This window comes from Pseudomonas sp. LPB4.O (genome assembly GCF_038383825.1).
Taxonomy (GTDB): Bacteria; Pseudomonadota; Gammaproteobacteria; order Pseudomonadales; family Pseudomonadaceae; genus Aquipseudomonas; species Aquipseudomonas putida.
Genome location: NZ_CP151298.1, coordinates 5,572,842 through 5,688,184 on the forward strand (window position 1 = coordinate 5,572,842; position 115,343 = coordinate 5,688,184).

The following is a 115,343-nucleotide window of genomic DNA, read 5'->3' on the forward strand; positions in this document are numbered from 1 at the left end:
ACGGGTTTCGCAACAATTTCTTCAATAACCTGGGCTATCGAAGTCGAGTCTCACCTCAAAGTCCGTGGCCCGCTCCACTCCGGTTTCCAACCGCCCGTCGACGTGCAGGCGCAACCAGCGGTACCCGGGCTGCTCCTCGCTCACCTTGAAATCTTCGCTGCGTGCCGCGAACTGAATACAGGTCGAAGGCGTGGCCAGCAGGCGCCGGCCCTCGCGCAGCTCGTCCCATTCCTGATGCACATGCCCCCACAGCAACGCCCGCACCTGTGGATAAGCCTCGATGGTATCGAACAGGGCCTGGGCATTGCGCAAGCCTATCGGCGCGATCCAGGCGCAGCCGATGTCCACCGGCTGATGGTGGAAACACACCAGGCAATGCCGTTCGCCCGCCTCTTTCAAGGCGGCTTCCAGCACTGCCAGTTGGTCACGCTCCAGCAGACCATGTGTCGCGCCATGCACCGCCGTGTTGAGCATGACAATACGCCAGGCGCCAACATCGGTGACTGCTTGCACCAGCTCCGGGGCCACTTCGGCCATGACCCGGGCCTCGTCGTGGTTGCCCGGCAACCAGCGGGTGGGCACTGCAAACGACGCAGTCAGATCCCGGAACGCTTCATATGAAGCAACGCTGGCGTCCTGGGAAAGATCACCCGTGCACAACAGCAAGTCGACAAGCGGTTGCTCGCGCCGCACCTGGGCCACCACATGGCGCAGGCTGTCACGGGTATTGAGCCCCAGCATGCTGCCGGCCGGGTCGGCGAAAAGATGGGCGTCGGTCAGTTGCACCACATGAACAGGGCGCGTGTTGTCTGGGTACATGTCAGCGGACGCTTGCCAGTTCGTGGCCACAAGCCAGGCAGTGGCTCAGCCATTCACCGAGGAACAGGTTGAGCTGGGCCTTTTCGTCCGGCTGGTGCATGGCCTCATTCGGATACGGGTAAATACTGCGCAGGCGCCGGGTATGTTCGGCACTGACCACTTCGGCCATGCGCGCATCGTGGTAAACCTGCACTTCCAGGTGCGGCACCGGCAGCCACGGCAAGCTGTGCTCCTGACGCACGTGCAGGGTGGTGGTGTAAGGGCAGGCCAGCACCACGTCCAGTACCAGCACGCCGAGCATCTGGTCGCCCTGGGTCATGCCGATGCGGCGCGAGCTCTGGGTGGTACGCATATCGGGCAACAGGCGCATCAGCCGGGCGTAGTTGGCCTCGCAGGCAGCCTGCAGCCCGACCAGGTCGACTCGATAGCGCTCGCGCAGCAGGTTCACTTCCACATACCTCGTACTTCGTCACGGTTCAGCGCCAGCCATTGCAAGCCGATGATAGTCGCCGCGTTGCAGATGCGCCCGTCGCGCACCGCCTGCAGGGCATCCTCGAACGACCACACGCGCACGCGGATGTCTTCGCCCTCTTCTTCCAGGCCATGCAGCCCGCCCGCGCCCTTGCTGCTGCAACGACCAAGGAACAGGTGAACGTACTCGTCACTGCCGCCCGGCGACGGGAAGTAGCGGGTCATCGGCCACAGGGCGCTGAACGTCAGGCCGGCTTCTTCCTCGGCTTCGCGGTGGGCGACTTCCTCGGGTTGCTCATCCTTGTCGATCAGCCCGGCAACCATCTCGATCAGCCAGGGGTTGGCGACCTTGTCCAGTGCGCCGACGCGGAACTGCTCGATCAGCACCACTTCGTCGCGCAACGGGTCGTAAGGCAGCACACACACCGCATCATGGCGCACAAACAGTTCGCGGCTGATCTCGCGGCCCATACCCCCGGCAAACAGCTCGTGGCGCAGGTGCACCTTGTCGAGCTTGTAGAAGCCCTGGAAGCAGTTGGCCCGCTTGACGATCTCGACCGCCTTGGGCACCGAATTCAACGTGTCTGACATGGAAATCCTCGTTACCTCAATTACCGCTTCGCGCCATCCTACTCTGCACGCTTTCGCGTTTCACCCCTTTCCGCCAACCGTTCGCACACTCGGGACAGCGCGTCTTCACTCTGTTAGCTTAGTGGCGAACTGAAGGCCGCGCAGACGGTCAAAGGCCGACTTTTCCCTGTTCTGCAAGGATCATCATGACACTTGTCAAACTGACTTCCGTGGCCGTGCTGGCACTCGCTCTGGGCGCCTGCCAGAGCCTGTTCACGCCCAACTACCGGGCCCCGCTCGAGGTCAAGCGCGACGCCTGGGAGCATGTCAAACCCGGCTGCAGCGAAAGCGACTGCCCGCTGGTGAACATCGACATGGTCCACTTCCCGGCCCTGCCCGCGCTCGACGGCATCGTCGAAAAACGCCTGCTGCAACTGACCGAAGACAATCAGCATGGCACCGCGCCAAGCACCTTGCAGGCCTACGAACAGCAATACCTGGCCAGTGCCGACAAACGTAACAGCAGTTATCTGCAAGCAAAGGTACGCGAGCAGCATGACGGGCTGGTGATCATCGAGTTGTCCAGCTACCTGGACAGCGGTGGCGCCCACGGCATGCCTGGGCGCGGCTTCATCAACTATTCGCGCAAGCTGGACAAGGTGCTGACCCTGCAGGACATGCTGGTGCCAGGCCAGGAGGACACCTTCTGGAAAACCGTCGAGGAGTCGCACCGCGCCTGGCTGATGAGCGTGGGCATGGACAAGGACGCCGAGTTCGTCAAAACCTGGCCGTTCAAGAAGTCGCCGCACATCGCCCTGACGTACGGCGCAGTAGTGGTCAAGTACGAGGTCTATGCCATCGCGCCCTATTCCATGGGCCACGTGGAACTGAAGATCCCCTACCCACGCCTGAATGGCGTACTCAAGCCTGAACTGTTTCCCGGCCGCGGCTAAGGCTCAGTAACCCATGCAGCACACCTGCCAGCAGCAATGCTGGCAGGGTAGCCCCCAGTTCCGGTGCCTGCGCGGCAATCAGGTGGTAGACTGCCACCCCCGCAAACCAGGCCACCAGCGCCTGCCAGTGCAAGCCGCCGACCTGTGCCGGCAAGCGGCGACGACGAACCACGTAGTGGTCCATCAACACCACGCCGAACAGCGGCGCGAACACCGAACCGATCAGCAGCAGGAAGTTCTCGTACTGGGCCAGTGGCGCCAGCAGGGCGATCAGGGTGCACAGCACGCCGATGGCGAGCGCCAGGTGCTCGACCTTCACAGGCACCAGCACGCCGGTGGAAACCGCTGCCGAGTGGATGTCGGCGAAGGCCTTTTCCGACTCGTCCAGCAGAATGAGCAGCAACGGAATGCCCATGCCGGCGCCGGCCAGGGCCAGCAGCAGGGCATTGACCTCGCCACTGGCAGCGAAGGCCAGGGTGTAGGCCACGCCCAGGCTCATCAGCCAGGTGTTGCCGATGAAATAGCCAATGACCGTGCCGCCGAACACGTGCTTGCCGTTGCGGGCGAAGCGCGAATAGTCGGCGATCAGCGGCAGCCAGGACAGCGGCATGGCGATGACGATGTCGAAGCCCACGGCCAGCGACATCGAACCGTCACCGGCGCGGCCCCACAGTTCAGCCAGGTCGGCCTTGGCGAACAGATTCCAGGTCAGCCACAGGCAAGCCCCCAGCAGCACCCAGATACCCCAGGCGCGCAGCACCTTGCGTACGAAGGCCAGCGGCCCGCTGACGGCCAGCAAGGTGGCCAGGGCTCCAAAACACAGGGTCCAGAGCATCGGGCTGTTCCAGGCACTGTCCTCGCCGAACGCCCGCGCGCCCAGCAGGCTGGCGGCATCGCGCATGACGATGATCTCAAATGCGCCCCAACCTACCAGTTGCAGCAGGTTGAGCACAGCCGGCAAGCGCGCGCCATGGCTGCCCAGGCTGAGCTTCAGGGTGCCCATGGCCGAAAGACCGGTGTCGCTGCCGATGACACCGGCGGCGCCCAGCAACAACACCCCGACCCCGGTGCCCAGGGCGATGGCCAGCACCGCGCCAGCCAGGCCAAGGCCTGGCGCCAGCATGGCGCCGACTTGCAGCACCATCAGGCCGATGCCAAGGGAGAACCACAACGAGAACAGGTCGCGGGCGCCGAAGATGCGCTGGTGGGTGGGGACCGGGTGGTCGGGGGAGAACTGGCTGGGTGATGTCATGGTTGGCGCTCGCCGGCAATGTTGTTGGTGTTCTTGGCGAGGACTTCGTCCTCGAATCGCGACGCAAGGCCGCTCCCACAGGGGCCGCGCAGGCCTTAAACCTTGTGCGGTCCCTGTGGGAGCGGCCTTGTGTCGCGAAGGGGCCGCACAGCGGCCCCAGCGTTCTTACACTTTCTGGTACAGCTGGCTGCCTTCCTGGCGGAAACGCTCGGCCTGCTCACGCATACCTTGCTCGACCGTCACATCCACGGCCTCGATCTTGGCAGCGTACTCACGCACTTCCTGGGTGATTTTCATCGAGCAGAACTTGGGCCCGCACATCGAGCAGAAGTGCGCAACCTTGGCCGATTCCTTCGGCAGGGTCTCGTCGTGGAAGGCACGGGCGGTGTCCGGGTCCAGGCCGAGGTTGAACTGGTCTTCCCAGCGGAACTCGAAGCGTGCCTTGGACAGGGCGTTGTCGCGAATCTGCGCGCCCGGGTGGCCCTTGGCAAGGTCGGCGGCGTGGGCGGCGATCTTGTAGGTGATGATGCCGGTCTTGACGTCGTCCTTGTTCGGCAGGCCCAGGTGTTCCTTGGGCGTGACGTAGCAGAGCATGGCGCAACCGAACCAGCCGATCATCGCCGCACCAATGCCCGAGGTGATGTGGTCATAGCCCGGGGCAATGTCGGTGGTCAGCGGGCCGAGGGTGTAGAACGGCGCCTCGTCGCAGCACTCCAGCTGCTTGTCCATGTTCTCCTTGATCAACTGCATCGGCACGTGGCCCGGGCCTTCGATCATGCACTGCACGTCGTGCTTCCAGGCAATCTTGGTCAGCTCGCCGAGGGTTTCCAGCTCACCGAACTGCGCAGCGTCGTTGGCGTCGGCGATCGAGCCGGGGCGCAGGCCGTCACCCAGCGAGAAGCTGACGTCGTAGGCCTTCATGATTTCGCAGATCTCGTCGAAGTGCGTGTACAGGAAGTTTTCCTTGTGGTGCGCCAGGCACCACTTGGCCATGATCGAGCCACCGCGGCTGACGATGCCGGTGACGCGCTTGGCGGTCAGCGGCACATAGCGCAGCAGCACACCGGCATGGATGGTGAAGTAGTCCACGCCCTGCTCGGCCTGCTCGATCAGGGTGTCGCGGAACAGCTCCCAGGTCAGGTCTTCGGCCACGCCGTTGACCTTTTCCAGGGCCTGGTAGATCGGCACGGTACCAATCGGCACCGGCGAGTTGCGGATGATCCACTCGCGGGTTTCGTGAATGTGCTTGCCGGTGGACAGGTCCATGACCGTGTCCGAGCCCCAGCGGATGCCCCAGGTCAGCTTGGCCACTTCTTCCTCGATCGAGGAACCCAGGGCGCTGTTGCCGATGTTGCCGTTGATCTTCACCAGGAAGTTGCGACCGATGATCATCGGCTCGACTTCAGGGTGGTTGATGTTGGCCGGAATGATCGCGCGGCCACGGGCGATTTCCTGGCGGACGAATTCGGGGGTGATTTCTTTCGGGATGTTGGCACCGAAGCTGTGGCCGGCGTGCTGCTCGTTCAGCAGGCCAGCGGCGCGGGCTTCTTGCAGCTTCATGTTTTCGCGGATGGCGACGTATTCCATCTCGGCGGTGATGATGCCCTGGCGGGCATAGTGCATCTGCGAGACGTTGGCGCCAGCCTTGGCACGGCGCGGGTTGCGCACGTGGGCGAAACGCAGCTTGGCCAGTTCGGCGTCGTTCAGGCGCTGCTGGCCGAAGTCGGAGCTGAGCCCGCCCAGGCGCTCGGTGTCACCGCGGGCGTCGATCCAGGCCGAGCGCACATCGGCCAGGCCCTTGCGTACATCGATGATGACGTCGGGGTCTGTGTACGGGCCAGACGTGTCGTAGACCAGTACCGGCGCGTTGGTTTCGCCGCCAAAATCGGTCGGGGTATCGTCCAGGCTGATTTCACGCATGGGCACGCGGATGTCCGGGCGCGAGCCTTCGACATAAATCTTGCGTGAGCGCGGGAACGGTTGCACGGACTGCTGATCGACTTGTGCCGATTCGCTGAGGTTGATCGCTTTTTCTTGTTTGGTCATCACAGGCTCTCCAGACGGCTTCCTAGCAGTGGAATGTCGGGGAGAACCTGAAAAGCGCGGACGCACCCATGGACGAGTGCAGTGCCGGATATGGGGGTGCCTGAAGCTGCATGCAGCTGCGACATTCCCGGACCTGGCACAAGAGGCTCCCCGGGAAGGCGAGCAATCTTGTTCCCTACGCAGGCGCTAACCTGATCAGGTTCAACGGGATCCGCACCTCTGCGATCTCAGCCTTTGCTTCAAGGCACCCCGACAAGAACATGCGCAGTCTAGACTGGAGTGGTCGGCAAAGCCAAGCGGGTAAATGCGCGGTTGATGAAAGGCACACCGGGCGATTGTTGCCAGGGGCGCATGGCACTACACTGGCCCGTCACTCGATACTCAACAGTTCAGTAATTAAATTTCGTACAAGGATTGCCTCTATGCTGCGCAAACTCTCACTGGCGATTGCCGTGTCTTGTGCGTCCAACGGAGTGGCCTGGGCAGTGGACGTGCCCTCGACAGTCAAGACCGACCTGGTCAGCGTTTATCAGGAAGCGGTAGACAACAACGCCGACCTGGCTGCGGCACGTGCCGATTATGGCGCCCGCCGCGAAGTGGTGCCGCAGGCCCGCGCCGGGTTGCTGCCAAACCTCTCGGCCGATGCCGAGATGCTGAACACCCGCACCAAGCTGGACGAGCCTTCCATCACCTCCAACCGCAGCGGCAACTCCTGGAGCGCGACCCTGGCCCAGCCAATCTTTCGCGCTGATCGCTGGTTCCAGCTGCAGGCAGCCGAAGCGGTCAACGAACAGGCAGCGCTGGAGCTGTCGGCCACTGAACAGAACCTGATCCTGCAAACCGCGCAAAGCTACTTCGCCGTGCTGCGCGCACAGGACAACCTGGCCGCTACCAAGGCTGAGGAAGCCGCGTTCAAGCGCCAGCTGGACCAGTCCAACGAACGCTTCGATGTGGGCCTGTCGGACAAGACCGACGTGCTGCAATCCCAGGCCAGCTATGACACGGCCCGTGCCAACCGGATCATCGCCGAGCGCCAGGTCCAGGATGCCTTTGAAGCGCTGGTCACCCTGACCAACCGTGAATACACCTCGATTCAAGGCGTGGTGCATACCCTGCCGGTGCAGGTACCTACGCCAAACGACGCCAAGGCCTGGGTCGAAACCGCCGGCCGCCAGAACCTCAACCTGCTGGCCACCAACTATGCGGTTTCCGCCGCCGAAGAGACCCTGCGCCAGCGCAAGGCCGGCCATGCGCCGACCCTGGATGCAGTGGCCAAGTACCAGAAGGGTGACAACGACAGCCTCGGCTTTACCAACCCTTCGCAGTTGGGCGTGCGCTACAGCGGCGACGTGGAACAGACCAGTGTTGGCCTGCAGTTGAACATCCCGATCTACAGCGGTGGCCTGACCAGCTCGCAGGTACGCGAGGCCTACCAGCGCCTGAGCCAGAGCGAGCAGCAACGTGAAAGCCTGCGCCGCCAAGTGGTGGAAAACACCCGCAACCTGCACCGCGCGGTGAACACCGATGTGGAACAGGTGCAAGCACGCAAGCAGTCGATCATCTCCAACCAGAGCGCGCTGGAAGCCACCGAAATCGGTTACCAGGTGGGTACCCGCAACATCGTCGACGTGCTCGACGCGCAACGCCAGCTGTACACCTCGGTACGCGACTACAACAACAGCCGCTATGACTACATCCTCGACAACCTGAGCCTGAAGCAGGCAGCCGGTACCCTCAGCCCGCAGGACCTGCAGGACCTCAAGCGTTACCTGAAACCGGACTACAACCCGGACAAGGACTTCCTGCCGCCAGACCTGGCTGCGGCAGCGGCCAAGAACTTTGAGCGCCGCCCTTGAGTTAGGTGATGAATTCTTCGCGGGCTCGCCCGCTCCCACAGGGTTTGCACAGCCCTCGAACCCTGCATCAGGCCTGTGGGAGCGGGCGAGCCCGCGAAGAAGCCAGTGCAAAAGTCAGCGGATAAGCGCATCCAGGCCATCGAGCAAGCGCTGCAACGCGCCCTGATTGGCCCGCATCACCGCCCTGCCCGCCTCGCCCATGCGCTGGGCGTCCTGCGGCAGTTCCACCAGACGGCGCACCGCACCGGCCAGCCCGTCAGCATCATCAACCTGCTGCAACGCACCCGCCTCGCGCAGCATCGCGCTGATTTCGAGGAAGTTGAACACATGCGGCCCCATGAGCACCGGCAAGGCCAGCGCCGCAGGCTCCAACGGATTGTGCCCACCGGTCGGCACCAGGCTACCACCGACGAAGGCAATGTCGGCCAGGGCATACAGGAACAGCAACTCACCCATGGTGTCGCCCAGCAACACGCGGGTTTGCGCATCGACCGGCGCTGCCGAAGAACGGCGCACGGTGGTGAATTGCTCGCTGCACAGCGCATGCACCGCATTGAAGCGCTCGGGATGGCGCGGCACCAGGATCAGCAAGGCATCGCCATGCACCTGCAACAACTGCCGATGCGCCTGCAAAATCAGCGCATCCTCGCCGTCATGGGTACTCGCGGCAATCCACACCGGGCGCTGTTCGGCGCCCCATTGCTCACGCAATGCCCTGGCTCGCGGCAACAGTTGCCCGTCGACCTGCAAGTCGAACTTGATCGAACCGGTGACCTGCACGCACTCAGGGCGCGCGCCCAGGTCACGAAAGCGTTGCGCCTCGGTTTCGGTCTGCACGGCGATCAGGCTCATTTCCGCCAGCATCGGCCGAGTCAGTTTGGCAAAGCGCCCGTAGCCGCGTGCCGAACGCTCGGACAATCGCGCGTTGGCCAGCGCCACCGGAATTCCGCGTTTGGCGCACTGGTGGATGTGGTTGGGCCACAGCTCGGTTTCCATGATGATGCCCAGCTTCGGCTGCACATGGTCGAGAAATCGCCCGGCCGCCCACGGCAGATCGTAGGGCAGGTAGCAATGCTGTACGCGTGGTTCGTCGGCGAACATGGCGCGAATACGCTCGGAACCGGTCGGTGTCATGCAGGTAAGCGTGATCGGCAATTCCGGGTAGGCCTTGAGCAAGGCACGCACCATGGGCGCGGCAGCAATGCTCTCGCCAACCGACACAGCATGTACCCAGATGCCGCCCTGGCGCATTGCCGGCAGCTTGCAAGCAAAGCGCTCGCCGATGCGTTGCCCATAGGCAGGCGCCTTGCGTGCGCGCAGGTACAGGCGCAGCGCAACCAGCGGCAGGCCCAGGTGAAACAGCAAGGTATAGAGTGTTCTGTTCATGGCGCCGGAGTTTACCCGATCGCGCGCAGGTGCACCGCAAAGCGCTCGGCCAGCCACTGCGCGGCCGGCCCCAGGGGCGCATCACGGCGCCAGGCCAGTTCCGCCACCAGCGCCGGCGGGCGCCACTCGCTATCGAGCTCGACCATGTGCGCCTGGTAGGTCGGGTACTGCACCACGTGCCGCGGCAGCCAGGCCCAGCCCAGGCCGCGCATCAGCAGTTCGGCCATGGCGTAGAAGCTGTCGGCACGCCATACCTGCGGGCTGATCGCCTCGCCGCCTGGGTAACCGCTTTGTTGTGGCGTGATCAGCAACTGCCGGTGGCGCGCCAGTTGCTGGCGGGTGACCCGGCCTTCGCCCGCCAGCGGGTGGCCGACTGCGCAAACCGTGACCATCTCCACACTGCCCAGCGCCCGCCGCTCCAGCGATGCCGGGATGCTTTCGTGGTGGAAGAACAGGCCCAGATCGGCGCGCCGCTCCACCAGCTTGCGCGCCACATCGCCCTGGGCACCGCTGGCCAGTTGCACCTCCAGAAACGGGTAGCGGCTGGCCAGCTCGTCCAGGCTGTCGATCACCGGCTGGTAAGGCATGGCTTCGTCCTGGGCACCCCGCAGCAAGGCCTCCTGCCCGCGCATCAAGGCCAGGGCACGGCCGTCCAGGTGTTCGCACTGACGCAACAGTTCGCGGGCATCTTCCAACAACGCGCTGCCATTTTCGGTCAGGTTCGGTTGCCGGCCGCTGCTGCGCTCGAACAACGTGACACCCAGGTCTGCTTCCAGCAGGGCGATGGCATTACTGATAGCCGATTGAGCCTTGCGTTGTTCGCGGGCAACGGCAGAAAAGGAGCGCAATTCGGCGACGCGCAGAAAAATTCGCAGCTGCTCCAGGTTCCATTGCTCAGCCATCATCCTATCCCCATATCTGATAGGTAATGACTTTACCGCATCTGGGCAAGGTCTAGAATGCCCGACCAGTTACCAGAGGACCCCGCCATGAATGCCTATACCTATCTCGCCATCGCCATCTGCGCCGAAGTTATCGCCACTGCCTCCATGAAAGCAGTGAAAGGCCTGAGCACGCCACTGCCCCTGCTGCTGATGGTGGTTGGCTACGGCATTGCGTTCTGGATGCTGACCCTGGTGGTGCGCAGCATTCCGGTGGGGATCGCCTATGCCATCTGGTCGGGGCTGGGGATTGTGCTGATCAGTGTGGCGGCGCTGGTGATCTATGGGCAGAAGCTGGATGTGCCGGCGATGCTGGGCATGGCCATGATTGTGGGTGGGGTGGTGGTGATTCAGCTGTTCTCCAAAACAGCCGGGCATTGAGACAACCTGTGTGGGCCTCATCGCCGGCAAGCCAGCTCCCACAGGGATAGTGGAAGTTGCAGGCTCTGCACTATCCCTGTGGGAGCTGGCTTGCCGGCGATAGGGCCCTCACAGGTATAGCCTGTATACTTGCCAGCTGTCCCAGTCTTCGAGGTACCGCCATGCCATCTGCCATTTCCACTGACGTGCTGATCGTCGGCGCCGGGGTCGCAGGCCTCTGGCTCAATGCCCGCCTACGCCGCCAGGGCTACTCGACAGTGCTGGTGGAACGCGCCAGCCTTGGCGGTGAGCAGACGATAAAGTCGCAGGGCATCATCCACGGCGGCACCAAGTACGCCCTGCACGGTGCCCTTACCGGCGCCTCGGAAGCCATCGCCGACATGCCGCGCCGCTGGCGTGAGGCCTTGGCTGGCGACGGCGAACTCGACCTCGGCCGTACCCGTCTACTCTCCGATGCCCACTACCTGTGGTCACCCGGCACCCTGGCCGGCAACCTCACCAGTTTCTTCGCCAGCAAGGCCGTGCGCGGCCGGGTCGACCAGGTCAAGGGCGACCAGCTGCCGCCCGCGCTGCAGGACCGCGCCTTCAAGGGTAAGGTTTATCGCTTGGCAGAACTGGTGATTGATGTCCCGAGCCTGCTGGCCAACCTGGCCGAGCTGGCCGGCGACTCCTTGCTTGCAGGTGAGCGCATCGAACCATTGCGTGAAGGTGATGCCTTGGTTGGCTTGCGCGTGGATGACCGGGAAATCCGTGCCCAGCGCATCGTGTTGAGCGCCGGTGCCGGCACCGAAGGTTTGCTGCAGGCGCTGGGCCTGGACCAGCCAGCCATGCAAACCCGCCCGCTGCACATGGTCATGGCCAAGGGCCCGAACCTCAAACCTTTGTACGCCCACTGCCTCGGTGGCGGGCCCAAGCCACGGGTGACGGTGACCACCCACCCGGCAGCCGATGGCCAGTGGGTGTGGTACCTCGGCGGCGACCTGGCGGAAGCCGATGGCGTAGCGCGCGAGCCTGCAGCGCAGATTGCTGCGGCACAGAAGGAAATCGCCAACCTGTTGCCATGGGTTGACCAGAGCCTGGTGCGCTGGGCCACCCTGCGCGTCGACCGCGCCGAACCTGCGCAATCCGGCCTGGTACGCCCGGACAACGCCTTCCTTGCCGACCAGCAGCGCCTGCTGGTGGGCTGGCCGACCAAGCTGGCACTGGCACCGGACTTCAGTGACCGGGTCATCGCCCATCTGGAGCGCGACGGCATCCGCCCGCAGGCACAAGCCGACCTGGCCGACCTGCCACGCCCCCCCCTGGGCGTGCCGGCCTGGGAGCACTTGCTGCCATGAGCCTGCCCACCCTGCACGACTTCCACCGCCCGCTGGGCAGCACCGGTTTCCAGGTTTCGCCACTGGGCCTGGGCACGGTCAAGCTGGGCCGCGACCAAGGTGTGAAGTACCCCACCGGTTTCACCATCCCCGACGATGACGAAGCCCGCATGCTGCTGGCCCAGGCCCGCGAGCTGGGCATCAACCTGATCGACACCGCCCCCGCTTATGGCCGCAGTGAAGAACGCCTGGGCCCGCTGTTGCGCGGCCAACGCGATGAGTGGGTGATCGTCAGCAAGGTAGGAGAAGAATTCGACAACGGCCAGTCGCACTTCGACTTCAGTGCCGCCCACACCCGCCGTTCGGTGGAGCGCAGCCTGCGCCGCCTGGAAACCGACCGCATCGAACTGGTGCTGGTGCATTCCGACGGCAACGACCTGGCGATCCTCGAACAGCAGGAGGTCTACCAGACCCTGGCGGAGCTCAAGCAGGAGGGCAAGATCCTCGGCTTCGGCCTGTCCGGCAAGACCGTGGCCGGTGGCCTGAAAGCACTGGAACAAGGCGACTGCGCCATGGTTACCTACAACCTCAACGAGCAGGCAGAACGCCCGGTGCTGGACTACGCTGCCGAACACGGCAAGGCCATCCTGGTAAAGAAGGCCCTGGCCAGCGGGCACGTCTGCCTGGCCCCGGGCGTTGACCCGGTGCAGGCAAGCTTCGAGCTGCTGTTCGCCCACCCGGGCGTCAGCAGTGCTATCGTCGGCACCATCAATCCGCTGCACTTGGCCCACAACGTGGCTACCGTCGCCCGCATCCTGGGCCAGCACTGAGTTGCCCCTGGCCCAACAAGGGCCAGGAGAATGACCCGACGCAAGGAGGAGCCTCGTGGCGCGAACGCTGATCCGCAAGAACCCGAGCAACTTCAAGACACTGCCACTGCATGTCGAAGCCACACCCGAAGGCCTGATCTACCAGAGCATCGGCATGCCACTGAACTTTGCCCAGACCCAACAGCGGCGCAAGGCCATCCAGCTGCCCGACACGCAGCGCTTCGTGGTCGAACTGGCCAACCTGGGTGTGTCGGTGCGCCTTACCCTGCATTGGCAAAACCGAGATTACTGGGTGTTGGTGCGCCAGCGCCGGCAAGACCGTGGCGATGTGGTGCTGAAACTGATTTCTGGGTATGTACCGGCGCAGGAGCTGAACCTGCCGTTGCACACGGCAGTTCAGGAAGTGGCTGAGGAATGCCTGCTGGAAACCCCGGAAGGCTGGTTAGGCGGGCGCTTCAACGAAACCTGGCTGCCCGTCCCATACGCCGCTGCCCTGCACTACCGCGAAACACCGCACTTCCTGCTGGCCCCCGAGTCCGGTGCCGCGCGGCCCGTGCACTGCGGCAACCTGATGCTGCTGGAGCGGCCAAGGGCCTATGTGCACTTGCCCACCGCATCGCTGCAGCTGATCTACGACATGCGCCTACAGGTGCCTCGTGAAGCCAAGAAACTCAGCCTGTTCCACGTCGATGAGCGGCTGGAGGGCGGCCAGTTGGTAGCGCGGCTCAACCGCAAACGGCCAGACCTGTACCTGATGCCGTTGAAAGACGGCCACCCGCTGGCGGAGCTGTATACGCTGAAGAAGGATGAGCTGGTGCCGGCGAGCACACGCGGGCTGTATCTGGCTGAGAGTTTCGCCCGGCAGGAAGGCTGGGTGGTGACCGACGAGCGGGTGCGCTGGAAGGACTGGGTGAAGCAGCAGGGGTTGGTGGAGAGCAAACCGGCACGGTCATCGCACCTGCAGCGGTTTGGCGACAAGGCCCGGGCATTGCTGGAGCGGGCGCGTACTAGCCTGCACAAGTGATACTGGGGCTGCTTTGCAGTCCGTTCGCGGCACAAGGCCGCTCCTACAGGAGATTGTGTAGGCCCTGAGCTATGCGATCCCTGTAGGAGCGGCCTTGTGCCGCGAATGGGCCGCAAAGCGGCCCCGGCTGTATCAGTTCTTGCGAATCTTCTCGACAATCGCGGTGGTCGAGCTGTTCTCGACCAGGCCAAGCACCTTCACAGTGCCGCCATATGCCTTGACGATATCAGCGCCTACCACCTGGTCTATGCCATAGTCGCCACCCTTGACCAGCACATCCGGCTTGACCTGGCTCAGCAGGTTTTCCGGGGTGCCTTCCGGGAAGCTGATCACCCAGTCCACCGCGCCCAAGCCGGCCAGCACGGCCATGCGCCGGTCGACGCTGTTGATCGGCCGGCCCGGCCCTTTCAAACGGCTGACCGAAGCGTCGTCGTTGACCGCGACGATCAGCCGATCGCCCTGGGCCCGCGCCTGCTCCAGGTAGGTGACGTGCCCGGCATGGAGGATGTCGAAGCAGCCATTGGTGAAGACGATCTTCTCTTTGTGCGCCCGCGCGTCATCGATGGCCAGCAGCAGTTGCTCCAGGCCCAGCACGCCGCGCTCGGAACCTTCTTCACGCTGGATCGCCCGGCGCAGTTCCGGGGCACTGATCGCAGCCGTACCCAGCTTGCCGACCACGATGCCGGCCGCCAGGTTGGCCAGGGCCACCGCGTGGGGCAGGTCCTCGCCAGCCGCAATGGCCGCCGCGAGGGTGGAAATGACGGTATCACCGGCACCGGTCACATCGAACACTTCACGCGCCCGCGCCGGCAGGTGCAGCGCCGGCTGGCCAACGCGCAGCAGGGTCATGCCGTGCTCGCCACGGGTTACCAGCACGGCGCCCAGGTCCAGATCCTGCAGCAGCTGCAAGCCTTTGGCGACCAGTTCGGCCTCATCGGCGCAACGGCCAACGATAGTCTCGAACTCGCTGAGGTTCGGGGTGATCAGGCTGGCGCCGCGGTAGATGGAAAAATCCTTGCCCTTGGGGTCGGCCAGCACCGGAATGCCCTTGGCCCGTGCTGCCTGGATCAGGCTTTGGTGATTCTTCAGCGCGCCCTTGCCGTAGTCCGACAAGACCAGCACCTTGACGCCTTCGAGCAGGCTGTCGACTTCGGCACCCAGCGACAGCGGGTCGGTGGCGAACGGCTCTTCGAAATCGATACGCAGCAGCTGCTGGTGACGGCTCATGACCCGCAGCTTGACGATGGTCGGCTGGTGCGCGATGCGCTGGAACACCGAACGCACGCCCGCAGCCTGAAGGCTGTTGGCGAGGCTGTCGGCGGCCTCGTCCTGGCCGGTAACGCCGATCAGCGACGCCGGTGCGCCCAGGGCGGCGATGTTCAAGGCAACGTTGGCCGCGCCGCCGGGGCGATCCTCGATCTGATCGACCTTGACCACCGGCACTGGCGCTTCAGGCGAAATACGCGAAGTACCGCCATGCCAGTAGCGGTCGAGCATGACATCGCCGACCACCAGAACCGGGGCTTGATCGAAACGCGGCATGGACAACTTCATGGGCAACCCATATGGAAATAATGAACAGGGGCAGGATATTAGCACAGGGTAGACGACGGCTTTACGGCCAGATCGCCCCCGGAAAATTCCCGTGACAATCGGGGCCGTTACGGCCCCGATCAGGGAGGACTCAGGTGATATCGGCCTTGGCCGGCTCATCCAGCCCCATGGCATGCAGGCGGGCATAATGGCCATTAGCCGCGAGCAGCTCGGCATGGGTGCCACGCTCTACCAGACGCCCCTGGTCCATGACCAGGATCTGGTCGGCCTTCTCGATGGTCGAGAGGCGGTGGGCGATCACCAGCGTGGTGCGCCCTTGCATCACGTGGTCCAGGGCAGCCTGGATGTGCCGCTCGGATTCGGTATCCAGGGCCGAGGTGGCCTCGTCGAGAATCAGCAGTGGAGCGTTTTTCAGCAGTGCCCGGGCAATGGCCAGGCGCTGGCGCTGGCCGCCGGAGAGCAGCACGCCGTTTTCACCCACGTCGGTGTCGAAGCCCTTCGGCAAGCGGTCGACGAACTCCTTGGCATAGGCATCGGCCGCAGCGGCTTCGATGTCTGCGCGCGGGGCACCCGCCAGATCGCCATAGGCAATATTGTTGGCCACAGTGTCGTTGAACAGGGTGACGTGCTGGGTCACCTGCGAAACGTGGCGGCGCAGGTTGCGCAGGCGGTAGTTCTCGATCTCCACGCCATCGAGCAGGATCTGCCCTTGGTCGTGGTGATAGAAGCGCGGGATCAGCGACGCCAGGGTCGACTTGCCACTGCCAGAGCGGCCAACCAGGGCAATCATCTGCCCAGGCTCGGCGACAAAGCTGATGTCGCTCAGCACTTCACGCTCGGTACCCGGGTAGGTGAAGCTCAGGTTGCGCACTTCAAGGCGCCCTTCCACGCGGTCTTTCTCGACAGTACCAGTGTCCAGTTCAGGCTCTTCGTCCAGTTGCTCGAAGATGCTTTCTGCACCCGCCAGGCCCTTCTGGATGGTCGAGCTGACTTCCGACAACTGGCGAATCGGCTTGGGCAGCAAGCCGGCAGCGGTAATGTAGGCCACCAGGTCACCGGCGGTAGACTCACCGCGCAGGAACAGCACCAGGAACATCAGCGCGGCCATGGCGCTGTAGATCACCAGCTGCAGCATCGGCGTATACAGCGAGCCGGTCTTGGTCATGCGCAGCTGCTTGTCGGTGTTGCTCTGGCTGGCCTTGCTGAAACGCCGCTGTTCGTAGGCCTCGCCGCCGAAGCTGCGCACCACGCGGTAACCCTGGATGGTTTCCGACGCGACGTGGGTGACGTCGCCCATGGCCACCTGGATCTTCTTGCTCTGCTTGCGGAATTTCTTGCTGGCGATGCTGACCATCACCGCAATCACCGGGAGGATGGCAACCATGACCAAGGTGAGGTGCCAGTTCATCCACAGCAGGTAGGCAAACAGGAACACCACGGTCAGGCCTTCACGGATGACCACCTTGATTGCATCGGTGGCAGCACCGGTGACCATGGTCACGTTGAAGGTGATACGCGAAATGAGGTGCCCGGAGTTGTGATTGTCGAAGTAGCGGTTGGGCAGTACCAGCAGCTTGTTGAACAACTCCACGCGCAGGTCGTGCACCAGGCACAGGGAAACCTTGGCCAGGAAATAGTTACCAAGGAACGACCCAAGGCCCTGCCACGCAGCGATCAGGATGATCAGCAACGGCACGGCCTGCAGCAATTGCAGGTCGCGCAGGTAGGGGACATTGGGGAACAACACCGCTTCAGGGTTGCTCAGCCCGTCGACAAAGTACTTCAGGATGCCGGCCAGCATCGGCTGGGTCGAGGCAAAGATCACGAAACCGACAATGCTCAGCAGGAAAATGCCGACATAGGGTTTCACATAGCCCAACAGCCGGAAGTAGATCTTCAGGCTGGAGGTGTGCTCCGCCGGTCGCGGGGTTTCGGCCATTATCGAGCTCGCTGTTCAGGTTGAACCGGAAATTTTACCACAGGCGTCATTTTCGGCACGCCTCCATGGCAGCATCATGGCAAGGCCGACAGGCAGCCAGCTGATAAACCATTCGGCACGTGGCGTACCGGTGAGGCTGGCGGCATCGAACTGCATGGCCAGGGTCGAATACACCCAGAAGCCCAGCAGGAGCTTGCCAAACAGCGTGCCGCGCGCGCGAATGATTTCACCCAGGGTGAACAACCACACCATGACCCAGAGCAGCATGCCCGGCAGGCCCATCTCTACGGCAACGTGGGTGAACATGTTGTGGGTGTGGTCAAAATGTTTGCCCACCGCACTGACGTCGTAGGCAGCCCCCAGGCCCAGGCCGGTCCAAGGGTGGGCGGCAATCATGTCGACCACGGCATGGAAAATTTCCGGCCGGTAGGATGAGCCGCGCTTGGCGATCAGGTCGTACACCACATAGAAAGCAACGCCGGTAGCAATGACTGCCAGGATGGAAAACACCCGGCTGTGGCGGTCACGGAACCACAGCGGCGCCATGATGACGGTGAGTACCAGGGCCAAAAGCGCGCCACGGCTCTGGCTAAGCATGGCAAACGCCCCCAGGCACGCCAGTGCCGCCAGCCACAAGAGCTGCAGGCCACGGTGCCGAGGCGGCTCGTAAAGCATGAAAAGCACCGCCGTACCGACGACGTATGCACCCAGGATGGGGTGCGATATTTCACCGATACCCTGCAGGCGGGCCCGCCAAGGCATGCCAAGCACGCCATAGAAATGAATGACCGAAACCAGAGCGGCAACAGCCAGCAAGGCACTACCGAGCAGCAACAGCTGGCGAATCCTCGCCAGGCCAAGCTGGGCCAGCAACGGAAACGCCAGCAGGAACACCAGAATGTAGACCAGGCGCTTGATCTCACGCCCCGGGTCCTCTGCCGATGACCAGACCAGGCTCAGCCCACTCCAGGCCAACAGCAACAGCAAACTCATCCACAGCGCCGGCTGACGCTTCCAGGCCTGCACCAGCACCTCGCGGGCGGACCATGCCAGCACCAGCGTTGGCAGCCACAGGAACAACACCAGGCCTTGCTGATAAATCTTGTTGCTCGGCGCCAAGGCAATCGCCGCCAGGAACCAGACCAGACCCAACCCCAACCAGACCCGTGCCCAGTTTTTTTGATACAACATCCTTTTCCCCCGATGAATCAAAGACACCATCCATGGTGCTACCGCATTATTTTCGGCATTATTGCCGGTCATTTTGCTCGCCAGACGACAAGGCTCTATTCATGCAATGCTCCCGGCTCACCCAGGTCGACTTCGATCAGCTGACACAAGGCGCACAGGTGCTTGAGGCAGACAGCCATGGCGCCAAAGTCTACCTGCTCGCGGATGGTAATTTCCTCAAGGTTTTTCGTAGGAAGCGGCTGATTTCATCTGCATTGCTGCGTCCCTACTCGCAGCGCTTCGTCGATAACGCCGCGCGCCTGGCGCAACTTGGCATCCCCACCCTCGAGGTGATCAGCCAGCACAAGCTCGACCTGCCAGGCCGCACCGCCGTGCTTTATCGCCCGCTACCCGGGCGCACCTTGCTGCAAATGTCGCGCGATGAAGGCTTCAGCTGGGACACTTACCTGCCGGAACTGATCCAGCTGGTCCGCCAGCTGCACCGCAGCGGCGTGTACTTCCGCTCGCTGCACCTGGGCAATGTGGTGGTCACCCCTGAGCAGCAGCTCGGCCTGATCGATGTTGCCGACATGCGTTTCCTGCGCCCGCCGCTGTCGGCACGCATGATTCGGCGCAATGTGCAGCACATGGTGCGCTATATCGAGCGGGAGAACCTGGGTGACCGGTTCCCCCTCGCCGCCTTCGAGGCAGCCCTGCTGGCGCGCTGACGGTCAGTTGCGCAACAGGCTCTGCGAGCCGTTGCAGAAGGCCTGCCAGGCCTGCTCCGGCGCCAGCGCCTGGCGCTGCCTGGCGGCTACCGCCGGGGCACCGATTGCCGTACAGCGCTCGATCGCCTCAGCCCAGGCGCTTTCGTCGGCAATGGGCAGGTAGCCACCGGTATCGCGCAACTGCTCGCGGAACACCTGAAGGTCACTGCACACCACCGGCACATCGGCCATCACGGCCTCTTGCACCACCAGCCCGAGGCCTTCGGAACGCGAAGGCACCAATAGCCAGTCGAATGCCCGATACAGCTGCTGCAGGTCTTCACGGTGACCGCGCAGGTGAACACGCCCGGCCAGGCCCAGCGCGTCGATACGCGCCTGCAGCACGGCATGCTGCGGCCCCTCACCAATGATCGCCAACTGCAGGCCCGGTTGCCGTGCATTGGCCTTGGCGAATGCCTCGATCAGCATTTCAAAGCCTTTGCTCTCTACCAACCGCCCTACCGCGCCCAGCATCACCCCGTCGGCCTGAGGTAATTGCAGCGCCTGCCTGGCCTGGTCCCGGCTCAGCAACGGCTCGACGAACGCCAGCGGATCAAGCGCCATGCGCAGGGTCTGCACCGGCCGACCCAGGTCATGCTCCAGCGATTCAGCCAGCGTATGCGACACGGCCGCGATGCTCAGCCGCTCGGCCGGGAGCATACGCAACAGGCGAATATCGCTGCTGTTCAGACGCGTCTTGCCATGGAACAGCACCTTGGCCCGCACCTGGGGAATGTTCTGCAACAGCGGCAGTACCAGCCGCGCGACACCAATACCGTCGAGCAGCACGATTTCTGCCTTGGCCTCGGTCAGCGCCTTGCGCAAGCGCATGCGCAACCACGGCCGCAGCAGGCGCCACAGGTGTCGCCCTTTCAGCGCACGTGGCGGCATGTGCCACTCCCGCGTCGAACCGAGCCCACAGCAGAGCCCGCTACCCAGCAGCAACCAGTTACTGATCCGGGCATCGTTACCGGCATGCGACAGCACTTGCCGATGCACCTTGTGGATGGACATGTACGGCGTTCCACCCGCCCACATCATATTGACGATGTTCATGGGCCCTCTCCCGCTCATGTCAGGTGGGACAGCGACTTCATTGAACAAAAAGGGTGATACCCATGCCGATCAAGGCACCTGTCACCAGCGTCAATGCCAGTTTGATCCGATCACGTTGGCGACGCTTGGCCTTGCGCTCCACTTCAATGGGCAAGGTCACGTGATTGCCAAATCCAGTGTGCAATACTGCATCACCCTCTAAGGTGACCGCTGTCAGATTTAACTCAGCGTAGCGTCGGGAAAGCGCCTTCTCTCCAGCATAGGCGGCAAATGGCGCACAGCGCTGGTAATCGCTCAATCGACGCAGGCCGGGGTTGAGCGAAAACGCCTGCCATTCGGCCTTGTCGGACAGCAGCGGGTAGCACGGCACACCGGCGATGATCTGGCGATCGCCCAGGTGGATGTACGGGCTGTGGACGGCCAGGTCATGGGCATGGCTGCGCAGCCACACCTGCAACAGGTTGGGGCTGACATCCAGGATGGCCCGCGAGTCTTCGACGAAGCCCTGGCGGTAGAAATGCCAGTCGTCTTCGCAGTGGAAAATGTACGGCGTCTTGACGTGGCTGTAGGCCAGGTCGATTGACGGCAACTGGCCGAGTTTGGGCCGGTTCACGAACACCTTGCAGTACGGTTTCCAGTGCTCTGGCACAGCGCCATGCACGGCATCGTCACCGGAATCTTCGGTGATGAACACTTCGCGAATGGGCGCGGTGTTGTAGCGATCGAAACTCTCAAGGGTATCTTTGAGCAGATCGAACCGCCCACAACTGGTCACGACAAGCGTGACATCACTTTCTTCTGAAAAGCGCACCGGACTCCCTCCGCATTGCGACTATCGGCTTTCAACACCCGCTCCTGGGCGCGAAAGCTCTTGTTTAGATGCCCAGTTTCAGGCGCAGCCGCTGCCATGCAGACAACGGTGGGTGAGGCCTGAGCGCGGGGCGCATGTGGTCGACGATGCTACGTCCAACTGCGGCGAAACTGAAACGGGAAACCGCCAGATGGCGGCCATTTTCTGCAATCTGCCGGGCCAGTTCAGGGTTTGCACGCAAACGGCGGAGCTTTTCCTGAAGGGTCGGGATGTTGTCATAGAACACCACGTTGTGCATGTCCTGCAGGCCCAATGCGCGGTTTTCTTCCTCGCCCTGGTCGTACGCCAGCAACACGCAACCACAGGCCATGGCTTCGAAGTTCTTGATCATGTATTCGCCCATGCCGACGTCGGCACTGACGAAGAAACGAATACGGTTGAGCGTGTTGCAATAGTCATCACCCGACTTGGTACGGGTTACCAGCAGGTTCTCGACCTGCCCCAACTCGTCCAGCAGCGCCTTGCGACCGCTGTAGGCCACGCTGTTGACACTGCCGACGAAGGCCAGTTCGATGTCGCGCTCACGCCCTTGGTCGGCGAGCAACTGCTCGTCATAGCCCTTGGGCACGAACACCGCATCGAAACCTTCCTGGCGCAGGCGCTCGCTGACCATGTAGCCAGAGCTGATCACCCGTGCCCATGGCAATTGGCGGTAATGAGCGCTGAATTTGCCGGTGTACTTGCACGGAATGTAGTTCTGGTAGGCGTCGTGCTCGAGGATCACCAGGTTCGGTACGGTGCGGATGAAGGCCACTTGGCGGATTTCCTGCTTGAAGCGCAGGAAGAACACGATGCGGTCATAGCGCTCGACCTGCACTTCGCGCTTGAAATAGCGACGCAGGTTGCGCTGGTCTTCGCTGGTCAGCCAACGCAGGTCGCACTCGCAGTTGGCCGCGACGCCATCGTACAGGCGGTCGAGAATCGCCCGCTGTTCCTTCTGCACCAGAAATAGGACTTTCATTGCTTTCCTTGGGCGCTCTGCGCCATCGCGGTCAACCATGGGGCGTGCTTACAGCTCGCGCCGCCAGAACAGCTCGTGTCGGCGCACGGCCTTGCGGAAGAACTCGTTCTCCCCGTAAGGCGACGGCCGCCGCCCGGCCAGCCAGCGTTGCAGCAAGCGGCGCAGGCGGCGCTTGAACGGCGCGGGCGGCTGCAGGTCGTGCATCATGCCCAGGGCCATGGCCTTGTCATGCTGGGTAGCCAGGTCCAGCACCAGGCTGCAAGGTGCCCAGGCCTGCGCAGCACTCAGCTGCGGAGGCAAGGCCACGCCATCGCCGCTGTCGCCCATGGGCCAGCGGTCGTTATCATGCAGGTGGTTGGCGTAGCACAGCAGGGTTTGTGGCTGCCAGGCCAGGCCTTGCAAGGCTTCAAGCACTGCTGCTTGTGCACAGATGTGATCAGGGTGCGGGTCGAGCTGCGGGTGCGGCATCACCAGTACTTCTGGCTTGGCCATTTCCAACAGGGCACGCAGGTCGGCCAGCAGGTTGTGCCAGGTTGGCGCGCCATCGCGATCGCCCGGCAGCGGGAACGGGTTGAACTGGCGGAACACGCGGATATCGGCGAGGTCAGCTTCACGGGAGGCTGCCGGCTGGTCGGGCGCTGCCTGCATGGCAGGCAGTTGCAGGCAGAAGTAACCCAGTTGCACGCAACGCGACTCCGGCACACCGGCCCAGCGCGGCACCGCGATGCTGTCCCAGGCGCGCAGGCGACCCTTCAGGCGCGCTGCCTCGGCCTTGGCCAAGCCCATCTGCTGGTAGTGCTCGGCCTCGATTTCACCGGCGGTCAGCGTCACTACCCAGGTCTCATCCGCCTGGCTGTAAAGGCCATAGGCAGCCAGCTCGGCGTCGTCGGCATGCGGCGCAATCACCATCACCCGGCGCCGCTGCAGTTCGACCGCCGGGGTTATCCACAGACGCGGCTCGCCCAGCAGCCGGCAATGACGACCACGCAGGCGCAACATGCCGGCTTGCAGTGGCGCAGCCAGGCCGGTCAGGTTGAGGAATCGCACGCCATCGACGCCACGCTCGAAGGTTTGCCGGTCGGCCTGCTCAGCCGCCACCAGCACAACCTGCGGGTCGAAGAACCGCCCGAGCCAGCTGCCTTTTACCCGCAGCTCCAGCACAAGGGTTTCATCGCCCTGCAATGCGCAGTCAGCCTTGAGCAGCCCATCGTGCAGGCTGGCAGGAACTTCCCGCGCCTGTTCACCGAAATCGTAGGCGTAGTCCTCGCCTGGCGCATAGAACAGGTGGTCGGCAAACCAGGCCTCGTGGGCGGCCCAGAGCAGCGGCAACAGCAACAGCGGCAGCCACCACCAGGCCAATACACCGAGGGCGATCAGCGCGACCAGGCCGGTCAGCAAGCCCAGGCGCTTGTTGCGCCGATGGCGCTTGAGCAACTGCTGCTTGCGGCTCACACCTGATACACCGGCACAGGGTTGCACCAACGGTCCTTGTATTCGCGGTCGGCACGGCCAAACGAGAAGCGCAATGGCTTGTTGCGCGCCCGGGCATCTTCCCAGGCGGCCTGGGTATTGAGGAAGCTCAATACGCTGCCGGGGCTGAAGGCCTTGGTTTCCGGGTCTACACCGCCATTGATGTACTCGACACTGACCCATCCCGGCGCTTCGACGCGGTACACCAGCTGAATGGCAATCGGCTTGCCGTCCAGCATCAGCACCGAGCCGATCAGCAGCTCGCGCAGGCGCTCCAGCACCTCGGCCATGCGCTCGGCACCGGTGGCCGGGAAGCCCCAGCGGCGCTGGAACAGGTCGCAGTACATGCTGGCGATTTCCTGCGCACTGAAGTCGCTGATCGGGCGTACCACGCCACCCGCCTCTTCCAGCAGGCGCAGTTCGCGGCGCTGGTTGTAGCGGAATTTCTTCGACAGGTCTTCGTGCGCCCGCGCCATCGCCAGCTGTTCCTTCTGCGCCTTGAGGCCGCTGAAACGGCCCTGGCACAGTTCGGACAGGTAGCGTGCGGTATGGCGCAACGGTGCAGCGGCATCGACCGCCGCTGGCAGGATGATTTCGGCATTGCCCAGGTCGAACAGGGCTTTTTTGCCGGCACGTTTGAGCACGTCCTTGGCCAGCGCCAGGTGGCGCCCCCAGGTCGGGATGGCGGCTTTCAGTTCGCCGGCCTGGTACCAGCCCAGGTAACGCACCGGGATCTGCGCCAGGTCAGCCAGTTGCTCGACCACCAGCGGATGGGTGGCAACACTGCCACCAAAACGCCCCCATGCCTCGGCATAAGCCTGGGCGTCGATGGCTTGCCAACCGCGCTCGCGGAAGGCCTGGATACGATTGAGCATCAGGCCTGCCCCACCAGCGCACGTACTTGCGGCAGCTGCCAGAAGGCCTCGCGTACAGCTTGATCGGAGAAGCGTTCATGCAGGCGCTGCAGCATGTGCCCGGCACAGGCCTGACGCTGTTCAGCGTCCAGCGTGGCCATGTGCTTCAGCCCGTGGGCCAACTGTGCGGCATCGCCTAGCGGGAACAGCACACCCACACCCTCGACCACTTCGCGGGCCCCGCCACAGGCCGTGGCCAGCACCGGCACGCCGGCAACCATGGCTTCGAGCAGGACCATGCCGAACGGCTCATGGTCGGAGCTCAGGGCGAACACGTCGAAGGCCTGGAAATAGCGGCGTGCATCCGGCACCTGGCCCAGGAAGTCCACCTCCCCGGCAATGCCCAGCTCGGCGGCCAGGGCCTTGAGTTCGGCTTCCAGCCGGCCCTTGCCAAGGATCGCCAGACGCGCACCGGCCGGCAGCGCGGGCAGGGCCTGGGCAAAACCACGCAACAGCGTGGCCTGGTCCTTGTCCGGGTGCAGGCGCCCGACGTTGCCGACGACCCACGCCTGGGCAGCCAGGCCCAGGGCCTGGCGTGCCTCGACGCGCGGCACCAGGGCTGTTTGCAGGGCGTCGATGTCGATGCGGTTGTAAAGGGTCTGGATGCGCTCGGCCGGCCACTGTGGCAGGCAGCGGCGCATGTCGTCGCGCACCGCGTCCGACACGCCCAGCAGGCTCAGGCGCTTGCTGAACAGGTTGGCGAACAGCCGACGGCCTTTGCGCTCATAGTCGCCAAAGGCATGGTGCACGCCAATGACCGGCAGGCCGGTACCCAGCAGGGCCACGTAGATGGGCTTGAAGCGGTGGGCAATGCAGAAGGCGAAGTTGCGCTCGGCCGCGATGCGCCGCAAGGCACGAATGGCACCGAGCTTCAGGCCACGCACAGCCTTGGAGCTGAACTCCAGGAAGAGGACCTCGTCCGATGCGCAGCCGGCCGCTACCAGCGGGTCGGCTGCACCGGTGAGGAACACCGTGGTGACCTGGTAGCCACGCCCCTGGAACAGGCTGGCGTACTGACGGGCGCAGTCGAGGAACGGCCCGTCATAGCCATGGCAGAACTGCAGGATGCGCGGTTCAGAGCGGCTGGTCATACGCGGCCGCGCCGTCCTTCACAACCAGGATGTCTTCCATGATCAGGTACTGCAGGTCCGAGCCGAAGAACATGTTCAGGGCGTCGGTCGGCGAGCAGATCATCGGTTCACCGCGGCGGTTCAGCGAGGTGTTCAGCGACACGCCGTTGCCGGTCAGGTCTTCCAGCGCTTTCATCATGTCGTAGTAGCGCGGGTTGTACTCGCGCTTGAGCACCTGTGCACGCGAAGTACCGTCCTCGTGCACCACTTCCGGTACGCGGGTCTTCCACTCTTCAGCCACTTCGAAGGTGAAGGTCATGAACGGCGCCGGGTGGTCGACCTTGATCATCTGCGGGGCGACGGTGTCGAGCATCGACGGGCAGAAAGGTCTCCAGCGCTCGCGGAACTTGATCTGGTGGTTGATGCGGTCAGCCACGCCTTCGACGCTTGGGCAGCCAATGATCGAACGGCCACCCAGGGCACGCGGGCCGAACTCCATGCGGCCCTGGAACCAGGCCACCGGGTTGCCATCGACCATGATCTGGGCGATCTGCTGCGGCATGTTGTCGAGCTTGCGCCACTTCGGCTGGTTCGGGTGCCGGGCGCAGGCCGCGATCACGTCTTCGTTGGAGTACGACGGGCCGAGGTAGACGTGTTCCATCTTCTCGACCGGTACGCCACGGGCGTGGGAAACATAGGCGGCCGCGCCGACAGCAGTACCGGCGTCGCCAGAGGCCGGCTGCACAAACAGTTCTTTCACGTCCGGGCGGGCAATGATCTTCTGGTTGAGCTTGACGTTCAGCGCACAGCCGCCGGCGAAGGCCAGCTTACCGGTTTCACGCAGGGTGTCGCCCAGGTAGTGGTCGATCATCTGCAGCGCCAGCTTCTCGAACAGCGCCTGCATGCTGGCCGCGTAATGAATGTAAGGCTCGTCGGCGATATCGCCTTCGCGCTTGGGGCCCAGCCATTCGATCAGCTTTGGCGAGAAGTAGAACCCCTTGCCCTTCTCTTTATAGCGACGCAAGCCGATGACGTTGGCGTACTCGGTGTTGATCACCAGCTCGCCGTTTTCGAAGCTGGCCAGGCGCGAGAAGTCGTACTTGCTGGCGTCGCCATATGGCGCCATGCCCATGACCTTGAACTCGCCGTCGAGCATCTCGAAGCCGAGGAACTCGGTGATTGCGCCATACAAGCCGCCCAGGGAGTCCGGGTCGAAGAATTCCTTGATCTTGTGGATCTTGCCGTTTTCGCCGTAGCCAAAGAAGGTGGTGGCGTATTCGCCTTTACCGTCAATGCCGAGGATCGCGGTTTTTTCCTTGAAGCCCGAGCAGTGGTAGGCACTGGAGGCGTGGGCCAAGTGGTGCTCGACTGGCTCGATCTTGACCTTTTTCGGGTCGAAGCCCAGCTGCTCCAGGCACCAGACGATCTTCTTGCGGTAGCGCTTGTAGCGACGGTTGCCCATCAGGATGGCGTCGAGGGCGCGATCCGGGGCGTACCAGTAACGCTTGGCATAGTGCCAGCGCGCCTTGCCGAACAGGCTGATCGGGGCGAACGGGATGGCTACCACGTCGACGTCGGACGGCTTGATGCCTGCCTGCTCCAGGCAGAACTTCGCCGACTCGTAGGGCATGCGGTTCTTCGCATGCTTGTCACGCACGAAGCGCTCTTCTTCGGCGGCGGCAATCAGCTTGCCGTCAATGTACAGGGCCGCGGAAGGGTCATGGCTAAGGGCGCCGGACAGGCCAAGAATCGTCAATGCCAAGGGATTAGCCTCTTCATTCGGTAAAAATGCGCCAGCGGCCTCTTGGGCGGGTGGCGGCTAAAGGGCGGGATTATAACGCAAACATGCGCGCAACGCGGCAACCTGTACTGGCCTCATCGCCGGCAAGCCAGCTCCCACAGGAACACCGCTACCTCAAGGGAGATGCGGTACTTGTGGGAGCTGGCTTGCCGGCGATGAGGCCAGTACAGGCAAGCATTATTATTCGGCGATGAGCCAGTCCATGCGATAGCTACCGTCCGTCTGGGCCAGCTCCTTGGCGAGCCACGGCAGAAGCTCCTTGAGCTCTTCCTCCAGGCCCCACGGCGGGTTGGCGATGGCCAGACCCGAACCATTGAGGCCCTGCGGGCTATCCTGGTGGTGCACATACAGCTCGACCCGCAGCAGCTTCGGCGCGCCGGTGCTGGTCAGGTCCTGGTAATAACGCGTCAGCGAGCGCTGGTCCTTGATCGGGTACCAGATGGCCGCGACGGTCTGGCGCATGCGGCTGATCGCCTCTTTCATGGAATTGGTGCAGCGTTTGAGCTCATCGGCCTGCTCGAACGGCGGGTCGATCAGCATGATCGCGCGCTTTTCCTGCACCGGCAGCAGGGCCCTGGGCACATGCCAGCCTTCGCCCAGGTGCACGACCACACGCGGGTCTTTTTTCATGTTCTCTTTGAGCAGCGGCCCGTCTTCAGGGTGCTTTTCGTTGAGCAGCGCGCGATCTTGCTGACGCATCAGGCGGCGCGCCAGTTCGGGCGAACCGGGGTAGTAACGCAGCTCACCATCGGCGTTCAGCCGCTTGATGACGCGCAGGTAATCGGCAGCCATGGCCGGCACATCATCACGACCCCACAGACGGGCGACGCCCTCCAGGTACTCGCCGGTGCGGGTTGCCTGGTCGCCTTGCAGGTCGTACAGACCGAGCCCTGCGTGGGTATCGATGTAGGCGAACGGCTGCTCCTTGCGCGACATCAAGGCGATGAGGCGGGTCAGCACGATGTGTTTGAGGACGTCGGCGTGGTTGCCGGCGTGGAAGGCGTGACGATAGTTCATGGCAACTCCTGCGAAGGCGGCAAGTTTACCTTGCCTTGCAGGCGGAGTCAGGCCTGGCTGCTGATCGGCGGCGCCTGCTTGGCGGGTAAACCCGCCCCCACAGGGCCTGCACAGTTCTCAGAACCCTGCGCAGTACCTGTGGGAGCGGGCTAGCCCGCGAAGAAGGCAACGCCGATTCAACGGGTATTACTTGTCAGCGTGATACGCCGCGTCGGCAGTCTCGAAGCGCTGCACCATCGCTTTCGACGGGCTGCCCAGCTTGCTCACCAGAACAATGGCGATGCTCGCCAGCAGGAAGCCCGGGATGATTTCGTACAGGCCCCAGGTATCGATCTGCTTCCACAGGATCACGGTCAGTGCACCAACCACGATACCGGCCAGCGCGCCGTTACGGGTCATGCCTTTCCACAGCACCGAAATCAGCACCACCGGACCGAAGGCCGCACCGAAGCCGGCCCAGGCATAAGCCACCAGGCCCAGCACGCGGTTTTCCGGGTTGGCAGCCATGGCGATGGCAATCAGTGCCACGGCCAGTACCATCAGCCGACCGACCCACACCAGCTCGACCTGCGAAGCGTTCTTGCGCAGGAAGGCCTTGTAGAAGTCTTCGGTCAGGGCGCTTGAGCACACCAGCAGCTGGCAGCTCAGGGTGCTCATCACCGCCGCCAGAATAGCCGACAGCAGCACGCCGGCGATCCATGGGTTGAACAGGATCTTGGCCAGCTCGATGAAGACACGCTCATGGTTCTCGGTGACCGGGCCTGCCAGGTCAGGGTTGGCCGAGAAGTAGGCGATGCCGAAGAAGCCCACGGCGCAGGTACCGGCCAGGCACAGGATCATCCAGGTCATGGAGATGCGGCGGGCATTGGCAATCGACTTCACCGAATCGGCGGCCATGAAGCGCGCCAGGATGTGCGGCTGGCCGAAGTAGCCCAGGCCCCAACCCATCAGCGAGATGATGCCGATGAAGGTGGCACCTTTGAACATGTCGAAGTTGGCCGGGTTCACCGCTTCGATGGCAGCAAAAGTGGTGTCGAAGCCGCCCGTGGAAATCAGCACGATCACCGGGGTCAGGATCAGCGCGAAGATCATCAGCGAAGCCTGCACCGTATCGGTCCAGCTCACCGCCAGGAAGCCACCAACGAAGGTGTAGGCGATGGTAGCTGCGGCGCCAGCCCACAGGGCAGTCTCGTACGGCATGCCAAAGGTGCTTTCGAACAGACGGGCACCGGCAACGATGCCAGAGGCGCAGTAAATGGTGAAGAACACCAGGATGACGATCGCCGAAATGATACGCAGCAAGCCGCTATTGTCTTCGAAACGGCTGGCGAAGTAGTCAGGCAGGGTCAGCGCATCACCGTTGTGCTCGGTCTGCACGCGCAGCCGGCCGGCCACGAACAGCCAGTTGAGGTAAGCACCAACGGTCAGGCCGATGGCGATCCAGGCCTCGGACAGGCCCGAGAAGTAGATGGCGCCCGGCAGGCCCATCAGCAGCCAGCCGCTCATGTCGGATGCGCCGGCGGACAGCGCGGTGACCACGCTACCCAGGCTGCGACCGCCCAGAATGTAATCGGAAAGGTTGTTGGTGGCGCGATAGGCCGCGAAGCCGATCAGCACCATTGCCGCGATGTAGACCACGAAAGTGATCGTTAGTGGATTGCCCATGCGTGTGCCCTGGCGTTTGTTTTTATCTCATGCACAACCGCAGCCATGGCGGTTGCACCCAGGCGGCGAATCCTATGCAACAACGCAAAGCAGGTGCAACCATTTTTCTTTTACAAGTTGCACCCGCTTGAGCATTTTTTGTAAAAGCCACTTTTTTGCTCCTTTTTGGCGCATCAAGCCGGTTTTTCAGATCAAAACGAACCGGAAACGCCCCTTTTCAGGGTGTGGAAATGTCTGTCAGACGAGTTGCACCTTTTACACAAAAAATTCGGGTTGCACCTGGTTGCACCCGAATTGTCCTACAGCTACTCTTGGCGCCAGCTTAGGCCACAGCCGTGGCAATAACGAGGATAAGAAATGGCGACGACCACCCTTGGGGTCAAACTCGATGACCCGACCCGTGAGCGACTCAAGGCAGCTGCGCAGTCGATTGACCGCACGCCGCACTGGTTGATCAAGCAAGCGATCTTCAATTACCTGGAGAAGCTCGAGGGTGGTGCCACCCTGACCGAACTCAACGGCCACGCCACCAGCCTGGCTGAAGATGCCGGTGATGTTCAGGCCGACCACAGCCACCAGTGCTTCCTTGAATTTGCCGAAAGCATCCTGCCACAGTCGGTACTACGTTCGGCGATCACCGCCGCCTACCGCCGTCCCGAGCAGGAAGTGGTACCAATGCTGCTGGAGCAGGCGCGCCTGAGCGCACCGCTGGCCGAGGCCACCAACAAGCTGGCCGCTGGCATCGCCGAAAAACTGCGCAACCAGAAGAGCGCTGGCGGCCGTGCCGGCATCGTCCAGGGCCTGCTGCAGGAGTTCTCGCTGTCGTCCCAGGAAGGCGTGGCGCTGATGTGCCTGGCCGAAGCCCTGCTGCGTATCCCCGACAAGGGCACCCGTGACGCGCTGATCCGCGACAAGATCAGCACCGGCAACTGGCAGCCGCACCTGGGCAACAGCCCGTCGCTGTTCGTCAACGCCGCCACCTGGGGCCTGCTGCTGACCGGCAAGCTGGTCAGCACCCACAACGAATCCGGCCTTACCTCCTCGCTCACGCGCATCATCGGCAAGAGCGGCGAGCCGATGATCCGCAAGGGCGTCGACATGGCCATGCGCCTGATGGGCGAGCAGTTCGTCACTGGCGAGACCATCGCCGAAGCACTGGCCAATGCCAGCCGCTTTGAGGCCAAGGGTTTCCGCTATTCCTACGACATGCTCGGCGAAGCCGCGCTTACCGAGCACGATGCGCAGAAGTACCTGGCGTCCTACGAGCAGGCCATCCACTCGATTGGCAAGGCCTCCCATGGCCGCGGCATCTATGAAGGCCCGGGCATCTCGATCAAGCTGTCGGCACTGCACCCGCGCTACAGCCGCGCCCAGTACGAGCGCGTGATGGAAGAGCTGTACCCGCGCCTGCTGTCGCTGACCCTGCTGGCCAAGCAGTACGACATCGGCCTGAACATCGACGCCGAAGAAGCCGACCGCCTGGAGCTGTCGCTCGACCTGCTGGAGCGCCTGTGCTTCGAGCCGTCGCTGGCGGGCTGGAACGGGATCGGCTTTGTCATCCAGGCCTACCAGAAGCGCTGCCCGTACGTGATCGACTACGTCATCGACCTGGCCAAGCGCAGCCGCCACCGCCTGATGATCCGCCTGGTGAAAGGCGCCTACTGGGACAGCGAGATCAAGCGCGCCCAGGTCGAGGGCCTGGAAGGCTACCCGGTCTACACCCGCAAGGTGTACACCGACGTGTCCTACGTCGCCTGCGCCCGCAAGCTGCTGGCCGTGCCAGAAGCCATCTACCCGCAGTTCGCCACCCACAACGCCCACACTCTCTCGGCCATCTACCACATTGCCGGGCAGAACTACTACCCGGGCCAGTACGAGTTCCAGTGCCTGCACGGCATGGGCGAGCCGCTGTACGAGCAAGTGGTCGGCAAGATTGCCGATGGCAAGCTGAACCGTCCGTGCCGCGTCTATGCACCGGTCGGCACCCACGAAACGCTGCTGGCCTACCTGGTGCGTCGCCTGCTGGAAAACGGCGCCAACACCTCGTTCGTCAACCGCATCGCCGACCACTCGATTTCCATCCAGGAACTGGTCGCCGACCCGGTCGCCAGTATCGAGCGCATGGGCACCCAGGAAGGCAACATCGGCCTGCCACACCCGCGTATCCCGCTACCGCGCGACCTGTATGGCACCGAGCGGGCCAACTCGGCCGGCATCGACATGGCCAACGAACACCGCCTGGCGTCGCTGTCCTGCGCCATGCTGGCCACCGCTCACAACGACTGGAAGGCCGCCCCGCTGCTGGCCTGCGCCGCCAGTGAAAGCGCTGCCGCGCCGGTACTGAACCCGGCGGATCATCGCGACGTGGTCGGCCATGTGCAGGAAGCCACCGTTGCCGACGTCGACAACGCCATCCAGTGCGCACTGAACGCCGCGCCGATCTGGCAGGCCACCCCGCCCGCCGAGCGTGCTGCCATTCTGGAACGCACCGCCGACCTGATGGAGGCCGAAATCCAGCCGTTGATGGGCCTGCTCATCCGCGAGGCCGGCAAGACCTTCGCCAACGCCATCGCCGAAGTGCGTGAAGCCGTTGACTTCCTGCGCTACTACGCCGTGCAGGCACGCAACGACTTCAGCAACGACGCCCACCGCCCGTTGGGCCCGGTGGTGTGCATCAGCCCGTGGAACTTCCCGCTGGCGATCTTCACCGGCCAGGTAGCTGCGGCCCTGGCTGCCGGCAACCCGGTGCTGGCCAAGCCAGCCGAACAAACCCCGCTGATTGCCGCCCAGGCCGTGCGCCTGCTGCTGGAAGCCGGCATCCCCGAGGGCGTGCTGCAACTGCTGCCGGGCCGTGGCGAAACCGTCGGTGCCGGCCTGGTTGGTGACGAACGCGTCAAAGGCGTGATGTTCACCGGTTCCACCGAGGTTGCCCGCCTGCTGCAGCGCAACGTCGCCGGCCGCCTGGACAACCAGGGCCGTCCGATCCCGCTGATCGCCGAAACCGGTGGCCAGAACGCGATGATCGTCGACTCCTCGGCACTGACCGAGCAGGTGGTGATCGACGTGGTGTCCTCGGCCTTCGACAGTGCCGGCCAGCGTTGCTCGGCCCTGCGCGTGCTGTGCCTGCAGGAAGACTCCGCCGACCGCGTGATCGAAATGCTCAAGGGCGCCATGGCCGAAAGCCGCCTGGGCTGCCCGGACCGCCTGGCCGTGGACATTGGCCCGGTGATCGATGCCGAAGCCAAGGCCGGCATCGAGAAGCACATCCAGGGCATGCGTGAGAAAGGCCGCGCGGTGTATCAAGTGGCCATTGCCGATGCTGCCGAGGTCAAACGTGGCACCTTCGTGATGCCGACCCTGATCGAGCTGGAAAGCTTCGACGAGCTGAAGCGTGAAATTTTCGGCCCGGTGCTGCACGTGGTGCGTTACAACCGCCGCAACCTGGACCAACTGATCGAGCAGATCAACGCCTCCGGCTACGGCCTGACCCTCGGCGTGCACACCCGCATCGACGAGACCATCGCCAAGGTGGTGGAAAACGCCAATGCCGGCAACATGTACGTCAACCGCAACATCGTCGGTGCAGTGGTGGGCGTGCAGCCATTCGGTGGTGAAGGCCTGTCTGGCACCGGCCCTAAAGCCGGCGGCCCGCTGTACCTGTACCGCCTGCTGTCGACCCGCCCGGCCGACGCGATTGGCCGCCACTTCCAGCAGCAGGATGGCGAAGGCAAGCCAGACCGCACCCTGCACGAACAGCTGGTCAAGCCACTGCACGGCCTGAAGGCCTGGGCCCAGAGCAACCAGCTGGCCGACCTGGCTGCGCTGTGCGACCAGTTCGCCAGCCAGTCGCAGAGCGGCATCGCCCGCCTGCTGCCAGGCCCGACCGGCGAGCGCAACAGCTACACCATCCTGCCGCGTGAGCACGTTCTGTGCCTGGCCGACAACGACGCTGACCTGCTGGCGCAACTGGCTGCCGTACTGGCCGTTGGTAGCTCGGCGGTGTGGGCTGACAGCGAACCGGGCAAGGCCCTGCGTGCCCGTCTGCCGCGTGAGCTGCAGGCCAAGGTCAAGCTGGTGGCGGACTGGAACAAGGATGACGTGGCGTTCGACGCCGTGATTCACCATGGCGACTCGGACCAGCTGCGCAGCGTGTGCCAGCAGGTGGCCAAGCGTGCTGGTGCGATCGTCGGTGTGCACGGGCTGTCCAGCGGGGATCACCAGATTGCGCTCGAGCGGTTGGTGATTGAGCGGGCGGTGAGTGTGAACACTGCGGCGGCGGGGGGTAATGCCAGCTTGATGACCATTGGCTGATTGCTGTTGATAAAAAAGGGGAGCTTCGGCTCTCCTTTTTTATGGGCGCATATCTTGAGATGTTTGGCGCCTGTGAGATCGAGCGCCGCCCGCGCGGCGCTTCGCAGCACAAGGCTGCTCCTACATCTGTTTCGGGCCAATTATTCCTGGGGAATTGCGCGCGACCCCCTTGGTGCATGGCGCGAAATCGCGTCGTACAAACAAAGCGGTCGCGCGCGCCTGCCACAGGCTTAACTGGCCCGAAACAGATGTAGGAGCAGCCTTGTGCTGCGAAGCGCCGCGCGGGCGGCGCTCGGTCTCACAGGCGCAGAAAACATCAAGGCAAGCACCTGTATGCCCCACCCGTTCTAAACCCATATCACCCAAACCTATTAACCTCCCCCCACCCCACCCGATTCCCTACACTCGCAGCATCCCGCCTCAGGACCGCCACCATGCCCGAGACCCTGCTCAGCCCCCGCAACCTGGCCTTCGAGCTCTACGAAGTGCTCGACGCCCAAGCCCTCACCCAGCGCCCGCGCTTCGCCGAGCACAGCCGCGAAACCTTCGACGCGGCACTGACCACCGCCCGCACCATCGCCGAAAAGTACTTCGCCCCGCACAACCGCAAGGCCGACGAAAACGAGCCGCGCTACGTGGACGGCCGCGCTGAACTGATCCCTGAGGTCAAGCCTGCCGTCGATGCCTTCCTCAAGGCCGGCTTCCTCAACGCCAATCGCGACTTCGAGGTCGGCGGCATGCAGCTGCCCAGCCTGGTCTCGCAGGCGTGCTTCGCACACTTCCAGGCCGCCAACGCCGGCACCACGGCCTACCCGTTCCTGACCATGGGCGCGGCCAACCTGATCGAGAGCTTCGGCACAGACGAACAGAAACGCCTGTTCCTCCAGCCGATGATCGAGGGCCGCTTCTTTGGCACCATGGCCCTGACCGAACCCCACGCAGGCTCGTCTCTGGCCGACATCCGCACCCGTGCCGAACCTGCGGGCGACGGCAGCTACCGGCTCAAGGGCAACAAGATCTTCATCTCCGGTGGCGACCACGAACTGTCGGAAAACATCGTGCACATGGTGCTGGCCAAGCTGCCGGACGCACCCCCCGGGGTGAAAGGCATCTCGCTGTTCATCGTGCCCAAGTACCACGTAAACCCCGACGGCAGCCCTGGCCCGCGCAACGATGTACTGCTGGCCGGGCTGTTCCACAAGATGGGCTGGCGCGGCACTACCTCCACTGCGCTGAACTTCGGCGACAACGGCCAGTGCGTCGGGTACCTGGTCGGCCAGCCGCATCAGGGCCTGGCCTGCATGTTCCAGATGATGAACGAGGCGCGCATCGGCGTTGGCATGGGCGCGGTGATGCTCGGATACGCCGGCTACCTGTACTCGCTGGAATATGCCCGCCAACGGCCGCAAGGCCGGCTGCCGGACAGCAAGGACCCGCTCAGCCCGGCGGTGCCGATCATCGCGCACACCGATGTGAAACGTATGCTGCTGGCACAGAAGGCGTACGTGGAAGGCGCCTTCGACCTGGGCCTTTACGCCGCGCGCCTGTTCGACGATACCCACACCGCCGATGACGAAACGTCCCGCACACAAGCGCAGGCGCTGCTCGACCTGCTGACCCCGATCGTCAAGTCGTGGCCCTCGACGTTCTGCCTCAAGGCCAACGAACTGGCAATCCAGATCCTCGGTGGCCACGGCTATACCCGCGAATACCCGGTGGAACAGTACTACCGCGACAATCGCCTGAACCCGATACACGAGGGCACCGAAGGCATCCAGTCGCTCGACTTGCTCGGCCGCAAGCTGGCACAGAACCAAGGTGCCGGGCTCAAGCAACTGATCCGCCTGATCGCCACCACAGGCGAACGTGCAAGCCACCACCCCAAACTCGACCCACTGCGCCAGCCACTGGAGCATCTGGTCAACCGCCTACAGGGCGTGACACTGGCCCTGCTCGGCGACATGGCCCAAGGCGAAGTCGCGGGTGCCCTGGCAAACTCGGCCTTGTACCTCAAGGCCTTCGGCCATTGCGTGATCGGCTGGCGCTGGCTGGAACAGGCCATTCACGCCGAGCTTGGCCTGCAGAAAGGTCACCCTGCCGATCGCGACTTCTATCAGGGCAAGCTGCAGGCCGCGCGTTATTTCCTGACCTGGGAAGTACCGGGCTGCCATAATGAGCTGGCATTGCTAGAGGCGCGCGACAACACTTGCCTCACCATGCAGGACGAGTGGTTCTAAGGGGGAGCCACCGTGTACACGGAGGCTTTTGCATGTTCGATTCCAGCGCCCTGCTGCGCCAGCGCTTTGCCGCGCTGCGCAGTACGGCCGAGTTGTTTTCCCTGCGCCATGTGAAACAGTCGCACCAGGCGCTGTCGGTTCGCCGCAACGTTGCCGAACCGCCGTTCTTCAGCCAGGACGAAGGCGCCATGCTCACCGTGCGGGTCAATGGCGTGGAGGCCTACGCGGCCACCGCCGACCTCTCCCAGGCTGGCCTGCAACGCGCATTGGAACAAGCCGAGGCGCTGGCCCGGCAGATTGCACGACACAGCCTGCTGGACCTGCGCAACCAGCCGGTGACCAGCGCACGCCACGACCATATCTCGCCCAACTTCGACCAGCCCGTCCCCTCCCTCGCCGACTGCCTTGGCCTGCTCGCTGCCGAATCGGCCAGCGTGCCCAAGGACAGCCGCCTGGTGGACTGGCAGGCCAGTCTGGGCCTGAGCCTGGTCGAGCAAACCTACCTGAACTCCGCGGGCGCCGAACTGCGCCACGCACAGCGTTTCCTGTTCCCGGGGCTGGGCGTAACCGCCAGCGATGGCCAGGACAGCCAGAGCCGCAGCCTGGGCCGCGACAACTTCGGCCAGCAGGGCGGTTTCGAGATCATCGAGCGCTGCGGGCTGGTCGGCGCCGCCCGGCAGGTGGCCGACGAGGCACTGCAACTGCTGCTGGCCCCCAACACCCCCAGCGGCCCGCGCGACCTGCTGCTGATGCCCGACCAGATGATGCTGCAGATCCACGAGTCCATCGGCCACCCGCTGGAGATGGACCGCATCCTCGGCGACGAGCGCAACTACGCGGGCACCAGCTTCGTCAAAGCCAGCGACTTCGGCCACCTGCAGTACGGTTCCAGCCTGTTGAACGTGACCTTTGACCCGACCATCGGCGAAGAACTGGCCAGCTACAGCTTTGATGATGACGGCACCCCGGCCAGCAAGCAGTTCCTGATCCGCGACGGCCTGCTGCTGCGCCCACTGGGCGGCGCGCTGTCGCAGTTCCGTTCTGGCCTGGACGGCGTGGCCAACAGCCGCGCCTGTGGCTGGAACCGTGCACCGATCGACCGCATGGCCAACCTCAACATCGAACCGGGTGATCAGAGCCTGGAGCAACTGGTGCAAGGCATCGAGCACGGCATCCTGATGCGTACCAACCGCTCGTGGTCCATCGATGATGCGCGCAACAAGTTCCAGTTCGGCTGTGAACATGGCCAGTTGATTGAAAACGGCGAGCTCAAGGGCATCGTCAAGAACCCCAACTACCGTGGGATCTCCGCGCAGTTCTGGCGCAACCTGTCGGCCGTCGGCGACCGCAGCACCTTCCAGGTACTGGGCACGCCCAACTGTGGCAAAGGCGAACCTAACCAGGTGGTGCGGGTCGGCCATGCCTCGCCGGCCTGCGTATTCAGCCAGATCGATGTATTCGGAGGAGACGCCTGATGAAGCACGCTTTCGAAACGCTTGTCGGGGATGTACGCGCTGCCCTGCAAGCAGGCGAGCAGTTCACCCTCGGCTACAGCGCAGAACAGTCGCAGTTCGTGCGGTTCAACCACGCCAAGGTGCGCCAGGCCGGTGAAGTGAGCCAGGCAAGCGCGCAACTGCGGCTGGTGCGCGATGGCCGCCAGGCGGAACAGCAGGTGACCTTGAGTGGCGACGTGCAACTAGACCGCCAGCGCCTGAGCGATGCCCTTCAGCAACTGCGCCAGACCTTGCCGTTGCTGGCCCTCGACCCGTACCTGCGCCTGGACGAATGCGCCTGGCACAGCCACAGCCTGCTGGACCATCCCCTGCCCGCACTGGACGAAGTACTGGCCCTGCTCGACCGTGAAGCTGGCAACCTGGACCTGGTCGGCATCTACGCCGCCGGCCCGATCTGCCGGGGCTTTGCCAGTTCGTTCGGGGCCTTTGGCTGGCACCAGGCCAACAGCTTCAACTTTGACTGGAGCCTGTTCCACGAAAACGGCCAGGCGGTGAAGGCCAACTACGCCGGCCAGCGGTGGAGCGCCGACGACTTCACCGAGCGCCTGCGCCAGGCACGTGAACAACTGGGCTTCCTTGGCCGCCCGGCAGTTACCCTCAAGCCTGGCAGCTACCGAGCCTACCTGGCGCCTGCGGCCATGGACGAAATCGCCGGCATGCTGTGCTGGGGCGGTTTTTCCGCACAGGCCCTCGCCACCGGCAACAGCGCCTTGCAGCGCCTGTACAACGGCGATGCACGGTTAAGCCCGCTAGTGAGCTTCACCGAGCAGGTCAGCGGCTCGCTGAGCCCGGCGTTTTCCGATGAAGGGGCGCCACGCCTGGATGTGCCGTTGATCCAGCAAGGCGCCGCGCAGCAACGCTTGATCTGCGCACGCAGCGCGGTCGAGTTCGAGCTACTGGCCAATGGCGCCGACAGCTACGAGTCGCCCTGCGCGCTCAGCCTGGCGCCGGGCAACCTGGCCAATGAGCAGGTCCTTGAGCGGCTTGGCACCGGGCTGTACATCAGCAACCTGTGGTACCTGAACTACTCTGACCTGCCGGCAGCACGCATGACCGGGCTGACCCGCTTCGCCACCTTCTGGGTGGAAAACGGGCAGATCCAGGGGCCGGTGAGCACCATGCGCTTCGATGACAGCCTGTACAGTTTGCTGGGCAACCAGCTGGAGGACCTGACCCAGGAGCGCGAGATGATCTTGTCGACCAGTACCTATGGCCAGCGCAGTACCGGGTCGAGCCATTTGCCCGGGGCACTGGTCAAAGGCCTGACCCTGACATTGTGACTGGACTTGCCGCCCCTTTCGCGGCTTTAGCCGCGAAAGGGGCGGCACTGACAAACGAGGAAGTCATGCCTGAGCGCACCCCGCTGGACCCCGTCACCGCCCGCTGGATCCCCTGGGTGGTGGCCATCGCTTTCTTCATGCAATCCCTGGACGGCACCATCCTCAACACCGCGCTGCCGGCCATGGCCCGCTCGCTGGCCGAAGACCCGCTGCGCATGCAGGGTGTGATCATCGCCTACATGCTCACGGTGGCCCTGCTGATCCCCGCCTCGGGCTGGATTGCAGACCGTTTTGGCACCAAGCGCATCTTCTTCAGCGCCATCCTGCTGTTCAGCTTCGGCTCGCTGCTGTGCGCCGCAGCCAACAGCCTCGGCTTCCTGATCTTCGCCCGCGTCGTCCAGGGCCTGGGCGGTGCACTGATGCTGCCGGTCGGGCGGCTGGTGGTGCTGCGCGCCTACCCGCGCAGCGAGCTGGTGCGGATCATGAGTTTCATCACCATCCCTGGCCTGCTCGGCCCACTGCTGGGCCCGACCGTCGGCGGCTGGCTGGTGGAAATCCTCAGCTGGCACTGGATCTTCCTGCTCAACCTTCCAGTCGGCCTGATCGGCTGCATTGCCGTCTGGAAATTCATCCCGGACCTGCGCGGTGCCGAGCGAACCTCGTTCGACGGCCCGGGGTTCCTGTTGTTTGGCGCAGCGATGGTATTGATCACCATCGCCATGGAAGGCCTGGGCGAGTTGCACCTGCCGCACCTGCGGGTGATGTTGCTGCTGTTCGCCGGCATGGCCTGCCTGGCCGCCTACTGGCTGCGCGCCGGGCGCGACCCGGAGCCGCTGTTCTCGCCCAGCCTGTTCCGCGTGCGGACCTTCGCCATCGGCATCCTCGGCAACCTGTTCGCCCGCCTGGGCAGCGGCGCACTGCCGTTCCTGGTGCCGTTGCTGCTGCAGGTGGCACTGGGCTACTCACCCGCCCAGGCCGGTATGAGCATGATCCCGCTGGCGGCAGCGGCCATGCTGGCCAAGTCTGTCGCAAGGCCGCTGATCGAGCGCTTCGGCTACCGCATCATCCTCACCGGCAACACCTTGTTGCTGGGCCTGCTGCTGGCCAGCCTCGGCCTGGTCGATGAGCAGACACCCTACGCAGTGCTGCTGATCCAGCTGGGCCTGCTGGGCGCGGTCAACTCCATGCAGTTCACGGCCATGAACACGGTAACCCTGATCGACCTCGATGACGCCAGCGCCAGCAGCGGCAACAGCCTGCTGTCGGTGGTCGCACAATTGGCGCTGAGCCTGGGCGTGGCCTGTGCCGGCGCCTTGCTTGGAGGCTTTACCGCCGCCGGTAGCGCCGAGGGTGTGGAAAGCACCCTCGGCGCCTTCCAGTTGACGTTTGTCACCATCGGCGTGATGGCCATGCTGGCGGCAGCGATCTTCCTGCAACTGGCGCCGACGGACGGAAGGCGTGCCCGTCGTCCGGAACAACACATGGAACCGTAGGGCGAATGGCCACGAGGCTGGTAGACTGTGCGGCATTTTTTCGCTTCGCAACGCAGGCCCGCCTCGTGACCACCGAATCCACCGCCTTTGCAACTTTGCCGTTGTCCGCCGCCATGCTGGCGAACCTGGACGCCCTCGGCTATGCCTCGATGACGCCGATCCAGGCCCAGAGCCTGCCCGTCATCCTCAAGGGTCAGGACCTGATCGCCCAGGCCAAGACCGGCAGCGGCAAGACCGCCGCCTTCGGCATCGGCCTGCTGAACCCGATCAACCCGCGCTACTTCGGCTGCCAGGCGCTGGTGCTGTGCCCTACCCGCGAGCTCGCCGACCAGGTGGCCAAAGAGCTGCGCCGCCTGGCCCGCGCCGAGGACAACATCAAGATCCTCACCCTGTGCGGCGGCGTTTCGCTGGGCCCGCAGATCGCTTCGCTGGAGCACGGTGCGCACATCATCGTCGGTACCCCGGGGCGCATCCAGCAGCACCTGGACAAAGGCACCCTGGTGCTCGACGGCCTGAACACGCTGGTGCTGGACGAAGCCGACCGCATGCTCGACATGGGTTTCTTCGACGCCATCGCCAGCATCATCGGCAAGACCCCATCGCGCCGCCAGACCCTGCTGTTCTCGGCCACCTACCCGTCCGGCATCAAGCAGTTGGCCGCCGATTTCATGCGTAACCCGCAACAGGTCAAGGTCGAGAGCCTGCACACCGATAACCAGATCGAACAGAGCTTCATCGAGATCGACCCACAGCACCGCCTTGAAGCCGTCACCCGTGTGCTCGGCCACTACCGCCCGCAATCCTGCGTGGCGTTCTGCTTCACCAAGCAGCAGTGCGAGGACGTGGTTGCCCACCTGACGGCCAAGGGCATCGTCGCCCAGGCGCTGCACGGTGACCTGGAGCAGCGCGACCGTGACCAGGTACTGGCCATGTTCGCCAACCGCAGCAGCTCGGTGCTGGTGGCCACCGACGTGGCCGCACGCGGCCTGGATATCGATGGCCTGGACATGGTCATCAACGTGGAGCTGGCGCGTGATGCGGAAATCCACGTGCACCGCGTGGGCCGTACCGGCCGTGCTGGCGAGAAAGGTGTGGCGGTAAGCCTGGTGGCACCGGCAGAAGGCCACCGCGCCCAGGCCATCGAAGACCTGCAGAAAAGCCCGCTGCGCTGGGACTCGCTGGACAGCTTGAAGAACAAGGGCGGTGAACCGTTGCTGCCGGTGATGACCACGCTGTGCATTGCCGCAGGCCGCAAGGACAAACTGCGCCCAGGGGATATTCTTGGTGCGCTGACCGGTGATGCCGGCATCCCGGGCAAGCAGGTGGGCAAGATCGCCATCTTCGACTTCCAGGCGTTTGTTGCCGTAGAGCGCGCGCTCGCCAAGCAGGCCATGCAGCGGCTGAACAGCGGCAAGATCAAGGGCCGCGCCCTGAAAGTCCGTATTCTCTGACATTTTTTGGGGCTGCTCTGTAGCCCATCGCCGGCAAGCCAGCTCCCACAGGACCACCACAGGCCTCATGCTTGTGCAGGGCCTGTGGGAGCTGGCTTGCCGGCGATGGGCCGCACAGCGGCCCCAAACTACCCATGAGGTAACACCGTGCACTCCACCGACGTGATCATCCTCGGCGCCGGCGCCGCCGGCCTGATGTGCGCCCAGCTCAGCGCCCGCCGTGGCCGCCGGGTGCTGCTGCTCGACCACGCCAACAAGCCGGGCAAGAAAATCCTCATGTCCGGCGGCGGGCGCTGCAACTTCACCAACATGTACACCGAGCCAGCCAACTTCCTGTCGCACAATGCGCACTTCTGCAAGTCGGCCCTGGCCCGCTACACCCAATGGGACTTCATCGAGCTGGTGTGCAAACATGGCGTGGCCTACCACGAGAAGAAGCTCGGCCAGCTGTTCTGCGACAACAAGGCCAGCGACATCCTCGACATGCTGCTGGCCGAATGCGACGAGGCCGGCGCCGAGATCCGCATGCACACCAGCATCGAACACATCGAGAAGACCGAAAGCGGCTACCTGCTGCAGACCAGCGGCGGCCAGTTCGCCTGCCAGTCGCTGGTGATCGCCACCGGGGGCCTGTCGATCCCGACCCTGGGCGCCACCGGCTTCGGCTACCAGGTGGCGCGCCAGTTTGGCCACACCCTGCTGCCTACCCGCGCCGGGCTGGTGCCGTTCACCATCACCGAGCCCCAGCTCAAGGCACTGTGCACCGAGTTGTCCGGCACCTCGCTGGACTGCACCGCCAGCTGCAACGGCACCAGCTTCCGCGAGAACCTGCTGTTCACCCACCGCGGGCTGAGCGGCCCGGCGATCCTGCAGATTTCGTCGTTCTGGGAAGCCGGTGACACGGTCGAAATCAACCTGCTGCCGGACCGCGATGCGCTCACCTGGCTGCAGCAGATGCAGGCCGAACGTGCCAACGCCGAACTGAAGACCGTGCTGGGCGAGGTATTCACCCGCAAGCTGGCCAACCTGCTGGCCGAGCAATGGTTCGAGTCCAGGCCGATGAAGCAGTACACCCCGGCGGAACTGGCGCAAATCGCCGAAAAACTGGCGAACTGGCAAGTGGTGCCGGCCGGCACCGAAGGCTACCGCACCGCCGAAGTGACCTTGGGCGGCGTGGATACCCGCGAAGTGTCGTCCAAGACCATGGAATCGCTGAAAAGCCCGGGGCTGTACTTCATCGGGGAAGTGCTGGATGTCACTGGCCACCTGGGCGGTTTCAACTTCCAGTGGGCCTGGGCATCGGCCAACGCCGCGGCGCAGTTCGTGTAGAGTAGAATCCATTCAGCAGCACGGAACGCTTCTTGCTGGCCCGTGCTGCACTGCATTCTTCGCTCACTGCCTAGCAGGCCATCATGTCATCGAGCTCGTTCCGTCAGTCACTGCGTCGCCTGTGGGGCCAAGACAAGTTCAGCTACAGCATCCGGGTCACCATCGCCCTCACCGGCAGCCTGGCCCTGTGCTGGTACCAGAACGAGATGGCCCTGCTGATTCCGCTGTTCCTCGGCATCATCGCCAGCGCCCTGGCCGAGACCGACGACAGCTGGCAGGGCCGCCTCAGCGCCCTGGCCGTTACCTTGGTGTGTTTCGCCATCGCTGCGCTGGCGGTCGAGTTACTGTTCCCCTACCCCTGGATCTTCGCCATCGCCTTGGCGTTGGCGGCGTTCGGCCTGACCATGCTCGGCGCCTTGGGCGAGCGCTATGGTGCGATTGCCTCGGCGACACTCATCACGGCGGTTTACACCATGATCGGTGTGGACCAGCGCGGTGGCCAAGTGACGGACTTCTGGCACGAGCCACTGTTGCTGGTGGCCGGTGCGGCCTGGTACGGGCTGCTTTCGGTACTTTGGCAGGCGTTGTTTTCCAACCAGCCGGTGCAGCAGAGCCTGGCCAAGCTGTTCTTCGAACTGGGCAGCTACCTCAAGCTCAAGGCCAGCCTGTTCGAGCCCATCCGCACCCTCGACGTCGAGGCCCGGCGCCTGGAGCTGGCCCAGCAGAACGGCAAGGTGGTGGCAGCGCTCAACGCAGCCAAGGAGATCATCCTGCACCGCGTGGGCAACAGCCAGCCGAACTCCAAGGTCAGCCGCTACCTCAAACTGTACTTCCTGGCCCAGGACATTCACGAGCGAGTCAGTGCCTCGCACTACCCCTACAACGGCCTGACCGAAGCGTTTTTCCACAGCGACGTGATGTTCCGCTGCCAGCGCCTGCTGCGTAAACAAGGCTCGTCCTGCCAGGAGCTGGCCCGCTCGATCCGCCTGCGCCAGCCGTTTGTGCTGGCCAGTGGTTATCCAGAAGCCCTCGAAGACCTCAACGCCTCGCTGGAGCACCTGCGCCTCCAGAACAACCCGGCCTGGCGCAGCCTGTTGCGTTCGCTGCGGGCACTGGCCGCCAACCTGGCAACACTGGACCGCCTGCTAAGCGCCGCCAGCAACCCGGACAGCCTGGCCGATGCCAGCGACAGCAGCCTGCTCGACCGCTCGCCACGCTCGCTGAAGGACGTGTGGAAGCGCCTGCGCACCCAGCTCACGCCGACTTCGCTGTTGTTCCGTCACGCCCTGCGCCTGCCGCTGGCGCTGTCGATCGGCTACGGCATGGTGCACCTGATCCACCCGACCCAGGGGTACTGGATCATCCTGACCACGCTGTTCGTGTGCCAGCCCAACTACGGTGCAACCCGGCGTAAGCTGGTGCAGCGAATCTTCGGCACCGCCGTTGGCCTGACAGTGGGCTGGGCGTTGTTCGACCTGTTCCCCAACCCGGTCATCCAGTCGCTGTTCGCCGTGGTTGCCGGGGTGGTGTTCTTCGTCAACCGCACCACCCGCTACACCCTGGCCACCGCCGCGATCACCCTGATGGTGCTGTTCTGCTTCAACCAGATCGGCGATGGCTACGGCCTGTTCCTGCCGCGCCTGTTCGATACCCTGGTGGGCAGCCTGATCGCCATCCTGGCGGTGTTCCTGTTCCTGCCGGACTGGCAAGGGCGACGGTTGAACAAGGCGCTGGCCAATACCCTGGCCTGCGCCAGCGTGTACCTGCGCCAGATCATGCAGCAGTATGCCCACGGCAAGCGCGACGACCTGGCCTACCGCCTGGCCCGGCGCAACGCCCATAACGCCGACGCCGCGCTGTCCACGACCTTGGCCAACATGCTGATGGAGCCTGGGCACTTCCGTAAGGAAGCCGACGTCGGCTTCCGCTTCCTGGTGCTGTCGCACACCTTGCTCAGCTACCTCTCGGGGCTGGGCGCGCACCGTGACACGGCCTTGCCGGCAGAGGTGCAGGAGCAGTTGATCGAGGGCGCCGGGCAAAGCCTGGCCAGCAGCCTGGACGAGATTGCCAACGGCCTGGCCGCACGGCTACCGGTGGCGATTCACAGCGATGCCGAAGAGGCGCTGGCCAATGCGCTGGAGCAGATGCCGGAAGAGCTGGATGAACATCAGCGGTTGGTGCAGACACAGTTGGCGTTGATTTGCCGGCAGTTGGGGCCGTTGCGGACCTTGGCGGCACACCTGATCAAGGAAGGTGCGCCGGCCTGATTGCTTTGTTGCCTGTGCCCGCGAAGAGGCCAGCACAGGCGATACAGATCAGAAGCCATGCTGGCGCAACAGCCGGTCATAGCTGCCATCGGCCTTCATCGCCGCGATGGCCTGCTCGAAACGCTCGACAATGCGCTTATGCTCCGGGTGCTTCAGGCTCACCAGGATATGCAGGGTGTTCTCCCCCAGCGGCGGCTCCACCAGCATTACCCCATCACGCACTTCCTGCGGCTCACGCTGCAGGTTATAGCGGGCCACGTACTCGTCTTCCACCGCCAGGTTCACCCGCCCTGCCGCCAGCATGCGTACCGCCGACGAAAAGTTGCGCACCGGCACCTTGTGCAGGCGGGTATCGCCGTCGAATTCCGGTGAATAGGCGTAATCACGCACTACGGCGATGGTGTAGGGGTACAGATCCGACTGGCCTTTGTAGTGGAACGCTTCGCCCGTGCGTTGCAGCAGGCGAATGCGGTTAGTCAGGTAGGCACTGGAAAACTGCCCGATGTTGGTGCGCGAGTCGTTGTACCAGGCATTGATCAGTATGTCGTAGCGCCCTTCACCTACCCCCAGCAGCGCCCGCGCCCAGGGCGCTTCTTCATAGCTGCTGGTGTAGCCGGCACGGGCCAGCGCCGTGGTGACGATGCTGGTCGCCAGGCCGCCGCCCGGCATGTTGGCATCCGTGAACGGTGGCCAGTTGTCAGCCACCAGGCGTAGCTTGTCGTGACCCGGGGCGGCCGTGGCCCCCAGCATTGCCAGTAATCCCAGAACACAAAGCAGTGGCCGCATGCTCAAGTCCTTTCGCAATGGTGGGCACACACTGCCGAAGAGATTACACAAAGCTGTTACCAAGGGCAGCGGCCAATAGTGTCATTTAGCCTCTATTTTGGCCGAAGCACCGACGACGTGCGATGATCGACTACCCACTCAAGGAGTTCGCCCATGTCCATCGACTGGCTCTGCAAGCACCACACCGACCTCGGCAAGGAGCAGCTCTACGCCATTCTGCAGTTGCGCACCGAAGTGTTTGTGGTCGAACAGCGCTGCGCGTACCAGGAAGTCGATGGCCAGGACCTGAGCGGCGATACCGTGCACCTGATGGCCTGGCAGGACGACAAGCTGGTGGCTTATCTGCGCTTGCTCGACCCGCAGTCCCAGGGCGGGGATGTGGTTATCGGGCGGGTGGTGACCGCCCCCGAAGCGCGCGGCCTGAAACTGGGGCACCCGTTGCTGCTCAAGGGGCTGGAGGCGGCAGAGCATTGCTGGCCGGGAGTACCGGTTTACCTGTCGGCGCAGGGGCATTTGCAGGAGTTTTATGCCCGCCATGGGTTTGCGGTGGTGGGCGAGGAACATCTTGAAGATGACATCCCGCACATCGGGATGCGCAAAGGCTGACATTGCCGGGGGTGCTTTGCCCCCCTTTCGCCGGCAAGCCAGCTGCCACAGGTTCCGCACAGGCCTGAGCCCCAAATGCTTCAGGGGTAACCCAGCACTTCGCGGATCTGCCGCAGATGGCGGATGATCCACTGCTTGTCGATCGCCCCCCAGTCATGAATGCGGTAATGCCCGGCGTGGTTGCGTGCGCCTTCCTGCTGTTCGAACTCGCAGACGATGTCCAGGTCGGCCAGGGCGGCGATGGTGTCCTGGGCCGTGCGCCGCGGCATGCCGGTGGCCTCCATCAGGGCGGGCACGCTGGTCGCGGTCTGGCTGTCGATCAGCCAGGCGACGTACAGGCGACGGTAGAAGCTGCTCTTGGTCTTGCTCACTTCCATGCTGCGGGGTCCTTAGCAGTTGCCTGGCAGCTCCCGATAGGTCAGGTAGACGCGCAGGTCGAATTCCAGTTGGTGGTAGTCCGGCTCCATGTGCTGGCAGAGCTGGTAGAACGCCTTGTTGTGATCGCGCTCGCGCAGGTGCGCCAGTTCGTGCACCACGATCATGCGCAAGAACTGCGGCGCAGCTTCCTTGAACAGCGAGGCAATGCGGATTTCCTTCTTCGCCTTGAGCTTGCCGCCCTGCACCCGCGAAACCGCCGTGTTCAGGCCCAGGGCCCGATGGGTCAGGTCGAGGCGGTTGTCGAACAGCACCTTGTCCAGGTTCGGCGCACTGCGCAGGTATTGCTGGCGCAGGTCCTGGGCATAGCCGTACAGCGCCTTGTCGCTTTGCACGTCATGGCGGTCGGGATAGCGGCGCTGGAGGTATTCACCCAGGCGGTCGCTGTCGATCATCTGCCGCACCTGCTCTTGCAGGTGCGGGGGGTAGGCTTGCAAGTAACGTAATACGGTCATGGCGCTGCATTCGGCGTAACGAATGCCGATTCTAGCCAATCACGGGCCAGGCCAGGAGAAAATCGCCGGGAAGCCGCTGGCATCCGCCGCGGTCATCGGGTACGCCACCAGGAAACCCTGCACGTATTCGCAACCATTGGCCTTCAGCCAAGCCGCCTGGGCCGGGGTTTCCACACCCTCGGCGATCACTGTGATGCCGTAGTCGGCGCACAGGCCGATGACGCTGCGGACCAGGGCAGCATCCACTGCCGAATCGGGCAAGCGCGCCACCAGGTGGCGGTCGAGCTTCAAGGTGTCGATCGGCAAGTCACGCAGCATGCGCAACGAGCAGTCGCCGGCGCCAAAATCGTCCAGGGCCACCCGCACCCCCAGCTCGCGCAAGCGGTGTATCTGTTTGACCGCCGCATCGATGTTGTACATCAGCGAAGTTTCCGCGACTTCCACCTCCAGCTGCGCCGGGTCCAGCTGGTAAAGCTGGATCACCCGCTGCAACTCCTCGACCAGGCCGGGCATGACAAACTGCGCGCGGCTCAGGCTGATGCCAAGCACAAGGTCGGCGGGAAACCGGTCGTACCAGGCGTGGCGCTGGGCGGCCCCCTGGCGGTAGATCCAGCTGGCCAGGCGGTTGATCAGGCGGGCTTCTTCCAGCAATGGAATGAACAGCCCCGGCGGCACGTCGCCGACGCTGGGGTGCTGCCAGCGCAACAAGGCCTCGAAGCCACGCAGTCGGCCATCAATGAAGGACACCTGCGGCTGGTACACCAAGGTGAAGTCCTGCTGCTCGATGGCGGCGCGCACACTGTCTTCCAGCATCAGCCGCGAACGCGCCCGGCCGTTGAGCTCCTGGTCGTAGAAACGGTACTGCTGGCGCCCGGCCTGCTTGGCGGCGTACATCGCCGCATCGGCTGCGCGCAGCAGGCCTTCCACATTGGCCCCGCAGTCCGGGAAGGTGGCGATGCCGATGCTGACCCCAAGGCACACATCCAGCCCTTCGATCTGGTGGCTGATGGAAATACGCTCAAGCAGTTTCTCGGCATAGCGCCCGGCCTGTTCGGGATAGGGCAGGCTGTCGAAAAGCGCGGTGAATTCATCCCCTCCCATGCGTGCCAGCAAGGCCTCGCTGCCCAGGCAATCCTTGAGTTGCTCGCCCACCCAGCGCAGGACGCGGTCACCGGTGTCGTGGCCCAACGAGTCGTTGATGCGCTTGAAGCCATCCAGGTCCATGTACATCAACGCCTGCGCCTTGTCCGAGCGCTCGTTGCGCAGCAGCGCACCTTCGGCAGCCTGGTAGAAACCGCGGCGGTTGAGCAGGCCGGTGAGCGGGTCGGTCACGGCCTGGTATTCCAGCTGCTGGTGGAGGTTGCGCACCACCGACATGTCCAGCACGGTGACCACCATGGCCTGCTGGTCAGCCGGCAGCGGTGCGCAGGACAACGCCACCGGCACCAGTTCGCCGCCGGGGGTACGCAGCTGGGCATCATGCACCCGGAAGATACGCCGCCCCAGGTAGGCCTGGTAGAAGTCAGAATCACCCCACAGGCTGGCACTGGCCAGTTGCACCAGGTCGAGCAGGTGCACGCCCTGCAGTTGCTGCATCGGGGCAGACAGCAAGCGCGAAATGGCCGGGTTGGCAAAACTGATGATGCCCTGGGTATCCACCACCAGGATGCCTTCGGCGGCATTCTCCAGGATCGACGCATTGAACGCCCTGGCCGCTTCCAGTTCGCGCGTCAGGCGCTGCAGCATGCGCCGGTTGCGTTGCTGATCGAGCAAGGCCTGGACCTTGGGCTTGAGAATTTGCGGGTCGAACGGTTTGAACATGTAGTCCACAGCGCCGCTGGCGTACCCTTTGAGCACGGCGGCTTCGGACTGTTCGTTGGCGGTGAGGAATATGATGGGTGTCAGCCGGGTGCGCTGGCTGCCACGCATCAGCCGGGCGACTTCGAAACCATCCATCTCCGGCATCTGTACATCCAGCAAGACCAGGTCGACATCGTGTTCGAGCAACGCACTCAAGGCTTCCGTCCCCGAGCTTGCCGTCAACACTTGCCAATCCTGCCGGGCCAGCAACGCCCGCATGCTGATAAGGTTCTCCGGGTAGTCATCTACCACCAGTAGAACCGAGCAGCCATCCAGTGGCTGTGGTTGAACTTGAGCTTGAGCGCCATCCATGCTGCTTCTCGATTATGTGACCGACTTCAAAATACGGTTGGATCCATTAGTACTCTAGACCTGAGGTGGTAACACGCAATGCAATCAGAACGCTATCAGCGGTTCAACTGTACGGTAGCCGACTAACGGTCGGTCTGCCGGATTTATCCTCCGGCTTTTTGTCGCCCCAAAAAAAACCCGCATCACTGCGGGTTTTTTACGGCTGCCGGTCGATCAGTTGACCTTGGCGGCCAGCTCACCTTTCAGGTAGCGCTGGTACATGCCTTCCAGGGAGATCGGCTTGATCTTCGAGGCATTACCCGCGGTGCCGAAGGCTTCGTAACGGGCGATGCACACGTCACGCATGGCTTTGACGGTTTCACCGAAGAACTTGCGTGGGTCGAACTCGCTCGGGTTCTGCGCCATCAAGCGACGCATTGCACCGGTGGAAGCCAGACGCAGGTCGGTGTCGATGTTGACCTTGCGCACGCCGTGCTTGATGCCTTCAACGATCTCTTCGACCGGTACACCGTAGGTTTCCTTGATGTCGCCGCCGTACTGGTTGATGATCGCCAGCCACTCTTGCGGTACCGAGGAAGAACCGTGCATCACCAGGTGGGTGTTGGGGATGCGCTTGTGGATTTCCTTGATGCGGTCGATGGCCAGCACGTCACCGGTAGGTGGCTTGGTGAACTTGTAGGCACCGTGGCTGGTACCGATGGCGATCGCCAGGGCGTCGACCTGGGTCTTCTTGACGAAGTCGGCCGCTTCTTCCGGATCGGTCAGCATCTGGCTGTGGTCCAGCACGCCTTCGGCGCCGATGCCGTCTTCTTCACCGGCCATGCCGGTTTCCAGCGAACCCAGGCAGCCCAGCTCGCCTTCTACCGAAACGCCGCAGGCGTGCGCCATGGCAACGGTCTGCTGAGTAACGCGGACGTTGTACTCGTAGTCGGTCGGGGTCTTGCCGTCTTCGCCCAGCGAACCGTCCATCATCACCGAGCTGAAGCCCAGCTGGATGGAGCGCTGGCAGACGTCAGGGCTGGTGCCGTGGTCCTGGTGCATGCACACCGGGATGTGCGGGAATTCTTCGATCGCAGCCAGGATCAGGTGACGCAGGAACGGGGCACCGGCGTATTTGCGGGCACCGGCCGAGGCCTGGACGATCACCGGGGAGTCGGTCTTGTCAGCCGCTTCCATGATGGCGCGCATCTGCTCAAGGTTGTTGACGTTGAAAGCTGGTACGCCGTAACCGAACTCGGCGGCGTGGTCCAGCATCTGGCGCATGCTAATGAGTGCCATTGTGTATCTCTCTCCCGACAAGCGTCGTTTGTTTCGTGCAAGCCTGCCGCAGGGGCGGTTGCTGTTCAAGTAGTGTGGGCCATTCACGCGGCCCGGCCAGTCACGGTGCCTTGCAGCCCCGCCCAATCAGGTCGTTGGTTGCCACCCAGTACACCAGGCCTTCTTCGCCCTTGGTGTGGAAGGCCAGCATGCCATCGCTGTACAGCGCACCCGAAGCACCCGGCTCGGACTTGAGCCGGTAGACCTGGTCACCGCCGCCAAGGCGTACGTCGACCTGGTCGCGTTGTGCATCGGCGAAGCGCCACAGCACTTCGGCCTGGGTGTCGCAGACCCAACGGGTCCAGTTGTCTGCCGGGGCGGGTTGCGCCGGCTGCAGCAGTGAGCATCCTGCCAGTGTCGCCAGGGCCGTTACGGCCAAAAGCGCTTTCATTACATATCCTCTAGATGACCACACAGCGGTCGCTTGGTTGCCTGGCCCGACGAAACGCCGGGGTCAAGGGCAACCCGGCGCCTTGCGCTGGTGGTCTTCGTCGTACTTTTCCAGGCCTTCCGGGCCCACGCGCTTGCTGATGACCGGCACGGTTTCGGCCTGCCACTCGGACTGGTAGCAACCACCCTTGGGCGGATGCGCCGGGTCGCCATCCGAGGCCGGGCTGCCAGAGCAGGCGCTCAGCAGGCCAGCCAGCATCATCACAGGCAATTGCTTGACCATCAGGCCACTCCCTTTGCCAAGCGCCGACGTCATCAGGCCTTGGCCCGCTCTTCCAGGATTGCCACCGCTGGCAGGACCTTGCCCTCGACGAACTCGAGGAAAGCACCACCACCGGTAGAAATGTAGGAGATTTGCTCGCTGACGCCATATTTGTCGATGGCTGCCAGGGTGTCACCGCCACCGGCGATGGAGAACGCTGCGCTCTCGGCAATGGCTTTTGCCAGCACCTTGGTGCCGTTGCCGAACTGGTCGAACTCGAACACGCCGACCGGGCCGTTCCACAGGATGGTCTTCGACGACTTCAGCAGCTCGGCGAAGTTGGCTGCAGTTTGCGGGCCGATGTCCAGGATCATGTCGTCGGCAGCAACGTCGGCGATGGCCTTGACGGTAGCTTCGGCGCTCTCGGCGAACTCCTTGGCAACCACCACGTCGACGGGCAGCGGCACGCTGACCTTGGCGGCGATGGCCTTGGCGGTGTCGACCAGGTCAGGCTCGTACAGGGACTTGCCAACCGGGTGGCCAGCAGCGGCCAGGAAGGTGTTGGCAATCCCGCCACCAACGATCAGTTGGTCGCAGACCGAGCTCAGGCTGTTCAGTACGTCCAGCTTGGTCGATACCTTGGAACCGGCAACGATGGCTGCCATTGGCTTGGCCGGGGCCTTCAGGGCCTTGCCCAGGGCGTCCAGTTCAGCAGCCAGCAGCGGGCCTGCAGCAGCGACTTTGGCAAACTTGGCTACACCGTGAGTGGAACCTTCGGCGCGGTGGGCGGTGCCGAAGGCGTCCATGACGAACACGTCACACAGGGCAGCGTACTTCTGCGCCAGCTCGTCGGCGTTCTTTTTCTCGCCCTTGTTGAAGCGCACGTTCTCGAACAGCACCAGCTCACCGGCCTGTACCGCGACACCCTCCAGGTAGTCGGCAACCAGTGGCACGTCACGGCCAAGGGCCTTGCTCAGGTAGTCGGCAACCGGCTTGAGGCTGTTCTCGGCAGAGAATTCACCTTCGGTCGGGCGGCCCAGGTGCGAGCAGACCATTACCGCCGCGCCCTTCTCCAGGGCCAGCTTGATGGTCGGCAGCGCTGCCAGGATACGCGCGTCGCTGGTTACCACACCGTCCTTCACAGGCACGTTGAGGTCTTCGCGGATCAGTACGCGCTTACCTTGCAGGTCGAGGTCGGTCATCTTCAACACGGTCATGAATGCAGTCCTTCAGGGCTGTTTGTTGCGGGTTGGGTGAACGACGTGCAGAAAGTGTTCGGCAACGTCGAGCATACGGTTGGCAAAACCCCATTCGTTGTCGAACCAGGCCAGCAGGTTCACCAGGCGGGGGCCGGAAACGCGGGTCTGGCTGGCATCGACAATCGCCGAATGCGGGTCATGGTTGAAATCACAGCTGGCGTGCGGCAGCTCGGTGTAGGCCAGCAAGCCTTTCAGCGGGCCTTCCAGCGCGGCCTCGCGCAGCACCCGGTTGACCTCGGCCGCACTGGTGTCGCGGGCGGTCTGCAGGGTGATGTCCAGGCACGAGACGTTGACGGTCGGTACACGTACCGCTTTGGCCTGGATTCGCCCGGCAAGTTCCGGGAGCAGGCGCTCGATGCCACGTGCCAGACCAGTGGACACCGGGATCACCGACTGGAAGGCCGAACGCGTGCGGCGCAGGTCTTCGTGGTGGTAGGCGTCGATTACCGGCTGGTCGTTCATCGCCGAGTGGATGGTGGTGATCTGCACGTACTCGATGCCGAACGCCTGGTCCAGCACACGTAGCAGCGGCACGCCGCAGTTGGTGGTACACGAGGCATTGGACACCAGGCGTTCGCTGCCGGTCAGGCAGGCCTGATTGATACCGTAGACCACCGTGGCGTCAACGTCGGCCTCGCTGGCCATGGGCTGCGAGAACAGCACACGTGGCGCGCCGGCGTCGAGGAAACGCTGGCCATCGGCACGGGTGTTATAGGCACCCGAGCACTCCAGTACCAGGTCGATACCCAGCGAGGCCCAGTCGATGCCTTCGGGGGTGGCACTGCGCATTACCTTCACGCAGTCGCCATTGATATGCAGACAGTCGCCGTCGACTTTCACCTCACCGGGGAACCGCCCGTGGGTGGAGTCGAAGCGTGTCAGGTATTCCAGGCTGGCCTGGTCGGCCAGGTCGTTCAGCGCGACGATCTCGAAACCGGCCTTCGCCCCCCGCTCGAACAGCGCGCGCAGGACACAGCGGCCGATGCGGCCATAACCGTTGAGTGCAACTTTGTAGGGACGCAGGTGGGACATAGGTAGCTCTTGAACTCCGGCAGTTGAACGGGGCCGCTGCGCGGCCCATTCGCGGCACAAGGCCGCTCCTACAGGGGACGGCGTATGCAATACCCTGTAGGAGCGGCCTTGTGCCGCGAACGAGGGCCAAAGGCCCTCGCCTTCCTTGTATCAGTCTTCCAGCAGCTCTTCGGCAGTGCCCAGGATGTTCTCCAGGGTGAAACCGAATTCTTCGAACAGTGCAGAGGCCGGGGCCGACTCACCGTAGGTGGTCATGCCAATGATACGACCTTCCAGGCCGACGTACTTGTACCAGAAGTCGGCATGGGCGGCTTCGATGGCGATGCGCGCCCCCACTTCCAACGGCAGCACGGACTGCTTGTAGGCAGCGTCCTGGGCGTCGAACACGCTAGTGCTTGGCATCGACACGACGCGCACCTTGCGGCCTTGCTCGGTCAGTTTGTCGAACGCCTGAACGGCAAGGCCCACTTCGGAACCGGTGGCGATCAGGATCAGCTCAGGCTCGCCAGCACAGTCTTTCAGCACGTAACCGCCACGGGCGATGTCAGCGATCTGCTGGGCGTCGCGGTCCTGGTGCTGCAGGTTCTGACGCGAGAAGATCAGCGCCGAAGGGCCATCCTTGCGCTCCAGGGCGTGCTTCCAGGAAACCGCCGACTCAACGGCGTCAGCGGGGCGCCAGGTGTCCAGGTTCGGCGTGCAGCGCAGGCTGGCCAGCTGCTCGATCGGCTGGTGAGTCGGGCCGTCTTCGCCCAGGCCGATGGAGTCGTGGGTGTAGACGTGGATCACACGCTGCTTCATCAGGGCAGACATGCGCACGGCGTTGCGGGCGTATTCCATGAACATCAGGAAGGTCGCGCCGTAAGGCACCAGGCCACCGTGCAGGGCAACGCCGTTCATGATGGCGGTCATGCCGAACTCGCGCACGCCGTAGTACATGTAGTTGCCATTGGCATCTTCATGGCTGACGCCCTTGCAACCTTTCCACAGGGTCAGGTTGGAGCCGGCCAGGTCGGCCGAGCCGCCCAGCAGTTCCGGCAGCAGCGGGCCGAAGGCGTTCAGGGTGTTCTGGCTGGCCTTGCGGCTGGCAATGGTCTCGCCCTTGGCCGCGACTTCAGCAATATAGGCAGCGGCTTTTTCCGCGAAGTCGGCTGGCAGCTCACCGCTCAGGCGGCGCTTGAGCTCGCTGGCCAGTTCCGGGAAGGCAGCAGCGTAAGCGTCGAAACGCGTGTTCCATTCCGCTTCCACCTTGGCACCGGCTTGCTTGGCATCCCACTCGGCGTAAATGTCCGCAGGGACTTCGAACGGACCGTGGTTCCAGTTCAGTTCCTTGCGCGCCAGGGCGATTTCGTCGTTGCCCAGCGGAGCACCGTGGCAGTCTTCCTTGCCCTGCTTGTTCGGCGAACCGAAACCGATGATGGTCTTGCAGCAGATCAGGGTCGGGCGATCGCTCTTGCGGGCGGTGTCGATGGCGGTACGGATCTCGTCGGCGTCGTGGCCATTGACGTTGCGGATCACCAGCCAGTTGTAGGACTCGAAACGCTTCGGCGTGTCGTCGGTGAACCAGCCTTCCACTTCACCGTCGATGGAGATGCCGTTGTCGTCGTAGAAGGCAACCAGCTTGTTCAGGCCCAGGGTGCCGGCCAGCGAGGCGACTTCGTGGGAGATGCCTTCCATCATGCAGCCGTCGCCCAGGAACACGTAGGTGTTGTGGTCGACGACGTTGTGGCCTTCACGGTTGAACTGGGCGCCCAGTACCTTCTCGGCCAGGGCGAAGCCCACGGCGTTGGCCAGGCCTTGGCCCAGCGGGCCGGTGGTGGTCTCCACACCCGGGGTGTAGCCGAACTCCGGGTGGCCCGGGGTACGGCTGTGCAGCTGGCGGAACGATTTGAGGTCATCGATGGTGACGTCGTAGCCGGTCAGGTGCAGCAGCGAGTAGATCAGCATCGAGCCGTGGCCGTTGGACAGCACGAAGCGGTCACGGTCGGCGAAACTCGGGTTGCTCGGGTTGTGCTTCAGATAGTCGCGCCAAAGCACTTCGGCGATATCCGCCATGCCCATGGGGGCACCTGGATGGCCGCTGTTGGCCTTTTGCACGGCATCCATGCTGAGTGCACGAATGGCGTTGGCACGTTCACGACGGCTGGGCATCGCTGATCTCCTGGGGGCTTGAATAGGTAGTGTTACGAAAAAGGCGGCCATTTTCGCCCACTGGGGGTGCTTGGGGCAATGACGTATGGTCGCAGTCGGGGGATTTTCCTGTGATTGGCATTCAATTCGGGGCAAAACCGGGTTAACCGTCCCGCCCATCACCCAATATCAAAACTTTTTGATATTGACCTTGCTAGGGCATCGATGCCTGTCTAGACTGCCGCCCCATGAACCTCCGTGCGCAATCGATTCCCGAGCAACGCGAAGCATTGGCCGCCCTGTGCAAAGCCAGTGGCGATGCGCTGCGCCTGAATGTTTTGCGCGCACTGGCCAACGATTCGTTCGGCGTGCTGGAGCTGGCGCAGATCTTCGACATCGGCCAGTCGGGCATGAGCCACCACCTGAAGGTGCTGGCCCAGGCCGAGCTGGTGGCAACCCGCCGCGAAGGTAACGCCATCTTCTATCGCCGTGCCCTGCCCGACGGCCTGCGCCTGGGCGGTCGGCTGCATGCGGCGCTGCTCGATGAAGTCGACGACCTGGTCCTGCCGCCCGATGTGCAGGCGCGGATCGCCCAGGTGCAGCAGCGCCGTGCGGCCACCAGCCAGGACTTCTTCCTGCGCGTTGAAGAAAAGTTTCGCGCCCAGCAAGACCTGATCGCCGGCCTGCCACAGTACCGCGAAAGCCTGCTTGCGCTACTCGACAAACTGCATTTCGACCCGGCGGCCAGCGCCCTGGAGGTCGGCCCCGGTGACGGCGGCTTCCTCCCCGACCTGGCCCGGCGCTTCGCCCAGGTGACCGCCCTGGACAACAGCCCGACCATGCTCGAACTGGCGCGCCAGGTGTGCCAGCGCGAGGGGCTCGACAACGTGAACCTGCAGTTGGCCGATGCACTGGGTGCAACGGATGTGGCCGCCGACTGCGTTGTGCTGAACATGGTGCTGCACCATTTCAGCGACCCGGCCCTGGCCTTGCGCCAGTTGGCCAAACGGGTGAAGGCAGGCGGTAGCCTGCTGGTCACCGAATTGTGCAGCCATGACCAGGGGTGGGCGCGGGACGCCTGCGGCGACCTGTGGCTTGGCTTTGAACAGGACGACCTGGCCCGCTGGGCCAACGCTGCCGGGCTGGCCCATGGGGACAGCCTGTACGTGGGCTTGCGTAACGGTTTCCAGATCCAGGTCCGCCATTTCCAGCGGACGGCTGGCGACATACACCATCGGTAAATTTCAGGAACCTTCGAGATGAGCGAATACTCCCTTTTCACCTCCGAGTCCGTGTCCGAAGGGCATCCGGACAAGATCGCCGACCAGATTTCGGACGCCGTCCTTGATGCCATCATCGCTCAGGACAAATACGCCCGCGTAGCGTGCGAAACCCTGGTCAAGACCGGTGTCGCCATCATCGCCGGCGAAGTCACCACTTCGGCCTGGGTCGATCTTGAAGACCTGGTGCGCAAGGTCATCATCGACATCGGCTACAACAGCTCGGACGTCGGCTTCGACGGTGCCACCTGCGCCGTGATGAACATCATCGGCAAGCAGTCGGTGGACATCGCCCAGGGCGTGGACCGCTCCAAGCCAGAAGACCAGGGCGCCGGTGACCAGGGCCTGATGTTCGGCTATGCCAGCAACGAAACCGAAGTGCTGATGCCGGCACCGATCTGCTTCTCGCACCGTCTGGTCGAGCGCCAGGCCGAAGCGCGCAAGTCCGGCCTGCTGCCGTGGCTGCGCCCGGATGCCAAGTCGCAGGTCACCTGCCGCTACGAAAACGGCAAGGTAGTCGGTATCGACGCCGTGGTGCTGTCGACCCAGCACAACCCGGAGGTGTCGCAGAAAGACCTGCAAGAAGCCGTGATGGAGCTGATCGTCAAGCACACCCTGCCTGCCGAGTTGCTGCACAAGGGCACCCAGTACCACATCAACCCGACCGGCAACTTCATCATCGGTGGACCGGTGGGTGACTGTGGCCTGACCGGCCGCAAGATCATCGTCGACTCCTACGGCGGCATGGCCCGCCACGGTGGTGGCGCGTTCTCCGGCAAGGACCCGTCCAAGGTCGACCGTTCCGCTGCCTACGCCGGCCGCTACGTAGCCAAGAACATCGTTGCCGCCGGCCTGGCCGAGCGCTGCGAGATCCAGGTGTCGTACGCCATTGGCGTGGCCCAGCCGACCTCCATCTCGATCAACACCTTCGGCACCGGCAAGGTCTCCGACGACAAGATCATCCAGCTGGTGCGTGAGTGCTTCGACCTGCGTCCATACGCCATCACCACCATGCTCGACCTGCTGCACCCGATGTACCAGGAAACCGCTGCCTACGGCCACTTCGGCCGTACCCCGCAGCAGAAGACTGTCGGCGACGACACCTTCACCACCTTCACCTGGGAGCGCACCGACCGCGCCCAGTCGCTGCGTGACGCTGCCGGCCTGTAAGTTTTCCTGCAGCGCCAGACGAAAGCCCCTGCAGAGCAATCGGCAGGGGCTTTTTTGTGACATATCGGCTGACAATCGCGCGGCGGCAAGCGCCTGCGAACCTGCCTAGGCTGGAGGACTCACCCGCCATGCAAGGATGCTGGCCATGCCTTACCTGCTGCTTGTCCTGCTGTTTGCGCTACACACCCCACTGGCCAGCGCCACCTCATGCCCCGACTGGAAGCCGCAACAGGCCAGGTCCGAAGTTGCGCAATTGCGCGCCACGCTTGCCCGATGGGACGAGCACTACCATCGCCAGGGCGTTGCCCTGGTCGCCGATGAACTGTACGACCAAAGCCGCCAGCGCCTGAATCACCTGCAGCAGTGCTTCGCGGTTGGCAGCAGCACCTCCGCCTTGGCCAGCGCTCGCGGCCCGGTCCCCCACCCAGTGCCGCATACCGGCGTCGACAAGCTGGCAGACCGCCAGGCCGTGGCGCGATGGATGGCCGGCAAGACCGGCGTGTGGGTACAGCCCAAGGTCGACGGTGTTGCAGTTTCCCTCACTTACCAGCAGGGCCGATTGGTACAGCTGACCAGCCGGGGTGACGGTGTACACGGCCATGACTGGAGCCGACACATTCCAGAACTCGGCGCAATCACCCGACAGTTGCCCATGCCGGTAGACCTGCACTTGCAAGGTGAGCTGTATCTGCGCCTGAACGAACACGTACAAGCCAAGGCAGGCAGTGCCAACGCCCGCGGCACCGTGGCCGGGCTGCTCGCACGCAAGCAACTGTCCGCCGAGCAAGCGGACACGATCGGCCTGTTCGTGTGGAGCTGGCCGCAGGGCCCCGGGCAACAAGCAGAACGCCTCGCACAGCTGGCACAACTGGGGTTCCCGGACAGCCTGCGTTACAGCATCGCCATCGACACGCTGGAGGACGCAGCACACTGGCGTGAGCACTGGTACCGCTCCCCCCTGCCCTTTGCCACCGATGGTGTGATCCTGCGCCAGGGCAGCCGGCCGCCCGCGCAGCGCTGGCAAGCCAAGGCGCCATACTGGATCGCGGCCTGGAAATACCCCTATGTGCAAGCCTTGGCCGAGGTGCGCGACGTGCGCTTTAGGGTTGGCCGCACCGGCAGGGTCACGCCCATTGTGCATGTGCAGCCGGTAACCCTCGATGACCGGCGCATTTCCCAGGTAAGCCTTGGCTCGCTGGGGCGCTGGCAAGCCTTGGATATCCGCCCCGGCGACCAGGTGGCCATCAGCCTGGCCGGGCTGACCATTCCACGTCTGGACCACGTCGTGCACCGCGCTGTCGAGCGCCAGCCACTGGCCGTGCCTGCACCCGACCAGCATCATGCCCACAGCTGCTGGCAGGCCAGCGAAGGCTGTGAAGAGCAATTCATTGCCCGGCTTGCCTGGCTTGGCGGAAAACAAGGCCTGGCCTTGCCGCGTACCGGGCCCGGCACATGGCGCCGGCTGGTCGAAGCGGGCCTGGTAACGTCGATGACCGACTGGCTGCATCTCGATGCCGAGCGCCTGCAGCAAGTACCCGGCATAAGCAGCCTGACGGCGGCACAGCTGCTGGGCAGCTTCGACCAAGCGCGCTCACGCCCCTTCGATCAGTGGCTGCGCGGCATTGGCGCGCCCGTTAGCAAGCACCAACAACTGACAGGCGACTGGGCAGAGCTGGCGTCACGCAGTACCGGGCAATGGCAAACCGTGCCCGGCATCGGCGCAAAACGCTCGCGCCAACTTGTGGATTTCTTCGCGGCCCCTGAGGTGCAGGCCGTTGCTGCACGGTTGGCGAAAACCGGCATAGAGGGGTTCCCCGCGAGCCCCCAGCGCATTGAGCAATGATTTTTTACCATTTAGCTCGTAGGAAAAACCCGAGATTCAAGCCGAAAACCTCACCAAGGGTTCCTAAATGGGCAAAACCAAGGCAGGATTTCCACCAACTTTTGCTGCCCCGCCCCGTTCAGGAGGCTTTTCATGAAACGCATTTCGACTCTTATCCTGCTCGCATCACTGGGTTTGGCTGCGGGAGCTGTACAAGCGGCCCAGCCGGACCCAGGCCTGACCGGTTGCGCCGCCAAGCGCAGCGCCATCGAGAACCAGTTGAAAATCGCCCGCGACCACGGCAACAGCGACCAGGTCGCCGGGCTGGAGGAAGCACTGCGTGGCGTGGACAACTGCACCGACGCGAGCCTGCGCAAAGAGCGTGAGCAGAAGGTGCTGGATGCACGTCACGAAGTGGCGCAGCGGGAAAAAGACCTGAAGAAAGCCGAGAAAAAAGGCGACGCGGAGAAGATCAACAAGCGCAAGGACAAGCTTGCCGAATCGCGTAAGGAGCTGCAGGAAGCCGTGGACGATCTGGATCGCTAACAGCGATTTGCGTTGCCCTTACTGGCCTCATCGTCGGCAAGCCAGCTCCCACAGGTATCACACTGCCTTCAATTACTGCGCAGTACCTGTGGGAGCTGGCTTGCCGGCGATGAGGCCACAGCAGGCCATCAATGATTACGAAACTCGGTATGGCACGCCTTGCACGCCGCTTCGACCTTGTCCATCGGCGCTTTCAGCTGTGCAGCGTCCAGCGGCTGGCTGCGGCTGACATCGACCAGTTCGCCCGTGACGCTTTCCAGCTGCCGGGCCAGGTCATGAAAACGCGCCTGACGCTCCCATACCTCTGCGCGCGCGGCACTGTCACCGCCATCGCGCACCTGCGGAAAGTGCTGCCAGGGTTGATGCGACAGGCTGTCCAGCTTCAGCGCACCGTCGGCAAACTTCAGCCCGTCGAACGGCAACCGGCCACGCAGCATGCCGCCCAGGTCTTCACTGGTCTTGAGCATGTCCTTGAATATCACCTTGCGTTTGCCCAGTGGCGAGTTCGGGTCAACCCGGTCACAACCACTCAGGGCCAGGGCGGCCAGCAGAACAACGGTCAATCGCTTCAACATCACGCTCACTTCGGCCTACGCAAATGGGCGGCCAGTATCGCTGCCCAAGGGCCAAACACCAATAGCCACATAAAAAACAGGGGCGAATTTTCATGTTCGCCCATGACAGGAATGCACACATGACATCTGCCCTGCGCCACCTGGCCTGGACACTCCCAGTGCTGGCTTTGCTGGCCGGCTGCAACGGCGGCGAAGGCGCCAAGCCCGAGCCCCACGCCATCGCCACCTACGCCCCGGCCACCTGGAAAGACCTCCCCGCAGTCAGCGACGAAGACCTGCTGGCCGGTTTCTACGCCTGGCGCAGCGGCTGTGAGAAGCTCAAGCGCGACCCGGTGTGGGCCGCCACCTGCGAAGCGGCCGGCAGCGACACGGCGAGCGCTGCCCAGGTGCGTACCTTCCTTGAGCAGAATCTGCAGGTTTATGGCCTGCGCTCCGCCGAGAACAATGCCAACGGCCTGATTACCGGTTACTACGAGCCGGTCTACCCCGGCAGCCTGAGCCAATCGGCGACCAACCATGTGGCGGTTTACGGCCCCCCGGATGACATGATCGTGGTCGACCTGGCCAGCGTATACCCCGAGCTGAAGGGCAAGCGCCTGCGTGGTCGGCTCGATGGCCGGGTACTCAAACCATACGACACTGCCGAAGTGATCAACCGTAACGGCGTCAAGGCACCGGTGCTGGCCTGGCTGACCGACCCGATGGACCTGCAATTCCTGCAGATCCAGGGTTCGGGCCGGGTACAACTGGAAGACGGCCGTCAGCTGCGTCTGGGCTACGCCGATCAGAACGGCCACCCCTACCGGCCGATTGGCCGCTGGCTGGTGGAGCAGGGCCAGTTGAAAAAAGAAGAAGTGAGCATGGGTGCGATTCATGCCTGGGCCCAGGCCAACCCGCAGCGCGTACCGGAACTGCTGGCCAGCAACCCCAGCTACGTATTCTTCAGCACCCGCCCGGACAGCAACGAAGGCCCGCGCGGTTCCTTGAACGTACCGCTCACCGCCGGCTACAGCGTGGCGATCGACCGCAAGGTAATTCCGCTGGGTAGCCTGTTGTGGCTTTCCACCACGCGCCCGGACGGCTCGCCAGTGGTGCGCCCGGTGGGTGCGCAGGACACTGGTGGGGCGATTGCGGGTGAAGTGCGTGCCGACCTGTTCTGGGGCACCGGGCCGGAAGCCGGCGAGCTGGCGGGGAACATGAAGCAGCAGGGGCAGATCTGGATGCTCTGGCCTAAAGGCCAGCCACTACCTGAGGTACCTAAGGTACCTTGATCGGTGTTGCCTTCTTCGCGGGCAAGCCCGCGAAGAAGGCAACGCGGTTTCAGATGGAAACCACGAAGAACGACACGATAATTGCCAACCCGGCAAACCACACCAGCGAGCGCAAGGCCGCCCAATCGGCCAGGTAGCAGATGATGTAAAGCAAGCGGCTGGTGATGTACATCACCCCCAGCACATCCTGCGTCACCTGCTCGGCATTACCGACGATATCCGCCACCAGCACCGCAGCCGCAAACGCCGGAAATGCCTCGTAGCCATTCTGCTGCGCCGCATGGGCACGCCGTGGCAAGCCCGACAAGGTATCAAGGAAGGCTCGCGGGTCGTGATTGTCCTTGAGGCCGAACCGGCCGCTGGCCACCTTGGCGATCAAGGCACACAGCGGGTTCAGCAGCAGCGCGATCAGGATGCACCACAGGGCAACGGTCATGCTCAGACTCCTTGTTCGATAATGGGTTAGAGCTTCATCACCAGCATGCCTGCCAGGACCAGCCCGCAAGCTAGGAGTCTCGGCCCGCCAAAAGGTTCTTTGAGGTAGCGCATACCCAGCAGCACCACCAGTATCACGCTCAACTCCCGCAATGCGGCCGCCTCGGCCACTGACCCCAGGTGCATGGCCCACAACACCAGGGCATAACTGAACAATACGCAGAACCCTACCGCCAGCCCGAGCCGCCATTGGGTACGCCAGAACAGTACAAACGGCGCCCGCCGCGCTATGCCAGCCAACAACGGAAATTGCCAAGCACTGAGCAGGGTCAGCCACACCAGGTAATCCCATGGTTTGCCCCACAGTCGCACGGCCTGGCCGTCGAACCAGGTGTAGCAACCAATGCACAGGCCAATCAACGCAACCACCGGTAACATCGACCAGGGCAGCCGCTCACCGCCGCCGCCCTGCCACAACAGGCAGGCCATTCCACAGGGGATCAACAGGATACCGATGATCTGCTGCTGGCTCAGCGACTCCCCGGCGAAGGCCAGGGTCAGCCCCAGCACCACCAGCGGCGACAGCCCGCGCATCAGAGGATAGACCAGCCCCAGGTCGCCCACTTGGTAGGCTTTTATCAGCAGGTAGCGGTACAGCTGCTCGGCCAACGCTGATGCTATCAACCAGGGCCATATTTCAGCTGGCGGCACATCGACGAAGGATACCGCCAGCACCGCGAACACCAGGGCCACCGTGTCCATGCTGGCGATCACCAGCAAGCGCTCGCCGCTGAATTTGATCAGGGTATTCCAGGTCGCATGCAGCAAGGCGGCGACCAGCACCAGGGATGTTGCCAACACGCCTTCTTATCCTTAATGGCTTTTTATTGATGTGAATATATAGCGTTCAGGGGCCGCTGTGCGGCCCAATCGCCGGCAAGCCAGCTCCCACATTGTGGACTGCCCCCAGGAAGTTGGACACCAATCCAATTTCTTGGGGTGTTCACATGAGCAAGTACTCAGATCAATTCAAGCTCACCGCCGTCCAGGCCTACCTGGAGGGTGGTGAAGGATTTAGAACAGTAGCTCGGCGATTTGCAGTGGACTTCAGCCTGCTGCGGCGCTGGTTCTCCGCTTTCCAGAAGCATGGTCAGTTCAGCCTGCGCAAAACCGGCCAGCGGTACAGCACGGCCTACAAGCGCTCAGTCCTTGAGTACATGCACAAGCATCAGCTTTCCTTGCGCCAGACCGCCGCCCATTTTGGTCTTGGTCAGTCCTCGCAGATAGGCATTTGGGCGCGGCAGCACTACAGTGGGAGTCTGGATTTACCTGCTCCCAAGAGAAGAAAACCCGCTGCCATGTCGAAAAAGCCTTACCCCATAAAACCTACGACGTCCGATGACACCGATAAAAGCCGCGACCAGTTGCTGGCTGAGCTTGAGTGGCTGCGTATGGAGAACGCTTACCTAAAAAAGCTGGAAGAACTGAAGAAGCAGGAGCGAAGTCAGCCCAAAAAGCCCTGATCGTGTCGGCGCTCAAGGACAGGTTTCCCTTGGCCGCCGTTCTGCAACTGGCTGACTTACCTCGCAGCACGTTCTATTACCAACTTCAGGCGCAGGCCAAACCTGACAAGCATGCTGTCCTGAAACAGCTGATTCAGCGTGTCTATCACGAGGAAAAAGGGCTCTACGGTTACCGGCGTGTGACGGCGGTGATCCGCAACGCCGGCACCTTGGTTAACAAGAAGGTCGTAGAACGCTTGATGGTCGCGCTTGATCTTCGCTCACTCGTACGGCCCAAAAAGTATCGGTCGTACAAGGGCGTCGTCGGCACTATCGCGCCTAACCTGCTGGAGCGAAACTTCCTCGCGCAGCGCCCGAATCAGAAGTGGGTGACCGATGTGACCGAGTTTAAAGTAGCTGAGAAAAAGGTCTATCTCTCTCCTGTGATGGACTTGTACAACGCCGAAATCGTGGCATACGAAGTGGCCAGCAGGCCTTGCCTCGGGCTGGTTACCAACATGCTGGACAAGGCCTTCAAGCGCCTGGGAAACAAGCCGAAGCTGGTGCTTCACTCGGATCAAGGGTGGCACTACCAGCACTCCCAGTACCGCCATAAGCTGGCAGAGCGAGGACTGAACCAGAGCATGTCACGCAAAGGAAACTGCCTGGACAATGCGGCAATGGAGAGCTTTTTTGGTACGCTTAAGTCCGAGTTTTTCTACCTGAAGCGTTTCGAGAGCGTTGAAGAACTGAAAGCCGGTCTGGACGAGTACATCCACTACTACAACCATGACCGCATCAAGCTAAAGCTCAATGGCATGAGCCCTGTGGAATACAGGGCCCATGCTGCTGAGTCTGCTAGCTGAAACTGTCCAACTTTTGGGGGGCAGTCCATTGACCGCGCCGCTTTCAAGGATAATGCCCTACATGTGGGAGCTGGCTTGCCGGCGATTGGGCTGCGCAGCAGCCCCTTACATGGGAACGATTTGGACTAATTGGGTCAAACCTTGTGTCCCGAACCCCGCGCCAGGTCATCAAAGAACTGCCCGAGCCATTCGGGTAACGACTTGGAAGCCACTGTCACAGGATTCGGGATGCTTGAATTAGTTGCCGCGTTTATCTGCCTCACCACCCTCCTCACCTATGTAAATTACCGCTTCATCGGCCTGCCCCCCGCCATTGGCGTGATGGTCACGGCGCTGCTGTTCTCCCTGATGCTGCAGGGCCTGAGCCTGATCGGCTTCCCTGGCCTGGAAGAACGCGTCGAAGGGCTGATGAACCAGATCGATTTCAACGACCTGCTGATGCACTGGATGCTGGCGTTCCTGCTGTTTGCCGGCGCACTGCACGTGAACCTCAGCGATCTGCGCAGTTACCGCTGGCCGATCGGTTTGCTCGCGACAATCGGGGTGCTGATTGCCACCGTGGTCATCGGTTACCTGTCGCACTGGGTATTCGCGATGTTCGGCTGGCAAGTGCCGCTGATCTACTGCCTGCTGTTCGGTGCGCTGATCTCGCCTACCGACCCGATTGCCGTGCTGGGCGCGCTGCGTACCGCCAACGCCTCCAAACCGCTGAAAACCACCATCGTCGGTGAGTCGCTGTTCAACGATGGCACCGCGGTGGTGGTGTTCACCGTGTTGCTGGGCATCATTCAGCTGGGTGAAACGCCGAGCATGACCGACACGGCGATCCTGTTCGCCCGCGAGGCCATAGGCGGCGTGGTGTTTGGTGGCCTGATCGGCTACGCCACCTACCGCATGATCAAGAGCATCGAGCAGTACCAGGTGGAAGTCATGCTGACCCTGGCGCTGGTCATCGGCGGCTCGGCCATGTGTTACGAGCTGCACGTCTCTGCGCCGATCGCCATGGTGGTGGCCGGCCTGATCATCGGCAACCTGGGCCGCAACCTGGCGATGAACGACATGACCCGTCGCTACATGGACGGTTTCTGGGAGCTGATCGATGACATGCTCAACGCCCTGCTGTTCGCGCTGATCGGCCTGGAGCTGCTGCTGTTGCCGTTCAACTGGATGCACCTGGCGGCCGGCAGTGTGCTGGCGCTGGCGGTGCTGCTGTCGAGGCTGCTGACCGTGGCCCCGGCCATTGTGTTGCTGCGCCGCTGGCGCCCGGTGCCCAAAGGCACGGTGCGGGTGCTGACCTGGGGCGGCCTGCGTGGCGGGGTGTCGGTGGCACTGGCGCTGTCGCTGCCACTGGGCGCGGAGCGTGACCTGCTGCTGTCGATCACCTACATCGTGGTGTTGTCGTCGATCCTGGTGCAGGGCTTGAGCATCGGGCGGGTGGTGCGCAAGGTCAGCGCCCAGCCTTGAGAATGCCGGGGCCGCTTTGCGGCCCCAGAAAATCGTCACTCGACTGCCGAATCCGGGAACTGGTCCTGGACATACTTGATCTCGGTGCGCCCGTGCGCTGCCGGCAAGCCGTCTTCACCGAGATTGACGAACACCATCTTGTCGACGGTCAGAATGCTCTTGCGGGTGATCTTGTTGCGCACTTCGCACTTGAGGGTGATCGAGGTGCGGCCGAACTCTGTGGCAGTGATGCCCAGCTCGATGATGTCACCCTGGCGCGAAGCACTGACGAAGTTGATTTCCGATATGTATTTGGTCACGACGCGCTGGTTGCCCAGCTGGACGATGGCGTAGATGGCCGCCTCTTCGTCGATCCAGCGCAACAGGCTGCCACCGAACAGGGTGCCATTGGGGTTGAGGTCTTCGGGTTTAACCCACTTGCGGGTGTGAAAGTTCATCTGTACTCCTGACCTGCTTGGCTAACGTGTAGCAATGATGGCAGAGCGGCTGCCTTCGCTCCATTGAACATCGACTATCGTCGCGATTAATCGACGGAAAACCTTGGGCAAGCCGGCGGGGGCAGCTATAATCTGCGCCGTTTTACATGGTTGCCCACAGCGGTGCCATGCCCGCCACCTGTCCGAGGGGCGCTGCAGCAGGCTAGGCCTGTCAGGCTCGGATGGGGCGTTGCTCGCTCCCGCGAGCGCTTAACGCACAACGGCGCCCATTCGCACATTACGAATGGAGGCTCTCATGAGCGCTGCAAACATGCCTGCTGGTTTTACCGATTACAAAGTCGCCGACATCTCCCTGGCCGCCTGGGGCCGTCGCGAAATCATTATTGCCGAATCGGAAATGCCTGCGCTGATGGGCCTGCGTCGCAAGTACCTGGCCGAGCAACCGCTCAAGGGTGCGAAGATCCTGGGCTGCATCCACATGACCATCCAGACCGCCGTGCTGATCGAAACCCTGGTTGCCCTGGGTGCCGAAGTGCGCTGGTCGTCCTGCAACATTTTCTCGACTCAAGACCAGGCCGCCGCTTCGATCGCCGCCGCCGGTATCCCGGTGTTCGCCTGGAAAGGTGAAACCGAAGAAGAGTACGAGTGGTGCCTGGAGCAGACCATCCTGAAAGATGGCCAGCCATGGGACGCCAACATGATCCTCGACGACGGTGGTGACCTGACCGAACTGCTGCACAAGAAGTACCCGCAGGTACTGGACCGCGTGCACGGCGTGACCGAAGAGACCACCACCGGCGTACACCGCCTGCTGGACATGCTGGCCAAGGGCGAGCTGAAAGTCCCGGCGATCAACGTCAACGACTCGGTCACCAAGAGCAAGAACGACAACAAGTACGGCTGCCGTCACAGCCTGAACGATGCCATCAAGCGTGGTACCGACCACCTGCTGTCGGGCAAGCAGGCCCTGGTTATCGGCTACGGTGACGTGGGCAAGGGCTCGGCCCAGTCCCTGCGTCAGGAAGGCATGATCGTCAAGGTCACCGAAGTTGACCCGATCTGCGCCATGCAAGCCTGCATGGACGGCTTCGAGCTGGTCTCGCCGTTCATCGACGGTATCAACGACGGCACCGAAGCCAGCATCGACAAGGCCCTGCTGGGCAAGATCGACCTGATCGTCACCACCACCGGTAACGTCAACGTCTGCGATGCCAACATGCTCAAGGCCCTGAAGAAGCGTGCCGTGGTCTGCAACATCGGCCACTTCGACAATGAGATCGACACCGCCTTCATGCGCAAGAACTGGGCCTGGGAAGAGGTCAAGCCGCAGGTACACAAGATCCACCGTACCGGCGCTGGCAGCTTCGACCCGCAGAACGACGACTACCTGATCCTGCTGGCCGAAGGCCGTCTGGTCAACCTGGGTAACGCCACTGGCCACCCAAGCCGCATCATGGACGGTTCGTTCGCCAACCAGGTGCTGGCACAGATCTTCCTGTTCGAGCAGAAGTACGCCGACCTGTCGGCCGAGAAGAAAGCCGAGCGCCTGACTGTTGAAGTACTGCCGAAGAAACTCGACGAAGAAGTGGCCCTGGAAATGGTCCGCGGCTTCGGCGGCGTGGTTACCAAGCTGACCAAGCAGCAAGCCGACTACATCGGCGTGACCGTCGAGGGCCCGTTCAAGCCGCACGCCTACCGCTACTAAGTAGTCGCAGGCAACGCTTCGCAACGATGCCCAAGCCAGGCCGGCCCACACCGCCCTGGCTTTTACTTGCAGCCTGCCGCTTGAAGCAGGCTGCTTGAGGAACGAGTAATGTCACAAGAACGCCGCTACAGTTTCGAGTTCTTCCCGACCAAGACCGACGCCGGTCACGAAAAGCTGATGGGCGTCGCCCGCCAGCTGGCCACCTACAACCCGGACTTCTTCTCCTGCACCTACGGTGCCGGTGGCTCGACCCGCGACCGCACGCTGAACACCGTGCTGCAGCTGGAAAGCGAAGTGAAGGTACCGGCCGCACCGCACCTGTCGTGCGTGGGCGACTCCAAGGACGACTTGCGCGCCCTGCTGGCGGAATACAAGGCTGCCGGCATCAAGCGCATCGTCGCCCTGCGTGGCGACCTGCCATCGGGCATGGGCATGGCCAGTGGCGAACTGCGCTACGCCAGTGACCTGGTCGAGTTCATCCGCCAGGAAACTGCTGACCACTTCCACCTGGAAGTGGCCGCTTACCCGGAAATGCACCCACAGGCGCGCAATTTCGAAACCGACCTGGCCAACTTCGTGCACAAGGTCAAGGCTGGCGCCGACAGCGCCATCACCCAGTACTTCTTCAACGCCGACAGCTACTTCTACTTCGTCGAGCGCACACAGAAGCTGGGCGTGGACATCCCGGTGGTACCCGGCATCATGCCGATAACCAACTACAGCAAGCTGGCGCGCTTCTCCGACGCCTGTGGCGCCGAGATCCCGCGCTGGATCCGCAAGCAGCTGGAAGCCTATGCCGACGACACCGCCAGCATCCAGGCATTTGGCGAAGAAGTGATTACCCGCATGTGCGAACAGCTGCTGCAAGGCGGCGCACCGGGCCTGCACTTCTACACCTTGAACCAGGCCGAGCCAAGCCTGGCGATCTGGAACAACCTGAAGCTGCCGCGCTGAAACTTTTTGGCAAAGTCTGCTTAAGAAATGATTAAGGCTTTGGTCATAGACTAAAGCCTTATTCATTTCCGGGTTACAGGTCTTGCCAGCCATGCAGCATCCCCAGCCATCGCGCCCACAACTTGTCTACCTGGCTTTTGGTCCGGCAACCTACCATCAGGAAGCCTGCTTCAGCATCGTCAGCGCCCTCGCCCACCTGGGGCCGGCAGCAGGCGAAGCCATGGACATCCAGGTATACACCGACAACCCGCAGCCCTACGCCAGGCTGCCCGTCACGGTCCACTTGCTGGACGAAGCCACGCGCCAGGCATGGAACGCCCCACACGGTTATCATTTTCGCAGCAAGCATGTGCTGCTGCGCCAAGTGCTGCAGCAACACCCGCTGGCCGTGCTGATCGACACCGACACCTTCTTCCGCACATCGCCGCTGCAGCTGTTCGCCCGGGTGGCCCCTGGCAAGCTGCTGTGCAATGCCATCGGCCCACGCTATGGTGCGAACCAGAAGTGCCTGCTGTACAAGAGCCTGCTGTCCATATTGCAAGCCCGGGGCCTGGCCGACTGCCAGATGCCACTGGTCAACTCTGGGGTAATCGGCCTCACGGCAGCGGACGCCAGCACCCTGGACCGTTCCATCGACATGATGGACGAGTTCCACCCGCTGGCGCGCGAGGCGTACACACTCGAAGAGTTCTGCCTGGCGGTGGCGGCCTACCGCAAACTGGAGCTGGCCGAGTGCACCGATGTCATTCACCACTACTGGAGCCGCAAGGCGCAGTTCCGCGCCAAGATCCAGGCCTGGTTGCGCAAGCACGGCCATGACCCGCTGAGCCAGGCGGCGCTGGCCGACGTCGCCTTGGTCAATGACCAGCTACCACGGCCGCCTGCCCTGCACCGCCTGGGCTACAAGGCGCTGAGCCTGACCCTGCCGCGCCACGAACGCCAGTTTGCCCGCGAGCTGTTGTATGGGTGCTACCCCTACCCCAACGAATTCGACCTCGCCTGCGCGCCGGCCTGGTGGGACAAGGCCCTGGAGAACCTCAATGCCCGTCATGGCCAGATGCAGCCCGAGCAACTGCGCCAGTGCTTGCGCCACCCGGGGTTGCGCCTGTCGTTGGGCGAACGGCGCAAAGAGATCGAGGTGCATCTGCTCAGAGCATCGCAAGGCTGATACGCCCGCCACCCCATTGCCTTACATCGTCCCTGCGGGAGCGGGCATGCCCGCTCCCGCAGATCAGTATCTGAGCAGGACAATTACCCCACAAGATCGCGGCCGCTTTGAATATCAGGCCTCTGGCCTTGATTCGGCCGAGCGCGTAATCTCCGGCCATGCCACTCGTCGCCCGCCTGTTCTGGATCCTGCTGCTCGCCTGCCTGAGCCCGTTGGCCCTGGGCGAGCGCCTGCGCCTGGTATCCGATGACTGGGCGCCCTACATTTATCAGCACGATGGCCAACCACGCGGTATCGACTACGAAGTCACCACCGAGGTATTAAAACGCCTGGGTGTCGAAGTGGAATGGCAGTTCCTGCCGTGGAAGCGCTGCCTGGCAATGATCGAGCAAGGTCTGGCCGACGGCATTCTGGACATCTTCCAGAGCGAAACCCGGCGCCCCTATCTGGTGTACGCCCCCGAGCCCTTGTCGGAGGTCGAGTTCGTGCTGTTCCAGGCCCGTGCACGCCGCCATGCCGTGGCCGGGCCTGAAGACCTCACAGGCCTCACCGTAGGCACCTCGCCCGGCTACGCCTATGGCGCTGCGTTCAACCTGGCCACGCATTTTCGACGTGAAGCGGCGCCGACACAGGAAGCCAACTTCGGCAAACTGCTGCTGGGCCGTATCGACCTGGCAATCACCGACCGCGTGGTCGGGCATTACCTGATCCAGCAGCTGGGCATGGAGCAGCAAGTCGAGGAACTGCCGCTGGTGATCAACCGCCAGGCCCAGTACCTGGGGCTGGTGCGCAAACCGGGGCGCGAAACACTGGCCCTGGCCTTTGCCGAAGAACTGCAGCGTTTCAAGCAGGAACCGGCCTTTGCCGCCATAAGCCACCGGTACACAGGCGACATCGGAAACATTCTCAACGCCGTTGAGCAGCAGGAAAGCAGCACAGCGCGATAGCTCTGTTATACTCGGGCCTTCCCGCCCGGCTCACGCCCGGACGCTCGGCCTCGCAACAGGCATCCCGATCGGCACCGACGCCCCCTGGCGTTCCCCTCCGTTTCCCGGATGTGCAGTGAAAGCCCAGCTGGACCGGACGCGATCGCATCCCACCGATGCCCGTCGCGCCAGGCAGAACATCCCAACGGGCCCAGCCCACACGAGAACAGGATCGCCCATGTCCTTTGCTTCCCTCGGTCTCTCCGAGGCTCTTGTCCGCGCTATCGAGGCTGCGGGCTATACCCAGCCGACCCCCGTGCAACAGCGGGCGATTCCCGCCGTGTTGCAAGGCCGCGACCTGATGGTTGCCGCACAGACAGGTACTGGTAAAACCGGCGGCTTCGCCCTGCCGATTCTCGAGCGCCTGTTCCCGGCCGGCCACCCCGACAAGTCGCAGCGTCACGGCCCGCGCCAACCGCGCGTGCTCGTCCTGACCCCGACCCGCGAGCTGGCAGCCCAGGTGCACGACAGCTTCAAGGTCTATGCCCGTGACCTGCCACTGGTCAGCGCCTGCATCTTTGGCGGCGTTGGCATGAACCCGCAGGTCCAGGCGATTGCCAAAGGCGTTGACGTGCTGGTTGCCTGCCCGGGCCGCCTGCTCGACCTGGCCGGCCAAGGCAAGGTCGACCTGGCCCACGTGGAAATCCTGGTGCTCGACGAAGCCGACCGCATGCTCGACATGGGCTTCATCCACGACGTCAAGAAGGTACTGGCACGCCTGCCATCCAAGCGCCAGAACCTGCTGTTCTCGGCCACCTTCTCCAAGGACATCACCGACCTCGCCGACAAGCTCCTGCACAACCCGGAGCGTATCGAGGTGACACCGCCGAACACCACCGTCGAGCGTATCGAGCAGCGCGTCTACCGCCTGCCCGCCAGCCACAAGCGTGCGCTGCTGGCACACCTGATCACCCTGGGTGCCTGGGAACAGGTATTGGTGTTCACCCGTACCAAGCACGGCGCCAACCGCCTGGCCGAGTACCTTGAAAAACAAGGCCTGACCGCCGCCGCGATTCACGGCAACAAGAGCCAGAACGCCCGCACCAAGGCCCTGGCCGACTTCAAGGCCAACAGCGTGCGCGTACTGGTCGCCACCGACATCGCCGCCCGCGGCCTGGACATCGACCAGTTGCCCCACGTGGTCAACTTCGAGCTGCCGAATGTCGAGGAAGATTACGTACACCGTATCGGTCGTACTGGCCGCGCCGGTCGTTCGGGCGAGGCCATTTCGCTGGTCGCACCGGATGAAGAAAAGCTGCTCAAGAGCATCGAGCGGGTAACCCGGCAGAAGATCGCGGACGGCGACCTGATGGGCTTTGACGCCAGCCAGGTGGAAGCCGAGAAACCCGAAGTACGCGAGCGCCCGCAGGGCAACGGCCGTGGCGGTCGCAACCAGCAGGCCCGTGGCGAAGGGGGTAAAGACTCCAACGGCGGCCGCAAGGACAAAGGCAAGGATAAAGGCAGGGCCAAGCCACAGGCTGCCGACAAGCCGGCCGACAAGGAAAAGAGCGGCGACAAGCAACAGCAGCCGCGTAAACCGCGTGACAAAAAGCCGCGCCAGCCACAGCAGCAGGCCAGCAGCGAGCCTAAAGCACAGGGTAACCGCGACCCGGAAGTATTCCTGGACGACGACGTCGACAACTTCGGCAACCGTGCCGACTATGTCAGCCCGTACCAAGGCAAGAACCAGGGCCGCAATCGCCGCCCAGGCGGTGGTGCTGGCCAAGCCCAGGGTACCGGCCAACGCAGCAACACCGGGGGCCAGGGCCAGGCTCGCAGTGGCGGCCAGCAACGCAATGGTGGCAGTGCCGGCGGCGAAAAACGCCCGCCCCGCGCCAACAACGGTGGCGGTGCCCGTCGTGATGGCGGCGGTGGCCGTGGTCGCCCGAACCGTGACGATTCTGCCCGGCAAGAGCCGGCCGTGAGCAACCAGCGCCAGCCGGAAAAACAGCCAGTGATCATCCGCAAGGAATCCAAACTCGACCGTTTCCCGACACCTGAGCAACTGGATGACCTGCCAAGCCGCCCGCGCGGTGAGCGCCCGGCGCTACTGACCCGCAAGGGCTGATAGAAAGCATGAGGGGGCCGCTTTGCGGCCCGTTCGCGGCACAAGGCCGCTCCTACAGGTATTGCGCAGATTTTACATACTGCGCAATACCTGTAGGAGCGGCCTTGTGCCGCGAACGGGCTGCGAAGCAGCCCCCTCGGTCTTTCACTTAAAGCAGATTACTTCTGCTTCACACCTTCAACACTGATATCCAGGTCCAGGGTCTGCGAAGTCGCGCCTGGGCCCTTGATGCCGAAGTCGTTCAGGTTGAGGGTAGTGGTGGCGTTGAAACCAGCGCGCTCACCGCCCCATGGGTCCTTGCCTTCACCGTTGAAGGTAGCCTTGAAGGTGACCGGCTTGGTCACGCCGTGCAGGGTCAGGTCGCCGGTCACGTCAGCAGTCTTTTCGCCAGTCGACTTGACGGCGGTGGAGACGAACTTGGCTTCAGGGTACTTCTTCACGTCGAGGAAATCGGCGCTGGCAATGTGCTTGTCACGCTCGGCGTGGTTCGACCACAGGCTGGCGGTTTTCAGGTCGACGCTGATCTTGCTGGCTTCTGGCTTGGCGCTGTCCCAAGTGAAGTTGCCGTCGAAGTCCTTGAAGGTACCGTGGATGAAGCTGTAGCCCAGGTGGCTGATTTTCCAGTCGACGAACGCGTGCTGGCCTTCCTTGTCGATCTTGTACTCGGCAGCCATGACCTGGCCGGCGGAAAGCAGAGCGGTACCGAGCGCCAGAGCGGCAAAAGTCTTTTTCAACATCCTTATTTCCTTCCTATGCAATTGTGGTGGAGAGTCAAGCTTTGCGGCCCAACATTCGAGTCAGGGTCGCGTCACGGTCGATGAAATGGTGCTTGAGCGCTGCCAGGGCATGCAGCACGGCAAAAATCACCAGGCCCCAGGCCAGCCAAAGATGAATCACACCCGCAACATCTGCCTGGTCAGGCAGGTCGCTGATCAGTGCCGGCACTTCGAACAGGCCAAACACCGGAATGCCGACGCCGTCGGCGGTAGAAATCAGGTATCCGGCAGCCATTACCGCAAACAGACCCAGGTACAGGGCCAGGTGGCCAAGCTTGGCCGCCAGGCGTGTGACTGCGCCATGGTTGGCGGGGGCCGGTGGTGGCGGGCTGATGAAACGCCAGACTACCCGCAGCAGCATCACCGCCAGCAACACCAGGCCGATGCTTTTGTGCAGGTCCGGGCCGGCTTTGCGCCAAGGGCTGTAATAGTCGAGGCCGACCATCCACAGGCCCAGGCCGAACAGGCCGAAGACTGCCAGCGCCACGCCCCAGTGCAGGATGATGCTGACCACGCCGTAGCGAGAAGGTGAATTGCGCAGTTGCATGTTGGCGTGTATCCCCGTGAAAGCTGTGCACAGACTAACGCGTAACGTATCGAAGAAAAGCGGAAAAAGTTGCTTCGGTTTATCGAGAAATCCGATATGTATTCTGTAAGCTTGCCATTAAGGAAACATTAACGATAGTCGGGGAAGTAGAGGATGCCAGTACAGGCCTCTTCGCAGCACAAGGCTGCTCCTACAGGGGTATGCGGTGCCTGTAGGAGCAGCCTTGTGCTGCGAAGAGGCCGGCACTGTCGATCAATCAGCCAGCCTTGGCCTGGCTACTGGCCACAGGTTTCTTGGTCGGCTCGGATTTGGCAGTTGCCTTCTTCGTTTCGGCCGGCTTGCGCGCCGGCGCATGCTTGGCCGGGGCAGCCTTGGTTGCCGCAGGCTTGGCTGCCGCTTCCTTGGTGACAGGTGCAGGCGCTGCCGGAGCTGGCGCGGCCTGGGGAGCAGGCGCAGGTGCCGGCGCCACTTCCTCTGCCTTGGCGATTGGCTCAGCCTTCACCTCTGGCGTATCCGCCCCGCCAAACAGGCGTTTGAAGAAACCTGGCTTGTCCTGCCTGGACTCTTCGGCCTGCTTCGGCTCAGCCTTGACCGGCGGTTTGTCAGCCTTGTCGGCCTTGTCGGACGAACCACCAAACATATTGGAGAAGAACCCGCCCTTGCTGTCCTTGGCCGCAGCTGCACCTGCTGCAGCTGCCGCCGCAACCGGCACCGCCTTGGCGGGGTCGAACGACTTCCCGGCCAACAGGTCCTGTGCTTGGCTGGCCGCACGCTGGCCACTGCGCAGGGCGCCTTCCAGTGTGCCCGGGTACAGGGCATCGGTGTGTTCACCGGCAAAGGTGATGCGCTGCACCGGGCGCTCCCACAGGCGCCAGTATTTGCTGATCTGCCCCGGGCCATAGGCCAGGTAAGCGCCGCCGGTACCGGCGTCAGTGCTGTAGCGCTTGACCTCGTAACCGGTGAAGGCACCACGGGCCTGCGGGTAGAACGCATGCAGGCGGATCAGCACCTGATCGACCATCTGCTTGTCGCCGAACGCCTGCAGCAGGCGGGCGTTGTCACCGGAAAGGTTGATCACCACGTTGGCGCCGCCCTTGAGCGCAGGCTCGATCCACAGCATGCCGAGGCCGGCGTTACTGAAGATTTCGCCCGACATGCGCGCGCGGCTTTCCCACACGGGCTTCTTGAACTTGAGCATCAGCTGGTCGCGCCAGCCATAGTTGGTGCCTCTGAGCGCCGCCACGTGCTGGGTGTCCAGGCCCGGGGTCATCTGGATCTTGGCCAGGGCACGCAGCGGCACGGCCATGACCAGGTAATCAGCCTGGTAGCCGACGCTGCCGACTTTTACCGTTACGCCATCCTTGTCCTGGACGATGGCGGTGACCGGCGAGCTGGTCTTGATGGTCTTCAGCTGCTTGACGAAGGCCTGGGCCAGCACCGGGCTGCCACCGGGCAGGCGCGCGGCACGCAGGTCACGGTCGCTGACACCGCGGTACACACGGTTCTGCTGGGCGAAATACAGCAGCGAGAGGCGCGACGGTTCATCGTAACGGGTACGGATCTGCTGGTTGACCAACTGACGGGCGGTGGCAGGCAGTTGCAGTTTGTCCAGCCAGGTGGAGACGTTGATCTGGTCGAGGGCGAACAGCGTGCTGGTTGCCTGCGGGTTCAGCGGGTCATCGATCGAACGGGCCAGGTCATCGAGGGTTTTCTCGTAGCGCTTGAGCGCTTCGGCGGTAGCCGGTTGCTTGGTGGCCAGGTCGGCGGCGCTGAAGTACTCACCGTCGATCAGGTAACCGGGTGTACGCACGAACTCCGGTGCCGGCAGTGTTTCAAGCTTGAAACGGTCAAGGTACTGGTTGAGCACCGGTTGCGCCTTGGCATTGCCGATCCACTCGCTGGTGGCCAGGCCAGAACGCCCGCCCATGCCCGACTTGGCTTCCAGCAGGGTCACCTGCCAGCCTTTGTTTTGCAGCTCGTACGCTGCCGTCAGGCCCGCCAGGCCGCCACCCACGACAATCGCCGTGGGCGTCTTGTCCTTAGCCAGCGCGGCGCCGCTGGAGACACCAATCAATACCAACGCGCACAGGCGCACCCAAGCAGCAGCCATGTCGGCGGACTCCGAGTCAGAGGTTACAAACGGGGAGAGGCAGGAATGCCCCGGGACGATGCGTTAAGAATACGTCAGGTCCGACCACCCTGCCAGCGCAGTGACATCAAGTCCTTTTGGCAACTGACATTTTTGCCAGTAGCCATGTCACACGGCGGCAGGCGAAGCTGGCGAAACTGGCCAGAAGCCCCGCCAGGAGGGCATGCGCATGATCTTCGAGGAGCACTTCCAACACGTCGAACGGCAGCTTCTGTGGCACAAAAAGACGCTGCATACAGCCTCCGGCCTGAGTATCCGCTCCAACAGCACCTCATGGACCGGCTTTCATGAAGCGTTCAGGGGTGAAGACGGTACCGAACTGGTCATCGGGGAACACAGCGACGTGGAAATCGTGTTCGCCCAGGAAGTCGAGTGCCTGCGCCTGGAATACTACGTAGTCAGCGACTTTCTCTGCGACGACCTGCACATGCTGTTCGATGCTGAAAGAGTAGATTGCGACCTGGCCACCCCGATACCGCGCAACTTCTACTGGCTCACCGTGGAAGGCAGCGGGTTTCGCGACCTGCGCCCTGGCCCCATCGCCACGAACCCCTACCACCAGGTGATCGACGGCCCCTTCCGCCGCCTGACCATCTCCACTTCGCAGGCCGGTACCGTGCACATCCGGCGGCTCGAATGGACCGGCACCCACCGCCATTGAAAGGCAGCGGTTGTCCTGCCTTGCCGCATTGCTTAGGCTTACGCGGTCGAACCACGCCGCAAAGCCAGGAGAAGTGCCCATGGGCCTCAATGATCAGTGGATGCAACGCGACCTCAAGGTTCTGTGGCACCCCTGCACCCAGATGAAAGACCACGAGCAGCTGCCGCTGATCCCGATCAAGCGCGGCGAAGGCGTGTGGCTGGAGGACTTCGAAGGCAAACGCTACCTGGACGCGGTGAGCAGTTGGTGGGTCAATGTGTTCGGCCACGCCAACCCGCGCATCAACCAGCGCATCAAGGACCAGGTCGACCAACTGGAGCACGTGATCCTGGCCGGTTTCAGCCATCAGCCGGTCATCGAGCTGTCCGAGCGCCTGGTGGCCATGACCCCGGCCGGTCTCGACCGGGTGTTCTACGCCGACAACGGCTCGTCCTGCATCGAAGTGGCGCTGAAGATGAGCTTCCACTACTGGCAGAACGTCGGCAAACCGGACAAGAAGCGCTTCGTCACCCTGACCAACAGCTACCACGGCGAAACCATCGCCGCCATGTCGGTAGGTGATGTGCCGCTGTTCACCGAAACCTACAAGGCGTTGCTGCTGGACACGATCAAGGTGCCTAGCCCCGACTGCTACCTGCGCCCAGAGGGCATGAGCTGGGAAGAGCACTCGCGCAACATGTTCGCCGCCATGGAGCAGACCTTGGCCGAGCACCACGCCTCGATCAGCGCCGTGATCGTCGAGCCGCTGATCCAGGGTGCCGGCGGCATGCGCATGTACCACCCGGTGTACCTCAAGCTGCTGCGCGAGGCCTGCGACCGCTACGACGTGCACCTGATCCACGATGAAATTGCCGTGGGCTTTGGCCGTACCGGCACGATGTTCGCCTGCGAACAGGCCGGCATCCGGCCAGACTTCCTGTGCCTGTCCAAGGCCCTGACCGGTGGCTACCTGCCGCTGGCCGCCTGCCTGACCACCGACAAGGTCTACCAGGCGTTCTATGACGACTACCCGACCCTGCGCGCGTTCCTGCACTCGCACAGCTACACCGGCAACCCGCTGGCGTGCGCTGCGGCGCTGGCGACCCTGGACATTTTCCAGCAAGACAACGTGATCGAGGCCAACAAGGCCCTGGCCACGCGCATGGCCACCGCCACTGCGCACCTGGCCGATCATGCTCACGTTGCCGAAATCCGCCAGACCGGCATGGCCTTGGCCATCGAGGTGGTCAAGGACAAAGCTGGCAAGGTGGCCTACCCCTGGCAGGAGCGACGTGGCCTGAAGGTGTTCGAACACGCCCTGACCCGCGGCGCCCTGCTACGGCCGTTGGGCAGCGTGGTGTACTTCCTGCCGCCGTACGTGATCACCCCGGAGCAGATCGACTTCCTTGCAGAAGTTGCCAGCGAAGGCATCGACATCGCCACCCGCGACAGCGTCAGTGTTGCCGTGCCGGCCAACTTCCACCCCGACTTCCGCGACCCGGGCTAGGCCCGGCAATTCGCCACACCACTTTTCCTGTGGGAGCGGGCGTGCCCGCGAACAAGGGCGAAGCCCTTGCCAGGCACCGCAGCGCCTGATTCGCGGCGGTTCGACGCATCGACACGCCCGCTCCCACAGGGAATCTGTGTCTCTCTATTTACCGAGCAAACCCATGAGACTTTCCCGCTTCTTCATCGACGCCCCCCTGAGCCTTGGCGAGCACGACCTGCCCGAAGCCCAGGCCCACTACATCGGCCGCGTACTGCGCATGGCCCCCGGCGACGCCGTGCAGCTGTTCGACGGCAGCGGCCAGGAATACCTCGGCCAATTGCTTGAAGTGGGCAAGAAAACCGTACGCGTCAGCCTCGGCCGGGCCCTCGCCGGCCAGGCCGATTCACCGTTGCACGTGCACCTCGGCCAGGGCCTGTCCCGTGGCGAGCGCATGGACTGGGCGATCCAGAAAGCCACCGAGCTTGGCGCCAACGAGATCACCCCGATCGTCAGCGAACGCTGCGAAGTGCGGTTGAAAGACGAGCGCGCCGACAAGCGCCTGGCCCACTGGCGCCAAGTGGCGATCAGCGCCTGCGAACAATGCGGCCGCTCCACCTTGCCGGTCATCCATCCACCCGTGACCATGGCCGAATGGCTGGGCAGCACCCAGGCGGACCTGAAACTGGTCCTGCACCCGGTGGCCGAGCCGCTTACCAGCCACGAAAAACCTGCGACCCTGGCGTTTCTGATCGGCCCCGAAGGCGGCCTGAGCGAGGCCGAAGTCGAGCAGGCCAAAGCGTCCGGCTTCCACGCCGCCCGCCTTGGGCCACGGGTGCTGCGCACCGAAACTGCGCCAGTGGTGGCGCTGTCGGTGGCACAGCAATTGTGGGGGGATTTTTAACTAGAGCACGTAGAACGACACCGCCACGAAGTGCAGCAGGCTGCCGGTAATCACGAACAGGTGCCAAATGCCGTGCGCGTGGCGCAAACGGCTGTCGAGCGCGAAGAAGATGATGCCCACGGTGTAGAACACCCCGCCGGCGGCCAGCCAGGCAAAGCCGACGCCGCCCAGCGAGTGCAGCAACGGCTTCACTGCCACCAGCACGATCCAGCCCATCACGGCATAAATGATGATAGACAGGACCCGCGCTTCGGAGCGCGGCTTGATCTCCTGCAACATGCCGATCACCGCCAGCCCCCAGACCACGCCGAACAGGCTCCAGCCCCAGGGGCCACGCAGGCTGACGAGACAGAAGGGCGTGTAGCTACCGGCGATCAGCAGGTAGATCGACAGGTGATCGAGCTTGCGCATGATCACCTTCGCCCGCCCGCGGGTGCTGTGGTACAGGGTGGAGATGCTGTACAGCAACAGCAGCGTACCGCCGTAGATGGAGAAACTGACGATCTTCCACGGGTCGCCTTGCAGGCCCGCGACCACGATCAGCCAGATGGCACCGATACAGGCCAGGACAGCACCGACCAGGTGGGTCCAGGCGTTGAAGCGTTCACCGTAATACATGCAAACACAGACCTCTTCAGGTGGGCTGGGTTCCTGATGTGATGCTGATGGCCTCACCCGGTGTCGATTTCAAGGTAAACACAAGCCCTGTAGGAGCAGCCTTGTGCTGCGAAGAGGCCATAGCAGCCGAAGATGACCTTCAGCCTTACCGGCCTCTTCGCAGCACAAGGCTGCTCCTACAGGGTGTTGCGGTAGCCCGATTCCCACATCCAGACGACTACGCCCTGTGCCTTACATCCTACCCAAGGTCAGGTTGCAGATCCGCGTCACGCACCAGCCTTTCCAAGGCAACCAGGTCCGGCACCCGGGCCACCTGCTCGCCCACCTGCACCGCCGCCAGCTCCAGCCTGCCCAGCGCCACATCCACGTAGTTCAGCTGGCTGTCGAGCTTGCACGAGCGCGGGATGTCTTGCAGCAACAGCGCCAGGTAGCGCAGGCCGGTATCACCCAGTGCATTGAGCACCACCACCCGGGCCCGCTCACCGCACGGTGTTTCCCCACCGCACGCCGCCTCGAAGCCGATCAGCGGCAGGCGTTGCTGCCGCCAGTCGATCCAGCCCAGGTGCCAGGCGGGGTCGCCGGGCTGGCACACCAGGTTGCGCTGGCCGCTCAGCTCGGCCACCGCCACGTTGGGCAGCACCAGGGTACGGTCACCCAATGGCAGCAACAGCCCGGTCAGGCTGCTGCGCTGGCCGGAGATCAGTTCAAGCATGGGTTTGGCTCCAGTGGGCAATGCTCTGCAACAGCAGAGACTCCTGGTACGGCTTGCCCAGGTATTCGTTGACGCCGATGGCCATGGCACGGTCGCGGTGCTTCTGCCCGGTGCGCGAAGTGATCATGATGATCGGCAGGTCCTTCAGCCGCTCGTCACGGCGAATGCGCGTGGCCACCTCGAAGCCGTCCATGCGTGGCATTTCGATGTCCAGCAGCAACACGTCGGGGCGGTGCTCTGCCAGCAGGGCCATGGCATCGACCCCGTCCTTGGCCGTCAGCACGCTCATGCCGTGGCGCTCCAGCAGGCGGCTGGTAACTTTGCGCACGGTTACCGAATCGTCCACCACCATCACCAGTAACGCACGCCGCGGCGCGGGGCCGAGCAGCTGGCGCTGGGTGCCGCCGCCGGGCAAGCGGGCCAGGCGCCGCTGCTGGCCGCGCAACTGGCCAAGCAGGTCGAGAATCAGCACGACCCGGCCATCGCCCAGCAACGTCGCCCCCGACAACCCGGCAACCGCAGCAAACTGTGGCCCCAGGCTCTTCACCACAATCTCGCGGCTGGGCGACAGGCTGTCGGCCTGGATGGCGAACGACTGCTCCTTGGAATGCACCAGCAGCACCGGCAACGGCACGCTCTGCCCCAGCAGCGCGGGGCGCGGCAGGCCTTGCAGCAACTCGCCCAGGTAGCGCAGCTCGTATTCGTGGCCGGCGTAGACATAGCGGGGCGTGTCCAGCTGATAACAAGCCGCCAGCTCTGCCGGCGGTACGCGGACGATGCCCTCGATGGTGTTGAGCGGGATGGCGTATTGCTCTTCGCCCAAGTGCACCATCAGCACACGGTTGATCGATACGGTGAACGGCAGCCGGATCAAGAAGCGCGCACCCTTGCCCTGGGCCGACTCGATGCTCATCGAGCCACCCAGCTGCTTGACCTCCTCGTGCACCACGTCCATGCCCAGGCCGCGCCCGGATATCTGGGTGATCTTCTCGGCGGTGGAAAAGCCCGGGCGCAGGATGAACTGCAGGATCTCGTGATCGCTCAAGTCCGCCTGCGGGTCCAGCAGGCCGCGCTTGATGGCCTTGCGCCGCACCGCGTCCAGGGGCACACCGGCACCGTCGTCAATCATTTCGATAACGATATCGGCGCCTTCGTGCAGCAAATTCAGGTGGATGGTGCCCTGCTCCGGCTTGCCAGCGGCCAGCCGCGCTTCGCGGCTTTCCAGGCCATGGTCCACTGCGTTGCGCAGCATGTGCTCCAGCGGCGCCACCATACGTTCGAGCACACTGCGGTCCAGTTCGCCTTCGGCGTTGCCGACCACCAGTTCCACCTGCTTGCCCAGCTCGCTGGCCACCTGCCGCACCACACGCTGCAGGCGTGGCACCAGGCGTTCGAAGGGCACCATCAGGGTGGCGGTCAGGCCTTCCTGCAACTGGCTGTTCACCCGCGCCTGCTGCTGCAGCAGGCTGTAGGCCTCCTGGGCACGCTGGGCCAGGGTTTCCTTCAGGTCGAGCAAGTCCGAGGCAGACTCGAACAAGGCCCGCGACAGTTGCTGCAACTGCGAGTGGCGGTCCATTTCCAGGGGGTCGAAGTCATCATAGGCATCGCTTTCGAACGGCTGGCGGCTGGAGATCCGCCCCTGGGTCTCGATGTCCAGGCGCAGCAACTGGTCGCGCATACGCTCCAGGGTGGTTTCCATCTCGTTGAGGGTGAACTGCGCATCGTTGACCTGCTGCTCGATGCGCCCACGGATGATCGAGTGTTCGCCGGCCAGGTTGCCCAGGTCATCGAGCAACTCGGCGTCAACCTTGACCATGTCGCCTGGCGCCCGCTCTGGCGCTGTCGCCGGCACCTCGCTGGCGGCGGCTTCGACCGGCCCTTGGCCGGCTGCACTGTCGGTCAGGGCTGCGCTGCTGAAGTTACGGATATAGTCGATCAGCGCCGTGGCAGCATGCAATGGCTGCCCCAGGCGCACGGCATCAAGCATGTGCGCCAGGCGGTCATGGCAGTTCTGCAGCAACGCGAACAGTGGCGGGCTCGGCGGCAAACGCCCGGCAGCCAGCAGCTCGTAGAGAAACTCCAGTTCGTGGGCCAAATCTCCGATCGGGGCAATTTCGACCATGCGCGCCACGCCCTTGAGGGTGTGCAGATCGCGCATCAGGTTGTCCACCTCGACGCTGCTGCGCGGGTCGGCCTGCCAGCGTGCCAGGGATGCGGCGGCGCTCTCGACGATGTCCGAGCTTTCTTCGAGGAACACTTCCAGCAGCTCTTCGCCGGGGCTTTCCGGCTCTTCAGGCAGTGGCTCGGCCACCTCTGGCTGCAAAGGGGTGTGCGACAGCCCCAGGGTACCCGTCAGGTCCATGTCCGGGTGCAGCGGGGTGACCGTGTCGATGCCCACCAGGCCGGTGGCATCCGGGGCCAGGGCCTGGTCCAGCAGGTTGCGCAGGCTGTCGACAAGCTCTGGCCGTGACGCGATATCCTGCCCGGCCGCCACTTCGTCGAGCATGTCCAGCAGGGCTTCATGGCCGTGCTGCGCCTGGGCGAAAAAGCGTGCATCGGCGGGCAGGCTGCCCTCTTCTACCGCGCCATACAGGTCCAGCAAGGCCTCGCACACCTCATCCATTTGCCACAAGTCGGCCAGGTGCGCGGCGTGGCCCAGGGTGGTCATCTGGTCGAGCAGTGTATCCAGTGCGTCACGCTGGCCAGGCTGTTGCTGCCAGCGCGACAGCAACGACTCGGCATCGAGCAGAATGTCCATGGCCTGGGCGAGGAAACTGGCAACCAACTGCGGGTCGCGCTTGCTGCGCCGGGGATGCTGCGGTTCGTCATGCACGGTGGCCAGGCGGTTATCTACTGCCTGGCCAACTGTTTCGATCAGCTCCGCTGCGCCAGGGATGGCTGCCAGCGGCGTGCTATCCAGTTGCGCCAGGCCCAGATGGAACAGCGAGCGCGCGGCTTCCAGCCATTCGATCTCGGCCATTTGCAGGGGCAGTTGATGGCCCTTGTATTCACGGGCCAGGCGGTCGAAGGCGGTGGCCAGCTCGGCGACCGGCATCACCCCGGCCATGGCGGCACTGCCTTTGAGCGTGTGCAGGGCACGTTGCAGGCCATCGCTGACCGGCGTGTCATGGCCGTCGGCGCCCTGCAGGAAATCATCGAGGCTGGCCAGGTGGCCCAGCGCCTCACTGCGGAAGATATCCAGCAACTGCGGATCGAGGCCATCGATATGGGCCGCCGCGGGTGCGTCGTTTTCAGCCAAGGCATGCAGGTGCCCCGCCAGTTGTTCGATTTCGGTCAGTTGCGGCAGCTGGCCGGCGGCAAAGTCGGCCAGCAGATCGGGCAGATGGACGAACACCTGTTGCAGGGCCACCACGCCTTCAGGGCTGAGCACACTGCGGCCCTCCAGCACCCGGTTCAGCAAGTGCTCGGCCCCCCAGGCCAGTTCCGCCACCGCCTCGGCATGCACCATGCGGCCACTGCCTTTGAGCGTATGCAGCGCACGGCGCACTTCCCCGAGTACCCCGCGCTGCTGGTTGTCGGCACGCCAGCGCAACCAGTGGCGCTCGATTTCCGGCAGCAACTCGCCCGCTTCTTCGAGGAACACCTCGCGCAGCTCGTCATCGATGCCATCGCCCTCGGCATCCAGGCCCGCGCGGGCGTCCGCCTGCGCACAGTGCACGCCCAACGCCGCCAGGCTGGCACGCGCCATGTCGATGAACGGCTGGCCATCCGCCAGCGGGTCGGCCACCCGCCACTGCAGGTAGCACTCAGCGGCGCTCAGGGCCTCGGCCAGGTGGGTCAGCTCGTCAGCGGGTGGCTCATCCTCCAGGTGCTGCAACCAACGCTGCACATAGCTTGCGCAGCCGGCAATCAGTTCGGCCACGGCGGGCAGCATCAACATGGCCAACGCCCCGCGAACCTGCTGCAACAACCCTGGCAGGGGTTGCAGGCGCTGCCGGGGCCAGTCGGACTCCAGGTAATCGCCGATCAGGTCTTTGCCCTGCTGCAACACGTTCAGCGATTCGTTCAGCACCAACTGGCGTATCTCGGCCAGGTCCGAACCTGGCAGCCCGCCCTGGCCGTTTTCCTCCAGCGGGCCGACCATGCCGTTCAGGGAGGCTTCCACATACAAGAGGGCGCCCGCTACATCCATCAACACCGCGTCGTCTACCGCCCGTTCGCCCTGGGCCAGGGCCTGCAGCGCCAGCACCTGGTCGATGATCACCCGCCGTGGTTGCTGGAAGCCCAGCACAGCCAGGGTGTCGGCCACGTGGCGCAACGGCGCCAGGAGGGCATCGAGCTGCTCGCTGTGCTGACGGTCGCTGCGCACGAACTGGTCGAGGCGCTCCTTTATGCGCATCAGGTCGTCGCACAGCGCGGTCACCACCGAGCGCAGGGCATCGCGGCCAGGCCCGGCCTGTAATTGATCGCGCCAGTTGCCCAGCGACAGGTCGAGGTTGGCCAGGTCGTCGGAGCCGGCAAAGCGCTGCGCAGCACCGCTGATCAGGCTGGCCTGGGCCAGCGGCTCGATGCCACGGCAGGCGCGCAGCTGGTTGAGCAGCGGCAGCATCACCAAGGGCAGGTCGTGGCGTGCACCGCGCAAGCGCTCAAGGTATGAGGGCAATTGCTCCAGGCCGCGGAACAACGCACCCAGGCAATCACCGCGCGGGCTCACCTGGCCGTCGGCCAGAGCCTTGGCGAACAGTTCCAGCTCTTCGGCCAGGCGCGTCGCACCTCGCAGTTCGAGCATGCGCAGGCAGCCGTGCACCTGGTGCAGGTTGTCGACCACGAAGGCCAATATCGACAGGTCGCCGGGCTCGCCGGCAAAACGCTCCAGCGCCTGGCGCGCCTGGCCCAGGCAGTCGAGAATGGCAGCCTTGGTCCAGGCCAGTGCGACCGTGTCGTGGCGCTCGGGGCTTACAGCAGCAGATGCCATGGTCACTTCCTCGGCGCGGCGCCTCACTTGGGCTCGGCAGGTGGTGGCAGGGTGAAACCGGACACCGAACGGCGCATCTCGCTGGCCATGCGGGCCAGGTGGCGGATGCTGTCGGCAGTGGCACCGGAGCCGGCGGAGGTCTGCGCGGTAATCTGCTGGATGACCGCCATGGTGTGGGAGATCTGCCCGGCCGACGAGGTTTGCAGCTGGGCAGCGTCGGAGATGCTGTGGATAAGGTCGGCCAGGTTCTGCGATACCCCTTCGATCTCGGCCAGCGCCACCCCGGCATCCTGGGCCAGGCGCGCGCCGCGCACCACCTCGGCGGTGGTTTGCTCCATGGAGATCACCGCCTCGTTGGTGTCGGCCTGGATGGTGCGCACCAGCGCCTCGATCTGGCGGGTAGCCGATGACGAGCGTTCGGCCAGGCGCTGCACCTCGTCGGCGACCACGGCAAAACCACGGCCAGCCTCACCGGCCAGCGAGGCCTGGATCGCCGCGTTAAGGGCCAGGATGTTGGTCTGATCGGCAATGTCGTCGATCAGGCTGACGATGTCGCCGATTTCCTGGGAAGACTCACCCAGGCGCTTGATCCGCTTGGCGGTGTCCTGGATCTGCTCGCGAATGTTGTCCATACCATTGATGGTGTTGTGCACCACCTCGTTACCCTTGTTGGCGATGGCCACCGAGCGTTCGGCTACCTTGGCCGATTCGTAGGCATGCGCGGACACCCGGTCGATCGACTCGACCATGTCGCCGACGGCCTCGGAGGCCTCGCTGATCTGCTCGGCCTGGTGCTCGGACGCCTTGGCCAGCTGGCGAGCGGTGTTTTGCGTATCCTGCACAGCCGCAGCCACCTGCACGGCGCTGTGGTTGATGGTGGCCACAAGGTCGCGCAGCTGGTCCACGGAATAGTTGATCGAGTCGGCAATGGCGCCGGTAAAGTCTTCGGTTACCGATACGGTCACGGTCAGGTCGCCATCGGCCAGCTCTTCGATTTCGTCGAGCAGGCGCATGATCGCCTGCTGGTTGCGTTCATTCTTTTCCGCCGTTTCGCGCAGCTGGCGGTTGGTGGTGCGCACCATGATCAGGCCGATGAGAATGATCGAGGCCAGCGCCAGCACGCCCAGGGCATAGCCGCCCACAGTATCGAGGGTGCGCCCGCCGGCCAGGTTCTCGAAACCGTTGGCCAGGTGCGACGCTTCGTCGAGCAGGGTTTGCGACAGGCTGAAGATGTTGCCGGCAGCTTCGCGCACGCGGAACAGTTCGGGCGAGGTTTCGATGATTTCATCCACAGAACCGGCGACGAACTGGAACAGTTCGGCGATTTCCGCCAGCCGCGCGCGGGCGTCGGCGTCTTCGACGCGGGTTATCTGGATTGCCGCGTTGCCGCTGAGCATGCCCTCCAGCACCTGGCCAAAGCGCCCGGCATCGCGCCCAAAAGCGTCGGCCGCCTGGGCTGCGGCATCGTCACCGGCCAGCACAGTGTTGACCGAACCGAGGATGCGCTCGGCCAGCAACAGCTGGCGCTGGGCCACCGCCACTTGGTTGGCCGGGGCGCCGCTTTGCAGCAGGATCTCGACCACCTTCTCGTATTCCACCTGCAACTGCGGCACGGTTTCGGCCAGGGTCGCCGCTACCTGGTGCAGCGACAGCACAGTCTGCTCGCTGGCCAGGATGGTGTCGGTGTTCTTGCGCAGGTTTTCCCAGTCGCGGCGTACCGATTCCATCTCGTCACGCACCGTGGGCGGCGCAGGCGGCAGGCCGGTGGACTTGTCACCCTGGCGCAGGTAGCCCCAGCGCCGCTCAAAATCGTTGCGCGCATCCGACAGCAGCTTGAAGGCCAGGGCCTTGCCGGTAGCGGCTTCAGTGGCGTTCTTGGCGATGCGTTGCGACAGCACTCGCAGTTCCCCGGCATGGCCGATGTACTGCTTGTCGTAATTGGATTGGGTGTTCAGGTACGCGAAGTTGGCGAACAACAGGATGATCGACAGGATCAGGATCAAAAACAGCACAGTGATCTGCGCGATGCTGCGGGTACGCGGGCTCACGGTGGTTGCGGTAACGGAGGTGGCAGGCTTGTTCACGTTCGCAGGTCCTATAACGCCACATCGAGAAAGCCCGGCGCCTGGGCCAGGGCGAAGGGGCTGAAGATCGCCCAATTGCGTTCACGCGGGAAATGCCCCTGCACAAAACGTGCAGCGGCGCGCAGCAGTGGCTGGGGCGGCGACAGCTGCAGGCTGTCCAGGTCAAAGTGCTGCAAGCCCAGTACCTCGTCCACCAGCAGGCCGACGAACAGTGCCTCGTGGTCCAGCACCAGCACCCGCCGTTGCTTGCCCGGGGCGGCGTGGCCCAGGCCGAAGAAGCTGCTCAGGTCCATCACCGGCAACAACCGGCCGCGCAGGTTGGCTACCCCGCACACCCATGGCTGCACACCGGGGACGCGGCTGCTGCGCGGTTCACGCAGCACCTCGGCCACCTCGCCCATGGGCGCGACAAACCACTGCCCGGCAATGCGAAAACCGATACCGCTCCACTGTTGCAGGCGGTTGTCTTGCGGCGGTTGGTCGGCGACCAGCAGGCGGCAGCGCCGGTCAATGTCCAGCAACAGCTCGAAGGCGGTCAGCGACGCGCCTTGCGGGCGGGTGGTCAAGCGCCTAGCACTTCTTTGAGCTTGGCGATCAGGTCGTCTTCTTCCACGGGCTTGGTCACGAAACCCCTCGCGCCCTGGCGCTTTGCCCAGATGCGATCGGTTTCCTGGTCTTTGGTGGTAACGACCAATACTGGAATGGCGCTGGTCTCGGGGTCCTTGCTCAATTGCCGGGTCGCCTGGAAGCCGTTGAGAACAGGCATGACGATATCCATCAACACTGCATCGGGCTTTGCCTGACGCGCCAGCGCCACGCCATCGGCACCGTTGCTGGCTTTGAGCACCTCATGACCGTGCTTTTCAAGCCATCCGGCCAATTTGTACATCTCTGTCGGCGAGTCGTCGACAATCAGAACTCGGGCCATGCTGTTTCCCCATCAGGAAAGTAAGGCCGTGCCATGGCGGGGCGCGGTCAGGGTACGTGTTGTGGAGGCGCGGTAAACCCGGGCACGTGGGCGCGGATCGCGTCGAGCAGCTCTTCCTTGCTGAACGGTTTGGTCAGGAACTGATCAGAGCCGACCACCCGGCCGCGGGCCTTGTCGAACAGGCCATCGCGCGACGACAGCAGGATCACCGGGGTGTCCTTGAAAGCACTGTTGTGCTTGATCACGGCGCAGGTCTGGTAGCCGTCCAGGCGCGGCATCAGCACATCAACGAAGATGATGCTGGGCTGGTGGTCGACGATCTTGGCCAGGGCATCGAAGCCGTCGCTGGCGGTGATCACCTCGCAGCCCGCCTCACCGAGCAACATCTGCGCGGTGCGGCGGATCGTGCGGGAATCGTCGATCACCATCACCTTCAGGGGTTGTTCCATAGACGCCTACCAATGGAAATTAGCTGCACTTTTAGCATACTCCGGGTGGCCATTCCATCTGCGCCGCCCCTTGACCGGCGGCGTTCGCGGCGCCACCCTGAGCCACTTTTCTTTCGCCATCGCGGCCACCTGCCGCCAAGAGGAACCACCCCATGAGCGTTCGCCTCGGCATTGTCATGGACCCCATCGCGTCCATCTCCTACAAGAAGGACAGTTCGCTGGCCATGCTGCTGGCCGCCCAGGCACGCGGCTGGAGCCTGTTCTACATGGAACAGCAAGACCTGTACCAGGGCGAAAGCAAGGCCCGCGCCCGCATGCGCCCGCTGAAGGTGTTTGCCGACCCGGCGCATTGGTTCGAGCTTGGCGAGGAGCAAGACAGCCCGCTGGCCGAGCTGGACGTGATCCTGATGCGCAAGGATCCACCCTTCGACATGGAGTTCGTCTACAGCACCTACCTGCTGGAGCAGGCCGAGAATGATGGCGTGCTGGTGGTCAACCGCCCGCAGAGCCTGCGCGACTGCAACGAAAAGATGTTCGCCACGCTGTTCCCGCAGTGCACCACCCCAACCCTGGTCAGCCGCCGCCCGGACATCATTCGCGAATTCGCGGCCAAGCATGTGGACGTGATCCTCAAGCCGCTGGATGGCATGGGCGGTACGTCGATCTTCCGTCACCGCGCTGGCGACCCCAACCTGTCGGTGATCCTCGAAACCCTGACCGCACTGGGCACCCAGCAGATCATGGCCCAGGCTTACCTGCCAGCGATCAAGGACGGCGACAAACGCATCCTGATGATCGACGGCGAGCCAGTGGACTACTGCCTGGCGCGTATTCCGGCCAGCGGCGAAACCCGAGGCAACCTGGCCGCTGGCGGACGTGGCGAAGCGCGCCCGCTGACCGAGCGCGACCGCTGGATTGCCGCCCAGGTCGGCCCGACCCTGCGCGAGAAGGGCCTGTTGTTCGTGGGCCTGGACGTGATCGGCGACTACCTCACCGAAATCAACGTCACCAGCCCCACCTGCATCCGCGAGATCGATGCTGCCTACAACACCGATATCGGTGGCAAATTGATGGATGCCATTGATCGCCACCTCAAGGCGCGCTGACAGCCAACGCGAAGCAAAGCCGCAGAGTGGGGTATGATGCCGGTCCTATTCGACTGAGCTGCTGCCCCGCCCAGCAGTTGCTGGATACCTGATGACGCTGCCCGCTGACATCCCCTCCGACCTGCTGCCGCCCCGTGTTCGCCCGGTGGACCGGCTCGGCTTTACCCTGTTCCTGGCTGCCCTGGTGCACCTGGCGCTGATTCTTGGCGTCGGCTTCACCGTGGTCAAGCCTGCCGAAATCCGCCACACCATGGACATCACCCTGGCCACCTTCAAGAGCGAGAAAGCGCCCGAGAAGGCCGATTTCCAGGCTCAGGACAACCAGCAGGGCAGCGGCACGCTGGACAAGAAAGCGGTGCCCACCACCACCGAACTGGCGCCGTTCCAGGACAGCAAGATCAACAAGATCACCCCGCCACCCGCCGCCAGGCCCGAGGTAGTACCACCCCCTACCCCACAAAAGTCGGCGGTAGTGACGACTGCGCCCAAGCCACAAAAGGTCGAACCCAAGCCCAAGGAAAGCAAGGCCCAGCCCAAGCCGGCGGCGCCAGCGCCCGACTTCGACAGCTCGCAGCTGTCCAGCCAGATCGCCAGCCTGGAGGCGGAGCTGTCCAACGAGCAGCAGATGTACGCCAAGCGCCCGCGCATCCATCGCCTGAATGCCGCCTCGACCATGCGCGACAAGGGCGCCTGGTACAAGGAAGAGTGGCGCAAGAAGGTCGAGCGGGTGGGCAACCTGAACTACCCCGACGAAGCACGTCGGCAACAGATTTACGGCAACTTGCGGATGATGGTGTCGATCAACCGCGACGGTTCTCTGTACGAAGTGCTGGTACTGGAATCGTCCGGGCAGCAGGTGCTGGACCAGGCGGCGCAACGCATCGTGCGGCTGGCCGCGCCGTTTGCACCGTTTACCGGGGATCTGGCCGAGTTTGACCGGCTGGAGATCATTCGTACCTGGCGGTTTGCCCGTGGGGACCGGTTGTCGAGCAACTAGGGCACGACTGGCTGATCCGCAGCGTGTGGTCAGCCCAGCCCCCTTGCCAACGCCCGTCAACTGGTAGTTTTACCAGTTTACCGGTCACCAGTTTCTTCCTAGAGTTCGAGCCACTCCACAAGAATAGGTTCGCCACCCATGCCCCGCAGACAGGAAATTTGCAATAAGTTAAACATTAAGAAACCCACCAGGGTGACAACGCGGACGAGCCCCAAGGTAAATGAGCCGCCCATGCCCCGTGTGACGCTAACGATTGGGGGTCAGCAAGCAATCCAGCTGACCGCTGAATCCATGGAATGGCATGTTACCAAGTATGATGACTTCAGCAATTACAGCTATTTCGATGCAGCATTCCAAAGCAAAGAAATGCAGTTCAGCATTAGCATTTTGAACAATACCAGGCCCTTGGAAAATGGCGAGTTCAAACTGACTACGCAACTAATTCCGGACTATGGTCACCTCGCCTATTTTGAAGACGCTGACGGCAACGCCGAGATTGGCAGTGGCACCGTCACCTACGACAAGGTCACGCACCTGACACTTGTTCGATCCTCATTCACCTTCACCGCACACAGTCTTAAGCATGAGGTTGAAGTTCATTACCCCGTGCCCGCCCCAACCTAATGAACTCAACGCCAAGGCTGGCCTTGCCCCCAGCCTTGGCACACGCTTCGACGGCGCGCTTGCTCACCCCATCACCGCGCCATCCTGTCGATAATGCGCTCTTGACCTTGTCAGCCCGGCGTCCCGACGCCACACTTAGAGGCATGAAAACCCTCGCACCCAGCTACCTCAAGCACCAGTTCCTGATCGCCATGCCGCACATGGCCGATCCGAACTTCGCCCAGACCCTCACGTACATTGTCGAGCACAATGAGCATGGCGCCATGGGCCTGGTGGTCAACCGGCCGCAGGAATTGAGCCTGGCCGACATCCTCGAGCAGCTGCGCCCGGACGAAACGCCGCCGGCCAGCACCTTGCAGGTGCCGATCTACCAGGGTGGCCCGGTGCAGACCGACCGCGGCTTCGTGCTGCACAGCAGCGAATGCAGCTTCCAGGCCACCGTGGCCCTCGAAGGCCTGTCGCTGACCACATCGCAGGATGTGCTGCTGGCCATCGCCGCCGGGGTGGGCCCGAAACAGAGCCTGATCACACTCGGTTATGCCGGCTGGGAAGCGGGTCAACTGGAGGCGGAGCTGGCCGACAACGCCTGGCTCAACTGCCCGTTCGACCCGGAAATCATCTTTGACCGGGCCAGCGACCTGCGCCTGGAAGCAGCGGCCGCCAGCCTGGGGATCAACCTGCACCTGCTGACCAGCCAGGCGGGCCACGCCTGATGGCCGAACTACGCCTCTTGCTGGGTTTCGACTACGGCAGCAAACAGATCGGCGTGGCCGTCGGCCAGGTGATCACCGGGCAGGCACGCGAGCTGTGCACCCTGAAGGCGCAGAACGGCGTGCCGGACTGGGCTCAGGTGGAAAAGCTCATCAATGAGTGGAAACCCGATGCCATTGTCGTCGGCCTGCCGTTGAACATGGACGGCACGGCCAGCGAGATGAGCGCCCGCGCCGAAAAGTTCGCCCGCCGCCTGAACGGCCGCTTCAACCTGCCCGTGCATACCCACGACGAACGCCTGACCACCTTCGAGGCCAAGGGCGAGCGCATGGCCCGTGGCGGCCAGCGCGGCAGCTACCGCGACAACCCGGTCGATGCCATCGCCGCCGCCCTGTTACTGCAAGGCTGGCTGGAGGCCAATACCTGATCATCTTTGCCGCCGGGCCCGCCCGGCGCACCCTTCCGAGGAGCCCGCAATGAGCCTACCCAATCCCGCCGACCTGATTCGGCAGATGGCTGTCGACCTTCGTGCCCACCTGGCGCGCCGGGCAATCACCGAGCCCCGTTACATCGGTATCCGCACCGGCGGTGTCTGGGTTGCCCAGGCCCTGCAGGAAACCATGGGCGACAGCAGCCCCATGGGCACCCTGGACGTCTCGTTCTACCGCGACGACTTCAGCCAGAACGGCCTGCACCCACAAGTGCGCCCGTCCGAGCTGCCGTTCGAGGTCGAGGGCCAGCACCTGGTGCTGGTGGATGACGTACTGATGAGCGGTCGCACCATCCGCGCGGCGCTCAACGAACTGTTCGATTACGGCCGCCCGGCCAGCGTCACCCTGGTCTGCCTGCTGGACCTGGATGCCGGCGAATTGCCGATCCGTCCGAATGTGCTCGGTGCCACCCTGTCGCTGGCCGCCCATGAACGGGTAAAATTGACCGGACCCGCACCGCTCGCCCTCGAGCGCCAGGACCTCGCCTCCGCTTCCGCCCTTTAAGAGTCCCCCGCGATGACGCCAATCGACGCCAAGCGCCCGCTGCAGCTCAATGATCAGGGCCAGCTGCGCCACTTCCTCTCGCTCGACGGTTTGCCCCGCGAACTGCTCACCGAGATCCTCGACACCGCCGACTCCTTCCTGGAAGTCGGTGCCCGGGCCGTGAAGAAAGTCCCGTTGCTGCGCGGCAAGACCGTGTGCAACGTGTTCTTCGAGAACTCGACCCGTACCCGCACCACCTTCGAACTGGCGGCCCAGCGCCTGTCGGCCGACGTGATCAGCCTGAACGTGTCGACCTCCTCGACCAGCAAGGGCGAGACCCTGTTCGACACCCTGCGCAACCTCGAAGCCATGGCGGCCGACATGTTCGTGGTACGCCATTCCGACTCCGGCGCGGCGCACTTCATCGCCGAGCACGTGTGCCCGGACGTCGCAGTGATCAACGGTGGTGACGGCCGCCACGCGCACCCGACCCAGGGCATGCTCGACATGCTCACCATTCGCCGCCACAAGGGCAGCTTCGAGAACCTCTCGGTAGCCATCGTCGGCGACATCCTGCACTCACGCGTGGCCCGTTCCGACATGCTGGCGCTCAAAGCGCTGGGCTGCCCGGACATCCGCGTGATCGGCCCGAAAACCCTGATCCCGATCGGCATCGAGCAGTACGGCGTAAAGGTCTACACCGACCTCGCCGAAGGCCTGAAGGATGTCGACGTGGTGATCATGCTGCGCCTGCAACGCGAGCGCATGGCCGGCGGCCTGCTACCCAGCGAAGGTGAGTTCTACCGCCTGTTCGGCCTGACCACCGCGCGCCTGGCCGGGGCCAAGCCTGACGCCATCGTCATGCACCCGGGCCCGATCAACCGTGGTGTGGAAATCGAGTCGGCGGTGGCCGACGGCAAGCACTCGGTGATCCTCAACCAGGTCACCTACGGCATCGCCGTGCGCATGGCCGTGCTGTCCATGGCCATGAGCGGGCAGAACGCGCAACGTCAATTCGACCAGGAGAACGCCCAGTGACCATCAGTATTCTTGGCGCCCGGGTCATCGATCCCAAGACCGGCCTGGACCAGGTCACCGACCTGCACCTGGACGGTGGCCGCATTGCCGCCATCGGCGCTGCGCCGGCCGGCTTCAGCGCCAGCCGCACGATCCAGGCCGATGGCCTGGTCGCCGCACCGGGCCTGGTCGACCTGGGCGTGTCCCTGCGCGAGCCGGGTTACAGCCGCAAAGGCAACATCGCGAGTGAAACCCGCGCAGCCGTGGCCGGCGGTGTCACCAGCCTGTGCTGCCCGCCACAGACCAAGCCGGTGCTGGACACCTCGGCGGTGGCCGAGCTGATCCTGGACCGCGCCCGTGAGGCTGCCAACAGCAAGGTGTACCCGATCGGCGCCCTGACCAAAGGCCTCGAAGGCGAGCAACTGGCCGAGCTGGTGGCCCTGCGCGACACCGGTTGCGTGGCCTTCGGCAATGGCCTGAAACAAATCCCCAACAACCGTACCCTGGCCCGCGCCCTGGAATACGCCGCCACCTTCGACCTGACCGTGGTGTTCCACTCCCAGGACCGCGACCTGGCCGAGGGCGGCCTGGCCCACGAAGGTGCCATGGCCAGTTTCCTCGGCCTGCCGGGCATCCCGGAAAGCGCCGAAACCGTGGCACTGGCGCGCAACCTGCTGCTGGTGGAACAAAGCGGCGTGCGTGCGCACTTCAGCCAGATCACCAGCGCCCGTGGCGCACAGCTGATTGCCCAGGCGCAGGAACTCGGCCTGCCGGTGACCGCAGATGTGGCGCTGTACCAGTTGATACTCACCGATGAGTCGCTGCGCGAGTTTTCCAGCCTGTACCACGTGCAGCCACCGCTGCGCACTGCCAAAGACCGGGATGGCCTGCGCGCCGCGGTCAAATCGGGCGTGATCCAGGCGATTTCCAGCCACCACCAGCCCCATGAGCGCGACGCCAAGCTGGCCCCGTTCGGCGCCACCGAGCCGGGCATCAGCAGCGTCGAGTTGCTGCTGCCACTGGCCATGACCCTGGTACAGGACGGCCTGCTCGACCTGCCGACCTTGCTCGCCCGCCTGAGCAGCGGCCCGGCTGCCGCCCTGCGCCTGCCGGCCGGTGAGCTGAAAGTGGGTGGTGCGGCCGACCTGGTGCTGTTCGACCCGCAAGCCTCCACCGTTGCCGGCGAGCAGTGGTTCTCGCGTGGCGAGAACTGCCCGTTCATCGGCCACTGCCTGCCGGGTGCGGTGCGTTATACCTTGGTCGATGGCCACATCTGCCACGAGGCCTGAGTAACCCTCACAGGCCTCATCGCCGGCAAGCCAGCTCCCACAGGAAATCACTGCCATCAGGCCCTGTGATGACCTGTGGGAGCTGGCTTGCCGGCGATGAGGCCTTTGCAGGAGAGCACCAACCATTCATCCCCCACGGTTGAAATCCTTCCCCCAACCCCCATATGAGTCTGCATCAGGCACTTTCGCCCCGCTGCGTGGAGACTCTCCCCTTGACCACCATCGTTTCTGTCCGCCGTAACGGCAAAGTCGTCATGGGCGGCGACGGCCAGGTATCTCTCGGCAACACCGTGATGAAAGGCAACGCCAAGAAAGTGCGCCGCCTGTACCACGGCCAGGTCATCGCCGGCTTCGCGGGTGCCACCGCCGATGCCTTCACCCTGTTCGAGCGCTTCGAAGGCCAGCTGGAAAAACACCAGGGCCACCTGGTTCGCGCCGCCGTCGAGCTGGCCAAGGAATGGCGTACCGACCGTTCCCTGAGCCGCCTGGAAGCCATGCTGGCCGTGGCCAACAAGGATGCCTCCCTGATCATCACCGGCAACGGTGACGTGGTCGAGCCCGAAGACGGCCTGATCGCCATGGGTTCCGGGGGTGCCTACGCCCAGGCAGCAGCCCGCGCCCTGCTGAACAAGACCGACCTTTCGGCCCGTGAAATCGCTGAAACTGCCCTGAACATCGCCGGCGACATCTGCGTGTTCACCAACCACAACCTGACCATCGAGGAGCAGGACCTGGCCGACTGATTCAGTTGCTTTGGCGCCTCTTCCCGGTGAAGGGGCTTTTCCACGCTGACTCACCTGCCCCAGGACCCTATTGATAATGTCCATGACCCCCCGCGAGATCGTCCACGAACTCAACCGCCACATCATCGGCCAGGACGACGCCAAGCGCGCCGTGGCCATTGCCCTGCGCAACCGCTGGCGGCGTATGCAGCTCCCTGCAGAGCTGCGTGCCGAAGTCACCCCCAAGAACATCCTGATGATCGGCCCTACCGGCGTCGGCAAGACCGAAATCGCCCGTCGCCTGGCCAAACTGGCCAACGCGCCGTTCCTCAAGGTCGAAGCCACCAAGTTCACCGAAGTGGGCTACGTGGGCCGCGACGTCGAGTCGATCATCCGTGACCTGGCCGACGCCGCGCTGAAGATGCTGCGCGAGCAGGAGATCATCCGCGTGCGCCACCGCGCCGAGGACGCCGCTGAAGACCGTATCCTCGATGCCCTGCTGCCGCAGGCGCGGGTCAGCAGCTTCTCGGAAGAAGCCGCGCAGACCAGCAGCGATTCCAACACCCGCCAGCTGTTCCGCAAGCGCCTGCGTGAAGGCCAGCTGGACGACAAGGAAATCGAAATCGAAGTGGCCGATGCCGTGGGCGTCGAAATTGCCGCGCCGCCTGGCATGGAAGAGATGACCAATCAGCTGCAGAACCTGTTTGCCAACATGGGCAAAGGCAAGCGCAAGGCGCGCAAGCTGAAGGTGAAAGAAGCGCTGAAGATGGTTCGCGACGAAGAAGCGGGCCGCCTGGTCAACGAGGAAGAGCTCAAGGCCAAGGCCCTGGAAGCGGTCGAGCAGCACGGCATCGTGTTCATCGACGAAATCGACAAGGTTGCCAAGCGCGGCAACGTTGGCGGTGCCGATGTGTCCCGTGAAGGCGTGCAGCGCGACCTGCTGCCACTGATCGAAGGCTGCACCGTCAACACCAAGCTGGGCATGGTCAAGACCGACCACATCCTGTTCATCGCCTCGGGTGCGTTCCACCTGAGCAAGCCAAGCGACCTGGTACCCGAGCTGCAAGGCCGCCTGCCGATCCGTGTCGAGCTGAAGGCACTGACCCCTGAAGACTTCGAGCGCATCCTGCAAGAGCCGCACGCTTCGCTGACCGAGCAGTACCAGGCCCTGCTGAAGACCGAAGGCCTGAACATCGAGTTCATCGGCGATGGCATCAAGCGCCTGGCCGAGATTGCCTACCAGGTCAACGAAAAGACCGAGAACATCGGTGCCCGCCGCTTGCACACCCTGCTTGAGCGTTTGCTCGAAGAGGTGTCGTTCAGCGCTGGCGACCTGGCCAGTGCCCATGACGAAACGCCGATCCAGATCGACGCTGCGTATGTGAACAGCCATCTGGGTGAACTGGCGCAGAACGAAGACCTGTCGCGTTACATCCTGTAAGACCGCAGGGGCCGCTTCGCGGCCTTTCGCCGGCAAGCCAGCCCCCACAGGATTATCACGATCCTGAATGCTGTGAAGCACCTGTGGGAGCTGGCTTGCCGGCGATTGGGCTGTAAAGCAGCCCCCCTTGCGCAATCCCCAGAATGTCCCGAAGCTGTGCATCATCAGCTCCCGAGAGATTCCAGCCATGGCCCGCATGCCCACCGCCATAAACCTGCACAAAGCCTCGAAAACCCTCACCCTCACCTACGCCCCCGGCGAGGTCTACCACCTGCCCGCCGAACTCCTGCGCGTGCACTCCCCCTCCGCCGAGGTCCAGGGCCACGGCAACCCCATCCTGCAGTTCGGCAAGATCAACGTCGGCCTGGTCGGCCTGGAGCCTGCCGGCCAATATGCACTGAAACTGACCTTCGACGACGGCCATGACAGCGGCCTGTTCACCTGGGAATACCTGGAACAGCTGTGCCTTCGCCAGGAACAGCTGTGGGCCGACTACCTCGACGAGCTGCACAAGGCCGGAAAATCCCGCGACCCGGCCGCATCGGTTGTGAAACTCATGCTCTAGCCCAAGGCCTGCAGGGTTTAGAGCGCATTTTCTAAATTCATCTGTTTGAATGACTTGCAGACAGCCCAGTGAAGGGCTGTCTTGCGCATTACATGAAAGTCGGGTAACCAATGGGTGTGGCAAGTTCCCTGCATCACTTTGCAGGCAGTCAGAACCCCCGCAGCACCGCTGTTCCTTATCACTGGTCACCCGAGTAGCAGTACCGGGCTCAGGGCTGTGCGCTTGTCACAGCAACCGGTACTCGTCTCAGGACAACGGAGCGTCGTAGATGAGTAACAAGAACAACGATGAGCTGCAGCGGCAGGCCTCGGAAAACACCCTGGGGCTGAACCCGGTCATCGGCATTCGCCGCAAGGACCTGTTGAGCTCGGCACGCACTGTGCTGCGCCAGGCCGTGCGCCAACCGCTGCACAGTGCCAAGCATGTGGCCCACTTTGGCCTGGAACTGAAAAACGTGCTGCTGGGCAAGTCCAGCCTGGCCCCGGAAAGCGACGACCGCCGTTTCAACGACCCGGCCTGGAGCAACAACCCGCTGTACCGCCGCTACCTGCAAACCTACCTGGCCTGGCGCAACGAGTTGCAGGACTGGATCGGCAACAGCGACCTGCCACCCCAGGACATCAGCCGCGGCCAATTCGTCATCAACCTGATGACCGAAGCCATGGCGCCGACCAATACCTTGTCCAACCCGGCAGCGGTCAAACGCTTCTTCGAAACCGGCGGCAAGAGCCTGCTCGACGGCCTGTCCAACCTCGCCAAGGACATGGTCAACAACGGCGGCATGCCCAGCCAGGTGAACATGGACGCCTTCGAAGTGGGCAAGAACCTGGGCACCAGCGTAGGCGCGGTGGTGTACCGCAACGATGTACTGGAGCTTATCCAGTACAGCCCCATCACCGAGCAGGTGCATGCCCGCCCGCTGCTGGTGGTGCCACCGCAGATCAACAAGTTCTACGTGTTCGACCTGAGCCCGGAAAAGAGCCTGGCACGCTACTGCCTGCGCTCGCAGCAGCAAACCTTCATCATCAGCTGGCGCAACCCGACCAAGGCCCAGCGTGAATGGGGCCTGTCCACCTACATCGATGCGCTGAAAGAAGCCGTCGACGCGGTGCTGGCGATTACCGGCAGCAAAGACCTGAACATGCTCGGTGCCTGCTCCGGTGGCATTACCTGCACTGCGCTGGTGGGCCACTATGCCGCCATTGGCGAAAACAAGGTCAATGCCCTGACCCTGCTGGTCAGCGTGCTGGACACCACCATGGACAACCAGGTCGCCTTGTTCGTCGATGAACAAACCCTGGAAAGTGCCAAGCGCCACTCCTACCAGGCTGGCGTGCTGGAAGGCAGCGAAATGGCCAAGGTGTTCGCCTGGATGCGCCCCAACGACCTGATCTGGAACTACTGGGTCAACAACTACCTGCTCGGCAACGAGCCCCCGGTGTTCGACATCCTGTTCTGGAACAACGACACCACGCGCCTGCCGGCCGCCTTCCACGGCGACCTGATCGAAATGTTCAAGAGCAACCCACTGATCCGCCCGGATGCACTGGAAGTGTGCGGCACCCCGATCAACCTGAAAAATGTGCAGTGCGACATCTTCAGCGTTGCAGGCACTGCAGACCACATCACCCCGTGGCAATCGTGCTACCGCTCGGCGCACTTGTTCGGCGGCAAGATCGAGTTCGTGCTGTCCAACAGCGGCCATATCCAGAGCATCCTCAACCCGCCAGGCAACCCCAAGGCGCGCTTCATGACTGGCGCTGACCGCCCGGGTGACCCGCTGGCCTGGCAGGAAAACGCCACCAAGCACGCCGACTCCTGGTGGCTGCACTGGCAGAGCTGGCTGAGCGAACGTGCCGGGGAGCTGAAAAAAGCGCCAACCCGCCTGGGCAACCGCGCTTATGCCGCTGGCGAAGCCGCACCAGGCACCTACGTTCACGAGCGCTGAGTTGCGTTGCCGTGGCCGCCATGAGCGCGCCACGGCGCTTTTTTCACGACAGAGTCGAACGCATGCCGGAACCCTACATCTTCAGGACCGTCGAACTGGACGACCAGTCCATTCGCACCGCCGTCCGCCCGGGCAAGCCACACCTGACACCGTTGCTGATCTTCAACGGCATCGGCGCCAACCTGGAGCTGGTGTTCCCGTTCATCGAGGCGCTGGACCCGGACCTGGAGGTCATCGCCTTCGACGTGCCCGGTGTGGGTGGTTCATCCACCCCGCGTCATCCCTATCGCTTTCCTGGGCTGGCCAAGCTCACAGCACGCATGCTCGATTACCTGAACTACGGCCAGGTCAGCGCCATCGGCGTGTCCTGGGGCGGCGCCCTGGCCCAGCAGTTTGCCCACGACTACCCGGAGCGCTGCAAGAAACTGGTGCTGGCCGCCACTGCCGCCGGCGCAGTCATGGTGCCGGGCAAACCTAAAGTCTTGTGGATGATGGCGAGCCCCAGGCGCTACGTGCAGCCCTCCCATGTGATCCGCATCGCACCGCTGATCTACGGCGGCGCCTTCCGCCGCGACCCGGACCTGGCCATGCACCATGCGTCCAAGGTGCGCTCCGGGGGCAAGCTGGGCTATTACTGGCAGCTGTTCGCCGGCCTGGGCTGGACCAGCATCCACTGGCTGCACAAGATCCACCAGCCAACGCTGGTGCTGGCCGGTGACGACGACCCGCTGATCCCGCTGGTCAACATGCGCCTGCTCGCCTGGCGGATTCCCAATGCCCAGCTACACATAATTGACGATGGCCACCTGTTCCTGATTACCCGGGCCGAGGCCGTCGCACCGATCATCATGAAGTTTCTCCAGGAAGAACGTCAGCGCGCGGTCATGCATCCGCGCCCCGCCTCTGGCGGTTGATTGTCGCTGCCCAAGCATCGGGTAAGACGAGGGAGTGTTGCCATGACAGACAAACCGGGCAAAGGAACGAAAACGCTTCCCGCCACCAGCATGAACGTGCAGAACGCCATACTCGGCCTACGCGGGCGCGACCTGGTGTCGACCCTGCGCAGGGTTGGCCGCCACGGCTTGACCAACCCGCTGCACACGGCACGGCATCTGTTGGCGTTCGGCAGCCAGCTGGGCCGCGTGATGCTGGGCGACACGCCCTACCAGCCCAACCCTCGCGATGGCCGCTTCAGCGACCCGACCTGGAGCCAGAACCCGTTTTATCGCCGTGGCCTGCAGGCCTATCTGGCCTGGCAGAAGCAGACGCGCCAGTGGATCGATGAAAGTCACCTGGACGACGATGACCGCGCCCGTGCGCACTTTCTGTTTGGCATGATCAATGACGCCCTGGCACCGAGCAACTCGCTGCTCAACCCGCTGGCGGTCAAAGAACTGCTGAACACCGGCGGGCAAAGCCTGGTGCGTGGCGTGGCCCACTTGCTCGACGACCTGCGCCACAACGACGGCCTGCCGCGCCAGGTGGACGAACGTGCCTTCGAGGTGGGTGCCAGCCTGGCGGCAACGCCCGGTGCGGTGGTGTTTCGCAACGAGCTGTTGGAGTTGATCCAGTACAAGCCGATGAGCGAAAAACAGCACGCCAGGCCTTTGCTGGTGGTGCCGCCGCAAATCAACAAGTTCTATATCTTCGACATGCAGGCGCACAACAGCTTCGTTCAGTACATGCTCAAGAACGGCCTGCAGGTGTTCATGATCAGTTGGCGCAACCCCGACCCGCGCCACCGCGAATGGGGCCTGTCCACGTACGTACAGGCCCTGGAAGAAGCGCTGAACGCCTGCCGCAGCATCAGCGGCAACCGCGACCCCAACCTGATGGGTGCCTGCGCCGGCGGCCTGACCATGGCCGCGCTGCAGGGCCACCTGCAGGCCAAGCATCAGTTGCGCAAGATCCGCAGCGCCACTTACCTGGTGAGCCTGCTCGACAGCAAGTTCGACAGCCCGGCCAGCCTGTTCGCCGACGAGCAGACGGTAGAGGCCGCCAAGCGCCGATCCTATCAACGGGGCGTGCTGGACGGCGGCGAAGTCGCCAGGATTTTCGCCTGGATGCGCCCCAACGACCTGATCTGGAACTACTGGGTCAACAACTACCTGTTGGGCAAAGCCCCACCCGCGTTCGACATCCTGTACTGGAACGCCGACAACACACGCCTGCCCGCGGCACTGCACGGGGACTTGCTGGACTTTTTCAAGCACAACCCGCTCACCCACCCGGCAGGCCTCGAAGTGTGCGGCACGCCCATCGACCTCAAGCAGGTCGACCTGGACAGCTTTACCGTGGCCGGCAGCAACGACCACATCACTCCATGGGACGCCGTGTACCGCTCGGCCTTGCTGCTCGGTGGCGACCGGCGTTTCGTGCTGGCCAACAGCGGGCACATCCAGAGCATCATCAACCCGCCGGGCAACCCCAAGGCCTACTACCTGGAAAACCCCAAACTGTCCGGCGACCCGCGCGCCTGGTTCTACGAGGCCAAACGCAGCGACGGCAGTTGGTGGCCCTTGTGGCTGGAATGGATCACACCGCGCTCCGGCCCGCTCAAGGCTCCCCGTACCGAGCTGGGCAACAGTACCTATCCACCGCTCGGCCCGGCGCCAGGCACCTATGTCCTGACCCGATGAGCCCTACGACTGGATGAAGACCCGCGACCGTATCCTCGAATGCGCCCTGCAACTGTTCAACCAGCAGGGCGAACCGAACGTATCCACCTTGGAGATTGCCAACGAACTGGGTATCAGCCCGGGCAACCTGTACTACCACTTCCATGGCAAGGAGCCCTTGGTGCTGGGCCTGTTCGAGCGCTTCGAAGAAGCGCTGATGCCCCTGCTCGACCCGCCCTTGGACGTGCGCCTGGACGCCGAGGACTACTGGCTGTTCCTGCACCTGATCGTCGAGCACATGGCCCAGTACCGCTTTCTGTTCCAGGACCTGTCCAACCTCACCGGCCGCCTGCCCAAGCTGGCGCGCGGCATGCGCAGCCTGATCAATGCACTCAAGCGTACGCTGGCGGCGTTGCTCGCCAGCCTCAAGGGCCAGGGGTTGGTAGAGAGTGAGACCCAGGCGCTGGGGCAACTGGTGGAGCAGATCACAATGACGCTGCTGTTCTCGCTGGATTACCAGCGGGTGCTGGGACGCGAGGCGGATGTGGGAATTGTGGTGTACCAGGTGATGATGCTGGTGGCGCCGCATCTGCAGCCACAGGCGCGGGCGGCGGCGGAGCAGTTGGCGGTGCGCTATCTGGAAGGGTAGAAACAACATGCTGACAACGCCGTCATTGTAGGAGCGGCCTTGTGCCGCGAATGGGCCGCAAAGCGGCCCCGCGATCTCAGCGTCAAGGCAAAGATCCCGGGGCTGCTTTGCAGCCCATTCGCGGCACAAGGCCGCTCCTACGCTGACCGTGTTTGCCCGGAAGGCAATCTGCTTTCAGATCAGGGTACCGGTGCCGTTTGGTGCCGACGGTGCGCTGCCGGCCGGGGCGGCTACAGGTGCCGGGGCTGGGGTAGCGGCCGGGGCGGCACTGGCCGCTGGCGCTGCAGGTTTGGCGGCTGCCGGTTTGGCCGGTGCTTTCTTCACCGCAGGTTTCTTCGCTGCCGCTGGCTTGGCCGCTGCCGGTTTGGCTGCCGGTTTTGCCGCCGGCTTGGCAGCTGCAGGTTTGGCCGCAGGCTTTGCTGCAGGTTTGGCCGCTGCCGTTTTAGCTGCAGGTTTGGCCGCCGCCGTTTTAGCAGCAGGCTTGGCCGCCGCTGCCTTGGCCAGTGGCTTGGCCGCTGCCTTGCTCGCAGCCGGCTTGGACGCCGCAGCGCGCGACGAAATCGGCGTAACCGAAGCACCGGTCAGCTTCTCGATCTGCTTGGTCAGGCTATCCACCTGCTGGTGCAGGGCCTTGATCTCGTTGCGGCTCGGCACGCCCAGGCGAGAGATGGCGCTGTTCAGGCGCTTGTCGAAGGCCTCTTCGAGTTCGCTCCACTTGCCCAGCGCAAGGTCCTTCACGCCAGACACGCGCGAAGTGGTCGACGACTTGGCGGTTTCGGCTACATCTTCAGCCGCCTTCTTCGCCTGCTTCTCGGCCTTCTCGCCATCTTTCACCAGCGAGTCGAACAGCTTCGGGCCGTCCTGGTCAACTTTCGAATAGATACCCAGCCCCGCCAGCCAGATCTTGCGGGAGTACTTCTCGATCCCGCCGACCCAGGAGCTGCTTTCTTTGTCGGAATTCTTCTTGCCAGCCATCCTGCTCTCCTTATGGTTTGTGCGCGACGCGCTCAAGCAGCTCGTGCAGCTGTTCAAGCTTCACCGACAACGCCTCAACGTCATGTTTAGACGGAATACCCAGGCGATTCAAGGCGCGACCGACCCGTGCGTCGAAAGCTTTTTCGATCTTGTCGAGTTGAATTTCTACCTTCCCGCGTACGCGGCTCACTTCTTCAGCGGCTTCGTCAAGCTGGTGGTTGGCGGCATCGAGCTCTTTGTCGATGCGTTTCTTGCCGCGCTTCTCGACGCCTTCGCCGGCCTTGACCAGCTCCTGGAAGTAGTCAGAGCCTTCCTGACCAACGCGGGCGTAGGCGCCGATACCGGCCAGCCAGATCTTGCGCGCATAGCCGCGCACCTCGCCAAGCGTGCCCAGGGCTTCGTCTTTTTTCTTCACAATCACTTTGGCCATGCTGTGTACCTCATGCTCATGAGTGGTGGAAAACCGCCCATGGAGGCTGGGCTTGAGCATTAAGGTAGGGAAGAAAATTAGAAACCTCACCCTAAGGTCATCGTTGTCGCATCTATATACCGCAAGCACCGTTGGCCATAGCGCTAGCGTCGCAGGCTTCACCTCACGGACATCGACGCCATGACTGCTGTAGCAAACCCACCCAGGCTGACGTTCAAGCAAAGCGTGGCAGCCTGTTTCTCCAAACGACCCAGCGTGCGGGACGTTTTATCAAAAGAAGCATTCCAGATTTTCAACGACCGGTATCCATGGTTGCACCGCAACCACCCTCACATCACATCGCTCGATCCTTTCGTCATCCTGCATGCACCGGCCAGCACAGGTGATCTCCCACGTCAGAGCGGGCTGGTGGACGAGCTTCTCAGGCATTTTCTGGCCAAGGAACGTGCGCAACTAAGCGCCGCAGACAAGCTCAGCATCAGCCCGCCCCATGTGTTTCAAATTCAGGAGCAAGGCCCGGACAACATCCGCCAACCCGAAATCATCCCGGACCTGACGAAGCTCAACGATGACTTCGATACAGTGCTTGGTGCGTTGATACCCGCCTTCCAGCAAGCCCAGATCGGCTTCTGGAACGGGCTCGACGAAGACAGCCAAGTCTCGCGCATGCTCTGGCTGGAACACACCATCAAGGCCGCATTGCTCGAGAACCTCCCTCGCCAAGGCCTGGCAGATGATGAAAAAGCTGCCATGTACGCCTTGCTCGACGGGGTATTCGACAGCCTGGCTGTCGAGGCGATACAAGTCACGCTCGGGACGGATGGCGAGGCACGCACCGTCACCCTACCGGATCTGTTGCTCATCACCACAAGTGGTACCCGCAACCTGGTTCTGCAATGCAAACCCTGCGGTTCGGTTCACCGCCATGTCGACCTGCCCAGCTTTGCCACCGCGCTGCAACGGCAGCTAGCACAACGCTACCGCTTCGAAGCGTTGTCCTGGGCGCACACACCGGTGATCGGACGCCCTTTCGCCTTCCAGGCAAGGCAACTGCTGAACGATATTCTGGACGACATCGGGCGCCTGCGTATTGGTGGCCTGGCAACCGTCGACGAGCTGGAGCGACAACTGCGTCAGGTGAGCGACCCGTCAGCTTACTTCTTCGACCTGCCTTCGCAGGAACGAACTGCACCCGCTGTCAGCCCACCGCGATGGCTGCTAAATGCCAGTGCTGAGGACCGCTACGCCTATCACACTGCACTGCTCGATCTGGCGGCGAACCAAGGTCGGTCGAAGGGCTGCACATCGCTGGGCGATGTCGAAGATATCCGTGATTACGCCGCTCGCCGCTTGCGTGAGACCCTGCAGACCAGCTACCCAGACAAGGCGATACACGACCCGAACGAGGTGCACATCCGCATTTCCCAAGCCATCATCGGCCCCGGCACACAAGGGCAATCACTGTTCTTGCACACGGTGCCCCTGACCGATCTGGCGATCTCCCGCCTGCGCCTTGAGGCTGGCGAGGTGATGACCGGGCTCAGTTTCGAGGATGGCTCGCCCGTGAAGGACTGGCTAAGCATCGAGCAGATCAGGGCGCTGATTCATCAGGTCGATATCAGCGCTCACTACCCCACCTACCTGCAAGATCAAGTCAGGACCGAACCGCGCAGGTCCGAACGAATCAGGCAACATGCCAGGGAGTGGCGTTACGCCCTTCGCTTCAGCACCCTGAAGGCCAAGATCGAGCGACAGCTTGGCGAAACGGCGAGCCAGGCAATGATCAGGTTCTGCCAGGGCATGGACAATGGCGCGGACCTTCTGCGCATCGCCCCCCTGGCGTTCCATTGCGCGCCTGGCGCTTCGGCAAGCGATGTGGCACACGGGATGTTCATCATCGAAATACCGGCAAGCGGCAGCTGGGTCTTGTACCGCCCCTTCTATGCCGACAGGGCGTTGCAGGAATTTCCGACCCTCGAATTGCTGATGGACGCAATCCGCAGCAGGGGCGCACTGCAAGAGAGCGTATTGGCCTGGCTCGACGAAGACGCGCGTCCGATTTACCAAAACGACGGGTTCAAGCACCCGCACCTGCACCCAAACATTACCACGCTGACGCACCTGCTCAATGTGCCGGTCGAGCTGCTGGACGGTCTTTTGCAACGCCTGAGACGCCCGGTACAGGCCTCGTTCCAGGCCTGGACGGATGAAATGGACACCCACCTGTTCAACGCCCGCATCGACACTATGCTATTGGCCTCAGCCAGCAATAGCGTATCCAATGCCCAGGAAGTGCGGGCTTTGGTGAAGGAGGCTGCCTGGGCGATCTTCAATACCGTCACCCAGCTTTGGCATGGTCCGATGACCACCCTGGTGTGGCTGGTCGTGGCGCTGTCGGCGGCCAAGGAAGACGTGGAGGCGCTGATCAAGCGCAGCGGTGACGATAAGATCGTCGCCGCCATAGACCTGCTCACCAACCTGGCCTTGCTCCTTGCCCACCGCCCGGCAACGCCACCTGCCAACAGCGAAGCGGCCGTTACGTTGCGCTTTTCAGGCCCTGCGCCGAAGGAAGAATCCCCGCCCCCAGCGCTCGAGCAGCCACAGGAGAAACCGTGGCAGGCCCCCGTCGAGGCGCAGCAGCCCACGCGGGTGCGTGTAGATGGCTGGCATGACGAGCAGCGCCTGAGCAACCTGTCAGTGCAGGAGCGCCAGTCACTGGCACAGCTGCAAGCCTTGCAGCCACTGGAAGGGCACGCACCACTGGCAAGTGGCCGTTTGCGTGGGTTGTTCAACATCGCCGGCCGTTACTACGTCAAACTGGGCGATGGCGCCTATGAAGTCATCGAGACCTGGAACGGCATGCAGATCATCGGCCCCGAGCCGAGCAGCAGCGAATGGGTGTCCCAATGGGATGGCGCCCGGGACGGCTACCATATCGTTGGTCGTGAACGCCAAAAAGGCCCTTGGTTGACGCGCTGGAATGGCCAATGGACTTTGAATCTGAACCTCTCTGGCGGCATGCCAAGGAACAGGCAATCCATCAACGCGGAAAACCGCCAGCGGTTCGACACGCTGAGCGCAACCGCCACGGCTAACCAACAAGCGCTGAATCAGATGGCACCCCTGATGGAACGCAGCCAAGTGCAACTGCAGGTTTATGACGACCTCGCGCGGGAATACAGCATGGCTGTCGATGCACTACCTGCACATGAGCGTGATACACCGCCGCCAGCCTTGCAGCTTCAGAGGCAGGCACTCAAAGCCCAGCGCCTACGGCACTTACCGGAAATCAGGGCATCCGCGCTCTACCTGGAACGGCAAAGCACGCTGCTACACGGGAATATCGAAGTGTTCAAGGAGATGGCCGAACCACGGTTCAGCAAATTCGACACCCGAGCCCCGAGCCGACGCCGATACGGCAACTGGTACGGTGCAGCCATCGAAAACGACATGCTGCTGTGCCGCCGCTTGCTGGAGCAGGTCGACCACCAGGCACTGAGCGCACAGTCCATCGGGCTGCCCCGCGTTCCAGAGACTGCCGAGCAGATACAGCAATACCTCGATTATTGCGAACGGGTACGCGATTCCAGCCAGGCCAGCCGCCGCCTGCTTGTCGTCAGCCAGCGGCTGGACCGGACCTTGGCGCAAGTACTGCCGGACCCCAAGATCGATTTTGCCGACAAAGCCACGAAACTCGCCCAGACCATTCGACGCAGGACGTATTCGACACTGGTCATTCGGGCCCAGCTGCTCAGTGACCTGGCCTACCTCGCCGTGGACAAGACTCGGCTCTCTGCGGACACGGCCGAGCATTTGCTTGCGATGCGCGCGCCGCTCAGCGGCATCGAATTCAGCCGTACGATCTGGAGCCACGACGGTCTGGAAGCCACCGAAGAGACGGCCCAGGTCAAAGCCGAACTGCTTGAGGATATCCTTCAGAAATACCGTACCGTGCTGGATCGCGCCCAATACATGAGGACACTGGACTCGCCTGCGCTGGTCGCTGACGTGCTGGACGAATATATACGCGAACTGTCCACCATTACCCAGATCACGGAGCAGCAACTGAGCGCGACCTTGACCAATCTCGACAGCGGCATCAGTCTCCCCTCGCCAACGCCCTATCATCGCCCCGCAACGATCAGGCGCCGGGTCATCCGTGTTGACCGAGGTCGACCGCTGTTGGTGGAAATCGACCAAATGGGCAATCGGGCCATCCAGCGCAGTGCATTCAATCAGGAGCCTGCGGGCAGTTTCGCGCAACGCGACGGGGTATGGCATGCCGTGCCTGAGCAAGCGCGGCCGGCCCAGCACGACCGGGCACAGCTGCGCCAGCGAGCAAGTCGCCTGCTGGCAGAGGTGGATGGGAAAATTGCCTTCGCCGCTCACTATGCCGATGAGCCCAACAGCCTGGCCGACTTTCTGGAATGGCCGGCAGGTGACATGCGCGAAGTGCAGCAGCAACTGACCGAGCTGAACAATCCACTGGATTCCAGCTTGGTCGACCTCCTTCGGGCAGCGGTAGACCGCATCCATCACGAAAGGCTTCGGCTGCTCACCGACGCGTATCTGAACACCCGCCATCCCGACGGCAAGGCCCTTCGCTTCCTGGCTGAGCAGAAGCGGATTCGGATCAGGCAGACCGTGATTCGCCGGCAGCTACGTCACGCCAATGATTACCTCGACGTCTACGAGATTCGCGATGTGCAAGCGCCACAGCGGTTACTATGGGAGGCGCATTTTCACTATCCCAGCCTCGAAGCGAGAGGGCATGACTTCGTCAAGGGCCACCTCAAGTTCTGGGATGCAGGCGTAAGGGGCCGCAAGGCCATGCTCGAGCAGGCCGCAGACGCACGCGAGCGCATCGCGATCTACCGCGGCGATCTGCGCCTGGAGCAGGTAATTGGCATCATTCCTTTCCCGACGGACGCGCCGCAGTAGCCAGAGAGCGGCCCTGGCTCAGGCCAGGGCCTTGTCCAGCGCCCGTTCGATCTCACCCTTGATGGTGCCGCTCATCATCGACAGCATCATGCCCAGCTTCAATTCGACGCGGATGCTGTCGTCGCCAATGTGCACACTGCCATTGGCGCCACTGCGCGCAACGTCCACGCGGTCACCGTTCCAGGTGGCCTTGAGGTCGTACTCACGGCTGAGCTTGTCGACCAGCGCTTCGGCCTTGGCGCGGGCGGCATCACGGCCGAGGGAATGTTTGCGTTCGACGCTGATCTGGGTCATGCGGGCGTTCCTGAAGATGTAGACATAATCAGCATTATGCCCGCCCCTGCCCACTGGTACACCCCGCCAAGACAAATCCGCCCGTTCGCCCTAGAATGGCGGTAATTTTTTCCGGTGAAGCGATATGAACGACCAGCGCAAAGGCGACCACGCCGAACCCACCACCCACTTTGGCTACCAGGACGTACCTGAAAGCCAGAAGGCGAAAAAAGTCGCCGAAGTGTTCCACTCGGTGGCAGCCAAGTACGACCTGATGAACGATGTGCTTTCCGGCGGCATGCACCGCCTGTGGAAGCGCTTTACCATCGAGCTGTCGGGCGTGCGCAGCGGCAACCGGGTGCTGGACATCGCCGGCGGTACCGGTGACCTGGCCGCCAAGTTCTCGCGCCTGGTCGGCCCGACGGGCCAGGTGGTGCTGGCGGACATCAACGATTCGATGCTCAAGGTTGGCCGTGACCGCCTGCTGGACCGTGGTGTGGCCGGCAACATCGAGTTCGTCCAGGCCGACGCCGAAAAACTGCCGTTCCCGGACAACCACTTCGACTGCGTGACCATCGCTTTCGGCCTGCGCAACGTCACCCACAAGGACGAAGCCATCCGTTCGATGCTGCGCGTGCTCAAGCCCGGTGGCCGTCTGCTGATCCTGGAATTCTCCAAACCGACCAGCAAGCTGATGTCCAAGGCCTACGACGCCTATTCGTTCGCTTTCATGCCGCTGGCCGGCAAGCTGATCACCAACGACTCGGAAAGCTACCGTTACCTCGCCGAATCGATCCGCATGCACCCGGACCAGGAAACCCTGAAGAGCATGATGGTCGAGGCCGGTTTCGACCGCGTCACCTACCACAACATGACCAGCGGCATCGTTGCCGTGCACCGGGGGATCAAACCCTGATGCTGCTGGCCGGGCTGCTCGCCAGCGTCGAACATGGCCTGAACCGCGTCCTGCGCATGGACAGCACGGCCCTGCCGCGGCTGGCCGCGCTGGAAGGCAAGGTCATCGAGATCGACTGCCGCCAACCGGCCCTGCAGGTCTTCATCCTGCCCGATGAAGACGGCCTGATGCTCGCCGCCCACTGGGAAGGCGAGGTCGACTGCAGCCTGCGCGCACCGGCCGGCAGCCTGGTGCAACTTGCCCTGGCCAGGGACAAGACCGCCGTGTTGCACAGCCCGCAGGTAGAACTGCATGGCGACAGCGCCGTGCTGCTCGACCTGTTCGGCGTGCTGCAGGACCTGGAGCTGGACTGGGAGCACGAACTGCAACGCTGGCTCGGCCCGGTCGCCACGGCCATGCTGGCAGGCCACATTCGCCTGCGTGCACGCTGGACCCGCCAGGGCCTGGCGCGCTTCAGCCAGAACCTTTCCGAGTACCTGGCCGAAGAGTCCCGCACCTTGGTAGGCAAGCGCGAAGCCGAAGCCGCCTTCAGTGAACTCGATGCCCTGAAGCTCGATACAGAACGCCTCGAGGCGCGCATCAAGCGCCTCTCCCGATCCCTTGATACCAGCGAAAACGCATGAAGCTGCTCGCCGTCCGCCGTCTTTTTCGCATCCAGCGTGTGGTGATTCGCTACCGCCTCGATGACCTGCTGTTCGACCAACCCTTGCTGCCCTGGTGGCTGGCCAGCCTGCGCCTGTTGATGCCGTGGCGCTGGCTGCCACGCAAGCCCACCGAACTCAGCCGTGGCGCGCGCCTGCGCCTGGCGCTGCAGGACCTGGGGCCGATCTTCATCAAGTTCGGCCAGTTGCTGTCCACCCGCCGCGACCTGCTGCCCACCGACATCGCCAACGAGCTGATGCTGTTGCAGGACCGTGTGCCGCCGTTCGACCCGAAACAGGCCGTGGCACTGATTGAAGCCCAGCTGGGCGCGAAGGTTGGCGAGGTGTTCAGCCGTTTCGACGTCGAACCGCTGGCCTCGGCGTCGGTGGCCCAGGTGCACGCCGCACGCCTGAAGACCGGCGAAGAGGTGGTGGTCAAGGTGGTACGCCCGGGCCTGAAGCCGGTGATCGCCCAGGACCTGGCCTGGTTGTTCCTGATTGCCAAGGCCGCCGAACGCGCCTCGGCCGATGCCCGCCGCCTGCACCCGGTGGAAATCGTCGGTGACTACGAAAAAACCATCTACGACGAGCTCGACCTGCTGCGCGAGGCTGCCAACGCCAGCCAGCTGCGGCGCAACTTCGAAGGCTCCGAGCTGATGTACGTGCCCCAGGTCTACTGGGACCTGTGCCGCCCTAAAGTGCTGGTGATGGAGCGCATCTATGGCGTACCGGTGACCGACATGGCCACCCTGGCCGACCAGCGTACCGACATGAAGCTGCTGGCCGAGCGAGGCGTGGAGGTATTCTTCACCCAGGTATTCCGCGACAGCTTCTTCCATGCCGACATGCACCCGGGCAACATCTTTGTCAGCACGGTCAAGCCGTGGAGCCCGCAGTACATCGCTATCGACTGCGGCATCGTCGGCAGCCTCACCGCCGAGGACCAGGACTACCTGGCGCGTAACCTGTTTGCCTTCTTCAAGCGTGACTATCGCCGCGTCGCCGAGTTGCACATCGACTCTGGCTGGGTGCCGGCGCATACCAAGGTCAACGAATTCGAAGCGGCGATCCGCACCGTGTGCGAGCCGATCTTCGAAAAACCGTTAAAGGATATTTCCTTCGGCCAGGTGCTGATGCGCCTGTTCCAGACCGCGCGGCGCTTCAACATGGAAGTGCAGCCGCAGCTGGTGCTGCTGCAGAAGACC

96 protein-coding genes and 2 riboswitches (1 of these 98 only partly in view) are annotated in these 115,343 nt (G+C 63.4%); of the genes, 50 read left to right on the forward strand and 46 right to left on the reverse strand.

The window, feature by feature from the left end:
* Window positions 1-21: 21 nt before the first annotated feature.
* From cpdA to MRBLPB4O_RS25260, 3 genes are read right to left on the reverse strand one after another with little or no spacing between them, the layout of a single operon-like run.
* Window positions 22-819: a 3',5'-cyclic-AMP phosphodiesterase gene (cpdA, locus tag MRBLPB4O_RS25250; protein WP_341796920.1), complete on the reverse strand. Its 798-nt coding sequence runs from the start codon at window positions 817-819 to the stop codon at window positions 22-24.
* A gap of 1 nt (window position 820) precedes the next feature.
* On the reverse strand, window positions 821-1,273 hold the full coding sequence (locus MRBLPB4O_RS25255; RefSeq protein WP_016501905.1) for a DUF1249 domain-containing protein: 453 nt from the start codon (window positions 1,271-1,273) through the stop codon (window positions 821-823).
* The gene (locus MRBLPB4O_RS25260) at window positions 1,264-1,881 is read right to left on the reverse strand and encodes an NUDIX domain-containing protein (RefSeq protein WP_341796921.1); all 618 of its coding nucleotides are present in this window, start codon (window positions 1,879-1,881) and stop codon (window positions 1,264-1,266) included. Before MRBLPB4O_RS25260 ends, MRBLPB4O_RS25255 begins: the two co-directional genes overlap by 10 nt.
* Before the next feature lie 185 nt (window positions 1,882-2,066).
* Between MRBLPB4O_RS25260 and MRBLPB4O_RS25265 the strand changes: the two genes are divergently transcribed.
* The gene (locus MRBLPB4O_RS25265) at window positions 2,067-2,813 is read left to right on the forward strand and encodes an RsiV family protein (RefSeq protein WP_043198160.1); all 747 of its coding nucleotides are present in this window, start codon (window positions 2,067-2,069) and stop codon (window positions 2,811-2,813) included.
* Here the strand turns inward: MRBLPB4O_RS25265 and cytX are convergent.
* Together cytX and thiC are read right to left on the reverse strand one after the other, a co-directional pair.
* Window positions 2,782-4,065 carry a putative hydroxymethylpyrimidine transporter CytX gene (gene cytX / locus MRBLPB4O_RS25270; protein ID WP_016501908.1) on the reverse strand — a complete coding sequence of 428 codons (1,284 nt, stop codon included), beginning with the start codon at window positions 4,063-4,065 and terminating at the stop codon, window positions 2,782-2,784. The genes MRBLPB4O_RS25265 and cytX overlap by 32 nt on opposite strands.
* 165 nt (window positions 4,066-4,230) lie before the next feature.
* Window positions 4,231-6,111: a phosphomethylpyrimidine synthase ThiC gene (gene thiC, locus MRBLPB4O_RS25275; RefSeq protein ID WP_341796922.1), complete on the reverse strand. Its 1,881-nt coding sequence runs from the start codon at window positions 6,109-6,111 to the stop codon at window positions 4,231-4,233.
* A 155-nt stretch (window positions 6,112-6,266) separates the two neighbouring features.
* A riboswitch (TPP riboswitch) is annotated at window positions 6,267-6,373 on the reverse strand.
* 160 nt (window positions 6,374-6,533) lie between these two features.
* On the opposite strand from thiC, the gene MRBLPB4O_RS25280 reads away from it, so the two are divergent.
* Window positions 6,534-7,967, forward strand: a complete 1,434-nt coding sequence (locus tag MRBLPB4O_RS25280) for a TolC family outer membrane protein (protein ID WP_341796923.1) — start codon at window positions 6,534-6,536, stop codon at window positions 7,965-7,967.
* Window positions 7,968-8,081: 114 nt separating this feature from the next.
* On the opposite strand, the gene waaA is transcribed toward MRBLPB4O_RS25280, so the two are convergent.
* Together waaA and MRBLPB4O_RS25290 are read right to left on the reverse strand one after the other, a co-directional pair.
* On the reverse strand, window positions 8,082-9,353 hold the full coding sequence (waaA, locus tag MRBLPB4O_RS25285) for a lipid IV(A) 3-deoxy-D-manno-octulosonic acid transferase (protein WP_341796924.1): 1,272 nt from the start codon (window positions 9,351-9,353) through the stop codon (window positions 8,082-8,084).
* Between the two features lie 11 nt (window positions 9,354-9,364).
* Window positions 9,365-10,255, reverse strand: a complete 891-nt coding sequence (locus MRBLPB4O_RS25290) for a LysR family transcriptional regulator (RefSeq protein WP_341796925.1) — start codon at window positions 10,253-10,255, stop codon at window positions 9,365-9,367.
* Between the two features lie 87 nt (window positions 10,256-10,342).
* Between MRBLPB4O_RS25290 and MRBLPB4O_RS25295 the strand changes: the two genes are divergently transcribed.
* The 4 genes from MRBLPB4O_RS25295 to MRBLPB4O_RS25310 all read left to right on the forward strand — a co-directional run bounded on the left by MRBLPB4O_RS25295 (window position 10,343) and on the right by MRBLPB4O_RS25310 (window position 13,845).
* Window positions 10,343-10,675 (forward strand): multidrug efflux SMR transporter, encoded by a 333-nt coding sequence (locus MRBLPB4O_RS25295; RefSeq protein ID WP_008095055.1) that lies wholly within the window; start codon window positions 10,343-10,345, stop codon window positions 10,673-10,675.
* A 161-nt stretch (window positions 10,676-10,836) separates the two neighbouring features.
* Window positions 10,837-12,012 (forward strand): FAD-dependent oxidoreductase, encoded by a 1,176-nt coding sequence (locus tag MRBLPB4O_RS25300; protein WP_016501915.1) that lies wholly within the window; start codon window positions 10,837-10,839, stop codon window positions 12,010-12,012.
* A complete protein-coding gene (locus tag MRBLPB4O_RS25305; RefSeq protein WP_341796926.1) occupies window positions 12,009-12,821 on the forward strand; it encodes an aldo/keto reductase in 813 nt (270 codons plus the stop codon). Before MRBLPB4O_RS25300 ends, MRBLPB4O_RS25305 begins: the two co-directional genes overlap by 4 nt.
* Before the next feature lie 55 nt (window positions 12,822-12,876).
* A complete protein-coding gene (locus MRBLPB4O_RS25310) occupies window positions 12,877-13,845 on the forward strand; it encodes a metal ABC transporter ATPase (protein WP_341796927.1) in 969 nt (322 codons plus the stop codon).
* A 132-nt stretch (window positions 13,846-13,977) separates the two neighbouring features.
* Here the strand turns inward: MRBLPB4O_RS25310 and hldE are convergent, their stop codons facing one another.
* From hldE to MRBLPB4O_RS25325, 3 genes are all read right to left on the reverse strand, one after another.
* Entirely contained in the window at window positions 13,978-15,399 is a 1,422-nt protein-coding gene (gene hldE, locus MRBLPB4O_RS25315) for a bifunctional D-glycero-beta-D-manno-heptose-7-phosphate kinase/D-glycero-beta-D-manno-heptose 1-phosphate adenylyltransferase HldE (RefSeq protein WP_043198172.1), read from the reverse strand.
* A 130-nt stretch (window positions 15,400-15,529) separates the two neighbouring features.
* On the reverse strand, window positions 15,530-17,338 hold the full coding sequence (msbA, locus tag MRBLPB4O_RS25320; protein WP_341796928.1) for a lipid A export permease/ATP-binding protein MsbA: 1,809 nt from the start codon (window positions 17,336-17,338) through the stop codon (window positions 15,530-15,532).
* A gap of 15 nt (window positions 17,339-17,353) precedes the next feature.
* Complete coding sequence (locus MRBLPB4O_RS25325) at window positions 17,354-18,529, reverse strand: O-antigen ligase family protein (RefSeq protein WP_341796929.1); 1,176 nt, start codon at window positions 18,527-18,529, stop codon at window positions 17,354-17,356.
* Window positions 18,530-18,630: 101 nt separating this feature from the next.
* On the opposite strand from MRBLPB4O_RS25325, the gene MRBLPB4O_RS25330 reads away from it, so the two are divergent.
* Window positions 18,631-19,236: a toluene tolerance protein gene (locus MRBLPB4O_RS25330; protein WP_174370328.1), complete on the forward strand. Its 606-nt coding sequence runs from the start codon at window positions 18,631-18,633 to the stop codon at window positions 19,234-19,236.
* 3 nt (window positions 19,237-19,239) lie between these two features.
* Here the strand turns inward: MRBLPB4O_RS25330 and MRBLPB4O_RS25335 are convergent, their stop codons facing one another.
* From MRBLPB4O_RS25335 to putP, 9 genes are all read right to left on the reverse strand, one after another.
* Window positions 19,240-20,331, reverse strand: coding sequence for a glycosyltransferase (locus MRBLPB4O_RS25335; RefSeq protein WP_341796930.1), 1,092 nt, complete (start codon window positions 20,329-20,331; stop codon window positions 19,240-19,242).
* 37 nt (window positions 20,332-20,368) lie between these two features.
* Window positions 20,369-21,142 carry a hypothetical protein gene (locus MRBLPB4O_RS25340; RefSeq protein ID WP_016501923.1) on the reverse strand — a complete coding sequence of 258 codons (774 nt, stop codon included), beginning with the start codon at window positions 21,140-21,142 and terminating at the stop codon, window positions 20,369-20,371.
* A gap of 64 nt (window positions 21,143-21,206) precedes the next feature.
* Entirely contained in the window at window positions 21,207-22,163 is a 957-nt protein-coding gene (locus MRBLPB4O_RS25345) for a glycosyltransferase (protein WP_341796931.1), read from the reverse strand.
* Window positions 22,164-22,211: 48 nt separating this feature from the next.
* Window positions 22,212-23,615, reverse strand: coding sequence for a PIG-L family deacetylase (locus tag MRBLPB4O_RS25350; RefSeq protein WP_341796932.1), 1,404 nt, complete (start codon window positions 23,613-23,615; stop codon window positions 22,212-22,214).
* Window positions 23,612-24,508, reverse strand: a complete 897-nt coding sequence (locus MRBLPB4O_RS25355; RefSeq protein ID WP_341796933.1) for an antimicrobial resistance protein Mig-14 — start codon at window positions 24,506-24,508, stop codon at window positions 23,612-23,614. Before MRBLPB4O_RS25355 ends, MRBLPB4O_RS25350 begins: the two co-directional genes overlap by 4 nt.
* Window positions 24,508-25,638: a glycosyltransferase gene (locus MRBLPB4O_RS25360; RefSeq protein WP_341796934.1), complete on the reverse strand. Its 1,131-nt coding sequence runs from the start codon at window positions 25,636-25,638 to the stop codon at window positions 24,508-24,510. The genes MRBLPB4O_RS25355 and MRBLPB4O_RS25360 overlap by 1 nt, the downstream gene beginning before the upstream one ends.
* Window positions 25,622-27,379 (reverse strand): carbamoyltransferase, encoded by a 1,758-nt coding sequence (locus tag MRBLPB4O_RS25365; RefSeq protein WP_264360982.1) that lies wholly within the window; start codon window positions 27,377-27,379, stop codon window positions 25,622-25,624. Before MRBLPB4O_RS25365 ends, MRBLPB4O_RS25360 begins: the two co-directional genes overlap by 17 nt.
* Window positions 27,380-27,598: 219 nt before the next feature.
* On the reverse strand, window positions 27,599-28,435 hold the full coding sequence (rlmJ, locus tag MRBLPB4O_RS25370) for a 23S rRNA (adenine(2030)-N(6))-methyltransferase RlmJ (protein ID WP_016501929.1): 837 nt from the start codon (window positions 28,433-28,435) through the stop codon (window positions 27,599-27,601).
* A 186-nt stretch (window positions 28,436-28,621) separates the two neighbouring features.
* A complete protein-coding gene (gene putP, locus MRBLPB4O_RS25375; RefSeq protein ID WP_341796935.1) occupies window positions 28,622-30,100 on the reverse strand; it encodes a sodium/proline symporter PutP in 1,479 nt (492 codons plus the stop codon).
* A gap of 357 nt (window positions 30,101-30,457) precedes the next feature.
* On the opposite strand from putP, the gene putA reads away from it, so the two are divergent.
* From putA to yccS, 8 genes are all read left to right on the forward strand, one after another.
* Complete coding sequence (gene putA / locus MRBLPB4O_RS25380; RefSeq protein ID WP_341796936.1) at window positions 30,458-34,411, forward strand: trifunctional transcriptional regulator/proline dehydrogenase/L-glutamate gamma-semialdehyde dehydrogenase; 3,954 nt, start codon at window positions 30,458-30,460, stop codon at window positions 34,409-34,411.
* A 434-nt stretch (window positions 34,412-34,845) separates the two neighbouring features.
* Window positions 34,846-36,648 (forward strand): acyl-CoA dehydrogenase, encoded by a 1,803-nt coding sequence (locus tag MRBLPB4O_RS25385; RefSeq protein ID WP_341796937.1) that lies wholly within the window; start codon window positions 34,846-34,848, stop codon window positions 36,646-36,648.
* A gap of 32 nt (window positions 36,649-36,680) precedes the next feature.
* Window positions 36,681-38,123, forward strand: coding sequence for a TldD/PmbA family protein (locus tag MRBLPB4O_RS25390; protein ID WP_341796938.1), 1,443 nt, complete (start codon window positions 36,681-36,683; stop codon window positions 38,121-38,123).
* A complete protein-coding gene (locus MRBLPB4O_RS25395) occupies window positions 38,123-39,442 on the forward strand; it encodes a TldD/PmbA family protein (RefSeq protein ID WP_341796939.1) in 1,320 nt (439 codons plus the stop codon). Before MRBLPB4O_RS25390 ends, MRBLPB4O_RS25395 begins: the two co-directional genes overlap by 1 nt.
* Before the next feature lie 65 nt (window positions 39,443-39,507).
* Window positions 39,508-40,935 (forward strand): multidrug transporter subunit MdtD, encoded by a 1,428-nt coding sequence (gene mdtD / locus MRBLPB4O_RS25400; RefSeq protein ID WP_061202575.1) that lies wholly within the window; start codon window positions 39,508-39,510, stop codon window positions 40,933-40,935.
* A 113-nt stretch (window positions 40,936-41,048) separates the two neighbouring features.
* Window positions 41,049-42,386, forward strand: a complete 1,338-nt coding sequence (dbpA, locus tag MRBLPB4O_RS25405; protein WP_231995348.1) for an ATP-dependent RNA helicase DbpA — start codon at window positions 41,049-41,051, stop codon at window positions 42,384-42,386.
* Window positions 42,387-42,533: 147 nt separating this feature from the next.
* On the forward strand, window positions 42,534-43,715 hold the full coding sequence (locus MRBLPB4O_RS25410) for an NAD(P)/FAD-dependent oxidoreductase (RefSeq protein WP_016489502.1): 1,182 nt from the start codon (window positions 42,534-42,536) through the stop codon (window positions 43,713-43,715).
* Window positions 43,716-43,798: 83 nt separating this feature from the next.
* The gene (gene yccS / locus MRBLPB4O_RS25415) at window positions 43,799-45,982 is read left to right on the forward strand and encodes a YccS family putative transporter (RefSeq protein WP_341796940.1); all 2,184 of its coding nucleotides are present in this window, start codon (window positions 43,799-43,801) and stop codon (window positions 45,980-45,982) included.
* 48 nt (window positions 45,983-46,030) lie between these two features.
* Here the strand turns inward: yccS and MRBLPB4O_RS25420 are convergent, their stop codons facing one another.
* Window positions 46,031-46,768 (reverse strand): transporter substrate-binding domain-containing protein, encoded by a 738-nt coding sequence (locus MRBLPB4O_RS25420; RefSeq protein ID WP_341796941.1) that lies wholly within the window; start codon window positions 46,766-46,768, stop codon window positions 46,031-46,033.
* A 153-nt stretch (window positions 46,769-46,921) separates the two neighbouring features.
* Between MRBLPB4O_RS25420 and MRBLPB4O_RS25425 the strand changes: the two genes are divergently transcribed.
* Entirely contained in the window at window positions 46,922-47,374 is a 453-nt protein-coding gene (locus MRBLPB4O_RS25425) for a GNAT family N-acetyltransferase (protein WP_341796942.1), read from the forward strand.
* 80 nt (window positions 47,375-47,454) lie between these two features.
* Here MRBLPB4O_RS25425 and MRBLPB4O_RS25430 read toward each other — a convergent pair whose 3' ends face one another.
* The 9 genes from MRBLPB4O_RS25430 to tkt all read right to left on the reverse strand — a co-directional run bounded on the left by MRBLPB4O_RS25430 (window position 47,455) and on the right by tkt (window position 56,844).
* Complete coding sequence (locus MRBLPB4O_RS25430) at window positions 47,455-47,751, reverse strand: winged helix-turn-helix domain-containing protein (RefSeq protein ID WP_003249396.1); 297 nt, start codon at window positions 47,749-47,751, stop codon at window positions 47,455-47,457.
* A gap of 12 nt (window positions 47,752-47,763) precedes the next feature.
* Window positions 47,764-48,264: a M48 family metallopeptidase gene (locus MRBLPB4O_RS25435; RefSeq protein ID WP_051099874.1), complete on the reverse strand. Its 501-nt coding sequence runs from the start codon at window positions 48,262-48,264 to the stop codon at window positions 47,764-47,766.
* Window positions 48,265-48,303: 39 nt separating this feature from the next.
* Window positions 48,304-50,436, reverse strand: a complete 2,133-nt coding sequence (locus MRBLPB4O_RS25440) for an EAL domain-containing protein (protein ID WP_341796943.1) — start codon at window positions 50,434-50,436, stop codon at window positions 48,304-48,306.
* A 213-nt stretch (window positions 50,437-50,649) separates the two neighbouring features.
* Window positions 50,650-51,714, reverse strand: coding sequence for a class II fructose-bisphosphate aldolase (gene fba / locus MRBLPB4O_RS25445; protein ID WP_016501943.1), 1,065 nt, complete (start codon window positions 51,712-51,714; stop codon window positions 50,650-50,652).
* Window positions 51,715-51,814: 100 nt separating this feature from the next.
* Complete coding sequence (locus MRBLPB4O_RS25450; protein WP_012274521.1) at window positions 51,815-52,144, reverse strand: MliC family protein; 330 nt, start codon at window positions 52,142-52,144, stop codon at window positions 51,815-51,817.
* Window positions 52,145-52,207: 63 nt separating this feature from the next.
* On the reverse strand, window positions 52,208-52,459 hold the full coding sequence (locus tag MRBLPB4O_RS25455) for a hypothetical protein (RefSeq protein WP_016489511.1): 252 nt from the start codon (window positions 52,457-52,459) through the stop codon (window positions 52,208-52,210).
* Window positions 52,459-53,622, reverse strand: coding sequence for a phosphoglycerate kinase (locus MRBLPB4O_RS25460; protein ID WP_341796944.1), 1,164 nt, complete (start codon window positions 53,620-53,622; stop codon window positions 52,459-52,461). The genes MRBLPB4O_RS25455 and MRBLPB4O_RS25460 overlap by 1 nt, the downstream gene beginning before the upstream one ends.
* A 12-nt stretch (window positions 53,623-53,634) precedes the next feature.
* A complete protein-coding gene (gene epd, locus MRBLPB4O_RS25465) occupies window positions 53,635-54,696 on the reverse strand; it encodes an erythrose-4-phosphate dehydrogenase (protein WP_049272988.1) in 1,062 nt (353 codons plus the stop codon).
* Between the two features lie 150 nt (window positions 54,697-54,846).
* Complete coding sequence (tkt, locus tag MRBLPB4O_RS25470; protein ID WP_341796945.1) at window positions 54,847-56,844, reverse strand: transketolase; 1,998 nt, start codon at window positions 56,842-56,844, stop codon at window positions 54,847-54,849.
* A 227-nt stretch (window positions 56,845-57,071) separates the two neighbouring features.
* Between tkt and MRBLPB4O_RS25475 the strand changes: the two genes are divergently transcribed.
* The 4 genes from MRBLPB4O_RS25475 to MRBLPB4O_RS25490 all read left to right on the forward strand — a co-directional run bounded on the left by MRBLPB4O_RS25475 (window position 57,072) and on the right by MRBLPB4O_RS25490 (window position 61,641).
* Window positions 57,072-58,064 (forward strand): metalloregulator ArsR/SmtB family transcription factor, encoded by a 993-nt coding sequence (locus tag MRBLPB4O_RS25475; protein ID WP_016501948.1) that lies wholly within the window; start codon window positions 57,072-57,074, stop codon window positions 58,062-58,064.
* A gap of 18 nt (window positions 58,065-58,082) precedes the next feature.
* On the forward strand, window positions 58,083-59,273 hold the full coding sequence (gene metK, locus MRBLPB4O_RS25480; RefSeq protein WP_003249375.1) for a methionine adenosyltransferase: 1,191 nt from the start codon (window positions 58,083-58,085) through the stop codon (window positions 59,271-59,273).
* Window positions 59,274-59,418: 145 nt separating this feature from the next.
* Window positions 59,419-61,116 carry an NAD-dependent DNA ligase LigB gene (gene ligB, locus MRBLPB4O_RS25485; protein WP_341796946.1) on the forward strand — a complete coding sequence of 566 codons (1,698 nt, stop codon included), beginning with the start codon at window positions 59,419-59,421 and terminating at the stop codon, window positions 61,114-61,116.
* Between the two features lie 132 nt (window positions 61,117-61,248).
* Window positions 61,249-61,641: a DUF1090 domain-containing protein gene (locus MRBLPB4O_RS25490; protein WP_063423366.1), complete on the forward strand. Its 393-nt coding sequence runs from the start codon at window positions 61,249-61,251 to the stop codon at window positions 61,639-61,641.
* Between the two features lie 128 nt (window positions 61,642-61,769).
* Here the strand turns inward: MRBLPB4O_RS25490 and MRBLPB4O_RS25495 are convergent, their stop codons facing one another.
* A complete protein-coding gene (locus MRBLPB4O_RS25495) occupies window positions 61,770-62,216 on the reverse strand; it encodes a cytochrome c (protein ID WP_016501951.1) in 447 nt (148 codons plus the stop codon).
* Window positions 62,217-62,335: 119 nt separating this feature from the next.
* On the opposite strand from MRBLPB4O_RS25495, the gene MRBLPB4O_RS25500 reads away from it, so the two are divergent.
* Window positions 62,336-63,487 (forward strand): murein transglycosylase A, encoded by a 1,152-nt coding sequence (locus MRBLPB4O_RS25500; protein ID WP_341796947.1) that lies wholly within the window; start codon window positions 62,336-62,338, stop codon window positions 63,485-63,487.
* A gap of 49 nt (window positions 63,488-63,536) precedes the next feature.
* Here the strand turns inward: MRBLPB4O_RS25500 and MRBLPB4O_RS25505 are convergent, their stop codons facing one another.
* Complete coding sequence (locus tag MRBLPB4O_RS25505) at window positions 63,537-63,923, reverse strand: MAPEG family protein (protein ID WP_016501953.1); 387 nt, start codon at window positions 63,921-63,923, stop codon at window positions 63,537-63,539.
* Window positions 63,924-63,949: 26 nt separating this feature from the next.
* On the reverse strand, window positions 63,950-64,783 hold the full coding sequence (locus tag MRBLPB4O_RS25510; RefSeq protein WP_341796948.1) for a DMT family transporter: 834 nt from the start codon (window positions 64,781-64,783) through the stop codon (window positions 63,950-63,952).
* A 146-nt stretch (window positions 64,784-64,929) separates the two neighbouring features.
* On the opposite strand from MRBLPB4O_RS25510, the gene MRBLPB4O_RS25515 reads away from it, so the two are divergent.
* Window positions 64,930-66,290 (forward strand): IS3 family transposase gene (locus MRBLPB4O_RS25515; protein ID WP_341796297.1). Its coding sequence is split into 2 segments (ribosomal slippage): window positions 64,930-65,398 and window positions 65,398-66,290, totalling 1,362 coding nucleotides; the frame shifts between segments, so codons are not numbered across the junction.
* Between the two features lie 228 nt (window positions 66,291-66,518).
* Complete coding sequence (locus MRBLPB4O_RS25520; protein ID WP_049272981.1) at window positions 66,519-67,754, forward strand: sodium:proton antiporter; 1,236 nt, start codon at window positions 66,519-66,521, stop codon at window positions 67,752-67,754.
* A 35-nt stretch (window positions 67,755-67,789) separates the two neighbouring features.
* On the opposite strand, the gene MRBLPB4O_RS25525 is transcribed toward MRBLPB4O_RS25520, so the two are convergent.
* On the reverse strand, window positions 67,790-68,191 hold the full coding sequence (locus MRBLPB4O_RS25525) for a hotdog domain-containing protein (RefSeq protein ID WP_016501956.1): 402 nt from the start codon (window positions 68,189-68,191) through the stop codon (window positions 67,790-67,792).
* A gap of 178 nt (window positions 68,192-68,369) precedes the next feature.
* A riboswitch (S-adenosyl-L-homocysteine riboswitch) is annotated at window positions 68,370-68,466 on the forward strand.
* Between the two features lie 20 nt (window positions 68,467-68,486).
* Between MRBLPB4O_RS25525 and ahcY the strand changes: the two genes are divergently transcribed.
* The 5 genes from ahcY to MRBLPB4O_RS25550 all read left to right on the forward strand — a co-directional run bounded on the left by ahcY (window position 68,487) and on the right by MRBLPB4O_RS25550 (window position 75,072).
* Window positions 68,487-69,896, forward strand: a complete 1,410-nt coding sequence (ahcY, locus tag MRBLPB4O_RS25530; RefSeq protein ID WP_341796949.1) for an adenosylhomocysteinase — start codon at window positions 68,487-68,489, stop codon at window positions 69,894-69,896.
* Between the two features lie 108 nt (window positions 69,897-70,004).
* Window positions 70,005-70,850 (forward strand): methylenetetrahydrofolate reductase [NAD(P)H], encoded by an 846-nt coding sequence (gene metF / locus MRBLPB4O_RS25535; protein WP_341796950.1) that lies wholly within the window; start codon window positions 70,005-70,007, stop codon window positions 70,848-70,850.
* A 91-nt stretch (window positions 70,851-70,941) separates the two neighbouring features.
* Window positions 70,942-72,018: a hypothetical protein gene (locus tag MRBLPB4O_RS25540; protein ID WP_341796951.1), complete on the forward strand. Its 1,077-nt coding sequence runs from the start codon at window positions 70,942-70,944 to the stop codon at window positions 72,016-72,018.
* Window positions 72,019-72,176: 158 nt separating this feature from the next.
* Window positions 72,177-72,965 carry a transporter substrate-binding domain-containing protein gene (locus MRBLPB4O_RS25545; RefSeq protein ID WP_341796952.1) on the forward strand — a complete coding sequence of 263 codons (789 nt, stop codon included), beginning with the start codon at window positions 72,177-72,179 and terminating at the stop codon, window positions 72,963-72,965.
* A gap of 217 nt (window positions 72,966-73,182) precedes the next feature.
* Window positions 73,183-75,072: a DEAD/DEAH box helicase gene (locus tag MRBLPB4O_RS25550; RefSeq protein WP_341796953.1), complete on the forward strand. Its 1,890-nt coding sequence runs from the start codon at window positions 73,183-73,185 to the stop codon at window positions 75,070-75,072.
* Between the two features lie 158 nt (window positions 75,073-75,230).
* On the opposite strand, the gene MRBLPB4O_RS25555 is transcribed toward MRBLPB4O_RS25550, so the two are convergent.
* The 3 genes from MRBLPB4O_RS25555 to MRBLPB4O_RS25565 form a co-directional block, all read right to left on the reverse strand.
* A complete protein-coding gene (locus tag MRBLPB4O_RS25555; RefSeq protein WP_341796954.1) occupies window positions 75,231-75,809 on the reverse strand; it encodes a YceI family protein in 579 nt (192 codons plus the stop codon).
* 34 nt (window positions 75,810-75,843) lie between these two features.
* Window positions 75,844-76,395 (reverse strand): cytochrome b, encoded by a 552-nt coding sequence (locus MRBLPB4O_RS25560; RefSeq protein WP_019471547.1) that lies wholly within the window; start codon window positions 76,393-76,395, stop codon window positions 75,844-75,846.
* A gap of 256 nt (window positions 76,396-76,651) precedes the next feature.
* Window positions 76,652-78,505, reverse strand: a complete 1,854-nt coding sequence (locus tag MRBLPB4O_RS25565) for a flavin monoamine oxidase family protein (RefSeq protein ID WP_341796955.1) — start codon at window positions 78,503-78,505, stop codon at window positions 76,652-76,654.
* Window positions 78,506-78,713: 208 nt separating this feature from the next.
* On the opposite strand from MRBLPB4O_RS25565, the gene MRBLPB4O_RS25570 reads away from it, so the two are divergent.
* The 3 genes from MRBLPB4O_RS25570 (at window position 78,714) to MRBLPB4O_RS25580 (ending at window position 81,574) form a co-directional block, all read left to right on the forward strand.
* Window positions 78,714-79,205, forward strand: coding sequence for a hypothetical protein (locus MRBLPB4O_RS25570; RefSeq protein WP_341798929.1), 492 nt, complete (start codon window positions 78,714-78,716; stop codon window positions 79,203-79,205).
* Window positions 79,206-79,284: 79 nt separating this feature from the next.
* Window positions 79,285-80,691, forward strand: coding sequence for an adenosylmethionine--8-amino-7-oxononanoate transaminase (locus tag MRBLPB4O_RS25575; RefSeq protein WP_341796956.1), 1,407 nt, complete (start codon window positions 79,285-79,287; stop codon window positions 80,689-80,691).
* 163 nt (window positions 80,692-80,854) lie between these two features.
* Complete coding sequence (locus MRBLPB4O_RS25580) at window positions 80,855-81,574, forward strand: 16S rRNA (uracil(1498)-N(3))-methyltransferase (protein WP_341796957.1); 720 nt, start codon at window positions 80,855-80,857, stop codon at window positions 81,572-81,574.
* Here MRBLPB4O_RS25580 and MRBLPB4O_RS25585 read toward each other — a convergent pair whose 3' ends face one another.
* From MRBLPB4O_RS25585 to MRBLPB4O_RS25615, 7 genes are all read right to left on the reverse strand, one after another.
* The gene (locus MRBLPB4O_RS25585) at window positions 81,575-82,192 is read right to left on the reverse strand and encodes a hemolysin III family protein (protein ID WP_341796958.1); all 618 of its coding nucleotides are present in this window, start codon (window positions 82,190-82,192) and stop codon (window positions 81,575-81,577) included. It abuts the gene before it with no gap.
* Between the two features lie 238 nt (window positions 82,193-82,430).
* On the reverse strand, window positions 82,431-82,904 hold the full coding sequence (locus MRBLPB4O_RS25590) for a chemotaxis protein CheW (RefSeq protein ID WP_016489537.1): 474 nt from the start codon (window positions 82,902-82,904) through the stop codon (window positions 82,431-82,433).
* Window positions 82,897-87,840, reverse strand: a complete 4,944-nt coding sequence (locus MRBLPB4O_RS25595; protein WP_341796959.1) for an Hpt domain-containing protein — start codon at window positions 87,838-87,840, stop codon at window positions 82,897-82,899. The genes MRBLPB4O_RS25590 and MRBLPB4O_RS25595 overlap by 8 nt, the downstream gene beginning before the upstream one ends.
* Window positions 87,841-87,863: 23 nt before the next feature.
* On the reverse strand, window positions 87,864-89,888 hold the full coding sequence (locus tag MRBLPB4O_RS25600) for a methyl-accepting chemotaxis protein (protein WP_341798930.1): 2,025 nt from the start codon (window positions 89,886-89,888) through the stop codon (window positions 87,864-87,866).
* 47 nt (window positions 89,889-89,935) lie between these two features.
* A complete protein-coding gene (locus MRBLPB4O_RS25605) occupies window positions 89,936-90,490 on the reverse strand; it encodes a chemotaxis protein CheW (RefSeq protein ID WP_016489540.1) in 555 nt (184 codons plus the stop codon).
* Entirely contained in the window at window positions 90,487-90,852 is a 366-nt protein-coding gene (gene pilH / locus MRBLPB4O_RS25610; RefSeq protein ID WP_016489541.1) for a twitching motility response regulator PilH, read from the reverse strand. The genes MRBLPB4O_RS25605 and pilH overlap by 4 nt, the downstream gene beginning before the upstream one ends.
* A gap of 47 nt (window positions 90,853-90,899) precedes the next feature.
* Window positions 90,900-91,301, reverse strand: coding sequence for a response regulator (locus tag MRBLPB4O_RS25615; protein ID WP_341796960.1), 402 nt, complete (start codon window positions 91,299-91,301; stop codon window positions 90,900-90,902).
* A 152-nt stretch (window positions 91,302-91,453) separates the two neighbouring features.
* Here MRBLPB4O_RS25615 and gshB point away from each other — a divergent pair, with 152 nt between their 5' ends.
* The 15 genes from gshB (at window position 91,454) to MRBLPB4O_RS25690 (ending at window position 105,962) form a co-directional block, all read left to right on the forward strand.
* Window positions 91,454-92,407 carry a glutathione synthase gene (gene gshB / locus MRBLPB4O_RS25620; protein WP_341796961.1) on the forward strand — a complete coding sequence of 318 codons (954 nt, stop codon included), beginning with the start codon at window positions 91,454-91,456 and terminating at the stop codon, window positions 92,405-92,407.
* A 91-nt stretch (window positions 92,408-92,498) separates the two neighbouring features.
* Entirely contained in the window at window positions 92,499-93,404 is a 906-nt protein-coding gene (locus MRBLPB4O_RS25625) for an energy transducer TonB (protein WP_016501974.1), read from the forward strand.
* 231 nt (window positions 93,405-93,635) lie between these two features.
* On the forward strand, window positions 93,636-94,028 hold the full coding sequence (locus MRBLPB4O_RS25630; protein ID WP_341796962.1) for a hypothetical protein: 393 nt from the start codon (window positions 93,636-93,638) through the stop codon (window positions 94,026-94,028).
* A gap of 143 nt (window positions 94,029-94,171) precedes the next feature.
* Window positions 94,172-94,741 carry a YqgE/AlgH family protein gene (locus MRBLPB4O_RS25635; protein WP_016501975.1) on the forward strand — a complete coding sequence of 190 codons (570 nt, stop codon included), beginning with the start codon at window positions 94,172-94,174 and terminating at the stop codon, window positions 94,739-94,741.
* Complete coding sequence (ruvX, locus tag MRBLPB4O_RS25640; protein WP_174370678.1) at window positions 94,741-95,166, forward strand: Holliday junction resolvase RuvX; 426 nt, start codon at window positions 94,741-94,743, stop codon at window positions 95,164-95,166. The genes MRBLPB4O_RS25635 and ruvX overlap by 1 nt, the downstream gene beginning before the upstream one ends.
* Window positions 95,167-95,215: 49 nt before the next feature.
* Window positions 95,216-95,734, forward strand: coding sequence for a bifunctional pyr operon transcriptional regulator/uracil phosphoribosyltransferase PyrR (pyrR, locus tag MRBLPB4O_RS25645; protein WP_341796963.1), 519 nt, complete (start codon window positions 95,216-95,218; stop codon window positions 95,732-95,734).
* Between the two features lie 12 nt (window positions 95,735-95,746).
* Window positions 95,747-96,751 carry an aspartate carbamoyltransferase catalytic subunit gene (locus MRBLPB4O_RS25650; RefSeq protein WP_008099987.1) on the forward strand — a complete coding sequence of 335 codons (1,005 nt, stop codon included), beginning with the start codon at window positions 95,747-95,749 and terminating at the stop codon, window positions 96,749-96,751.
* The gene (locus MRBLPB4O_RS25655) at window positions 96,748-98,019 is read left to right on the forward strand and encodes a dihydroorotase (protein ID WP_341796964.1); all 1,272 of its coding nucleotides are present in this window, start codon (window positions 96,748-96,750) and stop codon (window positions 98,017-98,019) included. The genes MRBLPB4O_RS25650 and MRBLPB4O_RS25655 overlap by 4 nt, the downstream gene beginning before the upstream one ends.
* Window positions 98,020-98,231: 212 nt before the next feature.
* Window positions 98,232-98,762 (forward strand): ATP-dependent protease subunit HslV, encoded by a 531-nt coding sequence (gene hslV, locus MRBLPB4O_RS25660; protein WP_003249309.1) that lies wholly within the window; start codon window positions 98,232-98,234, stop codon window positions 98,760-98,762.
* Between the two features lie 76 nt (window positions 98,763-98,838).
* Complete coding sequence (gene hslU / locus MRBLPB4O_RS25665; protein WP_341796965.1) at window positions 98,839-100,182, forward strand: ATP-dependent protease ATPase subunit HslU; 1,344 nt, start codon at window positions 98,839-98,841, stop codon at window positions 100,180-100,182.
* Window positions 100,183-100,369: 187 nt separating this feature from the next.
* A complete protein-coding gene (locus tag MRBLPB4O_RS25670; RefSeq protein WP_341796966.1) occupies window positions 100,370-100,747 on the forward strand; it encodes a DUF971 domain-containing protein in 378 nt (125 codons plus the stop codon).
* A gap of 268 nt (window positions 100,748-101,015) precedes the next feature.
* Window positions 101,016-102,695, forward strand: a complete 1,680-nt coding sequence (gene phaC, locus MRBLPB4O_RS25675; RefSeq protein ID WP_341796967.1) for a class II poly(R)-hydroxyalkanoic acid synthase — start codon at window positions 101,016-101,018, stop codon at window positions 102,693-102,695.
* A gap of 62 nt (window positions 102,696-102,757) precedes the next feature.
* Window positions 102,758-103,609, forward strand: coding sequence for a poly(3-hydroxyalkanoate) depolymerase (gene phaZ / locus MRBLPB4O_RS25680; protein ID WP_341796968.1), 852 nt, complete (start codon window positions 102,758-102,760; stop codon window positions 103,607-103,609).
* 42 nt (window positions 103,610-103,651) lie between these two features.
* The gene (phaC, locus tag MRBLPB4O_RS25685) at window positions 103,652-105,334 is read left to right on the forward strand and encodes a class II poly(R)-hydroxyalkanoic acid synthase (protein WP_341796969.1); all 1,683 of its coding nucleotides are present in this window, start codon (window positions 103,652-103,654) and stop codon (window positions 105,332-105,334) included.
* Between the two features lie 13 nt (window positions 105,335-105,347).
* Entirely contained in the window at window positions 105,348-105,962 is a 615-nt protein-coding gene (locus MRBLPB4O_RS25690; RefSeq protein WP_016501984.1) for a TetR/AcrR family transcriptional regulator, read from the forward strand.
* A gap of 174 nt (window positions 105,963-106,136) precedes the next feature.
* Here the strand turns inward: MRBLPB4O_RS25690 and MRBLPB4O_RS25695 are convergent, their stop codons facing one another.
* Window positions 106,137-106,937: a phasin family protein gene (locus MRBLPB4O_RS25695; protein WP_341796970.1), complete on the reverse strand. Its 801-nt coding sequence runs from the start codon at window positions 106,935-106,937 to the stop codon at window positions 106,137-106,139.
* Window positions 106,938-106,947: 10 nt separating this feature from the next.
* Window positions 106,948-107,367 carry a phasin family protein gene (locus tag MRBLPB4O_RS25700; protein ID WP_016501986.1) on the reverse strand — a complete coding sequence of 140 codons (420 nt, stop codon included), beginning with the start codon at window positions 107,365-107,367 and terminating at the stop codon, window positions 106,948-106,950.
* 180 nt (window positions 107,368-107,547) lie between these two features.
* Between MRBLPB4O_RS25700 and MRBLPB4O_RS25705 the strand changes: the two genes are divergently transcribed.
* Window positions 107,548-112,308 carry a hypothetical protein gene (locus MRBLPB4O_RS25705; RefSeq protein WP_341796971.1) on the forward strand — a complete coding sequence of 1,587 codons (4,761 nt, stop codon included), beginning with the start codon at window positions 107,548-107,550 and terminating at the stop codon, window positions 112,306-112,308.
* Between the two features lie 18 nt (window positions 112,309-112,326).
* Here the strand turns inward: MRBLPB4O_RS25705 and MRBLPB4O_RS25710 are convergent, their stop codons facing one another.
* Window positions 112,327-112,602, reverse strand: coding sequence for a polyhydroxyalkanoic acid system family protein (locus MRBLPB4O_RS25710; protein ID WP_003249289.1), 276 nt, complete (start codon window positions 112,600-112,602; stop codon window positions 112,327-112,329).
* Between the two features lie 124 nt (window positions 112,603-112,726).
* Here MRBLPB4O_RS25710 and ubiE point away from each other — a divergent pair, with 124 nt between their 5' ends.
* The 3 genes in view from ubiE to ubiB are tightly spaced (each overlapping or abutting the next) and all read left to right on the forward strand, a layout consistent with a single transcriptional unit that may run on beyond the window.
* On the forward strand, window positions 112,727-113,497 hold the full coding sequence (gene ubiE / locus MRBLPB4O_RS25715) for a bifunctional demethylmenaquinone methyltransferase/2-methoxy-6-polyprenyl-1,4-benzoquinol methylase UbiE (protein ID WP_043198296.1): 771 nt from the start codon (window positions 112,727-112,729) through the stop codon (window positions 113,495-113,497).
* Entirely contained in the window at window positions 113,497-114,120 is a 624-nt protein-coding gene (locus MRBLPB4O_RS25720; protein ID WP_338745472.1) for an SCP2 sterol-binding domain-containing protein, read from the forward strand. The genes ubiE and MRBLPB4O_RS25720 overlap by 1 nt, the downstream gene beginning before the upstream one ends.
* Window positions 114,117-115,343, forward strand: partial view of a ubiquinone biosynthesis regulatory protein kinase UbiB gene (ubiB, locus tag MRBLPB4O_RS25725; protein WP_341796972.1) — the 5' portion only. It continues 396 nt past the right edge of the window; the window shows 1,227 of its 1,623 coding nt (coding positions 1-1,227); the start codon lies at window positions 114,117-114,119; the stop codon falls past the right edge of the window. Before MRBLPB4O_RS25720 ends, ubiB begins: the two co-directional genes overlap by 4 nt.

Coding starts and splice junctions, on each gene's coding strand:
- MRBLPB4O_RS25455 (WP_016489511.1), bottom strand. CDS start 52,459: ATGACGTCGGCGCTTGGCAAAGGGAGTGGCCTGATGGTCAAGCAATTG.
- phaC (WP_341796969.1), top strand. CDS start 103,652: ATGACAGACAAACCGGGCAAAGGAACGAAAACGCTTCCCGCCACCAGC.
- MRBLPB4O_RS25460 (WP_341796944.1), bottom strand. CDS start 53,622: ATGACCGTGTTGAAGATGACCGACCTCGACCTGCAAGGTAAGCGCGTA.
- MRBLPB4O_RS25595 (WP_341796959.1), bottom strand. CDS start 87,840: ATGGCATCTGCTGCTGTAAGCCCCGAGCGCCACGACACGGTCGCACTG.
- MRBLPB4O_RS25615 (WP_341796960.1), bottom strand. CDS start 91,301: ATGGAACAACCCCTGAAGGTGATGGTGATCGACGATTCCCGCACGATC.
- cytX (WP_016501908.1), bottom strand. CDS start 4,065: ATGACATCACCCAGCCAGTTCTCCCCCGACCACCCGGTCCCCACCCAC.
- rlmJ (WP_016501929.1), bottom strand. CDS start 28,435: ATGAACTATCGTCACGCCTTCCACGCCGGCAACCACGCCGACGTCCTC.
- MRBLPB4O_RS25425 (WP_341796942.1), top strand. CDS start 46,922: ATGTCCATCGACTGGCTCTGCAAGCACCACACCGACCTCGGCAAGGAG.
- MRBLPB4O_RS25290 (WP_341796925.1), bottom strand. CDS start 10,255: ATGGCTGAGCAATGGAACCTGGAGCAGCTGCGAATTTTTCTGCGCGTC.
- MRBLPB4O_RS25690 (WP_016501984.1), top strand. CDS start 105,348: ATGAAGACCCGCGACCGTATCCTCGAATGCGCCCTGCAACTGTTCAAC.
- MRBLPB4O_RS25540 (WP_341796951.1), top strand. CDS start 70,942: ATGCAGCATCCCCAGCCATCGCGCCCACAACTTGTCTACCTGGCTTTT.
- MRBLPB4O_RS25390 (WP_341796938.1), top strand. CDS start 36,681: ATGTTCGATTCCAGCGCCCTGCTGCGCCAGCGCTTTGCCGCGCTGCGC.
- MRBLPB4O_RS25580 (WP_341796957.1), top strand. CDS start 80,855: ATGAGACTTTCCCGCTTCTTCATCGACGCCCCCCTGAGCCTTGGCGAG.
- MRBLPB4O_RS25545 (WP_341796952.1), top strand. CDS start 72,177: ATGCCACTCGTCGCCCGCCTGTTCTGGATCCTGCTGCTCGCCTGCCTG.
- MRBLPB4O_RS25705 (WP_341796971.1), top strand. CDS start 107,548: ATGACTGCTGTAGCAAACCCACCCAGGCTGACGTTCAAGCAAAGCGTG.
- MRBLPB4O_RS25325 (WP_341796929.1), bottom strand. CDS start 18,529: ATGTTGTATCAAAAAAACTGGGCACGGGTCTGGTTGGGGTTGGGTCTG.
- ahcY (WP_341796949.1), top strand. CDS start 68,487: ATGAGCGCTGCAAACATGCCTGCTGGTTTTACCGATTACAAAGTCGCC.
- MRBLPB4O_RS25565 (WP_341796955.1), bottom strand. CDS start 78,505: ATGGCTGCTGCTTGGGTGCGCCTGTGCGCGTTGGTATTGATTGGTGTC.
- MRBLPB4O_RS25280 (WP_341796923.1), top strand. CDS start 6,534: ATGCTGCGCAAACTCTCACTGGCGATTGCCGTGTCTTGTGCGTCCAAC.
- MRBLPB4O_RS25585 (WP_341796958.1), bottom strand. CDS start 82,192: ATGTATTACGGTGAACGCTTCAACGCCTGGACCCACCTGGTCGGTGCT.
- cpdA (WP_341796920.1), bottom strand. CDS start 819: ATGTACCCAGACAACACGCGCCCTGTTCATGTGGTGCAACTGACCGAC.
- MRBLPB4O_RS25300 (WP_016501915.1), top strand. CDS start 10,837: ATGCCATCTGCCATTTCCACTGACGTGCTGATCGTCGGCGCCGGGGTC.
- mdtD (WP_061202575.1), top strand. CDS start 39,508: ATGCCTGAGCGCACCCCGCTGGACCCCGTCACCGCCCGCTGGATCCCC.
- MRBLPB4O_RS25710 (WP_003249289.1), bottom strand. CDS start 112,602: ATGACCCAGATCAGCGTCGAACGCAAACATTCCCTCGGCCGTGATGCC.
- tkt (WP_341796945.1), bottom strand. CDS start 56,844: ATGCCCAGCCGTCGTGAACGTGCCAACGCCATTCGTGCACTCAGCATG.
- MRBLPB4O_RS25495 (WP_016501951.1), bottom strand. CDS start 62,216: ATGTTGAAGCGATTGACCGTTGTTCTGCTGGCCGCCCTGGCCCTGAGT.
- MRBLPB4O_RS25435 (WP_051099874.1), bottom strand. CDS start 48,264: ATGACCGTATTACGTTACTTGCAAGCCTACCCCCCGCACCTGCAAGAG.
- MRBLPB4O_RS25360 (WP_341796934.1), bottom strand. CDS start 25,638: ATGACCAGCCGCTCTGAACCGCGCATCCTGCAGTTCTGCCATGGCTAT.
- MRBLPB4O_RS25440 (WP_341796943.1), bottom strand. CDS start 50,436: ATGGATGGCGCTCAAGCTCAAGTTCAACCACAGCCACTGGATGGCTGC.
- gshB (WP_341796961.1), top strand. CDS start 91,454: ATGAGCGTTCGCCTCGGCATTGTCATGGACCCCATCGCGTCCATCTCC.
- waaA (WP_341796924.1), bottom strand. CDS start 9,353: ATGAACAGAACACTCTATACCTTGCTGTTTCACCTGGGCCTGCCGCTG.
- MRBLPB4O_RS25670 (WP_341796966.1), top strand. CDS start 100,370: ATGGCCCGCATGCCCACCGCCATAAACCTGCACAAAGCCTCGAAAACC.
- hslU (WP_341796965.1), top strand. CDS start 98,839: ATGTCCATGACCCCCCGCGAGATCGTCCACGAACTCAACCGCCACATC.
- phaC (WP_341796967.1), top strand. CDS start 101,016: ATGAGTAACAAGAACAACGATGAGCTGCAGCGGCAGGCCTCGGAAAAC.
- pyrR (WP_341796963.1), top strand. CDS start 95,216: ATGAGCCTACCCAATCCCGCCGACCTGATTCGGCAGATGGCTGTCGAC.
- MRBLPB4O_RS25345 (WP_341796931.1), bottom strand. CDS start 22,163: ATGAAAGTCCTATTTCTGGTGCAGAAGGAACAGCGGGCGATTCTCGAC.
- MRBLPB4O_RS25260 (WP_341796921.1), bottom strand. CDS start 1,881: ATGTCAGACACGTTGAATTCGGTGCCCAAGGCGGTCGAGATCGTCAAG.
- MRBLPB4O_RS25575 (WP_341796956.1), top strand. CDS start 79,285: ATGGGCCTCAATGATCAGTGGATGCAACGCGACCTCAAGGTTCTGTGG.
- MRBLPB4O_RS25305 (WP_341796926.1), top strand. CDS start 12,009: ATGAGCCTGCCCACCCTGCACGACTTCCACCGCCCGCTGGGCAGCACC.
- MRBLPB4O_RS25570 (WP_341798929.1), top strand. CDS start 78,714: ATGATCTTCGAGGAGCACTTCCAACACGTCGAACGGCAGCTTCTGTGG.
- MRBLPB4O_RS25650 (WP_008099987.1), top strand. CDS start 95,747: ATGACGCCAATCGACGCCAAGCGCCCGCTGCAGCTCAATGATCAGGGC.
- metK (WP_003249375.1), top strand. CDS start 58,083: ATGAGCGAATACTCCCTTTTCACCTCCGAGTCCGTGTCCGAAGGGCAT.
- metF (WP_341796950.1), top strand. CDS start 70,005: ATGTCACAAGAACGCCGCTACAGTTTCGAGTTCTTCCCGACCAAGACC.
- MRBLPB4O_RS25695 (WP_341796970.1), bottom strand. CDS start 106,937: ATGGCTGGCAAGAAGAATTCCGACAAAGAAAGCAGCTCCTGGGTCGGC.
- MRBLPB4O_RS25475 (WP_016501948.1), top strand. CDS start 57,072: ATGAACCTCCGTGCGCAATCGATTCCCGAGCAACGCGAAGCATTGGCC.
- dbpA (WP_231995348.1), top strand. CDS start 41,049: ATGCTGGCGAACCTGGACGCCCTCGGCTATGCCTCGATGACGCCGATC.
- yccS (WP_341796940.1), top strand. CDS start 43,799: ATGTCATCGAGCTCGTTCCGTCAGTCACTGCGTCGCCTGTGGGGCCAA.
- MRBLPB4O_RS25450 (WP_012274521.1), bottom strand. CDS start 52,144: ATGAAAGCGCTTTTGGCCGTAACGGCCCTGGCGACACTGGCAGGATGC.
- MRBLPB4O_RS25635 (WP_016501975.1), top strand. CDS start 94,172: ATGAAAACCCTCGCACCCAGCTACCTCAAGCACCAGTTCCTGATCGCC.
- pilH (WP_016489541.1), bottom strand. CDS start 90,852: ATGGCCCGAGTTCTGATTGTCGACGACTCGCCGACAGAGATGTACAAA.
- MRBLPB4O_RS25490 (WP_063423366.1), top strand. CDS start 61,249: ATGAAACGCATTTCGACTCTTATCCTGCTCGCATCACTGGGTTTGGCT.
- MRBLPB4O_RS25590 (WP_016489537.1), bottom strand. CDS start 82,904: ATGCTTGAACTGATCTCCGGCCAGCGCAGCAGCCTGACCGGGCTGTTG.
- ruvX (WP_174370678.1), top strand. CDS start 94,741: ATGGCCGAACTACGCCTCTTGCTGGGTTTCGACTACGGCAGCAAACAG.
- MRBLPB4O_RS25625 (WP_016501974.1), top strand. CDS start 92,499: ATGACGCTGCCCGCTGACATCCCCTCCGACCTGCTGCCGCCCCGTGTT.
- MRBLPB4O_RS25525 (WP_016501956.1), bottom strand. CDS start 68,191: ATGAACTTTCACACCCGCAAGTGGGTTAAACCCGAAGACCTCAACCCC.
- MRBLPB4O_RS25420 (WP_341796941.1), bottom strand. CDS start 46,768: ATGCGGCCACTGCTTTGTGTTCTGGGATTACTGGCAATGCTGGGGGCC.
- fba (WP_016501943.1), bottom strand. CDS start 51,714: ATGGCACTCATTAGCATGCGCCAGATGCTGGACCACGCCGCCGAGTTC.
- thiC (WP_341796922.1), bottom strand. CDS start 6,111: ATGACCAAACAAGAAAAAGCGATCAACCTCAGCGAATCGGCACAAGTC.
- MRBLPB4O_RS25630 (WP_341796962.1), top strand. CDS start 93,636: ATGCCCCGTGTGACGCTAACGATTGGGGGTCAGCAAGCAATCCAGCTG.
- MRBLPB4O_RS25330 (WP_174370328.1), top strand. CDS start 18,631: ATGCAATGCTCCCGGCTCACCCAGGTCGACTTCGATCAGCTGACACAA.
- MRBLPB4O_RS25500 (WP_341796947.1), top strand. CDS start 62,336: ATGACATCTGCCCTGCGCCACCTGGCCTGGACACTCCCAGTGCTGGCT.
- ligB (WP_341796946.1), top strand. CDS start 59,419: ATGCCTTACCTGCTGCTTGTCCTGCTGTTTGCGCTACACACCCCACTG.
- phaZ (WP_341796968.1), top strand. CDS start 102,758: ATGCCGGAACCCTACATCTTCAGGACCGTCGAACTGGACGACCAGTCC.
- MRBLPB4O_RS25720 (WP_338745472.1), top strand. CDS start 113,497: ATGCTGCTGGCCGGGCTGCTCGCCAGCGTCGAACATGGCCTGAACCGC.
- MRBLPB4O_RS25385 (WP_341796937.1), top strand. CDS start 34,846: ATGCCCGAGACCCTGCTCAGCCCCCGCAACCTGGCCTTCGAGCTCTAC.
- putA (WP_341796936.1), top strand. CDS start 30,458: ATGGCGACGACCACCCTTGGGGTCAAACTCGATGACCCGACCCGTGAG.
- MRBLPB4O_RS25550 (WP_341796953.1), top strand. CDS start 73,183: ATGTCCTTTGCTTCCCTCGGTCTCTCCGAGGCTCTTGTCCGCGCTATC.
- MRBLPB4O_RS25295 (WP_008095055.1), top strand. CDS start 10,343: ATGAATGCCTATACCTATCTCGCCATCGCCATCTGCGCCGAAGTTATC.
- MRBLPB4O_RS25560 (WP_019471547.1), bottom strand. CDS start 76,395: ATGCAACTGCGCAATTCACCTTCTCGCTACGGCGTGGTCAGCATCATC.
- MRBLPB4O_RS25520 (WP_049272981.1), top strand. CDS start 66,519: ATGCTTGAATTAGTTGCCGCGTTTATCTGCCTCACCACCCTCCTCACC.
- ubiE (WP_043198296.1), top strand. CDS start 112,727: ATGAACGACCAGCGCAAAGGCGACCACGCCGAACCCACCACCCACTTT.
- hldE (WP_043198172.1), bottom strand. CDS start 15,399: ATGAAGTTGTCCATGCCGCGTTTCGATCAAGCCCCGGTTCTGGTGGTC.
- MRBLPB4O_RS25355 (WP_341796933.1), bottom strand. CDS start 24,508: ATGCTCAATCGTATCCAGGCCTTCCGCGAGCGCGGTTGGCAAGCCATC.
- MRBLPB4O_RS25505 (WP_016501953.1), bottom strand. CDS start 63,923: ATGACCGTTGCCCTGTGGTGCATCCTGATCGCGCTGCTGCTGAACCCG.
- MRBLPB4O_RS25555 (WP_341796954.1), bottom strand. CDS start 75,809: ATGTTGAAAAAGACTTTTGCCGCTCTGGCGCTCGGTACCGCTCTGCTT.
- putP (WP_341796935.1), bottom strand. CDS start 30,100: ATGGGCAATCCACTAACGATCACTTTCGTGGTCTACATCGCGGCAATG.
- MRBLPB4O_RS25265 (WP_043198160.1), top strand. CDS start 2,067: ATGACACTTGTCAAACTGACTTCCGTGGCCGTGCTGGCACTCGCTCTG.
- MRBLPB4O_RS25395 (WP_341796939.1), top strand. CDS start 38,123: ATGAAGCACGCTTTCGAAACGCTTGTCGGGGATGTACGCGCTGCCCTG.
- MRBLPB4O_RS25335 (WP_341796930.1), bottom strand. CDS start 20,331: ATGAACATCGTCAATATGATGTGGGCGGGTGGAACGCCGTACATGTCC.
- MRBLPB4O_RS25700 (WP_016501986.1), bottom strand. CDS start 107,367: ATGGCCAAAGTGATTGTGAAGAAAAAAGACGAAGCCCTGGGCACGCTT.
- msbA (WP_341796928.1), bottom strand. CDS start 17,338: ATGGCCGAAACCCCGCGACCGGCGGAGCACACCTCCAGCCTGAAGATC.
- MRBLPB4O_RS25430 (WP_003249396.1), bottom strand. CDS start 47,751: ATGGAAGTGAGCAAGACCAAGAGCAGCTTCTACCGTCGCCTGTACGTC.
- epd (WP_049272988.1), bottom strand. CDS start 54,696: ATGTCCCACCTGCGTCCCTACAAAGTTGCACTCAACGGTTATGGCCGC.